The organism is Kluyvera sp. NPDC087067, assembly GCF_044745165.1.
GTDB lineage: Bacteria > Pseudomonadota > Gammaproteobacteria > Enterobacterales > Enterobacteriaceae > Kluyvera.
The window spans coordinates 230,687-346,029 of the sequence record NZ_JBIUZS010000002.1 but is presented as its reverse complement, the minus strand read 5'-3'; the positions used below and the strand labels follow the sequence as shown (position 1 = coordinate 346,029).

At 54.7% G+C, this 115,343-nt stretch carries 98 protein-coding genes, 4 tRNA genes, 1 pseudogene and 2 riboswitches (2 of these 105 running past the window's edge); of the genes and pseudogenes, 61 read left to right on the top strand and 42 right to left on the bottom strand.

Annotation, left to right across the window (positions count from 1 at the left end):
- Window positions 1–85, bottom strand: partial view of a LysE family translocator gene (locus ACIPDS_RS06985; protein ID WP_400734126.1) — the start only. The gene continues 527 nt to the left of window position 1, outside the view; 85 of the gene's 612 nt are visible here — the first part of the coding sequence; the start codon lies at window positions 83–85; its stop codon lies off the left edge, out of view.
- Between the two features lie 129 nt (window positions 86–214).
- Between ACIPDS_RS06985 and ACIPDS_RS06980 the strand changes: the two genes are divergently transcribed.
- From ACIPDS_RS06980 to ACIPDS_RS06940, 9 genes are all read left to right on the top strand, one after another.
- On the top strand, window positions 215–682 hold the full coding sequence (locus tag ACIPDS_RS06980) for an Lrp/AsnC family transcriptional regulator (protein WP_400734123.1): 468 nt from the start codon (window positions 215–217) through the stop codon (window positions 680–682).
- Window positions 683–715: 33 nt separating this feature from the next.
- A riboswitch (Fluoride riboswitch) is annotated at window positions 716–777 on the top strand.
- A 70-nt stretch (window positions 778–847) separates the two neighbouring features.
- Entirely contained in the window at window positions 848–2,167 is a 1,320-nt protein-coding gene (locus tag ACIPDS_RS06975) for a voltage-gated chloride channel family protein (protein WP_400734120.1), read from the top strand.
- Window positions 2,168–2,309: 142 nt separating this feature from the next.
- Window positions 2,310–3,656 (top strand): LLM class flavin-dependent oxidoreductase, encoded by a 1,347-nt coding sequence (locus tag ACIPDS_RS06970; protein ID WP_166515677.1) that lies wholly within the window; start codon window positions 2,310–2,312, stop codon window positions 3,654–3,656.
- Window positions 3,657–3,665: 9 nt separating this feature from the next.
- Window positions 3,666–4,496, top strand: coding sequence for an ABC transporter permease (locus ACIPDS_RS06965; protein ID WP_400734116.1), 831 nt, complete (start codon window positions 3,666–3,668; stop codon window positions 4,494–4,496).
- Window positions 4,497–4,535: 39 nt separating this feature from the next.
- Window positions 4,536–5,507 (top strand): ABC transporter substrate-binding protein, encoded by a 972-nt coding sequence (locus ACIPDS_RS06960; RefSeq protein WP_400734113.1) that lies wholly within the window; start codon window positions 4,536–4,538, stop codon window positions 5,505–5,507.
- On the top strand, window positions 5,507–6,277 hold the full coding sequence (locus ACIPDS_RS06955; RefSeq protein ID WP_400734110.1) for an ABC transporter ATP-binding protein: 771 nt from the start codon (window positions 5,507–5,509) through the stop codon (window positions 6,275–6,277). The genes ACIPDS_RS06960 and ACIPDS_RS06955 overlap by 1 nt, the downstream gene beginning before the upstream one ends.
- A 340-nt stretch (window positions 6,278–6,617) precedes the next feature.
- Window positions 6,618–8,270 (top strand): malate dehydrogenase (quinone), encoded by a 1,653-nt coding sequence (mqo, locus tag ACIPDS_RS06950; RefSeq protein ID WP_400734107.1) that lies wholly within the window; start codon window positions 6,618–6,620, stop codon window positions 8,268–8,270.
- Between the two features lie 345 nt (window positions 8,271–8,615).
- Entirely contained in the window at window positions 8,616–9,986 is a 1,371-nt protein-coding gene (locus tag ACIPDS_RS06945) for a glycoside-pentoside-hexuronide (GPH):cation symporter (RefSeq protein WP_400734104.1), read from the top strand.
- The gene (locus tag ACIPDS_RS06940) at window positions 9,986–11,509 is read left to right on the top strand and encodes an alpha-N-arabinofuranosidase (protein WP_400734101.1); all 1,524 of its coding nucleotides are present in this window, start codon (window positions 9,986–9,988) and stop codon (window positions 11,507–11,509) included. The genes ACIPDS_RS06945 and ACIPDS_RS06940 overlap by 1 nt, the downstream gene beginning before the upstream one ends.
- Before the next feature lie 41 nt (window positions 11,510–11,550).
- On the opposite strand, the gene ACIPDS_RS06935 is transcribed toward ACIPDS_RS06940, so the two are convergent.
- On the bottom strand, window positions 11,551–12,780 hold the full coding sequence (locus ACIPDS_RS06935; protein ID WP_400734098.1) for an amino acid permease: 1,230 nt from the start codon (window positions 12,778–12,780) through the stop codon (window positions 11,551–11,553).
- Between the two features lie 117 nt (window positions 12,781–12,897).
- Window positions 12,898–13,353, bottom strand: coding sequence for a multidrug/biocide efflux PACE transporter (locus ACIPDS_RS06930; protein ID WP_400734095.1), 456 nt, complete (start codon window positions 13,351–13,353; stop codon window positions 12,898–12,900).
- Window positions 13,354–13,447: 94 nt separating this feature from the next.
- Between ACIPDS_RS06930 and ACIPDS_RS06925 the strand changes: the two genes are divergently transcribed.
- The 3 genes from ACIPDS_RS06925 (at window position 13,448) to ACIPDS_RS06915 (ending at window position 16,801) form a co-directional block, all read left to right on the top strand.
- Window positions 13,448–14,329, top strand: a complete 882-nt coding sequence (locus ACIPDS_RS06925; RefSeq protein ID WP_400734093.1) for a LysR family transcriptional regulator — start codon at window positions 13,448–13,450, stop codon at window positions 14,327–14,329.
- Between the two features lie 99 nt (window positions 14,330–14,428).
- Window positions 14,429–15,613, top strand: coding sequence for an acetyl-CoA C-acetyltransferase (locus ACIPDS_RS06920; protein ID WP_400734091.1), 1,185 nt, complete (start codon window positions 14,429–14,431; stop codon window positions 15,611–15,613).
- Window positions 15,614–16,084: 471 nt separating this feature from the next.
- Entirely contained in the window at window positions 16,085–16,801 is a 717-nt protein-coding gene (locus ACIPDS_RS06915) for an oligogalacturonate-specific porin KdgM family protein (RefSeq protein ID WP_166515686.1), read from the top strand.
- 353 nt (window positions 16,802–17,154) lie between these two features.
- Here ACIPDS_RS06915 and ACIPDS_RS06910 read toward each other — a convergent pair whose 3' ends face one another.
- Window positions 17,155–18,330, bottom strand: a complete 1,176-nt coding sequence (locus ACIPDS_RS06910; RefSeq protein ID WP_166515687.1) for an oligogalacturonate lyase family protein — start codon at window positions 18,328–18,330, stop codon at window positions 17,155–17,157.
- Window positions 18,331–18,798: 468 nt separating this feature from the next.
- Here ACIPDS_RS06910 and kduI point away from each other — a divergent pair, with 468 nt between their 5' ends.
- From kduI to ACIPDS_RS06895, 3 genes are all read left to right on the top strand, one after another.
- Window positions 18,799–19,635, top strand: coding sequence for a 5-dehydro-4-deoxy-D-glucuronate isomerase (kduI, locus tag ACIPDS_RS06905; protein WP_061283103.1), 837 nt, complete (start codon window positions 18,799–18,801; stop codon window positions 19,633–19,635).
- Between the two features lie 62 nt (window positions 19,636–19,697).
- Complete coding sequence (gene kduD, locus ACIPDS_RS06900) at window positions 19,698–20,459, top strand: 2-dehydro-3-deoxy-D-gluconate 5-dehydrogenase KduD (protein WP_062773218.1); 762 nt, start codon at window positions 19,698–19,700, stop codon at window positions 20,457–20,459.
- Between the two features lie 376 nt (window positions 20,460–20,835).
- On the top strand, window positions 20,836–22,254 hold the full coding sequence (locus ACIPDS_RS06895) for a sugar porter family MFS transporter (RefSeq protein ID WP_400734086.1): 1,419 nt from the start codon (window positions 20,836–20,838) through the stop codon (window positions 22,252–22,254).
- Window positions 22,255–22,409: 155 nt separating this feature from the next.
- Here the strand turns inward: ACIPDS_RS06895 and ACIPDS_RS06890 are convergent, their stop codons facing one another.
- The 5 genes from ACIPDS_RS06890 to ACIPDS_RS06870 all read right to left on the bottom strand — a co-directional run bounded on the left by ACIPDS_RS06890 (window position 22,410) and on the right by ACIPDS_RS06870 (window position 27,833).
- Window positions 22,410–23,537: an oligogalacturonate lyase family protein gene (locus tag ACIPDS_RS06890; protein WP_400734083.1), complete on the bottom strand. Its 1,128-nt coding sequence runs from the start codon at window positions 23,535–23,537 to the stop codon at window positions 22,410–22,412.
- Window positions 23,538–23,606: 69 nt separating this feature from the next.
- Window positions 23,607–24,893 (bottom strand): ABC transporter substrate-binding protein, encoded by a 1,287-nt coding sequence (locus ACIPDS_RS06885; protein WP_400734081.1) that lies wholly within the window; start codon window positions 24,891–24,893, stop codon window positions 23,607–23,609.
- Between the two features lie 14 nt (window positions 24,894–24,907).
- On the bottom strand, window positions 24,908–26,035 hold the full coding sequence (locus tag ACIPDS_RS06880; protein WP_166515692.1) for an ABC transporter ATP-binding protein: 1,128 nt from the start codon (window positions 26,033–26,035) through the stop codon (window positions 24,908–24,910).
- A 12-nt stretch (window positions 26,036–26,047) separates the two neighbouring features.
- On the bottom strand, window positions 26,048–26,950 hold the full coding sequence (locus tag ACIPDS_RS06875) for a carbohydrate ABC transporter permease (protein WP_166515693.1): 903 nt from the start codon (window positions 26,948–26,950) through the stop codon (window positions 26,048–26,050).
- Complete coding sequence (locus tag ACIPDS_RS06870; protein ID WP_166515694.1) at window positions 26,943–27,833, bottom strand: carbohydrate ABC transporter permease; 891 nt, start codon at window positions 27,831–27,833, stop codon at window positions 26,943–26,945. Before ACIPDS_RS06870 ends, ACIPDS_RS06875 begins: the two co-directional genes overlap by 8 nt.
- Window positions 27,834–28,332: 499 nt before the next feature.
- Here ACIPDS_RS06870 and wzz(fepE) point away from each other — a divergent pair, with 499 nt between their 5' ends.
- Window positions 28,333–29,427, top strand: a complete 1,095-nt coding sequence (gene wzz(fepE), locus ACIPDS_RS06865) for an LPS O-antigen length regulator Wzz(fepE) (RefSeq protein WP_400734075.1) — start codon at window positions 28,333–28,335, stop codon at window positions 29,425–29,427.
- Window positions 29,428–29,726: 299 nt separating this feature from the next.
- Here the strand turns inward: wzz(fepE) and ACIPDS_RS06860 are convergent, their stop codons facing one another.
- Window positions 29,727–30,053 (bottom strand): cupin domain-containing protein, encoded by a 327-nt coding sequence (locus tag ACIPDS_RS06860; RefSeq protein ID WP_400734073.1) that lies wholly within the window; start codon window positions 30,051–30,053, stop codon window positions 29,727–29,729.
- A gap of 142 nt (window positions 30,054–30,195) precedes the next feature.
- On the opposite strand from ACIPDS_RS06860, the gene ACIPDS_RS06855 reads away from it, so the two are divergent.
- Complete coding sequence (locus tag ACIPDS_RS06855) at window positions 30,196–30,888, top strand: aspartate/glutamate racemase (protein ID WP_400734070.1); 693 nt, start codon at window positions 30,196–30,198, stop codon at window positions 30,886–30,888.
- 79 nt (window positions 30,889–30,967) lie between these two features.
- Here ACIPDS_RS06855 and ACIPDS_RS06850 read toward each other — a convergent pair whose 3' ends face one another.
- The 5 genes from ACIPDS_RS06850 to ACIPDS_RS06830 all read right to left on the bottom strand — a co-directional run bounded on the left by ACIPDS_RS06850 (window position 30,968) and on the right by ACIPDS_RS06830 (window position 37,319).
- Complete coding sequence (locus ACIPDS_RS06850) at window positions 30,968–32,083, bottom strand: CfaE/CblD family pilus tip adhesin (protein WP_400734068.1); 1,116 nt, start codon at window positions 32,081–32,083, stop codon at window positions 30,968–30,970.
- Window positions 32,080–34,776 carry a TcfC E-set like domain-containing protein gene (locus tag ACIPDS_RS06845; RefSeq protein WP_400734066.1) on the bottom strand — a complete coding sequence of 899 codons (2,697 nt, stop codon included), beginning with the start codon at window positions 34,774–34,776 and terminating at the stop codon, window positions 32,080–32,082. Before ACIPDS_RS06845 ends, ACIPDS_RS06850 begins: the two co-directional genes overlap by 4 nt.
- Window positions 34,777–34,854: 78 nt before the next feature.
- Window positions 34,855–35,367, bottom strand: a complete 513-nt coding sequence (locus tag ACIPDS_RS06840; protein ID WP_400734064.1) for a CS1 type fimbrial major subunit — start codon at window positions 35,365–35,367, stop codon at window positions 34,855–34,857.
- 30 nt (window positions 35,368–35,397) lie between these two features.
- A complete protein-coding gene (locus ACIPDS_RS06835; RefSeq protein WP_400734062.1) occupies window positions 35,398–36,039 on the bottom strand; it encodes a fimbria/pilus periplasmic chaperone in 642 nt (213 codons plus the stop codon).
- Between the two features lie 374 nt (window positions 36,040–36,413).
- Entirely contained in the window at window positions 36,414–37,319 is a 906-nt protein-coding gene (locus tag ACIPDS_RS06830) for a LysR family transcriptional regulator (protein ID WP_400734060.1), read from the bottom strand.
- Window positions 37,320–37,435: 116 nt separating this feature from the next.
- Between ACIPDS_RS06830 and lysA the strand changes: the two genes are divergently transcribed.
- Window positions 37,436–38,692, top strand: a complete 1,257-nt coding sequence (gene lysA / locus ACIPDS_RS06825; protein ID WP_400734058.1) for a diaminopimelate decarboxylase — start codon at window positions 37,436–37,438, stop codon at window positions 38,690–38,692.
- 192 nt (window positions 38,693–38,884) lie between these two features.
- Here lysA and ACIPDS_RS06820 read toward each other — a convergent pair whose 3' ends face one another.
- Window positions 38,885–39,895 carry a LacI family DNA-binding transcriptional regulator gene (locus ACIPDS_RS06820; protein WP_166515699.1) on the bottom strand — a complete coding sequence of 337 codons (1,011 nt, stop codon included), beginning with the start codon at window positions 39,893–39,895 and terminating at the stop codon, window positions 38,885–38,887.
- A gap of 166 nt (window positions 39,896–40,061) precedes the next feature.
- Window positions 40,062–41,078 carry an HTH-type transcriptional regulator GalR gene (gene galR / locus ACIPDS_RS06815; RefSeq protein WP_400734054.1) on the bottom strand — a complete coding sequence of 339 codons (1,017 nt, stop codon included), beginning with the start codon at window positions 41,076–41,078 and terminating at the stop codon, window positions 40,062–40,064.
- A 615-nt stretch (window positions 41,079–41,693) separates the two neighbouring features.
- Between galR and aas the strand changes: the two genes are divergently transcribed.
- Window positions 41,694–43,853 (top strand): bifunctional acyl-ACP--phospholipid O-acyltransferase/long-chain-fatty-acid--ACP ligase, encoded by a 2,160-nt coding sequence (gene aas / locus ACIPDS_RS06810; RefSeq protein ID WP_400734051.1) that lies wholly within the window; start codon window positions 41,694–41,696, stop codon window positions 43,851–43,853.
- Window positions 43,846–45,039, top strand: coding sequence for a lysophospholipid transporter LplT (lplT, locus tag ACIPDS_RS06805; RefSeq protein ID WP_400734048.1), 1,194 nt, complete (start codon window positions 43,846–43,848; stop codon window positions 45,037–45,039). Before aas ends, lplT begins: the two co-directional genes overlap by 8 nt.
- 202 nt (window positions 45,040–45,241) lie before the next feature.
- On the opposite strand, the gene ACIPDS_RS06800 is transcribed toward lplT, so the two are convergent.
- The 5 genes and pseudogenes from ACIPDS_RS06800 to ACIPDS_RS06780 all read right to left on the bottom strand — a co-directional run.
- Window positions 45,242–46,282, bottom strand: coding sequence for an NADP(H)-dependent aldo-keto reductase (locus ACIPDS_RS06800; RefSeq protein WP_400734046.1), 1,041 nt, complete (start codon window positions 46,280–46,282; stop codon window positions 45,242–45,244).
- A gap of 127 nt (window positions 46,283–46,409) precedes the next feature.
- A complete protein-coding gene (locus ACIPDS_RS06795; RefSeq protein ID WP_166515704.1) occupies window positions 46,410–46,628 on the bottom strand; it encodes a YgdI/YgdR family lipoprotein in 219 nt (72 codons plus the stop codon).
- A 125-nt stretch (window positions 46,629–46,753) separates the two neighbouring features.
- Window positions 46,754–47,467 (bottom strand): TerC family protein, encoded by a 714-nt coding sequence (locus ACIPDS_RS06790; protein ID WP_400734043.1) that lies wholly within the window; start codon window positions 47,465–47,467, stop codon window positions 46,754–46,756.
- A gap of 181 nt (window positions 47,468–47,648) precedes the next feature.
- Window positions 47,649–48,344: a DNA mismatch repair endonuclease MutH gene (mutH, locus tag ACIPDS_RS06785; protein WP_166515706.1), complete on the bottom strand. Its 696-nt coding sequence runs from the start codon at window positions 48,342–48,344 to the stop codon at window positions 47,649–47,651.
- 143 nt (window positions 48,345–48,487) lie between these two features.
- Window positions 48,488–48,574, bottom strand: a pseudogene (locus ACIPDS_RS06780) (hypothetical protein); the annotation flags it as partial.
- A gap of 454 nt (window positions 48,575–49,028) precedes the next feature.
- Between ACIPDS_RS06780 and rppH the strand changes: the two are divergent.
- From rppH to recD, 12 genes are all read left to right on the top strand, one after another.
- Window positions 49,029–49,559, top strand: coding sequence for an RNA pyrophosphohydrolase (rppH, locus tag ACIPDS_RS06775; protein ID WP_035893962.1), 531 nt, complete (start codon window positions 49,029–49,031; stop codon window positions 49,557–49,559).
- A gap of 12 nt (window positions 49,560–49,571) precedes the next feature.
- Window positions 49,572–51,818 (top strand): phosphoenolpyruvate--protein phosphotransferase, encoded by a 2,247-nt coding sequence (gene ptsP, locus ACIPDS_RS06770; protein WP_166515707.1) that lies wholly within the window; start codon window positions 49,572–49,574, stop codon window positions 51,816–51,818.
- 428 nt (window positions 51,819–52,246) lie between these two features.
- The gene (lgt, locus tag ACIPDS_RS06765; RefSeq protein ID WP_400734038.1) at window positions 52,247–53,119 is read left to right on the top strand and encodes a prolipoprotein diacylglyceryl transferase; all 873 of its coding nucleotides are present in this window, start codon (window positions 52,247–52,249) and stop codon (window positions 53,117–53,119) included.
- A gap of 6 nt (window positions 53,120–53,125) precedes the next feature.
- Window positions 53,126–53,920, top strand: coding sequence for a thymidylate synthase (gene thyA, locus ACIPDS_RS06760; protein WP_400734036.1), 795 nt, complete (start codon window positions 53,126–53,128; stop codon window positions 53,918–53,920).
- A gap of 225 nt (window positions 53,921–54,145) precedes the next feature.
- Window positions 54,146–54,604, top strand: a complete 459-nt coding sequence (locus ACIPDS_RS06755) for a prepilin peptidase-dependent protein (protein WP_400734705.1) — start codon at window positions 54,146–54,148, stop codon at window positions 54,602–54,604.
- The gene (locus ACIPDS_RS06750) at window positions 54,598–55,152 is read left to right on the top strand and encodes a prepilin peptidase-dependent protein (protein WP_400734034.1); all 555 of its coding nucleotides are present in this window, start codon (window positions 54,598–54,600) and stop codon (window positions 55,150–55,152) included. Before ACIPDS_RS06755 ends, ACIPDS_RS06750 begins: the two co-directional genes overlap by 7 nt.
- On the top strand, window positions 55,149–55,553 hold the full coding sequence (locus ACIPDS_RS06745) for a DUF2509 family protein (protein WP_400734032.1): 405 nt from the start codon (window positions 55,149–55,151) through the stop codon (window positions 55,551–55,553). The genes ACIPDS_RS06750 and ACIPDS_RS06745 overlap by 4 nt, the downstream gene beginning before the upstream one ends.
- Window positions 55,538–55,858 carry a prepilin-type N-terminal cleavage/methylation domain-containing protein gene (locus ACIPDS_RS06740; RefSeq protein WP_400734029.1) on the top strand — a complete coding sequence of 107 codons (321 nt, stop codon included), beginning with the start codon at window positions 55,538–55,540 and terminating at the stop codon, window positions 55,856–55,858. The genes ACIPDS_RS06745 and ACIPDS_RS06740 overlap by 16 nt, the downstream gene beginning before the upstream one ends.
- A gap of 12 nt (window positions 55,859–55,870) precedes the next feature.
- Entirely contained in the window at window positions 55,871–59,242 is a 3,372-nt protein-coding gene (gene recC, locus ACIPDS_RS06735; RefSeq protein ID WP_400734026.1) for an exodeoxyribonuclease V subunit gamma, read from the top strand.
- A 185-nt stretch (window positions 59,243–59,427) separates the two neighbouring features.
- Window positions 59,428–62,313, top strand: a complete 2,886-nt coding sequence (ptrA, locus tag ACIPDS_RS06730) for a pitrilysin (RefSeq protein ID WP_400734023.1) — start codon at window positions 59,428–59,430, stop codon at window positions 62,311–62,313.
- Window positions 62,310–65,855: an exodeoxyribonuclease V subunit beta gene (gene recB, locus ACIPDS_RS06725; RefSeq protein WP_400734020.1), complete on the top strand. Its 3,546-nt coding sequence runs from the start codon at window positions 62,310–62,312 to the stop codon at window positions 65,853–65,855. Before ptrA ends, recB begins: the two co-directional genes overlap by 4 nt.
- Entirely contained in the window at window positions 65,852–67,690 is a 1,839-nt protein-coding gene (recD, locus tag ACIPDS_RS06720) for an exodeoxyribonuclease V subunit alpha (RefSeq protein ID WP_400734017.1), read from the top strand. The genes recB and recD overlap by 4 nt, the downstream gene beginning before the upstream one ends.
- Window positions 67,691–67,751: 61 nt before the next feature.
- Here the strand turns inward: recD and ygjK are convergent, their stop codons facing one another.
- From ygjK to ebgR, 7 genes are all read right to left on the bottom strand, one after another.
- Window positions 67,752–70,103, bottom strand: a complete 2,352-nt coding sequence (gene ygjK, locus ACIPDS_RS06715) for an alpha-glucosidase (protein ID WP_400734014.1) — start codon at window positions 70,101–70,103, stop codon at window positions 67,752–67,754.
- 17 nt (window positions 70,104–70,120) lie between these two features.
- Window positions 70,121–71,179, bottom strand: a complete 1,059-nt coding sequence (gene ygjJ / locus ACIPDS_RS06710; RefSeq protein ID WP_400734011.1) for a protein YgjJ — start codon at window positions 71,177–71,179, stop codon at window positions 70,121–70,123.
- A gap of 49 nt (window positions 71,180–71,228) precedes the next feature.
- Window positions 71,229–72,662: an amino acid permease gene (locus ACIPDS_RS06705; RefSeq protein ID WP_400734008.1), complete on the bottom strand. Its 1,434-nt coding sequence runs from the start codon at window positions 72,660–72,662 to the stop codon at window positions 71,229–71,231.
- Between the two features lie 226 nt (window positions 72,663–72,888).
- Window positions 72,889–74,322, bottom strand: coding sequence for an amino acid permease (locus tag ACIPDS_RS06700; protein ID WP_400734005.1), 1,434 nt, complete (start codon window positions 74,320–74,322; stop codon window positions 72,889–72,891).
- 93 nt (window positions 74,323–74,415) lie between these two features.
- Window positions 74,416–74,865, bottom strand: a complete 450-nt coding sequence (locus tag ACIPDS_RS06695; protein WP_400734002.1) for a beta-galactosidase subunit beta — start codon at window positions 74,863–74,865, stop codon at window positions 74,416–74,418.
- Entirely contained in the window at window positions 74,862–77,954 is a 3,093-nt protein-coding gene (gene ebgA, locus ACIPDS_RS06690; protein WP_400733999.1) for a beta-galactosidase subunit alpha, read from the bottom strand. Before ebgA ends, ACIPDS_RS06695 begins: the two co-directional genes overlap by 4 nt.
- Window positions 77,955–78,266: 312 nt before the next feature.
- The gene (gene ebgR, locus ACIPDS_RS06685; RefSeq protein WP_166515723.1) at window positions 78,267–79,250 is read right to left on the bottom strand and encodes a transcriptional regulator EbgR; all 984 of its coding nucleotides are present in this window, start codon (window positions 79,248–79,250) and stop codon (window positions 78,267–78,269) included.
- A gap of 222 nt (window positions 79,251–79,472) precedes the next feature.
- Between ebgR and ACIPDS_RS06680 the strand changes: the two genes are divergently transcribed.
- On the top strand, window positions 79,473–79,805 hold the full coding sequence (locus ACIPDS_RS06680; protein ID WP_400733996.1) for a tRNA-binding protein: 333 nt from the start codon (window positions 79,473–79,475) through the stop codon (window positions 79,803–79,805).
- 206 nt (window positions 79,806–80,011) lie between these two features.
- Here ACIPDS_RS06680 and argA read toward each other — a convergent pair whose 3' ends face one another.
- Entirely contained in the window at window positions 80,012–81,343 is a 1,332-nt protein-coding gene (argA, locus tag ACIPDS_RS06675) for an amino-acid N-acetyltransferase (RefSeq protein ID WP_166515725.1), read from the bottom strand.
- A 229-nt stretch (window positions 81,344–81,572) separates the two neighbouring features.
- On the opposite strand from argA, the gene amiC reads away from it, so the two are divergent.
- Window positions 81,573–82,823 (top strand): N-acetylmuramoyl-L-alanine amidase AmiC, encoded by a 1,251-nt coding sequence (amiC, locus tag ACIPDS_RS06670; RefSeq protein WP_400733993.1) that lies wholly within the window; start codon window positions 81,573–81,575, stop codon window positions 82,821–82,823.
- Between the two features lie 6 nt (window positions 82,824–82,829).
- Window positions 82,830–83,906 (top strand): threonine-phosphate decarboxylase CobD, encoded by a 1,077-nt coding sequence (gene cobD / locus ACIPDS_RS06665; protein WP_400733990.1) that lies wholly within the window; start codon window positions 82,830–82,832, stop codon window positions 83,904–83,906.
- On the opposite strand, the gene ACIPDS_RS06660 is transcribed toward cobD, so the two are convergent.
- On the bottom strand, window positions 83,891–84,760 hold the full coding sequence (locus ACIPDS_RS06660) for an L-threonine kinase (protein WP_400733987.1): 870 nt from the start codon (window positions 84,758–84,760) through the stop codon (window positions 83,891–83,893). The two genes, cobD and ACIPDS_RS06660, sit on opposite strands and share 16 nt — an antisense overlap.
- Window positions 84,761–84,888: 128 nt before the next feature.
- Window positions 84,889–85,079: riboswitch (cobalamin riboswitch) on the top strand.
- A 92-nt stretch (window positions 85,080–85,171) separates the two neighbouring features.
- On the opposite strand from ACIPDS_RS06660, the gene ACIPDS_RS06655 reads away from it, so the two are divergent.
- Genes ACIPDS_RS06655 through ACIPDS_RS06575 form a run of 17 tightly spaced genes read left to right on the top strand, consistent with a single transcriptional unit; the run spans window position 85,172 to window position 99,260 of the window.
- Entirely contained in the window at window positions 85,172–86,545 is a 1,374-nt protein-coding gene (locus ACIPDS_RS06655) for a cobyrinate a,c-diamide synthase (RefSeq protein WP_400733984.1), read from the top strand.
- Window positions 86,542–87,501 carry an adenosylcobinamide-phosphate synthase CbiB gene (cbiB, locus tag ACIPDS_RS06650; protein WP_400733982.1) on the top strand — a complete coding sequence of 320 codons (960 nt, stop codon included), beginning with the start codon at window positions 86,542–86,544 and terminating at the stop codon, window positions 87,499–87,501. Before ACIPDS_RS06655 ends, cbiB begins: the two co-directional genes overlap by 4 nt.
- 10 nt (window positions 87,502–87,511) lie before the next feature.
- Complete coding sequence (locus tag ACIPDS_RS06645) at window positions 87,512–88,147, top strand: cobalt-precorrin-8 methylmutase (protein WP_400733979.1); 636 nt, start codon at window positions 87,512–87,514, stop codon at window positions 88,145–88,147.
- On the top strand, window positions 88,144–89,283 hold the full coding sequence (cbiD, locus tag ACIPDS_RS06640; protein WP_400733976.1) for a cobalt-precorrin-5B (C(1))-methyltransferase CbiD: 1,140 nt from the start codon (window positions 88,144–88,146) through the stop codon (window positions 89,281–89,283). Before ACIPDS_RS06645 ends, cbiD begins: the two co-directional genes overlap by 4 nt.
- Entirely contained in the window at window positions 89,277–89,882 is a 606-nt protein-coding gene (locus ACIPDS_RS06635; RefSeq protein WP_400733973.1) for a cobalt-precorrin-7 (C(5))-methyltransferase, read from the top strand. The genes cbiD and ACIPDS_RS06635 overlap by 7 nt, the downstream gene beginning before the upstream one ends.
- Complete coding sequence (locus ACIPDS_RS06630) at window positions 89,872–90,450, top strand: decarboxylating cobalt-precorrin-6B (C(15))-methyltransferase (protein ID WP_400733971.1); 579 nt, start codon at window positions 89,872–89,874, stop codon at window positions 90,448–90,450. Before ACIPDS_RS06635 ends, ACIPDS_RS06630 begins: the two co-directional genes overlap by 11 nt.
- On the top strand, window positions 90,434–91,207 hold the full coding sequence (locus ACIPDS_RS06625; protein WP_400733968.1) for a cobalt-precorrin-4 methyltransferase: 774 nt from the start codon (window positions 90,434–90,436) through the stop codon (window positions 91,205–91,207). The genes ACIPDS_RS06630 and ACIPDS_RS06625 overlap by 17 nt, the downstream gene beginning before the upstream one ends.
- Window positions 91,188–92,243 (top strand): cobalt-precorrin 5A hydrolase, encoded by a 1,056-nt coding sequence (gene cbiG / locus ACIPDS_RS06620; RefSeq protein ID WP_400733965.1) that lies wholly within the window; start codon window positions 91,188–91,190, stop codon window positions 92,241–92,243. Before ACIPDS_RS06625 ends, cbiG begins: the two co-directional genes overlap by 20 nt.
- Entirely contained in the window at window positions 92,243–92,968 is a 726-nt protein-coding gene (locus ACIPDS_RS06615; protein ID WP_400733962.1) for a precorrin-3B C(17)-methyltransferase, read from the top strand. The genes cbiG and ACIPDS_RS06615 overlap by 1 nt, the downstream gene beginning before the upstream one ends.
- The gene (locus tag ACIPDS_RS06610) at window positions 92,965–93,750 is read left to right on the top strand and encodes a cobalt-precorrin-6A reductase (protein ID WP_400733959.1); all 786 of its coding nucleotides are present in this window, start codon (window positions 92,965–92,967) and stop codon (window positions 93,748–93,750) included. Before ACIPDS_RS06615 ends, ACIPDS_RS06610 begins: the two co-directional genes overlap by 4 nt.
- Before the next feature lie 10 nt (window positions 93,751–93,760).
- A complete protein-coding gene (locus ACIPDS_RS06605) occupies window positions 93,761–94,540 on the top strand; it encodes a sirohydrochlorin cobaltochelatase (RefSeq protein ID WP_400733956.1) in 780 nt (259 codons plus the stop codon).
- Window positions 94,537–95,250, top strand: coding sequence for a cobalt-factor II C(20)-methyltransferase (locus tag ACIPDS_RS06600; protein ID WP_166515739.1), 714 nt, complete (start codon window positions 94,537–94,539; stop codon window positions 95,248–95,250). The genes ACIPDS_RS06605 and ACIPDS_RS06600 overlap by 4 nt, the downstream gene beginning before the upstream one ends.
- The gene (cbiM, locus tag ACIPDS_RS06595; protein ID WP_400733952.1) at window positions 95,247–95,984 is read left to right on the top strand and encodes a cobalt ECF transporter S component CbiM; all 738 of its coding nucleotides are present in this window, start codon (window positions 95,247–95,249) and stop codon (window positions 95,982–95,984) included. Before ACIPDS_RS06600 ends, cbiM begins: the two co-directional genes overlap by 4 nt.
- 1 nt (window position 95,985) lies before the next feature.
- A complete protein-coding gene (locus ACIPDS_RS06590) occupies window positions 95,986–96,267 on the top strand; it encodes an energy-coupling factor ABC transporter substrate-binding protein (RefSeq protein WP_061283152.1) in 282 nt (93 codons plus the stop codon).
- Entirely contained in the window at window positions 96,254–96,931 is a 678-nt protein-coding gene (locus tag ACIPDS_RS06585; protein ID WP_400734703.1) for an energy-coupling factor ABC transporter transmembrane protein, read from the top strand. The genes ACIPDS_RS06590 and ACIPDS_RS06585 overlap by 14 nt, the downstream gene beginning before the upstream one ends.
- Window positions 96,932–96,939: 8 nt before the next feature.
- Complete coding sequence (locus ACIPDS_RS06580) at window positions 96,940–97,746, top strand: energy-coupling factor ABC transporter ATP-binding protein (protein WP_400733948.1); 807 nt, start codon at window positions 96,940–96,942, stop codon at window positions 97,744–97,746.
- Window positions 97,743–99,260 (top strand): cobyric acid synthase, encoded by a 1,518-nt coding sequence (locus ACIPDS_RS06575; protein ID WP_400733945.1) that lies wholly within the window; start codon window positions 97,743–97,745, stop codon window positions 99,258–99,260. Before ACIPDS_RS06580 ends, ACIPDS_RS06575 begins: the two co-directional genes overlap by 4 nt.
- A 94-nt stretch (window positions 99,261–99,354) precedes the next feature.
- Here the strand turns inward: ACIPDS_RS06575 and ACIPDS_RS06570 are convergent.
- From ACIPDS_RS06570 to ACIPDS_RS06555, 4 genes are all read right to left on the bottom strand, one after another.
- Window positions 99,355–99,431: transfer RNA gene (locus ACIPDS_RS06570), tRNA-Met, on the bottom strand.
- Window positions 99,432–99,481: 50 nt separating this feature from the next.
- Window positions 99,482–99,558 (bottom strand) — tRNA-Met (locus ACIPDS_RS06565).
- A gap of 50 nt (window positions 99,559–99,608) precedes the next feature.
- Window positions 99,609–99,685 (bottom strand) — tRNA-Met (locus ACIPDS_RS06560).
- Window positions 99,686–99,736: 51 nt separating this feature from the next.
- Window positions 99,737–99,813: transfer RNA gene (locus ACIPDS_RS06555), tRNA-Met, on the bottom strand.
- Between the two features lie 210 nt (window positions 99,814–100,023).
- Between ACIPDS_RS06555 and mltA the strand changes: the two genes are divergently transcribed.
- Both mltA and tcdA read left to right on the top strand, forming a co-directional pair.
- Window positions 100,024–101,121 (top strand): murein transglycosylase A, encoded by a 1,098-nt coding sequence (mltA, locus tag ACIPDS_RS06550; RefSeq protein ID WP_166515744.1) that lies wholly within the window; start codon window positions 100,024–100,026, stop codon window positions 101,119–101,121.
- A 310-nt stretch (window positions 101,122–101,431) separates the two neighbouring features.
- Window positions 101,432–102,244 (top strand): tRNA cyclic N6-threonylcarbamoyladenosine(37) synthase TcdA, encoded by an 813-nt coding sequence (gene tcdA, locus ACIPDS_RS06545; RefSeq protein ID WP_400733941.1) that lies wholly within the window; start codon window positions 101,432–101,434, stop codon window positions 102,242–102,244.
- On the opposite strand, the gene csdE is transcribed toward tcdA, so the two are convergent.
- On the bottom strand, window positions 102,229–102,678 hold the full coding sequence (csdE, locus tag ACIPDS_RS06540; protein ID WP_400733938.1) for a cysteine desulfurase sulfur acceptor subunit CsdE: 450 nt from the start codon (window positions 102,676–102,678) through the stop codon (window positions 102,229–102,231). The genes tcdA and csdE overlap by 16 nt on opposite strands.
- Window positions 102,678–103,883 carry a cysteine desulfurase CsdA gene (gene csdA / locus ACIPDS_RS06535; RefSeq protein WP_400733935.1) on the bottom strand — a complete coding sequence of 402 codons (1,206 nt, stop codon included), beginning with the start codon at window positions 103,881–103,883 and terminating at the stop codon, window positions 102,678–102,680. The genes csdE and csdA overlap by 1 nt, the downstream gene beginning before the upstream one ends.
- A 193-nt stretch (window positions 103,884–104,076) precedes the next feature.
- Here csdA and ACIPDS_RS06530 point away from each other — a divergent pair, with 193 nt between their 5' ends.
- From ACIPDS_RS06530 to rlmM, 4 genes are all read left to right on the top strand, one after another.
- Window positions 104,077–104,304, top strand: coding sequence for a YgdI/YgdR family lipoprotein (locus ACIPDS_RS06530; RefSeq protein ID WP_166515748.1), 228 nt, complete (start codon window positions 104,077–104,079; stop codon window positions 104,302–104,304).
- Window positions 104,305–104,651: 347 nt separating this feature from the next.
- The gene (gcvA, locus tag ACIPDS_RS06525; RefSeq protein ID WP_166515749.1) at window positions 104,652–105,569 is read left to right on the top strand and encodes a glycine cleavage system transcriptional regulator GcvA; all 918 of its coding nucleotides are present in this window, start codon (window positions 104,652–104,654) and stop codon (window positions 105,567–105,569) included.
- 19 nt (window positions 105,570–105,588) lie between these two features.
- Window positions 105,589–105,984, top strand: a complete 396-nt coding sequence (locus ACIPDS_RS06520) for a DUF423 domain-containing protein (protein ID WP_052282103.1) — start codon at window positions 105,589–105,591, stop codon at window positions 105,982–105,984.
- On the top strand, window positions 105,977–107,077 hold the full coding sequence (rlmM, locus tag ACIPDS_RS06515) for a 23S rRNA (cytidine(2498)-2'-O)-methyltransferase RlmM (protein WP_400733929.1): 1,101 nt from the start codon (window positions 105,977–105,979) through the stop codon (window positions 107,075–107,077). Before ACIPDS_RS06520 ends, rlmM begins: the two co-directional genes overlap by 8 nt.
- A gap of 192 nt (window positions 107,078–107,269) precedes the next feature.
- On the opposite strand, the gene xni is transcribed toward rlmM, so the two are convergent.
- From xni to queF, 5 genes are all read right to left on the bottom strand, one after another.
- Window positions 107,270–108,028: a flap endonuclease Xni gene (xni, locus tag ACIPDS_RS06510; RefSeq protein WP_166515751.1), complete on the bottom strand. Its 759-nt coding sequence runs from the start codon at window positions 108,026–108,028 to the stop codon at window positions 107,270–107,272.
- A gap of 115 nt (window positions 108,029–108,143) precedes the next feature.
- A complete protein-coding gene (locus ACIPDS_RS06505) occupies window positions 108,144–109,508 on the bottom strand; it encodes an L-serine ammonia-lyase (protein ID WP_400733924.1) in 1,365 nt (454 codons plus the stop codon).
- A 51-nt stretch (window positions 109,509–109,559) separates the two neighbouring features.
- Window positions 109,560–110,849 (bottom strand): HAAAP family serine/threonine permease, encoded by a 1,290-nt coding sequence (locus ACIPDS_RS06500; RefSeq protein WP_166515753.1) that lies wholly within the window; start codon window positions 110,847–110,849, stop codon window positions 109,560–109,562.
- A 501-nt stretch (window positions 110,850–111,350) separates the two neighbouring features.
- Window positions 111,351–112,715 (bottom strand): nucleotide 5'-monophosphate nucleosidase PpnN, encoded by a 1,365-nt coding sequence (gene ppnN, locus ACIPDS_RS06495; RefSeq protein WP_166515754.1) that lies wholly within the window; start codon window positions 112,713–112,715, stop codon window positions 111,351–111,353.
- 116 nt (window positions 112,716–112,831) lie between these two features.
- The gene (gene queF, locus ACIPDS_RS06490) at window positions 112,832–113,677 is read right to left on the bottom strand and encodes an NADPH-dependent 7-cyano-7-deazaguanine reductase QueF (protein WP_400733918.1); all 846 of its coding nucleotides are present in this window, start codon (window positions 113,675–113,677) and stop codon (window positions 112,832–112,834) included.
- Between the two features lie 69 nt (window positions 113,678–113,746).
- Here queF and syd point away from each other — a divergent pair, with 69 nt between their 5' ends.
- The 3 genes from syd to truC all read left to right on the top strand — a co-directional run.
- Window positions 113,747–114,292 (top strand): SecY-interacting protein, encoded by a 546-nt coding sequence (syd, locus tag ACIPDS_RS06485; RefSeq protein WP_166515756.1) that lies wholly within the window; start codon window positions 113,747–113,749, stop codon window positions 114,290–114,292.
- A 634-nt stretch (window positions 114,293–114,926) separates the two neighbouring features.
- Window positions 114,927–115,256: a YqcC family protein gene (locus tag ACIPDS_RS06480; RefSeq protein ID WP_400733914.1), complete on the top strand. Its 330-nt coding sequence runs from the start codon at window positions 114,927–114,929 to the stop codon at window positions 115,254–115,256.
- A protein-coding gene (truC, locus tag ACIPDS_RS06475; RefSeq protein WP_400733911.1) for a tRNA pseudouridine(65) synthase TruC crosses the window boundary here: on the top strand, window positions 115,256–115,343 show its 5' end (the start). Its footprint extends 695 nt past the window's final position; 88 of the gene's 783 nt are visible here — the first part of the coding sequence; its start codon is at window positions 115,256–115,258; its stop codon lies beyond the right edge, outside the window. Before ACIPDS_RS06480 ends, truC begins: the two co-directional genes overlap by 1 nt.

The following is a 115,343-nucleotide window of genomic DNA, read 5'->3' as shown; positions in this document are numbered from 1 at the left end:
TAATCGTATAGGCCCAATCAGCACCTGGCGTCATAATCAGCAGAAATGACACCAGCCAGAACCCCGCCACCAGACTCATTTCCATGACGTGCGCACTCCGTTATTTTTCATGGTATTACCCTCATATTCTGTCCACGAAAGAATATCGGGATACCCGCGCAATGAGCTTTCAATGTTATGCTCAGAATAGGTCTTTAAAGAGAGAATCTTCTAAATGGATAGCATCGATCGCAAAATTCTTGCCGAACTCCAGGCCGATGGGCGTTTATCGATTACCGAGCTGGCCGAACGGGTAAATTTAAGCCTGTCGCCGTGCCACCGGCGTTTACGGGCGTTGGAGCAAGAAGGGGTGATTACCGGTTATCGTGCCAATCTTGACCCTGGTAAAATGGGCTTCAACTTTGTCGCGCTGGTGTTTGCCACGCTAAAAGAGGGCGATAAAAAAGCGGTCAGCGCCTTTGAAGAAGCGGTGGAGGAGATCCCCCAGGTCGTCCTCGCGCAGCGGTTATTCGGCGACCCGGACTATTTAATGCAGGTGGTGACCCGCGACCTTTCTTCTTTTCAGAAACTCTACGACCAAAAGCTTTCAGCGATGCCGGGTGTCCAGCATCTGCGCTCGACGCTGGTGATGAAAACGGTGGTTCAGGACAGGCCATTCCCGCTAGAAACATTCAAACCGTAAAGTATTTTGCTCAAACCATTCGCGTGCTAATATATTTGCGCAGGGGATGGCATTCCCCCTTGAACCGCCGTGTGGCTGATGATGCCTGTTTCTATTCCTGGACCGGGAATGAACAGGCACACCTCTACCGCGTCCAGGATAATTTATTTATCTGAGGATGCGTCAATGCGCTTTGAACACCTTGCTCGTCAAAACTCACTTTTCTTCCTGCTGCAATGGCTATTGCTCGCGCTGGTCATCGCCGTTCTGGTTGGCTCGGCCTCTGCACTATTTCTCTTCTCGCTTGATTGGGCGACCGCTTCCCGCATTCAGCATCATTGGCTTATCTGGCTGCTACCCTTTGCCGGTTTTGCCGTGGGATGGGTGTACTTGCGATTCGGGCGTTCGGTGGAGGCGGGCAACAATCTGATCCTTGAACAGGTTCATAACCCGGCCAGGGTTATCAGCCTGCGGATGGCGCCGCTGGTGTTTATCGGTACGGTGATTTCGCATCTTTTTGGCGCATCCGTTGGGCGTGAAGGCACGGCGGTACAAATGGGGGCTTCCATCGCTGATCAGTTTACCTCCGTGCTCAAACTCAATGATGATGCCCGACGGATGGTGCTGATGACGGGCGTTAGCGCCGGTTTCTCTTCGGTATTCGGTACGCCGCTTGCGGGGGCTATTTTCGGTCTTGAAGTGATGGCGATAGGCCGTATGCACTACACCGCCATTTTTCCCTGCCTGCTGGCGGCAATCGTCGCCGACAGCGTAGGGTTAATGTGGGGCGTGCACCATACACACTATGCGATGTCGCTTATCCCCGAAATGTCTATCTGGACGCTGGGCGCCGTCATTATCGCGGGCGGCTGTTTTGGCCTGGCGGCTCGCGTTTTTGCCGACACCACGCACCTCATTGGCGGCATCATGAAAACCCATATTGCCTATGCGCCGCTGCGTCCGTTTGTCGGCGGGGTGATTATCGCCGTCGCGGTCTATCTGCTGCACGCTGACCGCTACATTGGTCTGGGTATTCCGGTGATTGTTGATGCTTTCCAGCACCCGCTAGCGCCGTGGGATTTCCTCGGCAAGCTGGCCTTTACCGTGATGTCGCTGGGTAGCGGCTTTAAAGGCGGTGAAGTGACGCCGCTGTTTTATATTGGCGCGACGCTTGGCAATGCGCTGGCACCGCTGCTGCATCTGCCGTTTGCGTTTCTTGCGGGCATTGGCTTTGTGGCGGTCTTTGCCGGGGCCGCCAATACGCCGATTGCCTCCACGCTAATGGCTATCGAACTGTTTGGCGCGGACATCGGTGTTTATGCGGCGATGGGGTGCGTGGTTGCGTATCTGGTTTCCGGGTACACCAGCATTTACCGTTCTCAGCGTGTGGCCTGTCTGAAACACCGTGTTGTACCGATGGGGATAACCCTGGCAGAACTTCCGGCCTGGCAGCGTGAACAGGCGCAGATCGAAACGCATCACGATGAGGCAAAAACCGATAGCTAATAACTGATCGTTGTAAGCGTGTGGGTTTCTTATTGCTAAAATGTAAATATAGAACTCAATATTTGTTATTTCAGAATAAGCGCTCATTCTGGCTATCTTGATTCAAGCCCAAATCCGGCCATGAATCAGGAGGCAAACCAGAATGAGCAGACAAATCAAGTTAGGTGCTTTTCTTCCCGGCGGCGGCCAGCATATTGCGGCCTGGCGTCATCCCGATCAGCCCGCTGATGGTGCAACCAGTTTCGAATTCCACAAGCAGCTGGCGCAGACCGCCGAACGCGGCTTGTTTGATGCTTACTTCCTTGCCGATGGCCTGGCAATCCCGGCCTCCGGCGTGACCGATGGCGGCACGGCAAAAGTTGCGGGCTTTGAACCGGTAACCCTGTTCTCTGCGCTGGCGCCGCTGACGCAAAATATCGGCTTTATCGCCACCGCCTCTACCACCTATGAAGAACCCTACAACCTGGCGCGCAAATTCGCCTCGCTGGATCTGATCTCCGGCGGCCGTGCGGGCTGGAACGTGGTGACGACCGCCACTGAAGCGGCGGCCCACAACTTTAATCTCGACACTCAGCACCCGCATGAATACCGCTATCAGCGCGCGAAAGAGCACGTTGAAGTGGTGAAAAAGCTGTGGGATAGCTTTGAAGATGATGCGTTCCTGCGTGATAAAGCCTCCGGCCAGTTCTTTGACCGAAACAAGGTGCACGACACCAATCACGTCGGCAAATTCTTTAAAGTTCGCGGCCCGCTGAACGTGCCTCGTTCGCCACAAGGCCAGCCGGTTATCGTCCAGGCGGGGCAGTCTGAAAGCGGACGCGCTCTGGCGGCGGCGACCGCGGAGGTGATTTTCACCTCGCATCAGCATCTGGAAACCGCGCAGGATTTCTATCGTGATATTAAACAGCGCGCCCGCGCCGTGGGCCGCAATCCCGACCATGTGCTCATCATGCCGGGCGTCGCGCCATTTATCGGTCGTACCGAAGAAGAGGCCAAAGAGAAGTACCATAAATTGACCTCGCTGATTGTTGAAGCGGACGGCATTGCCCTGCTGAACGGTCTCGCCGGTGGTGGGATCGACCTTGGCAAATTCGATCCCGACGGCCCGCTGCCGCCGCTGCCGGTGACCGAGGGGATGAAATCGCGCCCGGAACTGATCCGCCAGATCGCCGATGAAAATAACTTCACTATCCGTGAGCTTTATCAATGGGTTGCGACCGCGCGCGGACACTTCACCGTGGTCGGCAGCGCCGAGCAGGTAGCCGATACCTTGCAGGAATGGTTTGAGAATGAAGCCGCCGATGGCTTTAACGTCCTGCCGCCGTGGCTGCCGGGCGGGCTCGATGATTTTATCGAGCTGGTGGTGCCGATTTTGCAAAAACGGGGCCTGTTCCGTACCCAGTATGAAGGCAAAACGCTGCGCGAAAATCTGGGGCTGCCGTATGCCAGCAACCGCTACAGCGCCGTGCGCAATGCCAAAGTGGCTTGAGGAGGCTCTATGTTTTATTCCACGACCCGAATACGTCTCAAGGCCCGTCGCCCGGCAATCCCCGCTTATAAGATTTGGTATCAGCGCAGCCTGTCTTTGCTCGCTCGCTACGGCCTGCTGGTGTTGTTTTTTGCCGGTTGGCAGATTGCCAGCACGGCAGGATGGCTGAACGCGGCGGTGATCCCGCCGCTGGATAAAATCTTCAGCGCACTGTGGAACGGGATTACGCAAGGCGCGCTGCTGGGAGATATCACCATCAGCTTGCAGCGAGCGGGGCTGGCCTTCTTCGCCGCCATCGTTGTGGGCATCCCGCTGGGGCTGTTTATGGGGCAGATTCGCCCGCTTGAGCAGGCGCTGGATCCGATTCTCCAGCTCTTTCGCCAGACCTCGGCGCTGGCGCTGTATCCGATCTTTATCCTGCTGCTGGGTCTCGGGGAAACATCGAAAGTGTTCGTGATTTTCTGGGCGGCGCTGTTCCCGATTCTGCTGGCGACCATTAGCGGCGTGAAAGAGGTGGATTCAAAACTCTTAGAGATGGCGAAAACCTTTGGCGCCGGACGCCTGACGCTGTTCTATCGCGTAATTGTACCCGCTTCCGTGCCGTCTATTTTTGTCGGTCTGCGTCTGTCGGCGACGACCGCGTTACTGCTGTTGATTGCGGCCGAAATGATTGGCGCAAATCAGGGGATCGGATTCAGAGTTATCAATGCGCAATATAACTTCCAGATCCCAATGATGTTCGCCGCCATCTTCCTGCTGGCTTTTGCCGGGTTATTTGCGAACGCCATTCTGGTGCTTTTACAGCGCCGTCTGTGTCGCTGGAACTCGCGTGATCATTAATTATTTTGCCTTCGAATATAGCCAAACAGGACTTTTATAATGAAAAAACAGATTAAATTTGCGTGGGCTGCGGCACTCATCCTCTTTGGTTCCAGCGCATCCGTGCAGGCTCAGGATGAGGCCACAATGCGCTATATGGCGAGCTACGGCGGTATTTCCGCACACGAATTAGCGGACGCTCTGGGCTATTTCAAAGGTACTGGAGTCTCTATTAAAAACGCCGGTTATGCCAGCGGTGGCCCGGAATCATTATTTGCGCTGGCTTCAAACAGTATTGATATCGGCTCGGCGGCAACGCCTGCGGTCATTAACTCAATTGCCAACGGTAATGATTTTGTCGCGGCATATCCGACAAATGGTATTAACGAAACCACCAAATCTATTTTCTACGTGAAAGAAGATAGCCCAATCAAATCGGTCAAAGATTTAGTCGGTAAAACGGTGGCGGTCAACACGCTGGGCGCGCATCTGGATTACACCCTGCGTGAGGCGTTGCATAAGGCAAATCTGCCAGAAAACGCCGCGAAACCGGTCGCCGTTCCAGGCCCGCAGCTTGAGCAGACGCTGCGTTCGGGTCAGGTCGACGTGGCGGCTTTCGGCTACTGGCAGACCACCTTTGAAGGTGCCGCCCGCAGCCACGGTGGCCTACGCCCAATCTTTAACGACGCCGATGTACTCGGCCCGATTGCCGGTGGCTTTACGGTACTGCGCGCCGACTTCGTGAAAAAGCACCCGGATGCCGCACGTATCTTCGTGGTGGAGTCAGCGCGTGCGCTGGATTATGCCCGCGATAACCCGCAACAAGTGCGGGAAATTATGGCCAGGATCCTCAAAGAGCGCGGTGAAAACCCGGAAGTGGCACAGTACTTTACCGGCTATGGCGTGCGTAAAGGTGGCCTTGCCGAACCGCATGACGTGCAGTTCTGGCTGGATATCCTCGAGCGTGATGGCGTGATCCAAAAAGGTCAGTTGAAAGCCTCAACCATTTTGCTGAAAACGGAAGGTGCATAATGACAACAACCGCTCAGGCTCAGCGCGGCGATATTTCCATTCGCCGTCTACGTAAGACTTTTTCTCTTGAAGGGAAACCGTTTGATGTCTTCCGTGACCTCAATTTGCAGATTGATAGCGGACAGAGTATCGCCATCGTCGGGCCAAGCGGCTGCGGGAAAACCACGCTGCTACGCATTCTCGCGGGGCTGGAGACGCCAGACGGCGGGGATGTGGTGATTGATGGACAGGAAGTTCATGGGATGAGCCGGGAAAGGGCGGTGATTTTCCAGGAGCCGCGCCTGCTCCCCTGGCTAACGGTGCTGGAAAACGTCAGTTTTAGCCTCGACGTGCAGGGCGTTCCCCGTAAGAAGGCGCGCGAGCGCGCCAAAGAAGCGATTGAGCTGGTCGGCTTAAGTCATTGTGAACAGGCGCTGCCAAAGCAGCTTTCTGGCGGGATGGCCCAGCGCGTCGGTATCGCGCGGGCGCTGACCATCCAGCCGGAAATTTTACTGCTTGATGAACCGTTGGGCGCGCTGGACGCCATGACCAAAATCACCATGCAGGAAGAGCTGGCGCGCATCCATGAAGTGGAAAAAATCACGATGGTGCTGGTCACCCACGATCTGGAGGAGGCGATTTACCTGGCTGACCGGGTATTGATCCTGCCAAAAATTAAAGGCGATCCAATCAGGACGATTGAGGTGACACTGCCGCGTCCGCGCGTGCGCAGCAGTCTGGATTTTGTGGCGCTGCGTCAGCAATTAATGGCGGAATTTGGTCTGCATTAGAGCCTATCCCATTAGGCTATTTTATTCGCCATTTTGGCACCGGGCAGTGCTCGAAATCCTCACGTACTAGGTGTACGCTCCGGTTTCTGCGCGCTGTCCGGCACCAAACTGGCTTCAACAATTACGCCTACTGGGATAGGCTCTTAATCCTTATTATTGCAATAAGTGGGTTAGCCTTTATTTCCATGTTAATTATATGGCTGCTTTTTTTAATTTAAAAAAGCAAAATGGGTGTAAATGTTAATATCCATAGATGTAAAGTGAGTGGTATTTTAAAATAATGTAAAAGTGCGCTACCATTAGCGCACTCATTACATCAAGCTACGTGAATATCATCATTATGCCTGCAATAAATAAAAAACTATTCTCTCTGGCGACAATAGCGCTGCTGGTTAACACCGCCGCTTACGCAAATACCGATACGACGCAAAAAACCGACGTTCTGCTCATTGGCGGCGGGATCATGAGCGCGTCGCTGGGCACCTGGCTACAGGAGCTGCAACCGGACTGGAAACAGGTGATGGTCGAGAAGCTCGATAAAGTCGCTCTCGAATCCTCTAACGGCTGGAATAACGCCGGGACCGGTCACTCCGCTAATATGGAATTGAACTACACGCCGGAGCGCCCTGACGGCACTATCGACGTGACCAAAGCGCTGGAAATTAACGAGCAGTTTATGATTTCCCGCCAGTTCTGGTCATCGCAGGTTAAGCGCGGCATTTTGAATAACCCGCACTCCTTTATTAACTCCACGCCGCACATGAGCTTTGTCTGGGGCGACAAAAACGTCGATTACCTCGGCAAGCGCTACGACGCGTTGCAAAAAACTACCCTGTTCCAGGGGATGAAATTCTCCACCGATCATCAGCAAATTGCCCAATGGGCACCGCTGGTTATGGACGGTCGCGATCCGCAGCAGAAAGTGGCGGCAACCTGGACGCCTGCGGGCACGGACGTCAACTACGGCGAAATCACCCGCCAGCTGATTGGCAGCCTGCAAAAGAACGACCACTTCTCGCTGCAAACGTCTTCTGAAGTTACCGAGTTCAAACGTAACGGGGATAACTCCTGGCACGTGACCATCGAAGATGTGAACAGCGGTAAACAGCACGCCATTGACGCGAAATACGTGTTTATCGGTGCGGGCGGCGGCGCGCTGAAACTGCTGCAAAAAACCGGTATTCCTGAAGCGGATAACTACGCAGGCTTCCCGGTCGGTGGTTCCTTCCTGATGACTGAGAACCCGGAAGTCACGCGTCTGCATCAGCAAAAAGTGTACGGTCAGGCTTCCGTGGGCGCACCGCCAATGTCGGTACCGCACATTGATGCGCGCTTTATCGATGGCAAACGTGTGGTGCTGTTCGGGCCATTCGCCACTTTCTCCACCAAATTCCTCAAACAAGGTTCTTTCTTTGACCTGTTGAGCACCACGACGACCAGCAACGTGCTGCCGATGACCCACGTTGGTCTGGATAATTTCGACCTGGTGAAATACCTGATTAGCCAGGTGATGCTGAGCGATGATGACCGTTTTGCCGCGCTGAAAGAGTACTATCCTGGCGCGCGTAAAGAAGACTGGAAACTGATCCAGGCCGGTCAGCGCGTGCAGATTATCAAGAAAGATGCCGATAAAGGCGGCGTGCTGAAGCTGGGTACCGAAGTGGTTGTTGACCAGCAGCGCACCATCTCCGCATTGCTTGGCGCATCGCCAGGCGCGTCAACCGCAGCGCCAATCACCCTGAACGTGATTAAGAAACTGTTCCCTGAGCAGTTCAACTCACCAGAATGGCAGAGCAAGATTCGCGGTATCGTACCGAGCTTTGGTCAGAAGCTTAACGGCAACACCGCGCTCACGCAGCAGGTGTGGGATGACACCGCCACGACGCTGCAACTGACCAAGCCGCCAGTCATTCAGATGCCACAAAATGAAGCGAAAGTGATGGAAGCGAAACCGGCGCAGGAGACCTCTCCACAGCACGATATGGCGCTGTAAAAAGGTAGGCCGGATAAGGCGAAGCCGCCATCCGGCAACCGGTGCCGAATTGCCTGATGGCGCTACGCTTATCAGGCCTACGGGGTTCTGGTGTTCGAATAGAAAAGGCCTGTCGGTTATCCTGACAGGCCTTTTTTTATATTAACGGAAATTCATATTTAAAATATGAATGTATTATTACGATCTCAATGAATAGATCTTGTGCAAAGATCACAGATTCACCCCGCTAGCAATATTATCCATGTGTGTAGCATGAAAAATAGACTCATCCTAATTACACTCCACTTTTAATCCGTATTGCCATGGTATTCGTTAATTTATAATTTCCCATAAGGATATATAAACATGATCCCCAACAAGGCGGTTGAGAAACTGAGTGTATTTGAAAAAATAGGATTTAGCTCTGGTGATGCAGCATGCAATTTACTATTCAATCCTATCACTATGTTCCTCGCGTTTTTTTATACTGATATTTATGGTATTGATGCTGGCATTGTTGCCACAATTTTTTTATTAGTCCGTTTTGTGGATGCCTTTTTTGATCCATTTTACGGCGCAATGATTGATAAAACCAAAAGTCGCTGGGGCCGCTATCGCCCATGGATGTTATGGTGTGCGGTGCCATTTACGATAAGCTGTATGATGATGTTCTATACGCCCGATCTTGGGCCAACGGCTAAAATCGTTTATGCTTTCGCAACTTACCTGCTATTGTCACTACTCTATTCCGCGGTCAATATTCCTTTTTGTTCATTGGGTTGTGTCATTACCGGGAATGCGCGAGAGCGCGTCTCCTGCCAACAGTATCGTTGCATTGCAGGGGCCGTTGCCGGGCTTTTCTGCACCTTTACGCTGCTGCCTCTGGTGCAATACTTTGGTGGCGGAAACCGTCAGACTGGCTTCTTTTGGGTCGTTACGCTGTATTCCATCATTGCCCTCGTGCTATTTGTTTTTTGCTTTAAAACCACCACGGAACGTGTGGAGCCACAAAATGATAATGATGATGGAATATTTAAAAATATTAAAAAGGCGTTAAAAAACGATCAGCTTATCATTTGCGCATTAGGAATGTTCCTTGATTGTTTCCCCTCATTTGTCCGTGGTGCCGTTGCTATCTACTTTGCCAAATACATCATGCATCTCAACGATTGGATGAGCACATTATTCATGAGCTTGGGTATTCTTGCCGGTATTATTGGTTGCATGATTACTCCACTGTTTACTCGCTATTTTTGTAAGGTTGCTGTTTATAAATATGTGAAGCTATGTCTGGTGATTTTGTCATTGGCATTCTATCTGATTGATCCTGAAAACCTGGTCTTAATATTCTCATTCTACTTTATCCTTTCAGTTGTTCACCTTACCAGCGCCCCTATTTTATGGAGTTTTGTGGGAGATGCTGATGATTATGGGGAATGGCGACTGAAGCAGCGTATGGCAGGGTTATGTGCTTCCACTAACCTGTTCACTCTCAAAGTTTCACTGGCGGTGAGCGGGGCGATTGTCGGTGCGATACTTTCTCTCTACGGATACGTTCCCGATGCTGTGCAGCAAAGTGACCGCGCCATTTCCGGTATCTATTTACTGATGGCTGGCATCCCAGCAGCCGGTTATGCCGCCAGTTGGCTGCTGTTCCAGTTCTTTTACAAACTCGACAGACAGATGATGGGGCGCATTGAGCACGAACTGTTTTCAGCAAAAGAAGGGGCGAAATAATGAAGAGTGCGAGCATTCTGTTTGATAAACACTTTGTTATTGGCGATGTCGATCCTCGTCTGATGGGATCGTTTGTGGAGCATCTGGGACGCTGTCTTTATAACGGAGTCTATGAGCCCACGCACCCACAGGCCGATGCCCAGGGATTTCGCAATGATGTTAAAGCGCTCATTCGTGAAGCCGGTATCAGTGGCATACGCTACCCCGGCGGTAACTTTGTCTCCGGTTACCAGTGGCTGGATGGGGTTGGGCCAAAAGCGCAGCGCCCGGTCAAAAAAGAGATGGCATGGAGCATGCTGGAAACCAACGAAGTGGGAACCAACGAGTTCGCGGCTTTTACCCAGGATATCGGCGTTGACCTGATTATGGCATGTAATCTTGGAACAGGTACCCCGATGTCGGCCGGGGAATTAGTCGATTACTGCAATACGCCATCGGGGACCTATTGGGCAGATCTGCGCCGCTCACATGGGGTTGAACAGCCTTATGGCATTCGTCTGTGGTGCCTGGGAAATGAAATGGATGGTAAATGGCAGATCAGCGCCATGACCGCCGAGGAGTACGCGCGTAAGGCGCGAGAAGCCGCCAAAATAATCAAATGGATGGATCCGTTGGCGCAAACTATTGTCTGCGGTTCCTGCACCAATGAAGAAGGACACTTGACCTTTGGGGAGTGGGATCGCATGGTGCTGGAGACATGCTATGACGATATCGACTATATCTCGCTGCATCGCTACCTCAACTACCGTCCCAATAAGCTGTTGGTCTACGCTGCGCATGAAGATGAACGTGACATCCCGTGGCTGTTCTCGGATCTGCGTTGTTATATTGATACGGTGATTGCTGCCTGTGATTTTGTAAAGGGGCGGCGCAAATCTCATAAAAATATCGCTATCAGCTTTGATGAATGGGGGGTGGTAACTGAGTCGGGGGCGGTGCCTGGCGGACAGTCGCAAGCCTATGGTTATGCCAGTTTTTCCCTGCTTGATGCGGTGGTCTACGGTGGGGTGCTATGTACGTTCCTGAATTATGCCGACCGGATAAAAGTGGCTTGTCAGTCGCTGATGGTGAATGAAGGCGGAATGATTTCTACCCAGCCCGGCGGAGCCGCTATCCGTCAGACAACCTTCTATCCATTCCGCGATGTTGCGCGGTATGCCAAAGGGGTATCACTTCGCCCCGTGCTGAGGAGTGAACCCAGCGAAACGGCGCACCATGGAGAGCATGTCGCACTGGAATCAGCTGCAACGTTTGATGCCCGGAGCGGACAACTTGCAGTGTTTATTATGAACAGTAATTTAACCGATGATGTGGCATTAACGCTGCAATTGAACAGCTTTACGGGATTAAAACCCATTTCGCATACGCTGCTATATGCCGATGATTACCGGCAGGTGAATAGTTTTGAACAGCCGGATAATGTGGTTCCACTCACTCTGCCACTTGCTGAACCTGTTGCGGGAACAGTGGAATTGGTGGTGAAAAGGCACTCGTGGAATGTCTTGATATTTGAAGCAATGTAGAAAAGTAGCCCGGCACCGTTTGCACGACCGGGCTACCTTATTTACCCGAAGAACATCACCGACACACACAGCAGACCGACAATCAGCGTAATCAGGCTGCCGATAGAGCGGTAAGGCTTGAGCGCAGGGATGAGATAGGTCGAAAGCGTCGGCATGATAAACAAAATCATGGCAATCAGCGGGCCGCTGATGGCATAAATCATCGAGATAGCGTTCGGGTTGATGCAGCAAACGATAAACGTCAGCGTTGACACCAGCATGATAGACAGGCCGCGGTTAAACGAGCGGCTCTTACGCACGCCTACCTGATTAAGCGACGACTTCACCATCTCGCTCGCGCCTTCAATCACGCCGAAATAGGTGCCGAGGAACGATTTTGACATCGCCACTACCGCCACAATAATGCCGGAGATCGACAGCCAGCTCGGAGAGTTTGGCACCATCGATAACGCGGAAAGAATCGTCACGCCCTCATTTTTCGCCGCGTTAATATAGGATGGTGGAATCGACATCAGGCAGCTGAACACAAAGAACAGTACGCTCAGACAGATAATGAGATACGCCACCTTCATGATTTTTTTGCATTTACCCATGGCCTGCTCGCCATACTTCTCCCGCCGGTCAATGGCGAAGGTGGAGATAATAGGCGTATGGCTAAAAGCGAAAACCATCACGGGAATTGATAACCATACCTGGTGCAACGTATGGCTATTCACTTCCATCTGGGTGGTCAGAAGCGAGGGTTGCCAGCTTCCAGTCAGGTAAATCGACAGGAACAGGAAGTAGGCGATAAGCGGAAAGACCAGCATTCCCATGACTTTTATCGTCGTCTGGCGACCGGTCAGGAAGATCAGATTCAGCAGCAGCACGACGCCTAAACTCAGCAGGGCGCGCAGCGGCAAATCGACCGGACGGAAGTGCGAAATCTGCTCCGCCAGCGAGTTGGTGATCGCCACGGCGTAGATCAGCACCACCACAAAGAATGCGATGAAGTAGAGTGCGGTAATCAGATTGCCAATCTTTTTGCCGTAATAGTGGCTGACAGCACCGGTGATACCGACGCTCGCAGGTGTGTTAGCAGATAAAATGAACTGGCATAACGCGCGGTGCGGCCAGTACGTCAGGGGCCAGGCGACGAGGGCAGTAATGAACAGCACCACGGCGCCCGCAGCACCCAACTGGATCGGCAGGAACAGGGTTCCTGCTCCGACGGCAGTGCCATATAAGGCAAAGCTCCAGAGCGTCTCTTCTTTAGACCAAATTTTAGACATTGTCTGAATTTATCAACCATAAAACCGAAAAAATGGCGGATAATTTACCATAATTAGCTTTTCGTGTGGCTGAGCATTTTCAGACCGATACCTATCGGTCTGAAATAACGCATGATTTTACGCGCAGCGACGTGCTAAACGACGCTTAATTACGCGCTCGCGCAGGGTGTCGTAGGCCCAGTTATAGAACATGGTGTAGGGCAGGAAGAACAAGAAGAAGCCAATTTCCAGAGTCAGCGCCTGCAACAGCGTCACACCCAGGACGAACGACACAATACTGACGCCGATAATGATAAAGCCACATTCAAATGCTAAAGCGTGTAAGGCACGAACTTTGGCGGTGCGCTTCACCCGGGTGACCGGCCACAAGCGGTCAAAGCCGGCGTTATAGATGATGTTCCATATCATGGCGGTGGTAGCCAGAATCACCGTCAGACCTCCCATTTCCATGACGGAGCGCTGCATCAACCAGGCGGCGGTTGGCGCGAGGATCGCCGTGGCGATGCCCTCAAAGCAAACGGCATGGAAGATACGCTCCGGGAGTTTTCGGCGATGTAATGAATCGTGCTGCATGTGATGACCTTTCCATTATTAAACGTTGTTGTGGGTATTTTATGGGTAAATGTGATAAGTAAAAGATAGAATCCATCGATAAAGTAGATACTTCATGCGTTATTCACCTGAAGCCCTGACGGCGTTTGTCGAAACCGTCGCCTGCGGATCGTTCTCGGCGGCGGCCCGCCGTTTGCGCAAAAGCCAGTCCACCATCAGCACCGCTATTGCCCATCTGGAAGCCGATATCGGCGTCACCCTTTTCGACCGTAGCGCTCGCCAACCGGTGCTGACCGCCGAAGGCCAGCGCGTATTGAGCTATGTGCAGGCGATTCTCGCCGCCAGCGAGCGGCTGGATGAACTGGCGGTGTCGTTAAGCGGTGAAACCGAAGCCCGGCTCGCCTTTGTTCTCTCCGATACGCTGCACCCGGACGTGCTGGAAGATCTGCTGGCGCAGTTTGACCGTCGGTTCCCGCATACCGAGTTTGAATGTCTGGTGGGGGAGGACGATGACGTTATTGATCTGTTGCAAAAAGGGCGTGCGCAGGTGGGGTTAATTGAAGCGCGAGAGGATTATCCTACCGATATCGGGCATATCCGCCTGCCGATGCAAACCCGAATGGCTATCTACGTTTCACCCAATCATCCGCTTGCCGAACAGCGCGATGTGGAGTGGGAGCTGTTACAGACCTGGCGTGAACTGCGCCTGAACACCTATCTGGAAAAACACAATACCCCCGCGCGAGGGCCGGTATGGTCGGCTCCTAACTATCTGATGCTACTTAGCATGGCGGCGCAGGGGTTGGGTTGGTGTGCGCTCCCTTGCGCGCTGGTGGAGGAGTTCTCCCGCTCAGCGCAGCTAACGATGCTGGATATTGCCGGCTGGCCTATGTCTGTTTCCATTGACCTGCTTTGGCACAAACAGGCTCCGCTCGGTGCCGCGGGAAGCTGGCTACGTCAGTACTTACAGCAGGTTCCAGCGAAACGGGCGGGATAGGAATTTCCTTTGTGATAGGACTCACTTTTTTTAAACAACTGCGAAAAAATTTGATAACAATAATCTACTATGTGCGGATTAATCTGCGCTGAGGTTGAGATGAAAGATGTCGTTATCGTAGGTGCTGTCCGTACGCCGATCGGTTGTTTTCAGGGGGCGCTGGCGCGTCATTCTGCCGTGGAGTTGGGCAGCCTTGTGATCAATGCCCTGGTCACTCGCAGCGGAATTCCCGCCGCCGTTATTGATGAAGTGATTATTGGCCAGGTTTTGACGGCGGGCACCGGACAAAACCCAGCACGACAGTCGGCGATTAAAGGCGGCCTGCCCAATACCGTCTCGGCTATCACCATTAACGACGTTTGCGGCTCTGGCCTAAAGGCGCTTCATCTGGCTACCCAGGCGATTCAGTGCGGCGAAGCTGACGTGGTGATTGCAGGCGGACAAGAGAATATGAGCCGCGCCCCGCATGTGTTGACCGACAGCCGTACCGGCGCGCAGCTTGGCAACAGCCAGTTGATTGATAGCCTGGTTCACGACGGTTTGTGGGATGCCTTCAACGATTACCATATGGGCGTGACGGCGGAAAACCTGGCGCGGGAGTATGGTATCAGCCGCGAGCAGCAAGATGCGTGGGCGCTGAGTTCACAGCAAAAAGCGCGAAAGGCCATCGACTCTGGCCGTTTTCGCGATGAAATTGTTCCGGTGACCAATACGCGGCCGGGGGCGGCACCGCAGATTGTGGATACCGACGAGCAACCGCAAACCGATCCCAGCGCTGAAGGGCTTGCGCAGCTGATTCCCTCTTTTGAAAGTGCAGGTTCGGTGACGGCAGGTAACGCTTCTTCTATTAACGATGGTGCCGCGGCGGTACTCATGATGAGTGAGAGCAAAGCGCTGGAGCTGGGGCTACCGATCCTTGCCCGGATCCGCGCGTTTGCCAGCGTCGGCGTCGATCCTGCGCTGATGGGGATTGCGCCGGTTTATGCCACGCGCCGTTGCCTGGAGCGAGCGGGCTGGCAGCTTAATGAGGTTGATCTGATTGAGGCCAACGAGGCATTTGCCGCGCAGGCTATTTCGGTTGGCAGAATGCTCGAATGGAATGAGCAGAAAGTGAATGTTAACGGCGGAGCGATTGCGCTCGGGCATCCCATTGGTGCATCCGGTTGCCGTATCCTGGTTTCACTGGTGCACGAGATGGTTAAACGCGATGTCCGCAAGGGGCTCGCGACGTTATGCATTGGTGGAGGACAGGGCGTGGCGCTCGCGGTGGAGCGAGATATTTAGTTATTTCCCTGTAAATACCATTTGATAAGAAAGACCTCATTCGAGGTCTTTTTTTATGTCCGCGCTATAAGGCTGAAGTTCAAAAAAACGATTTCGTCTAGCCCAATGCTTGTTGTACTTGTGTTTATTTGTATCCGTTAAAAATGACGCTCATCAGCTTATGCTAACCAACATTATTAATCGCCCACAAATTATTACTAATAATAAGAATCACGCTGGTTATTTGTTTTTGGTTAACTTGTTGTAAGTTAAGTAAATTATTGAAAATATAATTCAGTGAAAATAAATATATGTGATCCAAGCTATGGTTTTTTGAGTTTACGTCCATTTTTTGTTGAGCTTTATCACGTCCTTCGTGTGCCATTTTTTCTGAAACAAACAATTACGATCTTGATCACTAAAATGCATATTCTGAAAAAATAAAATCCAATTTCATAATAAAGAAACATGATTTCAATTGAGGGATAGCAAATGTTTAAGAAAGTACTGACCCTGGCAGTATTATCCGGCATGTCGTTTGCCGCATCAGCGGTAACCGTTGACCTCCGTCATGAATATATTGACAGTGGCTCTAACGCAGACCGTGTCGCCGTTTCACATCGTTTTGATAATGGCCTGGGCTTTGGCGTGGAAGCAAAATGGAAAACCGGCGGTGATACCGATAAGCAAGACCGTCCATTTAACGAAATTGTGGGGAATGGTCACGAAGAATCCATTAACTGGCGCTGGAAAGCGACGGATAACTTTGCTCTGAACCCGGGCTTCAATATTGAAAGTAAAGACAGCTTCTCTATCTACAAACCGTATCTGCATGCGCAATACAGCTTTGATAATGGTTTCTACGTTGCGGCTCGTTATCGTTACGAATATACCCGCGTGCCTGCCACTTCAAGCAACGGTGGCGGCGTTGACGATAAGGTCAATAAGGTCGATACCTGGGTGGGTTGGGTAATGGGTGACTGGCGTGCGGAGCTGAACTATGTTTATGCGCGCAGTACCGTAGCCGACGATCAGCATAAGAGCTTGTACCGTAATAATAATAAAGCTTATAGCAATGAATATAACGCCAAGCTGGCCTACAAATGGGATAAGAACTGGTCTCCTTATTTCGAAGTGGGTAACGTGGGCGTGAAATCTACTGACGAACGCCAGACTCGTCTGCGTGTGGGCGTGGCTTACTCCTTCTGATAAATACCGACTCTCATCCGTTTTCCCCCGGAGCATTTGGCCGGGGGTTTTTGTTTTTGGAAGGTGCGTGAGATCCCCTCACCCTAACCCTCTCCCCAAAGGGGCGAGGGGACTGTCCGTGCGGGAGTTGAGAACGGTGCTCAATATTTAAAAGGCACAGGTAACGGTGAGAAGACTATCCGTGCAGGAGTTGAGAACGCAGCTCAATATTTAAAAGCCGCACGTAACGGTTCCCTCTCCCTTTTTAAGGGAGAGGGCTAGGGTGAGGGTTCCTGCACCACTCCAAAACAGACAAAAAAAAGCCCTCCGAAAGGAGGGCAAGGCCAGTTACAGAAACACAAACTCAGAAGATATTACGCTTTCATTAATACGCGTTCAGCAGGCAGTTTGGCGATATACAACGCCGGTTTGCCCTCTTTGTCAGAGCTAAACAGCACCGCGCTGTCATCCGGTGTAAAGGACGGGTGCGGGTGGGTAACCTGACGGCTGTTTTGTACCGTTGCCCATGAAGTATCGTGGCGGGCAATGCGGAAGTAAGCCTGTTTTGCGACGTCGAACGCGTACAGGTAAGGATCATTATCAATGGTGTAGCCGCTGGTATCTTTCACATCAACCGGCGTACCTGAACCGTCACCGACCAGCAGCGTGCCGTCGAAGTTGCTCATCAGATGCGAGCAAGCAGGCATCTGCATCAGCGCTTCGTTGACGTTAGTGTCCGGGTTGAAGCGGTAAATTGTACGGCCCTGTTTGCCTTTCAGATACGAAACGTAGATCAGCGCCGAGCCGTTCGGTACCCAGAATTCGTGGGTGCAGCTTTCGCCTTCGGCATGTTCTTTGACTTTACGCACGTTGCTGCCGTCTTCATTCACCATCCACATACGCGCATCGACCAGGTCGTGCGGGCCTTCATGGCAGAAGGCAACGGTATTGTCGTCAAACGGACGATAAATCGGGTGGCCGAGCCAGTTTTTCTCTTCGTGAATCACCGCGCTTTCACCGGTTTTCAGGTCAACGCGCAGCAAACGGCAGTGTGGGCCTTTATGGAAGAAGTCGTGGAACAGCTGCCAGTCATTGAGCGGCGTCCAGTCGCTTTTCGCAATTTCAATGCCGACCAGCTTGGTGCAATCGCTGTTAGAGACCCAGGTGCCGTAGCCAACCCAGTCGTCCGGCACGCGGTAAACTTCACGCTCGGCCAGCGTTTGCAGGTTCACTTCCAGCAGCGTACGGTCGTTCTTAACATAATAAAGGGACTTGTCATCCGGGGACAGGAAGCCGCCAAAGGTGTTGTCGCCAGCGCCCTCTGTCAGTTGGATAGCTTCGGCATTCGCCACATCCAGCAAGTAGTAGTTCCAATGGCCATCAAACTCGCCGGCGAATAAAAGATGGCTGCCATCGTTAAAGAAACACTTCTGATAGAAGTAGTTACGATGACACGTAACCTCTGGTGGGGTTAAGCGGGTGACTTCCGCGCCGGTGTCCGGGTCGCGGCTGACCTCGTAGTTCAATTTTACCCGCATGCCTTTAGCCATGTTGCTCTCCTTTATTCCAGCGGTCGCGTGGCCTGTCATCCTCGCTGGCCGATGTGGATGTTATTTTAAAAGTCTGGTGTTAATTTATCAAAACAACGTTTCATTGTTTGTGATGGCCGACTCACTTTATACGAAAAGTGAACGTTTCCGCGACTTTTTTGATGTGCTTTGTGAAGCACTGTCAAGCCCATCTTCGTTTTTGCGACATCAATTACCCATTTAAGGTTATTTTTCAAAGAAACATGTAACTAAATGAATAATAGTACTTTTTAGCTTTAACTTATCGTGCGTAATAACGTATTCGTGATCCCTTTTGCATTTTTGATATTAATTCACAGAAAAAATGAAACGATGTTTTATTTGGAATTGAAAACGCGTTTCATCGGCGATAAGATACGAGCATTAAGAGAGCGGAATGGAATTTCGTTCTGCTAGAGAGCATATAGACACATTTTCCCGGAGGTTAGGGTGGAAGTAAGACAGAGCATTCACAGCGCACATGCCAAAACGCTGGATACACAGGGCCTTCGTGACGAGTTTTTAGTTGAACAGGTTTTCGTCGCTGATGAATACACCATGGTGTACAGCCATATCGACCGCATTATTGTCGGCGGCATTATGCCGGTGGCGAAAACCGTCTCGGTAGGCGGCGAAGTCGGTAAACAGCTTGGCGTGAGCTTCTTCCTGGAGCGCCGCGAGCTGGGCGTTATCAATATTGGTGGCGCGGGTACGATCACCGTTGACGGCAAGTGTTATGAAATTGGCCATCGTGATGCGCTTTACGTCGGTAAAGGGGCGAAAGAGGTGGTGTTTGCCAGCGTAGATGCGGCGAAACCGGCGAAGTTTTACTATAACTGCGCGCCAGCTCATACCACCTATCCAACCAAAAAAGTGACGCCAGCCGACGTCGCGCCGGTTACGTTGGGCGATAACCTCACCAGTAACCGCCGTACCATCAACAAATACTTTGTTCCCGATGTGCTGGAAACCTGCCAGCTCAGCATGGGCCTGACCGAACTGGCGCCAGGCAACCTCTGGAACACCATGCCGTGTCATACCCATGAGCGCCGCATGGAAGTCTACTTCTATTTCAATATGGATGAGGACAGCTGCGTGTTCCATATGATGGGGCAGCCGCAGGAAACCCGTCACGTGGTGATGCACAACGAACAGGCGGTGATTTCACCGAGCTGGTCAATCCATTCAGGTGTCGGTACCAAAGCGTATACCTTCATCTGGGGAATGGTGGGCGAGAACCAGGTCTTTGACGACATGGATCACGTAGCAGTGAAGGATCTGCGCTAGGCGCGGACAGCATTAGATAACAATGCCTGTCCGGTACAGGCGCTAACTACAAGGAATATATAATGATTTTGGATTCATTCTCTCTGCAAGGTAAAGTCGCTGTCGTTACGGGTTGTGACACCGGTCTGGGCCAGGGTATGGCGCTGGGTCTGGCTGAAGCGGGCTGTGATATCGTTGGTATCAACATCGTTGAGCCTACAGAAACCATCGAACGCGTGACTGCACTTGGCCGTCGTTTCCTGAGCCTGACCGCTGACCTGCGTCAGATTGATGGTATTCCTGCCCTGCTGGAGCGCGCGGTAGCAGAATACGGTCATATCGATATTCTGGTAAACAACGCCGGTCTGATTCGTCGTGAAGATGCGATTAACTTCAGCGAAAAAGACTGGGACGACGTCATGAACCTGAACATCAAGAGCGTGTTCTTCATGGCGCAGGCTGCGGCTAAGCACTTTATTGCACAGGGTAAAGGCGGCAAAATTATTAATATCGCCTCCATGCTCTCCTTCCAGGGCGGCATCCGCGTACCATCATACACGGCATCAAAAAGCGGCGTGATGGGCGTGACCCGCCTGATGGCAAACGAATGGGCGCAGCACGGCATCAATGTTAACGCCATTGCACCTGGCTACATGGCTACTAACAATACCCAGCAGCTTCGTGCTGACGAAGAGCGTAGTGCCGCAATCCTTGAGCGTATCCCGGCGGGTCGTTGGGGTCTGCCAAGCGATCTGATGGGGCCGATTGTGTTCCTGGCTTCACCGGCATCTGACTACATCAACGGTTATACCGTTGCGGTTGATGGCGGCTGGTTGGCGCGCTAAGTTTGCGTCGCCGATAAGAAAAAGACCTGCTTCGGCAGGTTTTTTTGTGCCTGTATTTCCCCGGCGGCGCCGCGCTTGGCCGGGCACATTTGTAGCCCGGCCAAGCGCAGCGACGCCGGGATCGTATGCAAATTATCCATATCAATATATTCAAATAGTCCATGTGATCCCGCCCATCGAAAAATAGTAACGTATGTGTAATAACGTATCTTGACGGTATGTAACGGTTATAGCTTCCATCTGAAAGTCAAACGTCCATCACAAAACCATACTGTGCAGCAGTAAAATCCATATCTTTAACGCGTCCAGCCTGACACCTTTTCCCTGCAATCACTTACTTTCATGCCATGTGTTACTTTGCCAGGCAGGAATAAAAATGACTTCAATCAGTAACGATCCTTCGTTGATGCCTCGTACCCAGCGTGATACGCGGCGCATGAACCAGTTTGTGTCGATTGCCGCTGCGGTGGCGGGTTTGCTTTTTGGCCTTGATATTGGCGTGATTGCCGGGGCGTTGCCCTTTATCACCGATCACTTCGTGTTATCCAGCCGCATGCAGGAGTGGGTGGTCAGCAGCATGATGTTGGGGGCGGCCATTGGCGCGTTGTTCAACGGTTGGCTCTCATTCCGCCTGGGCCGTAAATACAGCCTGATGGTGGGGGCGATACTGTTTGTGGCAGGTTCCGTTGGCTCGGCGTTTGCCGTCAATGTTGAAATGCTGCTTGTTGCCAGGGTTATTCTTGGCGTGGCGGTGGGTATTGCCTCTTACACCGCGCCGCTGTATCTCTCCGAAATGGCGAGCGAAAACGTGCGCGGCAAGATGATCAGCATGTATCAGCTGATGGTGACGCTGGGGATCGTGATGGCGTTCCTGTCTGACACCGCCTTTAGCTACAGCGGCAACTGGCGGGCAATGCTCGGTGTGCTGGCGCTTCCGGCTGTGTTGTTGATTATTCTGGTTATCTTCCTGCCCAACAGCCCGCGCTGGCTGGCGGAAAAAGGTCGCCATATCGAGGCTGAGGAAGTATTGCGGATGCTGCGCGACACCTCCGAAAAGGCGCGCGATGAACTTAATGAAATCCGCGAAAGCCTGAAGCTCAAACAAGGCGGTTGGGCGCTGTTTAAGGTGAACCGTAATGTGCGTCGGGCGGTATTCCTCGGCATGTTGCTACAGGCGATGCAGCAGTTTACCGGCATGAATATCATCATGTATTACGCGCCGCGCATCTTTAAAATGGCGGGTTTCACCACCACAGAACAGCAGATGATTGCCACGCTGGTGGTGGGGCTGACCTTTATGTTTGCCACCTTTATTGCGGTATTTACGGTTGATAAGGCCGGACGTAAACCGGCGCTGAAAATTGGTTTTAGCGTGATGGCGGTAGGCACGTTGGTGTTGGGTTACTGCCTGATGCAGTTTGATAACGGCACCGCGACAAGCGGCCTGTCATGGCTGTCCGTGGGAATGACGATGATGTGCATCGCAGGCTATGCGATGAGTGCAGCACCCGTGGTGTGGATCCTGTGTTCTGAAATCCAGCCGCTGAAATGCCGCGACTTTGGCATCACCTGTTCAACCACCACCAACTGGGTGTCGAACATGATTATTGGCGCGACCTTCCTGACGCTGCTGGATTCCATTGGCGCAGCGGGAACCTTCTGGCTGTATACCGCGCTGAACGTGGCCTTTATTGGCGTGACCTTCTGGCTGATTCCAGAAACCAAAGGGGTGACGCTTGAGCATATTGAACGCAAGTTGATGAAAGGCGAGAAGTTACGGGACATTGGCGTCTGATGCTGTGCCCGGTGGCGCTCCGCTTACCGGGCCTACAAGGTCGCGCTGAATGTAGGCCGGGTAAGGCGTAGCCGCCAGCCGGCATTTTTACCAGGCCTGGCTAGGCAGTGAAAACGTAGCCCGGCCAAGCGCAGCGCCGCCGGGAATGCTCAATTCTAAACCTTCGCCAGATACAGCGCCGGCATCCCTTCCGCATCCGAGGTATACAGCACCCACTCACCATCCGGCGAGAACGATGGGTGAGGGTGAGTCACCTGACGATCGCCATCCAGCACCTTCCAGCTGCTGTTGTGCTGGCAAATCGCTTTCTTCTCGCCGGTTTTCAAATCAAATACCCAGATAAACGGATCGTTAAGGCTGATGTCGCCGGTGTTATGCGGCGAACCGTCCCCGACCACCAAAGATCCATCGTGATTGCTCATCAGGTGAGAGCAGGGGGGAATTTCCATCAACTGACGGTTTTCCAGCGTCACCGGGTCGGCGGCGAAAAGATAGCGATGCGGACTGTTTTCCTGATGCGCGACATAATAAAGCGCAGAACCGTCCGGTACCCAGAATTCATGGGTAAAGCTTTCTCCCGGCTGGTGGTGACGCACGCAACGTTGATGGCTGCCATCGACGTTAATCAGCCACATGCGATCGTCAATCGCGTCACGCGGGCCTTCATGGCAAAACGCCACGGTGTGGTTATCAAAGGGGCGGTAGATAGGATGCCCAAGCCAGCGTTTTTCCTGCAAAATGGTCTGCTGCTCGCCGGTTTTCAAATCGATATTGATAAGGCGGCATTCCGGCTCGGTAAAATAGAACGCGCGGAATTTTGACCAGTCGGTTAACGGCTGCCAGTCGCTTTTTTTAATCTCAATGCCCACCAGCTTTGTACAATCTGAATTAGCGACCCACGTCCCGTAGGCGACCCACTCGTCGTCGACTTCATACACCACGTACTCCTCGAGCGTGGCCAGATCCACGCGTCTTAGTTGGCGCGTATCTTTCACGTACCACAGCGCCCGATCATCATCGGATAAAAAGCCGCCGAAGGTATTATCCCCCGGGCCGTCGGTCAACTGGGTGGCTTGTTGCGCGGCGATATCCAGCAAATAGTAGTTCCAGTGCCCCTCAAATGCGCCACCAAAAATCAGCTTACCGCCATCGCGGGTAAAGCATTTTTGATAGAAGTAGTTGCGGTGGCAAATTATGTGCGGTGGCGTCATCCGTATCACCTCGTGACCGGTTTCGCTGTCTTTCTGCGTGCGGAAATTCAGCGGGATGATTTTGCCTTTCATGTGCTTTCTCCTTGAATAAAAAAATACCCCGCAACCGAAAGTTGCAGGGTATTAATGTTTCAAACTCAATTAGCGCATGGCGCGTTTCAGGATACGTTCAGCCTGACGCTGGAAGTCGACGGCGGCTTCTTCAACGGTTTTCTGACCATAATCGATGTACTGCAAAGAGGTACCGAACTGGGCAACAATCTGCGGATCGTCAAAGTACGGAGACACGCTCAGTTTGGCTGGCAGAGACTGCGCCAGACGCAGACCGGCCACAGACGGATCGTTCTCTTTGAGGGTGCCGTCTTCGGTCAGGTATTTCACCGCCACTTTGCTCAGTGGAACGCCACGCTCCAGACCCAGCGTATCCACGCCTTCTTTGGTGTTCAGCAAGAAGTTGATCACTTTCGCTGCGGCTTCCGGGTTCTTGGTTGATTTGCCGATGGACAGCATCTGCGCCGGTTTGAAGAACAGGCCCGCATCGGTTGCGCCCGGCAGCATTGGGTAGTTACCCAGCTCAAGCTTAGCCGGTGGCTTCAGGTTATCGGAGTACTTGTTGATGGTGGAGTTCCACATATAAGTACCGCCCCATTCGCCCTGGATCCACGGCTTCATTTCATACATGTTGCTCTTACCAAATGACGCATAGTATTTGGTGTCCGGCATCACGTGGCTATCGACCAGTTTTTTGTACATCTGGAAGAACTCAACCCACTGCTCTTTGCTGTAGGAGAACTTCTTGGTGTCCTGATTGATAGCAGGAATGTTGTACTTCTGCGTCATATAGGAGTTCAGCAGCGCCAGCGTATCCTGGTGCTCCAGAACTACCGGATAATACTGTTTACCCAGCTTGCTTTCGAAGGTCTTACCCGCCGCCATCAACTCATCCCAGGTTTTCGGGTATTCGACGCCCGCTTGCTTCCAGGTTTCGTTGTTGAGGTAGAACACGCGCGCGGTCACGGAGATTGGGATCCCGTTCAGCTTGCCGTTCACCGTGGTGGTTTGCAGCTCTTTGGCATCGAACTGGCTTAAGTCGATAACGTCCTTCATCTTGTTCAGATCGTAAAAACCGTCGCCATTTTTAGAAAAAATAGGCAGCCAGTTCCAGTTGGTCTGCATCACGTCCGGCTCGGTGCCGCCAGCAATCTGGGTGGTCAGACGGGATAAGTGACCGTCCCAACCGGTGTACTCTGCTTTGACATTAATATCCGGGTTTTGCTTATGGAACTCTTCCAGCGCCTTCAGAGTCACCTGGTGACGACCGTTACCGCCCCACCAGGACATACGAAGATCGACATCCTTTGCCATTGAAGGGAGGGCCGTCAGGCCCACGGTGGCGGAGATTGCTGCGCTTAAAAGCACTTTTTTCATTTTAAGACTCCAGATTATAGGGAGAGGTTCTGTTCAGTTTTAGCGTCAAAAATATGGCATTTAGCCATGTCAAACTTGAAGTACACCTTACGATGAAGACCCTTATCAATCATTGGTTTAGCTTCATCTGAAGGAATGCGAGCCGTCAGTTCATAGTTGGCAACTTTCAGGTAAACGAAGAACTCATGACCCATGTTTTCAACGCGCACCATCTCGCCGCTGCAGCCGCCTTGCGCAAACGGCTCATCGGACAGTGAGACGAATTCCGGGCGGATGCCATAGAACACTTCTTCGTTTTCATGACCGCTCAGTTTCTGGTTCAGGCTGTCGCAAAGCGGCATAAACTCATCGCCAATGCTCAGATTCAGACGCCCCTCTTTCTCCACCAGTTTGCTGGCGCGGATGTTCATTTCTGGCGCGCCGATAAAGCCCGCAACGAACATATTTTTTGGCTTGTGATACAGATTGTCTGGCGTATCGACCTGCATGATGTGGCCAAGCTTCATGACGCAGATCCGGTCGCCCATGGTCATCGCTTCGGTCTGATCGTGGGTGACGTAAACGGTGGTCGCCGGCTTGCCGGATTTCTTCAGCTGCTTGTGCAGGTCGGAAATACGAATACGCATTGACGCACGCAGCTTGGCATCGAGGTTAGACAGCGGCTCATCGAACAAGAACACGTCCGGTTTTTTCACGATTGCACGACCCACCGCCACACGCTGTGCCTGACCACCGGAAAGCTGGCGCGGCAGACGGTCCAGCAGTTCTTCCAGTTCAAGGATCTTCGCCGCTTCATTCACCTGCGCGTCAATCTGCGCTTTTGGCATTTTGCTCAGCTTCAGACCGAACGCCAGATTCTCACGCACGGTCATGTGCGGATACAGCGCATAGTTCTGGAATACCATCGCAATACCACGCTCTTTCGGCGCGAGGTTGTTGACGATTTTCTCACCGATGCGAACTTCACCGCCGCTGATGGTTTCAAGGCCTGCCAGCATACGCAGCGTGGTGGACTTGGCGCAGCCGGACGGGCCGACAATGACCATAAACTCACCTTCCGCGATTTTAAGGTCGATACCATGTACCGCTTTGAAGCCGTTGGAGTACACTTTTTCCAGTTTGTTGAAAATAACTTCAGCCATGATAAATCCCTCTTAACCTTTAATTCCGCTGCTGGTAACGCCCTGCACGAAGTAGCGCTGCGCCAGGAAGAACACAATGATGGATGGCAGAATGGAGATACTCGCCATTGCCAGAATTTCGTTCCACGGCGCACCTTCGGTGACGTCGATGGACATTTTAAGAGCCAGTGCAATCGGGTACTTGTCGACGCTATAGACGTAGATCAGTGGGCCGATAAAGTCGTTCATTGACCACATGAACTGGAACAGGGCGACGGAGATAATCGCCGGTTTCAGAATCGGCACGACCACATACCACAGCACCTGGAAGGAGTTGCAGCCGTCAATCTGCGCCGCTTCTTCCATGTCACGCGGTACGCCGCGCAGGAACTGAATCAGCATAAAGACGAAGAACCCTTGTGTCGCAAATGCCAGCGGCAGATACAGCGGCATATAGCTGTTCAGCATGCCCATTTCACGGAACATGAGGTACTGAGGGATCAGCAACACGGTACTTGGCAGCAGCATCGTGGTGATGAGCGTGGCGAACCAGAATTTCTTCCATGGGATCTCGAAGCGAGCAAAGCCGTACGCCACGATGGTGGAAGAGATAATGGTCAGAATCACTTTCGGAATCACATACTTGAAGGTGTTCAGCATGTAATGACCGAAGTTGTATTCGGTACCGGTTTTCCAGCCGTTAATAAAGCCGTCCCAGGTGGCATGCGTTGGCCACAGCCCCAGAGTCGTGAAGATCTCGTGGTTCGGTTTGAACGACGCCGAGAACATCCACGCTAGCGGGTAGAGCATCAACAGGCCGACGAACAGCAAGATAACGTAGCGGATCCAGGCGTTGATCTTTTCGCGTCTAAGGGTTCGCGCAACCTCACGTTCAGCAATGCTTCTTGCTTGCGAGATTTCTTGGATATCAGCCATTTTTGCCTCCCTTATCGGCGGAGTAGAACACCCAGTATTTTGAAGACTTAAAGGCGATGCCAGCGAAGACTGCAACCACCAGGAACAGAACCCATGCCAGCGCTGCGCCATAACCCATGTCGAAGTACTTGAACGCGGTGTCGTAGATATACAGCGAGAACAGGTAGGTCGAGTAGGTTGGGCCACCGCCGGTGATGACGTACGGCCCGGTAAACTCCTGGAATGCCTGAGTGGTCTGCATGATGAAGTTGAAGAAAATAACCGGCGTAATCAGCGGCACGGTGACTTTCATAAACATCTGCCATTTAGACGCGCCATCAATCATCGCCGCTTCATACTGTGATTGCGGGACGTTTTGCAACGCGGCCAGGAAGATAACCATGGCCGAACCGAACTGCCATACGCGAAGCAGGGTCACGGACATCAGCGCCAGAGACGGTTCGCCCAGCCAGTTAACCGGATCGAAACCGAGTACGCCGATAAAGCTATTAAGCAGCCCATCGATCGCAAACAGCGCGCGCCACAGCACGGCGATAGCGACAGAGCTACCGAGAATAGACGGGATATAGTAAGCAGTACGGAAGAAGCCGATACCGCGTAATTTAAAGTTAAGGACAAACGCAATCCCTAATGCAAAAGCCAGTTTTAATGGGATGGTCAAAAATACGTAGGCAAACGTCACGCCCATGGATTTCCAGAAGAGAGCATCTTCCGTCAGCATGTAGCGATAGTTTTCGATGCCGTTAAACACCGGCGGACTCATCAAGTCATACTCAGTAAAACTGAGGAAGAAAGATGAAACGAACGGGAAGGCCGTGAAGATTATCAACCCTATGATATAGGGCGAAATCCAGGCCAATCCCAGCATTCTGTTTTCATTCATACATACCTACCTGGCGAACAAGTGTGTCAAACGGATTGGGTGTTGGTTACATCTCTCGCGCCGCCTGGCGCCTGAGATGTTAAAGTGTCAGCTTGGCATTAGTCATTAAGCATTCCCTGTAAGTAAATGTAAGATAAGCGATTTATTCGGCATCCATTCGTCCGGCGTTTCTGGTTTTAAAATCTCACTCTCGTCGTGGTTATTTTATAAAACGCCGTTTTAATTTTATTTTATTGCTATTTGTTTCTGCGTCATTCGATTAATGATGAAAGTGTGATCAAAGTCGAAACGACGTTTTAAAAAGGTGAGGGGTGTGGCATTTTGGGATGAGAGAGGGTGAGATCGCCCAAAGAGAACATTTTTTAATGTTTAAATGCTATCCAGGAGAAGAACGGGCTGAATATCGCAAAACCCCAAATAATTAGAGTGATAAAATAGAGATTATTCTTATAGAATCGAATTTTGAACATTCGAAAAAAAGCGTCTGGATATCTCTGAAATGGCTGAATCACCGATTATGTCAATAGACCCAGTTCTACCGCACGCGGCTCCAGTAAGAAATTTACCACTTATTGCCAGCAATGATGACATCGATCTTCGTCTGCTTTTGCTGCAACTTTGGCGAGACAAAAAGACAGTTTTCGGCTTTGTTGCCGTGGCTGCGATTCTGAGTCTGGTGATGGCCTTTATGCTGCCGCAAAAGTGGACCAGCAAGGCCGTTCTGGCAGTGCCTGAGACTATCCAGGTGAACAATCTTGAGCATGTCATCATTCAGGCGCGTGCTCTGGGTGTTGATATCCAGGGAAATCGTAGCGATATCTTCAACCTTTTCATTAAGAAGCTGAGCTCCCAGTCGCAGTTCCAGAATTGGCTGCGTCAATCCGGCATGGTTGATGATTCGGCGGATCCCGTCACGCTGCAGCGTGAAATCGTCCGTATGGCGGAAAGCCTGACCATTGTGAATAACGCCGATCCTAAGAAGGTGAATGAACAGCTGCCTTATGTCAGCTGGACGCTTTCCTTTACCGGGAGTGAACAGGAGCAGGCGCAAAAGATCCTTAACGGTTATCTCGACTTTATTAGCCTGCAAGTGCGTAAAGAAGTGCTGGATACCTTGCGTAGCAGCATTGATAAGACGATTCGCAATGGTAAAGAGAGTCTGGAATTAGACCGTACTCATCTGGAAAATGCGCGGAACATCCTTATTCAGCGGTTAAAATATTCTTTGAGCATTGCTAATGCCGCGGGAATACAAAAACCGTTGTACAGCCAGGGTATGGCGGTAAAAGACGATCCTGATTTCTCTATTTCCTTAGGGGCAGCCGGGATTGCAGAGAAATTAAAAATTGAGTCGTCATTAAAAGATGTCAGCGATCTGAACAGCGACCTGCAAAACCGCGAGTACACGCTGAAAAAGCTCCAGGCTTTGTCGATTCCTGACGTGGACTTTATGCCGGTGACCTACCAGCTTTCGCCTACGCTGCCGCTGAAAAAAGACGGCCCAGGCAAAGCGCTTATCCTGGTGCTGGGCTGCATGCTCGGTGGTTTCTTAGGCTGTGGGTACGTGCTGGCTAAACAGATGTTTAAAGCTTAAAACAAGCGAAGAAATAACACAGTATCACAGTAGATACTGTGGGCATTGACACCATGTAGGCCTGATAAGCTACGCGCCATCAGGCATCACCGTGCACATTGCCGGATGGCGGCTACGCCTTATCCGGCCTACGTCCACTTAGCTCGGTGTGCCCCCTCTCCCATTTTAAGGGAGAGGCTTGGGGTGAGGGTTACAGCGCGATAATCGATGACAATCCCCTCACCCTAGCCCTCTCCCCATAGGGGCGAGGGAACCGAATGGCTTTGCTGGGGAGACTTCAATCACCCCCGGCGTCGCCGTTACTGATTCAAAAAATCCTGACGCATTGGCGTAAAGGTATCCAGCAGCGTTCCCGCTTTCAGGCACACGCAGCCGTGCATGATATTTGGCTGCTTATACAGCGTATCTCCCGCGCCCACCACGTGCTTCTCATCACCAATCGTGAATTTAAACTCCCCGGACAGCACGTAGGTTAGCTGCTCGTGCGGGTGATTGTGCATCGGGCCAATTGCGCCTTTTTCGAAATTCACTTCTACCGCCATCATCTTGCCGTCGTGCGCGAGAATGCGGCGGGTCACGCCATTGCCCAGATTTTCAAGGGTGGTTTCTTTATGAAAAATAAACATCCGGCCGTCCTGTTTAATGTTGAAACGTTGTTTCATTAAATTTATATCAGAACAGCTTAAAAAGAAAACCATAGCGACAGATGTGGAAAGTTGATCACATCTTTGGTTCACTGGGGTGATAACAACGCGAATGGGGACGAGGATGAAAACGATTGGTCTGTTGGGCGGCATGAGCTGGGAATCAACTATTCCGTACTATCGCCTTATCAATGAGGGCGTAAAGCAGCAGCTTGGTGGACTGCATTCCGCGCAAATTTTACTGCACAGCGTGGATTTTCACGAGATTGAGCTTTGTCAGTCCCAAGGTGACTGGCAGAAAGCGGGCGAGATTCTGGCGCAAGCGGCGGTAGGTCTTCAACAAGCGGGAGCTGAAGGGATCGTATTGTGCACCAACACCATGCATAAGGTGGCCGACGCAATTGAAACGGCCTGCGACGTGCCGTTCCTGCATATTGCTGACGCCACCGGTCGGGCTATCAGCGAGCAGAATATGAGCAACGTCGCGCTGCTGGGTACGCGCTACACCATGGAGCAGGATTTCTATCGCGGTCGCTTACAGCAAGAGTTTGGCATCAGCACGCTGATTCCTGAGCAGAATGAACGCCAGAAGATTAACCAGATTATTTTTGATGAGCTGTGTCTTGGCGAGTTTAGCGAGGCGTCGCGTGATTATTATCTGGGGGTGATAGACGAGCTGGCGCGTCAGGGTGCGGAAGGGGTGATTTTCGGCTGTACCGAGATTGGCCTGCTGGTGCCAGCACAATTAAGCCCGCTGCCGGTGTTTGATACGGCGGCGATTCATGCGGCGGATGCGGTGGCGTTTATGTTGTCGTGAGGACAGGGTGCCGGATGGCGCTCGCGCTTATCCGGCCTACATGTGAATCAGGCCGGATAAGCGCGGGGTGAGCGTAGTGTCAGATGCTGTTCAGGCTGGGGCTAAATTCCACGCTCAGAATGCCTTTGTAGTATCCGGCTGCTTTGTCGGTGACGCGGAATTTATCGACTATCAGCCTCAGCGGTGCCGGGGCGCAGAGTACAGGATAGGTAATCGACGGTAGCCGCACCGGACGTATCTGGTCCTGGCCGTTTACCCCGGCCGACAAGGTGTTGGTCTCATTGTTTTTCACCGTCATCCAGCCTTTACTGTGGGGATCAAACATCTCTACGCGATAATCGATACGCTCAGCTTCACCCGTCCCGCCCGTGGCAGTGTTATAAATGGAGAAATAGCCATTTTTGCGGGAAGCTGCCGTTTTACCTTCATCTTTAAAGGACAATGTCATGCTGTCGCTGTTGGAGTTGTATCCGTCGTACAGGCACATATCCAGCGTAGTGGTATCTTCAACAAAGCCATTGCCGGTAATGGAGCCCGTTGGATGCAGGTCTAACTGAACCAGCGGATTGGCGCCGTTAAATTCCGGGAAGTAGATATCTTGTTTACCGGTGGCCTTGCCTTTGAGGGTGATGCTCGCCTGATAATTTATAACATTCCCGCCGACAGGGTCGTGAAATTTAAGTTTTAGCGTTCCAGACCATACCCCGCCGACGGGAAGCGCGTTCATTTCACTTTGCGGGAGCCATAAGGTGAGAGCCCTGCTATTAGTCGTTATACTATTCCCACATCCCCAAGCCTGCTGATTATTTAGCGGACGTTGATTGGCACAAGTAACGCTGTTTTCAGGATGGGCTGAATCGTAATAAAGAGGGTCGAGGTAGGCCTGGAATGTTATCGGGTATGTCATTCCACCGCGCTTTTCGGTCAACAATAGTTTGATAGTTGACCCACGACTCTGATGGGTACAGCTCTGGTTATTATCTGGATAAGAGCAGTCATAGCTCCCATATGAAATATTATATCCCGCCTTACCTGCGTAATCCTCATACCACAGATAAACGTCCTTTGGTGCGCCAGAAGGGATCTCATAGTCCTGAATCGTGCTGACATTCGGTACGGGTCCGGTAGGTGTAAATGCTGCCGCCATGCCGCTTATCAACAGCCCAGGTATTATCAACAACGTTGTTAATTTCATTGCACACTCTCCCTCTGTGCGGTTTCCAGCGCCTGCTTGCGCTGAGCCTGTTTCAACTGCGCCTGAACCTGTATTGGCGGTGGCAACTGGCTGTAGGCCACCACCGAACACTCAATATCCCCAGCGAAGCGAATGCTGGCGCGTTTCTTCAGCACTTTTAGCGGACATTTCAGGAAAGACTGCCCGGCCAGAACGTAGAGATCGCGTGATGAGCTCTGCATTTCCAGCGTAAACCCGCCGTCGTCTGCCATCAGCAGCATTGCGCTGTTTAAGCCAATTACCGGATATTTTTTCAGCGCCTGCGGCAGCAGCAGTCGACCAATATAGTTGTAGTTAAAGGTGGCGGACACTTCGCGGTAGCGCAGTTTACCCGGCAGCAGCATCAGGCTTTGTTTGCCTGAACCGGTAATCAGGTTGGTGGTCCCCGTCTGGTTTTTACGCGCGCTGTCGTTGACGTCGATGTAGCCCATTTCATAGCCGGTGTAAGGGAACAGCACCGATTCATCGCCGGTCAGGCTGGCTTTGCTGCCGTTGGTGGTGGCATCAATTGAGAGTTCGTCGGCGTCGGCGTCATCCAGTTTTTTCACCGCGACGAGAACCGCTGCCGATGGGTCACCGTTACCCGCGCGGCCAATCTGTAAGCCGTGACGGCTGACGGCGAGCGTCGAGCTATAGCTGCCGGTAAAGGCGGTATTGTGTTCGCGATCGTTGGTATCGTAGCTGTCGGTGAGGTAGGCGCTGAGGTTGCCGTACAGGCCATCAATACGGCCGTTCACGCCGCTGTCGAGGGTATCGGTGTTGATTCCGCCGAGGCTCACGCCCACTTCTTTATGGTTGACGTTATCGTCATACCAGGTGCGCGACAGGTTCCAGGCCGTCTGGTCGCTACTGTTTTTGCTGGTGCGATAATCAGCGCCGATGGTGGTGCTACGGCTACGCGCATTATTATCCTGACGCGGTATCTCGCTGAAGGTAAACATCAAATAGGCACCGTTATCATTGCCGGTGCTGTCATTGTTGTCGCGAGTGAATACTCCGAGGTTGGTGTTCAGCGTCCAGTTGGTAAGGCTAAAAGAGCGAGAGGCGCTAAGCTGGACGGTATCTGACGTCGAGTTCGCGCTCGCCTGGCTGAAATAGTTATCGCTAAAGTCCTGGTTGTTGTCCCAGCGCGTGTGGTAGTCCGCGTGGTTACGGGTGCGGTTCCAGTTTAACGCCAGGTTCCAGCTTAAAACGGTTTGCGAAAGGCCGGCGCTGATACTCTCAAAGCAGTTGAGATCGTAATCTTCAGAATCGCTATCGCCGGAGCACTGACCGCCGCTGGTATCTTTGCGGTAAAAGTTCAGTGAGGGCAGATTCTCTACCCGCCAGTTGAGCTGCTGCATGTTGCCGCGGCCACCCTGGTCGTTATAGAAAAAGCCGGTTTGCAGATCCATATCGCCTAAAGCGCCGAGCGCCGGGGTGATTTGACCGTTAACCTCGGTGGAGAAATTATTGTCCACCGACGCCACGCCGAGCATCAGCTCGCTTTGTGCCGTCACCGGCACTCGAATCCCCGCCTGAGCGGAGGTAGAACCGCTGTCGCTGTAGCGGGTCGATGAGCTGGAGTCATCCGCCAGTTTCCCCGCCTGGATAAACCACTGAACGTGGCCATCGGTCATGCTACCGGTTTTGGTAAACGGCACCACTTCAGTACGGGCAAGCTGGTTGCTTTCATAAATTTTCAGCTGCAGCGTGTAGCTGCCTGAAGGGAACGAACTGGTGTCGAGCGACTGATTGCCGCCGTTTAAGTAAAACGAACCCAGCAGCTGATTATCGCGATAAGCATCGACGCGCGAGCTGCGAGAAAGCAGTACGTTTACCGGCGTTCCCTGGCCCGCCTGATCCCGGTTGAGATAGCTTAACGTCGATCCTGCGCGTACACCGTCAAAAGTATCGAGTGGCAGGAAAGAGAAATTAAAGTTGCCGCCATCAAGGTTAAACAGGCTGCGGCTGTCCATGCGCCCGCCCTGTAGGTAATAGCGGCTCATAATATCGTAGCGATAATAGAGTTCGCTGACGTCAACGTCAGTCTCGGTTTCCCCGTCGCTTTCGTTGCCATTCAGGCTCCAGTAACCGCCAATGTAGCTGTTATCGGTGATGCCTAATGCGCCCGTCCCTTGCAGATAAGCCGATTTAAAGTCGTCCTGGATGGCGACGTTAATATCCTGCTGGTGGATGAATGCGTTAACGATATCATCGTCCTGGCTCGCTTTCAGATAGAGCGCGGTTTGGGCGCTATCGGGATACCACTCTTTATTTAAGAACAGGGTAACGGCGTTCTGTTCGTCGTTATAAATCAGTGCGACGTCTTTGGTGACAAGATAACCACAGCCAGCGCTGTTGTTTACGGCCGTACAGGCAAGCTCACCGTGACGTTCAAGAGGCTGGTTGAGTTTTGCGGCGATAGGTACGATCCGGCCCCGATCGTTACCCAGCGCCATGGCGGCGATGATCTTTTCGGGTTGTTCAAACTTTACGGTATCAAGGCTAACTGTGGCATAAAACTTACCCAGATTGCGCCCCGCCAGATAGACGTCAACGTATTCCTGCTGGCCTTGTACAATAGCTTCAAACCCTGGTGGAATTGCGTCGGTGCGCGCATGGGCAATATTGAGTATGGAAAAGATTAATAGCCCAAGAATTGATTTTTTCATTACTCAATCATCTTCCTTGATATGGCAAAAAAATGAACCGAAGAGTTCTCTTCGGTTCATTGGATTTATATTGGAAAATTACGGCTGAGCAGCAGCATTCTGGTACAGGTAGATGCTAACTACGCCCTGATAGGTACCGGTAGCCAGGGTTTCCTGCTGGGTCTGTGCGATCTGCAGAGTTTTTGCTACAGAACCGGTCTTCAGTGCAGTCGTTGAGTCAGGGAACAGCTCTTTAGCTGACAGGGTAATAGCAGTGGTAGACAGCGCTTCGCCGCCCCATGAAACGGTCATCGGCACGGTAACACCGCCCAGGCTGTTAACCAGTACGGCGTCGCTGGTCAGCTGCATCATGACGTCTTTAGTCACGTCGTTTGCCCAGATTTTGGTCTGCAGCTGGTAAGGAACCAGACCGGTGCCTGGGATATATTGCATATCAACGTTTTTTGGCAGCGCAGAGTTATCAACCTGAGTCATATCCAGTGCTGAATCAACGGTTGCAGTAACGGTAATATCTTTCTGGACTGCCATAGCAGAACCCATTACAGAAACCATTGCCAAAGCAAGTAAGGATTTAGAAATAACTGATTTCATTTACTTATATTCCATGTAATTAATTACTAATTAATGAATTGAGAAGTCCAGCGAGTGCTTTGACTTATCAATCCAGTTCCAATATTGAACAACGACGCGGTCGTAATTCAATATGTTTTTAGGTGCATAGCTGGCATGTGGGTAAATATTATTGCCGACATCCTGCCACGCACAATCTTTGTCTGATTGTGCTTTCTTACACAGTCCAGTTTTTAATATTTTAAAACGCTGATTACCGGTGTTCGTAATTTTGCCATCGGCAAGCAGCTCCATTTTTAGCTGCGGATTTTCCGGTGGAACGCTGACCAGTACACCCCAGATAAGATTAATGGTGAGCTGGGTGCTGGTTTTTTGCGTGCCTTCAAGCGGGTCATCGAGCTGCGGCACGGCCTCGAACTTCACGCGGTATGTGGTCTCTTCTTTTACCGGTTCCATTGCCACCAGTCGTACCATTTTCGTGGTGCCAGCGGGGAGGGCGAATTTAGGGGGCATCACGACAATCGCGGTGGGATCGCCGTTTTTAATTTCAGTTTCTTTTTCCTGAGTGGTGCCAATACCGGTGATATTCAGAATGGATGTTTTAATATATTGCACATCGCTGGTGCGGGAAATCACGCGAACGCTGCTTTCACCTTGATCGTTCATATCAACGGACATGGGGTAGACGGACATATTTGCGCCGCACTGCGGGGCTATGCATATTAATGAAATAGCACACAGACTTAATTTTAGCGTCATATTATGATTCCCTGTTGATCACTCTGTTATTCAACGTCCTGTTGAATGAATAATACTTCATCACTATTGAATATTATTTGTGGGAAATTGAATTGAATGATCCAACTATAAATATATTTGCGTCGCAAAATAAGTTTGTTTTTCTAAATGGAGTGTTAAGTTGTGGTTAAATAATTATGTATATGAATGGAATGATGGTCTGATGTGATATTATTCTGATGGAGTAAATCATGTTATAAACCAAAAAAAATTTCTTTGATTGTTTGTGCTAAATTTATTTTTTAGGATTATATACATGTATCCATTATTTATAGGGGCGCAATGATATGAGGTGTCTGGTGAATTAAATGGTGGCTAAAAGCCTCAACCAGCGCAGAGGAAGGGCGATGTAAAGGATGCACCAGGCTTACCGTAAACGGTACTGAAACGCTAAATCGGCGGATGACGATCCCGCTACTGGCGTAGTCCATCGCCGTCAGTGGGTTCACCACCGAGATCCCCACGCCTGCGCGCACCATCGCGCAAATTGAAGCCGCGCTGTGCGTTTCCACCACCATGCGTCGCTTGACCTGATGTTCAGTAAACAGCGCATCCAACAGCTGGCGATAGCTGTCGGTACGCGACAGGCTAATATAGTTTTCACCCTGAAAATCCTGCGGCGTTAAGACCGATTTTTCCGCCAGCGGATGCCCCTGCGGCAAGACGCAGACCTCGTCGAGCGAGAGTAGCTCCGTGCGTTTGGTTCCGGCGGGCGTGTGCAGCGTTTCTGTAATCCCGAGGTCATGGCGCTGGGCCGATAGCCATTCTTCTAACAGCGGAGATTCCTGCGGCACGATCTGAATATTGACCTGCGGATAGCGTTCTAAAAAGGGTTGCAGCAGCGCCGGTAAGAAAGATTGCGAAAACACCGGCAAACAGACAATCGACAATTCCCCCTGACGGAACTCGCGCAGGCTTTCGGCCGCACTGACAATCCTGTCCAGCCCATACCAGGAGCGCTGAACTTCTTCAAACAGGCGTAACCCCTGAACGGTAGGATGCAGACGACCCCGGCTGCGTTCGAACAGCTTTAATCCCAGCACCTGCTCAAAACGCGCCAGCTCGCGGCTGACCGTCGGCTGCGAGGTGTTCAGCATCCGTGCGGCTTCCGTGAGGTTTCCCGCCGTCATAATGGCGTGGAAGATTTCGATATGGCGCAGGTTAACGGCTGGCATGGGCAATCCTCGAATAAACAGTCCATATCATTTTTGCATAGACTCAAGATAAAACGATATTTTTTATTCTCTTTGGCCTGTGGCGTAATCATAAAAAAACCACACCGGAGTTCGCCATGCCACGCCCACTCAACAATACCGACACTGATCTGACCGCCGATAACCTGCTGCGCCTGCCGGCTGAATTTGGCTGCCCGGTGTGGGTTTACGATGCGCAGGTTATCCGCGCGCAGATTGCCAAACTGAGCCAGTTTGACGTGATTCGATTTGCTCAGAAGGCGTGTTCTAATATTCATATTCTGCGGCTGATGCGTGAACAGGGCGTGAAGGTGGATTCCGTCTCATTAGGTGAGATTGAACGTGCGCTGGCGGCGGGCTTCGTACCGGGGCACGACGAGATCGTCTTTACCGCGGATATGATTGATGAAGCGACGCTTGCGCGCGTGCATGAGCTGCAAATTCCGGTGAACGCCGGGTCGGTGGATATGCTTGAACAGCTGGGTAAGCTCTCTCCTGGTCACCGGGTATGGCTGCGCGTTAACCCGGGTTTTGGTCATGGACACAGCCAGAAAACCAACACCGGCGGCGAAAACAGCAAGCACGGTATCTGGTATAGCGACCTTCCGGCGGCGCTGGAAGTGCTCCAGCGTTATCAGCTAAAACTGGTTGGTATTCACATGCATATCGGCTCCGGCGTTGACTATGGTCATCTGGAGCAGGTGTGCGGCGCGATGGTGCGTCAGGTGGTGGAGTTTGGTCAGGATCTGGAAGCGATCTCGGCGGGCGGCGGTTTGTCGATTCCGTATCGTGAAGGGGAGGAGGCGATCAATACCGATCACTACTTCGGCCTGTGGAACGCCGCGCGCGAGCAAATTGCGAAACATCTTGGGCATCCGGTGAAGCTTGAGATCGAGCCTGGACGTTTCCTGGTGGCTGAGGCGGGCGTGCTGGTAGCGCAGGTGCGCAGCGTAAAAGAGATGGGCAGCCGCCACTTTGTGCTCATCGACGCGGGCTTCAACGATCTTATGCGTCCAGCGATGTACGGCAGCTATCACCATATTTCAGCGCTGGCGGGCGATGGTCGTTCATTAGCGCAGGCCGCGCAGATTGAAACGGTAGTGGCCGGGCCGCTGTGTGAGTCCGGCGACGTGTTCACCCAGCAAGAGGGCGGAAAAGTCGAGACGCGCCTGCTGCCAGCGGTGGTGCCGGGCGATTATCTGGTGCTGCACGATACCGGGGCGTACGGTGCGTCGATGTCGTCGAACTACAATAGCCGACCGCTGCTGCCGGAAGTGCTGTTTGATAATGGAGTGGCGCGGTTGATTCGCCGTCGGCAGACGATTGATGAGCTGTTGGCGCTGGAGCTTATTTGATAGAGGGATTCCCGGCGGCGCGGGCTACCATTGGACGTAGGCCGGATAAGGCCATGGCCGCCATCCGGCAATGTGCGCGGTGATGCCTGATGGCGCTACGCTTATCAGGCCTACAAATATGCACGAATGTATTCCGGCGGCGTTTGCGCTACAAATGTAGCCCGGCCAAGCGCAGCGCCGCCGGGATCGGCACTATTTATAAAACGGCCCGGTCGTCACCGACTCGCGCAACACCAGCGTGCCGGTAAACGGTGGGATCGTCTCGATCTCTTCCCCGCTGGCAAGCTTAATCGCCTGGTCGATGGCGGTGACAATCATATTATCGATCGGCAGATAGACGGTCGACAGCCCCGGCTCCAGCCATTTCGCGCTCGGGGCGTCATCGAAACCAAACAGCGAAATATCCTGCGGAATAGCAAGCCCTGCCTGATGCAGCGCCTTTGACGCACCCAGCGCCATATCATCGTTACAGGCGAACAGCGCGCTGAATTTCACCTTCTCATTGAGCAGCGCGTTACACATCTCGTAACCGCAGTTCATGGTTGAATCCCCGTGCTTCACGCGGGCGGGATCCCACGCAATGCCGTTTTGCTCCAGCGCCCGGCGATAACCCTGCAAACGCGCTTTACCGGTTGGCGTGTGAATAGGGACGGTGATGCAGGCAATATCGCGATGCCCCTGAGAAATCAGATACTCCACCGCCTGAAATGCGGCGTCCTGCTGTTCGAAGAATACGCAGCGATCGCGCGCCTGGCTGACGTCGCGGTTAATCACCACCAGCGGCATCGGCGTCGTATTCACCAAAGCCATAATAGCTTTTTCGCTCATATGACGGGTATAGAGCACAATGGCGTCACACTGACGGTCGGCGAGCATCTGCACGGCTTGTTCTTCACGTTCAGGCGTATCATGACCGTCGGTGACGATAAGCTGCTTGCCCCAGGCTTCCGTCTGGCGCGAAGCCTGCTGGAGCAGACGACCAAAATAGAATCCATCGAAGGTGGAAACCACCAGGCCAATGCTGTTACTGGTGCGGTTAGCCAGCGAGCGCGCCAGGAAGTTAGGACGGTAGCCTAACTCTTCCATCGCCTTAAACACCTGTTGGCGAGTGCTCTCTTTAACCTGACCGGTACCATTGAGCACGCGAGATACCGTCGCTTTCGAGACACCTGCGTGTTTTGAGACATCCAGCATCGTTGCCATGATTATTTCCTGAAACTCCGTAATGGTCAGTAGTTTATCACACTCGTTCCGAGGCATAAGCGCTCAGAACGAAGCAAATAACCACCGGGATCACGCTTTTTAGCGTCACGGAGGCGAATATCCCTTTATCGCTGGCTGAGCCAGCGACCACCGTGCATTCGTATCGTTACGCTTTTGGGGCGTCGGCGGGGGCGATGACCGAGTGACGGCGCACGAGCGTCGGGCTAAATAAATGCGTGATATCCGGCAGCGGACGCTTCTCAGCCAGCGCCAATGCAAGCTCGGCCGCCTGCGTCGCCATGGTGACAATCGGGTAGCGAATCGTCGTCAGACACGGTCGAACGTAACGTGACACCAGAACGTCATCAAAGCCAATCAGCGAAATAGCCTGCGGAACATCAATTCCGTTATCGTTAAGTACGCCCATCGCACCTGCGGCCATGGAGTCGTTGTAACAGGCCACCGCCGTAAACGGTTTGCCGCGGCCCAGCAGTTCAGTCATGGCCTGCTCGCCGCCGCTTTCGTCCGGTTCGGCAAAGGTCACCAGCCGGTCATTGCAGGGTAAACCGTGCTCTTTAAGCGCATCGTAATAGCCCTGTAAGCGGTCTTCAGCATCTGAAATGGCGTGATTAGAACAGATATAGCCGATGCGGGTATGTCCCTGCTGAATGAGATGGCGGGTTGCCAGCCAGGCGCCATAGCGGTCATCCAGCGCAACGCAGCGTTTTTCAAAGCCGGGCAGAATACGGTTAATCAATACCATGCCGGGCATTTGCTTCATTAAATCGGCAAGCTCCGCATCGGGGATCAGTTTGGCGTGAACGACCAGTGCCGCGCAGCGGTGACGGATGAGCTGTTCAATCGCCTGTCGCTCTTTCACCTCATTATGATAACCGTTACCAATCAGCAAAAAATTGCCGGTGTGGTAGGCCACCTGTTCCACGGCTTTTACCATGGCACCAAAAAAGGGATCGGAGACATCGCCAACCACAAGGCCGACGGTTTCCGTTGATTGCTGCGCCAGCGCACGCGCATTGGCATTTGGATGATAGTTGAGGGTTTCCATGGCGGTGGAAACGGCCTGACGTGAGGCATCGCTGGCTTTTGGGGAGTTGTTGATGACGCGGGATACAGTCGCGACGGAAACGCCTGCAAGCCGGGCCACATCTTTAATTGTCGCCATAATGTGCCTTAATAATCATTCGTTGGGTAAACGTTTACACCATAACAGTTTTACGGAAATCCCCGGTGTATTCAAGGATGAGTCTGTGGGGAAATGCACAATATTAATGCGCCAACGGTTATTGGTGGAAAAATGACCGCACATTTGCAACTAAACGGGAACATTCAAATGTTTGCTTACACTTTGCGAGAGGCTGTTGCGAATGTCTGCTGGAGAACGCGTTACGCGAATTGCTAATCTGATTGTCCCAGAGGTATTGATAGGTGAAGTCACCCGCGAGGGTTGACCACTTGATTACACCAGCCTGCGCAGATGCGCAGGTTTTTTTTTGTTTTTTTCCCGCCTGTAACAGATACCGATAATCGCAATACCTCGTTGCACTTCCGCTTACTCTCTTGCGCTTTTTCGCTGGCTGACGAAAGGCCCGGCAGAGAGAATGGCTGTCCCAGAGGTATTGATTGGTGAATGTTTTAATATGTGCTTTGCACATACCATCACTTACACCGACCTGCGCAGATGCGCAGGTTTTTTTTTGCCTGAAACAGAGCGCCTGCTGCTTTTCCCCCGTTTTCTCGTGTACCCTGCAATCATTAAACGATGGCAAAAGGAGTTGGTATGCTTCTGGGGTTCTTCCGACAGATTTTTAAGCTGTTATTCCGGGTCAGGATGACGGGTAACACCGAGGCGTTGCGCTTGTCTAAAGTGCTCATCACGCCCAATCATGTCTCATTTATTGACGGCATTCTACTGGCGCTCTTTCTGCCGGTGCGCCCGGTGTTTGCGGTCTACAGCTCGATTACCGACAAATGGTTTATGCGCTGGCTAAAACCGTTTATTGACTTCGTGCCGCTCGACCCGACAAAACCGATGTCTATCAAGCATCTGGTGCGTCTGATTGAAAAAGGTCGCCCGGTGGTCATTTTCCCGGAAGGGCGTATTTCCGTCACCGGCTCGCTGATGAAGATATACGACGGCGCGGCATTTGTGGCGGCAAAGTCTGGCGCCACTATTATCCCACTGCGTATAGAAGGTGCTGAGCTCACCTTCTTCAGCCGTTTGAAAGGGCGAGTAAAACGCCGCCTGTTCCCGCGCATTCAACTCCACCTGCTGCCGCCAACGACGCTACCCATGCCGGAAGCGCCGCGCGCCCGCGACCGCCGGAAAATTGCCGGTGAAATGCTGCATCAAATTATGATGGAAGCGCGCATGGCGGTGCGTCCGCGTGAAACGCTGTATGAGTCGCTGCTTAGCGCCATGCATCGCTATGGTGAGAAAAAACCGTGCATTGAGGATATAAACTTCCAGCCCGACAGCTACCGTAAACTGCTGACCAAAACGCTGTTTGTGGCGCGAATTCTCGATAAATACAGTAAGAAGGGCGAAAAGATAGGTTTAATGCTGCCCAATGCCGGTATCAGCGCCGCGGTGATTTTCGGGGCTATCGCCCGAGGGCGTATCCCGGCGATGATGAACTATACGGCTGGGGTCAAAGGACTCACCAGCGCCATTACCGCCGCGCAAATTGGCACCGTCTTTACCTCTCGTACCTTCCTGGATAAAGGTAAGCTTTGGCACCTGACGGAACAGCTGACCCAGGTGCGATGGGTGTTCCTTGAAGATTTAAAAGGGGATGTCACCACCGCCGATAAACTGTGGATTTTCTCGCGCGTGCTGATGCCGCATCTGGCGCAGGTTCCTCAGAAACCGGAAGACCCGGCGATTATCTTGTTTACCTCCGGCTCTGAAGGGCATCCGAAAGGCGTGGTGCACAGCCATAAAAGCATTCTGGCCAACGTCGAGCAGATTAAAACCATCGCCGACTTTACCGCCAGCGACCGCTTTATGTCGGCGCTGCCGCTGTTCCATTCATTCGGTCTGACGGTCGGCCTGTTCACGCCGCTGCTGACCGGCGCGGAAGTTTTCCTTTACCCGAGCCCGCTGCACTATCGCGTGGTGCCGGAACTGGTTTATGACCGTAACTGCACCGTGCTGTTTGGTACCTCAACGTTTTTAGGCCACTACGCGCGCTTTGCCAATCCTTACGATTTCTATCGTCTGCGCTATGTGGTCGCCGGTGCGGAGAAGTTACAGGAGAGCACCAAAACGCTGTGGCAGGATAAGTTTGGCCTGCGAATTCTCGAGGGCTACGGCGTGACCGAATGCGCGCCGGTTGTCTCCATCAACGTTCCAATGGCGGCGAAGCCTGGCACCGTTGGGCGTATTTTACCGGGTATGGATGCGCGACTGCTGGCGATTCCGGGAATCGAGCAGGGCGGGCGTCTGCAGGTGAAGGGGCCAAACGTTATGTCGGGTTACCTGCGCGTGGAAAATCCTGGCGTGCTTGAAGCGCCGACGGCTGAAAACCAACACGGTGAGCTTGAATCCGGCTGGTATGACACCGGCGATATTGTCGCCTTTGACGAGCAGGGATTCGTGCAAATTCAGGGCCGTGCTAAACGCTTTGCCAAAATTGCCGGGGAGATGATCTCACTTGAGATGGTCGAGATGATGGCGCTTGGCGTCTCGCCGGAAAAAATGCACGGCACGGCGGTGAAAACGGATGCCAGCAAAGGCGAGGCGCTGGTGCTGTTTACCACCGATAATGAACTGACCCGCGATAAGCTGTTGCAGTATGCGCGGGCCAACGGCGTACCGGAGCTGGCGGTTCCTCGTGATATCCGCCACTTGAAGCAAATGCCGCTTTTGGGCAGCGGCAAACCGGATTTCGTCACCCTTAAAGCCATGGTTGCAGAAGCGGAAAATCCAAATGAGTGAGTCAGTACACACTAACCCATCCATCTGGTCGAAAGGCATGATGGCGGTGATTGCGGCCCAGTTTCTCTCGGCCTTTGGCGACAACGCGCTTCTGTTTGCCATCCTCGCCCTGATGAAACAACAGTTCTACCCGGACTGGAGCCAGCCGGTGCTGCAAATGGTGTTTGTGGGCGCTTACATTATCTTTGCGCCGTTTGTCGGGCAGGTAGCGGACAGCTTTGGTAAAGGCCGGGTGATGATGTTCGCGAATGGCCTGAAACTGGTCGGCGCGGTAACCATTTGTGCGGGCCTCAACCCGTTTATCGGGTATACGCTGGTGGGCATTGGTGCTGCGGCCTATTCTCCCGCTAAGTACGGCATTCTCGGTGAAATCACCACCGGCGATAGGTTAGTGAAAGCCAACGGATTAATGGAAGCCTCAACCATTGCGGCGATTCTGATAGGTTCGGTGGCGGGCGGCGTGGTGGCCGATCTTAACGTCCTGGCGGCGCTGGGACTTTGCGCCATCATGTACTGCGGCGCGGTCGTCGCCAATACCTTTATCCCGAAATTACCGGCGGCGCGTCCGGGGCAATCCTGGCGCTTTGGGCCTATGACGCAAAGTTTCTTTAAGGCTTGCCTGGTGCTGTGGCGCAACGGCGAAACCCGCTTTTCACTTCTTGGCACCAGCCTCTTTTGGGGCGCGGGCGTGACGTTGCGTTTTCTGCTGGTGCTGTGGGTGCCGGTTGCGCTTGGCGTGACCGATAACGCGACGCCAACCTACCTCAATGCGATGGTCGCGGTAGGGATTGTTGTCGGGGCCGGTGCGGCGGCGAAGCTGGTGACGCTGGAAACGGTCGCGCGCTGTATGCCTGCGGGGGCGTTGATTGGTGTCGTGGTGGCAATTTTTGCGCTACAGCATCTGGCGCTGCCAGCCTACGTGCTGCTGTTTATCATCGGTATCTGCGGCGGTTTCTTTATCGTTCCACTGAATGCGTTATTACAGGATCGCGGTAAACATACCGTCGGTTCGGGGAATGCCATTGCCGTCCAGAACCTCGGTGAAAACAGCATGATGCTGATTATGCTGGGGCTCTATTCCGCCGCGCTGGCGGTGAACGTCCCGGTTGTCGGTGTCGGCGTGGGCTTTGGTGTGCTGTTTACCCTGGCGATTGTGGTGCTGTGGCTGTGGGGAAAACGCCGCTAGTTCAGGAGCAGCTCCCGGCGGCGCTACGCTTGGCCGGGCTACCATTGTGCTCAATCATGTAGCCCGGGCGAGCGCAAGCGACCCCGGGATAATACGCTGCTAATTTGGGAGCAATTCCCGGCGGGGTTACGTTTGGCCGGGCTACCATCGTGCTCAGTCATGTAGCCCGGGCGAGCGCAAGCGACCCCGGGAAGACGCGTATTTATGGCGCCGGGTAGGTATAAACCCGATGCACCGCCTCAATCTCGGCTAACACCTTTTCACTCAACTCCAGATGCAGGCTTTCAACGTTAGTTTTCAGCTGCTCCATCGTGGTTGCGCCTAACAGAGTGCTGGCAACGAACGGCTGGCGACGAACAAACGCCAGCGCCATCTGTGCCGGGTCGAGATTGTGCCGCTTCGCGATATCCACATAGGCCGCGACGGCTTTCTCCGTCTGCTCGCCGCTGTAGCGCGTGAAGCGGCTAAACAGCGTATTGCGTGCGCCCGCGGGCTTCGCACCGTTCAGGTATTTCCCGGTCAGCGTACCGAACCCGAGGCAAGAGTAAGCCAGCAGCTCGATGCCCTCGAACTGGCTCACTTCCGCCAGCGCCACTTCGTAGCTGCGGTTGAGCAGGCTGTAGGGGTTCTGAATGGTCACGATGCGCGGCAGGTCATGTTTATCAGCCAGATGCAAATAACGCATCACGCCAAATGCGGTTTCATTAGATACGCCAATATAACGAATCTTCCCGGCTCGCTGATATTCGGTGAGCGCTTCCAGCGTTTCCAGCAGTGAAACAACCGGCGCAGAGTCCGCCCAGGTATACCCAAGCTTGCCAAAACAGTTGGTTGGACGCTGTGGCCAGTGAACCTGATAGAGATCGAGATAATCCGTTTGCAGACGTTGCAGGCTGTTATGAAGCGCATCACGGATATTTTTACGGTCGAGCGCCTGGTTTGGACGAATGCCGCTGTCATTGTTGCGCGACGGGCCGCTCACCTTAGACGCTATCACCAGCTTTTCGCGATTACCGCGTTTAGCCAGCCAGTTGCCGACGTAGGTCTCCGTCAGCCCCTGGGTTTCCGGTCGCGGGGGAACCGGGTACATTTCCGCGACATCAATCAGATTGATGCCCTGACTGACGGCATAATCAAGCTGCTCGTGGGCGTCGGCTTCGCTATTTTGTTCACCAAACGTCATTGTGCCCAGCCCAAGAGTGCTTATCTCAAGCGAGCTGTGGGGGATACGGTGGTACTGCATAAGCCGGCTTCCTTTTATTAACAGCGTCAGGAAAGAGTCCTGACAAAGGAATATAAAAATGGCAGAGGGGAAGAAAAAGGGGAAGTAAAAAAATGAAAAAAGGCCAGCAAATGGCTGACCTCTATAATTAGCGTCTGATAATCTGCGACACGTCGTCGCGATTAATCTGCATCTGATTACCCTGCTGGTCTTCGTAGCTGATAAGACCGGTATCGTCATCAACTTCCGGTTTACCATCGGTCAGAATCATCCGGCCATCTTTCGTCGCCATGACGTAATCGCTGCTACAGCCGGAAACAGCAAAAGCTAAACCTACTGCGGAAATCAATACTGCCCATTTTGTCATCGTTATCCCCTTTAACACCGCACTCTCTCTATAGTCTAGTAATAACTGACCCTGAGAAAAGCATAAAGCAGGAAAATCTTAAAAAAATCTGACATAGCCCTCAAAAAAGGGCTACGGGCAACAGATCACTGCGATGTTTTCTTATTTCTCAGCAGATTGAGGCTCTCAACCGCAATCGAGAAGAACATCGCGAAGTAGATATAACCTTTCGGCACATGGATATCGAAACTCTCCAGAATCAAGGTAAAGCCGATAAGGATCAGGAACGACAGCGCCAGCATTTTTACCGACGGATGCTTATCGACAAACTCGCCGATAGCGCGCGCGGCAAACATCATCACGCCCACCGCAATAACCACCGCCGCCATCATAATAAACAGATGGTCGGAAAGGCCCACGGCGGTAATCACCGAATCGAGGCTGAAGATAATATCAAGCAGCATAATCTGCACGATGGCACCAATAAACGAATGAACGTTGGTCTTGATGCTCTCTTCATCGCCCTCAAACGACTCGTGAATTTCCTTGCTGGATTTCCAGATAAGGAACAAGCCGCCCACCAGTAAAATCAAATCGCGAATCGAAATGGCCTGGTCAAAGACGGTAAACAGTGGATGCGTTAACCGCACAACCCAGGCGATAGAGGCCAGAAGCGCCAGCCGCATAACCATTGCGCCCATTAATCCAATGCGACGAGCGTGAGCGCGCTGGGCGGTAGGGAGCTTTGCAACAACCAGAGAGAGGAAAATAATATTATCGATCCCAAGGACTATCTCTAACAGCGTCAGAGTGCCAAGCGCGAGCCAGGCATTGGGGTCGGTGATCCATGCAAATAACATCAGATAAGTCCTGCCAAAAAAATGCGAAGTGTTAATTGATATGCGTTATGCGCTTTCGCCGTATGCGGACAAGCCATCCCCAGAAACGACTCCCTGTAGAGACGGGAAAGGCAAAGGAATGTCTGCTTCTTACCGCGGATAGCGAAGTGATTATAATCCCGCAGCGCAGCATGACCAAAAATTAATGTGCTGACGGTAAAAAGTGGCGGGCCAGCAGGGCAGAGGTAAAGTTCTTTTTCAGATAGAAACCACGCGGCAACGTCATAATGCGCTCGCCGCTCGCGCCGATGGCTTCGGTCAACGCTTTACTGTTAGCGGCTTTCGGACGCAGCTGAAGCACCTCGCCGTGGCGGGCCGTTATTCGCTCAACCTGTCCCAGCACAATCAAATCCATCAACTCTTCCCAATCCATCTGTAGCTGATGTTCCTCTTCAGCGCTTGGCGTCCACAAAAGCGGTGAGCCGACGCGCCTTTCGGCAAGGGGGATTGCCCGTTCACCTTCCACCGGGATCCAAAGTACTCGCTTGAGCTTATGACGCACATGGCTGTTCTCCCACGTCACGCCAGAATTGCCGGTCAGCGGCGCTACGCAGACGAAGGTGGTTTCAAGCGGCCTACCTTGTGAATCGATTGGGATGGTTTTTAGCTCCACCCCAAGCGTGGCGAAATCCTGTTCTGGTTTGCTACCGGCGCTTGCGCCAAGCCAGATCTCCAGCAGGATGCCAATCCAGCCTTTATCACGCTTTAAATCTTTCGGCGTCACGATACCTGCCATGGCCGCAAGCTCCCCCAGAGAATAACCCGCTAACCGCTGCGCCTGAGCGAGAAGTTCGGCTTGCGTTTTCGGCGAGGAAAGGAGTGGAGCCAGGGTGGACATAGTAATACGCCTTTTGGTTAAAAAGTGAACGACAAACTGACCGGGTGTGGATAGAGTTTAACTTTTTCTGAGTAAACATATCAACGTTATGAAAAATATAACTTTTTCTAAATTAAAACCGCGCTGAAAAACGTCCAAAAAAAGGTTAAACAAAACTGGTCACTGACAATGAACAGGATCTTACACCATGTTATCCACAGAAAAATGGGATAACTGGGGAAAAGCCCCACTACTGGTTCAATTTACAGCCTTGACGTGCGACGAAAATCGAATTTTTGCACAAAACATGCCTAAGATGTTGGCACAATCTGTGGATAAAACCGACGCTGCTCGATCTTTCATCAATTAAAGGATCGCCTATGTGATGATCATCACGTTCCAGGCTCATGCATCATTATTAACAGTAATAACATAATGAAAAATAGCGATTTACTGAAATGGGTTCCCATGCGATTATTCAGAGTACTCTGGGTTTTCCCTGGGTAAACCCCTACTTCTTCACAACTCTATCCACAGAAAAAGTGAATAAAATCGCTCGCAGCACCCCATCTCTGTTTATAACTATGATGATTACTGTGAGTTATTCAAATGTTATTCGGGATAGGAGCGTGCAATAGAGTGGTTTACCGTTTACAGCGAGTGTGAAACAATCATTCACATTGAAGCTTATTTTGAGGTAGTCCGGTGATTGATGACGATGGCTACCGCCCAAATGTTGGTATTGTAATTTGCAATCGTCAGGGCCAGGTCATGTGGGCTCGACGCTATGGTCAGCACTCCTGGCAATTCCCGCAAGGGGGTATTAATCCCGGTGAGACAGCAGAACAGGCGATGTATCGGGAACTGTTCGAAGAAGTAGGATTAAGCCGTAAGGATGTACGGATCCTCGCTTCGACCCGAAACTGGTTGCGTTACAAGTTGCCAAAACGTTTGGTGCGTTGGGACACAAAGCCGGTTTGTATCGGCCAGAAACAGAAGTGGTTTCTTTTGCAATTGATCGGCAATGACGCGGATATCAATATGCAAACCAGCAGCACGCCGGAATTTGATGGCTGGCGCTGGGTGAGTTACTGGTATCCGGTGCGCCAGGTCGTTTCGTTTAAACGCGACGTCTACCGCCGGGTGATGAAAGAGTTCGCCAGTGTCGTCATGGCGCTGGCGGAAAGCGCGCCAAAACCGCAAAGCGCACCTGCGTATCGACGTAAAAGAGGTTAAGCCACGCACATTATGCTCACGCGCTTACGCGAAATTGTTGAGAAGGTCGCGAGTGCGCCTCGTCTGAACGAGGCGCTGGATATTCTGGTTACCGATGTCTGCCAGGCCATGGAGACAGAAGTGTGTTCCGTCTATCTTGCCGACAACGATCGACGTTGCTTCTACCTGATGGCGACCCGTGGCCTCAAAAAGCCTCGCGGTCGTACCATTACGCTCGCCTTTGATGAAGGTATCGTTGGCCTGGTTGGCCGACTGGCTGAACCTATCAACCTGGCCGATGCGCAAAAACACCCCAGCTACAAATATATCCCTTCCGTAAAAGAAGAGCGTTTCCGCGCTTTCCTCGGCGTACCGATTATTCAGCGCCGTCAGCTGCTCGGCGTGCTGGTGGTGCAGCAGCGTGAACTCCGCCAGTTTGACGAAAGTGAAGAGTCGTTTTTAGTCACGCTGGCGACGCAGATGGCGGCTATTCTCTCTTTGTCACAGTTGACCGCCTTATTCGGCCAGTATCGTCAGACGCGCATTCGTGCGCTGCCGGCCTCACCGGGCGTGGCGATAGCGGAAGGGTGGATGGATGCCACGCTGCCGCTGATGGAGCAGGTTTACGAAGCCTCCTCGCTCGATACCGCGCTGGAACGTGAACGTCTGACCGGCGCGCTGGAAGAAGCCGCCAACGAATTTCGTCGCTACAGCAAACGCTTTGCCGCTGGGGCGCAAAAAGAGACCGCTGCCATTTTCGATCTCTACTCGCACTTGTTGTCCGACGCCAGCCTGCGCCGGGAACTGTTTGCCGAAGTGGATAAAGGCGCCGTCGCGGAATGGGCGGTGAAGAAGATCGTTGAGAAGTTTGCCGAACAGTTTGCCGCGCTGAGTGACGGCTATCTCAAGGAGCGCGCGGGCGATCTGCGCACCCTGGGCCAGCGCCTGTTATTCCACCTTGATGATACCACCACCGGGGCGAACGCCTGGCCTGAACGCTTTATCCTGGTCGCCGATGAACTCTCGGCGGCTACGCTCGCCGAACTGCCGCAAGACCGCTTAGCTGGCGTGGTGGTGCGTGACGGTGCGTCAAACTCCCACGCGGCAATTATGGTACGTGCGCTGGGGATCCCAACGGTGATGGGGGCCGACATCCAGCCCGCCATCCTCCACGGGCGTCAGCTGGTGGTGGACGGTTATCGCGGTGAACTGCTGGTCGACCCTGAACAGATTCTGGTGCAGGAATATCAGCGCCTTATCAGTGAAGAAATTGAACTTAGCCGCCTGGCAGAAGGTGACGTTGAACGCCCGGCGGAGCTGAAAAGCGGCGAGCGCGTCAAAGTGATGCTCAACGCGGGCCTAAGCCCCGAACACGAGCAGAAACTGGGACGCCGCATTGACGGCATCGGTCTGTACCGTACTGAAATTCCCTTTATGTTACAGAGCGGTTTCCCTTCCGAAGAGGAACAGGTCGCGCAGTATCAGGGGATGTTGCAGATGTTCAACGATAAACCCGTGACCCTGCGTACCCTTGATGTTGGGGCAGATAAACAGCTGCCGTATATGCCGATAAGCGAAGAAAACCCGTGCCTGGGCTGGCGCGGTATTCGCATTACGCTCGATCAGCCGGAGATCTTCCTGATCCAGGTGCGCGCCATGCTGCGTGCTAACGCGGCAACCGGCAATCTGAGCATTTTGCTGCCGATGATCACAAACCTTGAAGAGGTGGATGAAGCGCGTCGACTCATCGATCGCGCGGGGCGTGAAGTGGAGGAAATGATCGGCTATGCGATCCCGAAACCGCGTCTGGGCATCATGCTTGAAGTGCCGTCGATGATCTTTATGCTGCCGAATCTGGCAAATCGCGTCGATTTTATTTCGGTCGGTACCAATGACTTAACGCAGTACGTGCTGGCGGTAGACCGTAACAACACGCGCGTTGCCAGTATGTATGACAGTCTGCATCCCGGCATGATCCGCGTGCTATCGATGATTGTGCAAGAGGCGGAGCGCTATGGTCTTGACCTCCGCCTGTGCGGCGAAATGGCTGGTGATCCTATGTGCGTTACCATCCTGGTTGGGCTGGGTTTCCGTCATCTGTCGATGAATGGACGTTCGGTGCCGCGCGTCAAATACCTGCTGCGCCATATCGACCTTCAGGACGCGCAGACTCTGGCGCAGCGCACTCTTGAGGCGCAAATGGCGACCGAAGTGCGCCATCAGGTTGCAGCGTTTATGGAGCGACGTGGTCTCGGCGGCCTCATCCGCGGCGGCCTGTAGTGCCTGATGGCGCTTCGCTTATCAGGCCTACCGATTTATGTAGGCCGGATAAGGCGCAGCCGCCATCCTGCAATCTACACGATGTTCTACCAATCCCCACCATCCGGCAATCTCTGTGGTAGCGATGTGGCCTCGGCGGCCTCATCCGCGGCGGCCTGTAGGCCGGATAAGGCGTAGCCGCCATCCGGCAATCTACACGATGCTCTACCAATCCCCACCATCCGGCAATCTCTGCGGTAGCCCGGACGAGGCGTTTACGCCGACTCCGGGGAAGCTCCGGCGCTTATACATATCTTTTACATCTTCCCCACATCCCCTCTCGTCGTCCTTGTGCTATCATTCGCCACTTTGGAGCGTCTGAAGCCTACGACGCGCATCTCTACCGCTGTCCACTTTTTCGGCGGAATAACAAGCACTTGTGGTGACAGATGAATAGTGGTTATCTGCGTTTCCCGGACTTTGATCCGGTAATTTTTTCCATCGGACCGGTTTCCCTGCATTGGTACGGCATGATGTACCTTGTCGGCTTTATCTTCGCAATGTGGCTGGCCACGCGCCGCGCCAATCGCCCAAACAGTGGCTGGACGAAAAACGAAGTTGAAAATCTGCTGTACGCGGGCTTCCTCGGGGTGTTCCTCGGTGGGCGTATCGGCTACGTCATGTTCTACAACTTTGACCTGTTCCTGCAAGACCCGCTCTATCTGTTCCGCGTCTGGGACGGTGGCATGTCGTTCCACGGCGGCCTGATTGGTGTCATCGTGGTGATGATTATCTTCGCCAGACGTACCAAGCGTACCTTCTTCCAGGTCTCCGACTTCATCGCACCGCTGATTCCGTTCGGCCTGGGCTGCGGTCGTCTGGGTAACTTTATTAACGGCGAACTGTGGGGCCGCGTTGACCCAGGCTTCAAGTACACCATGCTGTTCCCGGGCTCTCGCGCGGAAGATATCGCACTGCTGCCATCGCACCCGGAATGGCAGACCCTGTTTGATACCTACGGCTCGCTGCCGCGCCATGCCTCTCAGCTGTATGAAATGGCGCTGGAAGGGATTGTGCTGTTCATCATCCTGAACTTCTTTATCCGCAAACCGCGTCCGACGGGTTCTGTGTCTGGCCTGTTCCTGATTGGCTACGGTATGTTCCGTATCATCTGTGAATTCTTCCGCCAGCCGGATCAGCAGTTCACCGGTGAATGGGTGCAGTACATTAGCATGGGACAGATCCTTTCCATTCCAATGGTGCTTGCGGGTATCATTATGATGGTCTGGGCGTTTCGCCGTCCGCAGAAACAGATTTCCTGAGGAAGCATGAAACAGTATCTCGAACTGATGCAAAAGGTGCTCGATGAGGGCACCCCGAAAAACGATCGCACCGGGACCGGCACGGTCTCGCTGTTTGGCCACCAGATGCGCTTTAACCTGAAAGACGGTTTCCCGCTGGTGACCACCAAGCGCTGCCACCTGCGCTCCATCATTCACGAACTGCTGTGGTTCCTGCAGGGCGATACCAACGTCGCTTACCTGCATGAAAACAACGTCAGCATCTGGGATGAATGGGCCGATGAAAATGGCGACTTAGGCCCGGTCTATGGCAAACAGTGGCGCGCGTGGCCGACGCCTGACGGTCGTCATATCGACCAGATCACCACCGTCGTCAACCAGTTGAAAAATGACCCGGACTCACGCCGCATCATCGTTTCGGCGTGGAACGTTGGCGAGCTGGACAAAATGGCGCTGGCGCCATGCCATGCGTTCTTCCAGTTCTACGTGGCGGACGGCAAGCTCTCCTGCCAGCTCTACCAGCGCTCCTGCGACGTGTTCCTCGGCCTGCCGTTTAACATCGCCAGCTACGCGCTGCTGGTGCATATGATGGCGCAGCAGTGTGACCTTGAAGTGGGTGATTTTGTCTGGACCGGCGGGGATACTCACCTGTACAGCAACCATATGGAACAGACCGCGCTGCAATTAACCCGCGAACCGCGTGCGTTGCCGAAACTGATTATCAAGCGTAAACCCGACTCCATTTTCGACTATCGTTTTGACGACTTCGAAATTGAAGGTTACGACCCGCATCCCGGGATTAAAGCGCCAGTGGCAATTTAATCCAGCGGTGATGAAAAAACCGGTGCCCTCAAAAGCACCGGTTTTTTTATGTGTCTGGTAGCCCGGCCGAGCAACGCGACGCCGGGAACCCACCGCCCCATTTTGCGTAACGCGTTCCAGTTCTCCCGCATCATTGCTGCAACCCGTCACTCTTTCCCCGAGGCTTCACGTAAAACCAAAATCACGTCCTCGCCATGCGATTTTGCGCCCACCATACTCGCCGCCATGAACAGACAACGTGGCTACACCCTTATCGAAACCTTAATCGTGATCTCGATGGTGCTTATCCTTAGCGCCTCCGGCCTGTACGGCTGGCAACGCTGGCAGCAATCACAGCGCCTTTGGCAAACTGCCAGCGCAATACGTGATTACCTGCTCTATCTAAGAAACGATGCAAACTGGCATAACGCCGACCGCCGTGTGCGGGTTAACCGCACGGCGCAGCGCTGGTGTCTGGTCGCTGATGATTCGATTCTGGCCGACTGCCCGTCGGGCAACCCTGCGGTTTTTCAGCCGCTATGGACAGAGGTGAGTCTTAGCAAAATAACACCAAATCTGACCTTCTTTGGCGTGCGCAACACCGCCTGGGCGGGAAGTGTCGCGCTTTCAAGCGCGGCGGGGAGCTGGAACATCGTGATATCAAGCTGGGGGCGTATTCGCCTGTGTGAGGAGTCAACATGCTGATGCGGGGTTTTTCACTGCTGGAGACGCTGATTGCGATGGCTATCAGCAGCATTCTTCTCCTGGGCGCCTCCCGCTTTCTCCCCTCGTTACAGTTCGGCATTATGCAGCAGATGCGTCAACAAACGCTGGAAGATGATCTTTGGCAGCAGCTATTCACGATAGCGAAACATCTCCAGCGCGCGGGCTATTGTGCGGGTGATCATTGCCGTGGAGAAGCGGTGTATCTTGCCCCCAAAGGGGATTGTCTTATTGTCCGCTGGGATGGCAATAGTAACGGTCAATGGGAGACATCTCCCGCCGATAAAGCCGACAGTATCGGTTTTCGACTGAACGCCGGTGCGCTGGAAACGCTTCGGGGCACGACAACCTGTGAAGGAAAAGGCTGGGATAAAATGAGCGAACCTGCGGCGATGACGCTCACCGGGTTTCAGGTGACACGCACGGTGCACAGCGGCTTCCCGCCGGAGTTTGCCATTAAGCTTTCGGCGTCTACCGGACGCGGTGAAACGGCAAATGCTCAGTACAGCGTGACCGGGTATAACCTATGAATCGTCAACGTGGTATCTCTTCTCTGGCGATGGTTCTGATGCTTCTAGTGTTAGGCAGCCTGATGCTGCAAGGGCTTAATCAAGCACAGTATCAGCAACGGGCAATGGTCAATGATGAGACGCCTGTCCTGCGCAATCTGGCAAGCGTGCACTCGGCCCTGCAATGGGGGAAATTTCAGCCGTGGACGCTGGCGGCAGGGCAGCAATGCCTGGCCTACGATGAGGCCAGCCGCGCCTGTCTGCGGCTATTTGCTGACGGCACGCTGCTGCTGGTAGCGCAAAACCAGACGCTTCGGCTGTGGCAGTCCGGGAAGTGGACGGCGGCAGGTTTGCATTTTTCACCGCACGGCTGGAGCGATTTTTGTCCCTTAACGGAGGCGGCGCTATGTCAGGCAAATTAACACCGCGCGGCTTTAGCCTGCCGGAGGTCATATTGGCGATGTTTCTGATGGTCAGCGTCGTGACCGCGCTCGGCGGGTATTACCGTGTGCTGGCAACCAGCAGCCTACAGCTTAACCAGTACCGTCAAATGTGGCGCTATAGCGTTGGACAAACGCAGTTACAAGAGATGGCCTTGCCCGAAGGCTGGCATAGCCAGCGTCTAAAGACATCATCACCACCTTGTGTCAGCATCAATGTTATTATTACCACCCCTCTGGGCAAGCAGGGGCGCATAACGCGTCTGCATTGCCCGGTCAGTCAGTAGTCAGGAGCGAAAATGTTACGGGTCTACCACTCTAACCGTCTGGATGTGCTGGAAGCATTGATGGAATTTATCGTTGAGCAGGACCGGTTGGCTGATCCGTTCGAGCCTGAAATGATCCTTGTGCAAAGTACCGGCATGGCGCAGTGGCTACAGATGACGCTATCAACGCGTTTTGGTATTGCCGCTAACATTGACTTCCCGCTGCCCGCGAGCTTTATCTGGGATATGTTTACCCGCGTACTCCCGGAAATCCCCGGCGAGAGCGCCTTTAATAAACAGAGTATGAGCTGGAAGCTGATGACCCTGCTACCGGGCATGCTGGATAACGAGGCTTTCACTCCGCTACGCCACTATCTGACTGACGATGCCGACAAGCGCAAGCTCTTCCAGCTAGCCTCGCGCGTGGCCGACCTCTATGACCAGTATCTGGTCTACCGCCCGCAGTGGCTTACCCAGTGGGAAGCCGGTGCTTTCGTTGACGGCGTGGGGGATGCGCAGCAGTGGCAAGCGCCGCTGTGGAAAGCGTTGGTGCAGCATACTGCTGAACTGGGGCAACCCCTGTGGCACCGTGCCAATCTGTATCAGCGTTTCATCAACACGCTCGAAAACAGCAGTGAACCGCCTGCGGGATTACCGTCACGCGTGTTTATTTGCGGTATCTCCGCCTTGCCGCCGGTCTATCTGCAAGCGCTACAGGCGCTGGGCAAGCATGTCGATATCTACGTGCTGTTCACCAACCCATGTCGTTATTACTGGGGTGATATTAAAGATCCTGCCTTTCTGGCGCGTTTGCTGGCCCGTCAGCGCCGCCACTACCGCGAGCAGCGTGAACTGCCGCTGTTCCAGGACACCACCAGCGCGCCCGGTCTTTTCAACGACGACGGCGAGCAGGACGTGGGCAACCCGCTGCTGGCTTCGTGGGGCAAGCTGGGACGGGACTACATTTATCTGTTAGCTGGGTTAGAGCGCTATCAGGAACTGGATGCGTTTGTTGATATCGAACCCGACAACCTACTGCACAATGTGCAATACGATGTGCTGGAGCTGAAAAACGGTGCCGTCGCGGGGCGCACCGCGGAAGAGTTTATCAGTAGCGCCGCTAAGCGCCCGCTGTCGCCAGACGACCGCAGCCTCACCGTTCACGTCTGCCACAGCCCACAGCGTGAGGTGGAGATATTGCACGACCGGCTGCTGGCGATGTTAGAAGCCGACCCGACGCTCACGCCACGCGATATTATCGTGATGGTGGCGGATATCGACAGCTACAGCCCGTTTATCCAGGCCGTATTCGGCAGCGCTACCGGCGAACGTTATCTGCCGTACGCTATTTCTGACCGTCGGGCACGCCAGGCGCATCCGGCAATGCAGGCGTTCATCACGCTGCTATCGCTACCGGACAGCCGTTTTACCAGCGAAGATGTGCTGGCGCTGCTCGACGTTCCCGTGCTGGCGGCGCGTTTCAACATCGATGAAGCCGGGCTACTGCACCTGCGTCAGTGGGTTAATGAGTCCGGCGTGCGCTGGGGCATGGACGACGATAACGTCCGCGAGCTGGATCTCCCGGCGACCGGGCAGCACACCTGGCGCTTTGGCCTTACGCGTATGCTGCTGGGGTATGCCATGGAGAGCCGCGAAGGTGAATGGCAGGATGTCCTGCCGTATGACGAATCCAGCGGTCTGATTGCCGAGCTGGTCGGCCATCTGGCCTCGCTGCTGATGCAGCTTAACCGCTGGCGGCAGGTGCTGACGAAGTCGCGCACGCTGGAAGAATGGTTGCCGGTATGCCGCGACATGCTCAACGACTTCTTCCTGCCCGATCAAGATACCGAAGCCGCACTGACGCTCATTGAGCAGCAGTGGCAGGCGATTATCGCCCAGGGCGTACAGTCGCAGTACGCCGGAGAAGTGCCGTTGTCGCTGTTGCGCGACGAGCTGGCGCAACGTCTGGATCAGGAACGTATCAGCCAGCGATTCCTGGCGGGGCCAATCAATATCTGTACCCTGATGCCGATGCGTTCTATCCCGTTCAAAGTGGTCTGCCTGCTGGGGATGAACGACGGTATCTATCCCCGCGCGCTGCCGCCGTTAGGTTTTGACCTGATGAGCCAGAAGCCGCTGCGCGGCGACCGCAGCCGTCGTGATGATGACCGCTACCTGTTCCTTGAGGCGATGATGTCGGCGGAAAAAGCGCTCTACATCAGCTATATCGGGCGTTCAATTCAGGATAACAGCGAACGCTACCCATCAGTCCTGGTGCAGGAGCTACTCGACTATATTGGCCAAAGCCACTGCCTTAAAGGCGACGAAGCGCTCAACTGCGACGAGAGCGAGCAGCGGGTTAAAAACCACATTATGCACCTGCATACCCGTATGCCGTTTGATGCTGAAAACTACCGGGCGGATGAACTGCAAAGCTATGCCCGCGAATGGCTGGCGGCGGCAAGCCAGCAGGGGGAAGCACACGCTGATTTTATCAAGCCGCTGGCACCGCTTGAATTCACCACCCTGACGCTTGAACAGCTCCAGCGCTTCTGGCGTCACCCGGTGCGCGCTTTCTTCCAGATGCGGCTGCAGGTTAATTTCCGCAGTGAAGAGAGCGATATCCCCGATACCGAGCCGTTTACTCTCGAAGGTCTCACCCGCTATCAGCTTAACCAGCAGTTACTCAACACGCTGATTGAGCAACAAGAGCCGGAACAGATGTACCGCCGCTATCGCGCGGCAGGGGAACTCCCGTATGGCCCATTTGGTGAAATTGCCTGGGAAGCGCAGCGTCAGGAGATGTCTGCGCTGGCTGACCGAGTGATTGGCTACCGTCGGCCCGGACAAAGCATGGAAATCGATCTTGAATGCGACGGCGTTAACATAACCGGCTGGTTACCGCAGGTTCAGGACAATGGGCTGTTGCGCTGGCGTCCCTCTTTGCTTAGCGTTTCGCAAGGAATGCAACTTTGGCTGGAACACCTTGTCTACTGTGCAAGCGGCGGCACCGGTGAAAGCCGGCTGCTGCTGAGAAAAGAGGGCGAGTGGTCGTTCCCGGCACTTTCTGTCGATGAAGCAAAAGCTTACCTTGCACAGTTGGTTCAAGGTTACCGTCAGGGCATGTGTCAGCCGCTGTTGTTCTTGCCTGAGAGCGGCGGCGCATGGATAAAAGCCTGTTACGATGTCCAAAATGATGCCATCTTAAGGGACGACGATTCGCAGCAAAAAGCCCGCAGTAAATTTTTGCAGGCGTACGAAGGTAATATGGTGGTCAGCGGGGAAGGGGCCGATGTCTGGTACCAGCGCCTGTGGCGCACTCTGGAGCCCGCACAGTATGAGGCGATTATCGAACAGACGACGCCCTATCTGCTCCCCGTATTCCGCTTTAACCAGTCGGCATGATTGTATAAAAATTGCGCAATGTGAGCCGTTCAATTACTATGCGCAACGCGTCACGGACTGATGAGAGGTAGCCCGAGCAAGGCCGTTTGCCAGCGCTCGGGGGATCCCGGAGAGGTGCGCTCGCCGGGTTATCCGCATGAGCATAAAGAGTTGTCAGTCGTATTTGTTAATGATGAGGTCCGTGAATGCCCCGCAGTGTCTTGTTGAGTATGATTGTTTTCGTCACCGCCTTTTGGGCCACCGTCGGTCAGGCTGACACCGGATGGCAACCGATTCAGGAAACCATCCGTAAAAGCGAAAAAGATCCCCGTCAATATCAAGCTATTACGCTTGCTAACAACATGGTTGTTCTGCTGGTTTCCGATCCGCAGGCAGTGAAGTCGTTGTCTGCGCTGGTGGTGCCGGTGGGCTCGCTGCAAGACCCGGACGATCATCCCGGCCTTGCGCACTACCTCGAACACATGACGCTGATGGGCTCAAAGCAGTATCCGCAGCCTGACAATCTTGCTGAATTCCTGAAAATGCACGGTGGCAGCCACAACGCCAGCACCGCGCCGTATCGCACCGCTTTCTATCTGGAAGTGGAAAACGACGCGCTGCAAGGCGCCGTTGACCGCCTGGCTGACGCCATAGCCGCACCGCTGCTGGATAAAAAATATGTCGACCGCGAACGTAACGCGGTGAACGCCGAACTGACCATGGCGCGCACCCGTGACGGCATGCGCATGGCGCAGGTTAGCGCCGAAACCATTAACCCGGCGCACCCGGGCTCGCGTTTCTCCGGGGGCAACCTCGAAACGCTCAGCGATAAACCGAACAGCCCGGTATACGACGCGCTGCGGGCGTTTCGTGATAAGTACTACTCCGCCAATCTGATGAAGGCGGTCATTTATAGCAACAAACCTTTGCCAGAGCTGGCGAAAATTGCCGCCGAGACCTACGGTCGCGTGCCGAATAAATCAATTGAACGCCCGGAAATCAACGTACCTGTTGTGACCGATGCTCAAAAGGGTATTGTGATTCACTACGTGCCCGCGCTGCCGCGTAAAGTGCTGCGCGTAGAGTTCCGTATCGACAACAACTCTGCCCAGTTCCGTAGCAAAACTGACGAACTGATCACTTACCTCATCGGTAACCGAACCCCGGGAACGTTATCCGACTGGCTGCAAAAGCAGGGGCTGGTTGAGGGGATTCGTGCCGACTCTGACCCGGTTGTGAACGGCAATAGCGGCGTGCTGGCTATCTCCGCGACGTTGACCGACAAAGGCCTTGCCCACCGCGATGAAGTGGTGGCGGCAATCTTTAGCTACCTCGATTTAATGCGTCAAAAGGGCATCGACAAAAAAGACTTCGACGAGCTGGCGCATGTGCTGGATCTCGACTTCCGCTACCCTTCGATTAACCGCAATATGGACTACGTTGAGTGGCTGGCGGACACCATGATCCGCGTGCCGGTTCAGCACACGCTGGACGCGGTCAACATTGCCGATCAATATGATGCCCAGGCGGTAAGAGACCGGCTGGCAATGATGACGCCGCAGAATGCGCGCATCTGGTACATCAGCCCAAAAGAGCCGCACAATAAAGTGGCTTACTTTGTCGATGCGCCGTATCAGGTTGATAAAATCAGCGCCGACACCTTTGCCAAATGGCAGAAGGCGGCAAGCGGTATCAGCCTGAGTCTGCCGCAGCTGAACCCGTATATTCCAGATGACTTCACGCTGATTAAAAGCGACAAAAGCTATGCGCAGCCGAAGCTTATGATTGATGAGCCGAACCTGCGTCTGGTGTATATGCCGAGCCGCTATTTCGCTCGCGAACCGAAAGCTGATATCACCATGATCCTGCGTAATCCACAGGCGATGGACAGCGCCAAAAGCCAGGTGCTGTTTGCCTTAAACGACTATCTGGCGGGTATCGCGCTTGACCAATTAAGCAACCAGGCCGCCGTCGGCGGGATCGGCTTCTCGACCGGTGCCAACAACGGTCTGATGCTCAATGCCAACGGCTACACCCAGCGTTTGCCGCAGCTTTTCGACGCGCTGTTACAAGGCTACTTCAGCTATACGCCAACCGAAGAACAGCTGGAACAGGCCAAATCCTGGTATATGCAAATGCTGGACTCTGCCGAGAAAGGCAAAGCCTACGAACAGGCGATTATGCCGGTGCAGATGCTGTCTCAGGTACCGTATTTCCAGCGTGAAGATCGTAAAGCGCTGCTGCCAGCGATTACTTTAAAAGAGGTGATGGACTACCGCGACCAGTTGAAGGCCGGCGGCCGTCCTGAGTTTATGGTGGTCGGCAACCTCTCCGTTGAACAATCGACAACGCTTGCGCGTCACGTTGAATCACAGCTTGGCGCTCACGGCAACGAGTGGTGCCGCAATAAAGATGTGGTGGTCGACAAACAGCAAAACGTTATCTTTGAAAAAGCCGGTGGCAGTACCGACTCGGCGCTTGCCGCGGTGTTTGTGCCGCCAAACGTCGATGAATTCTCAAGCTCGGCGGCCAGCGCCATGCTGGCGCAGATCGTCCAGCCGTGGTTCTACGGTCAACTGCGTACCGAAGAGCAATTGGGCTACGCCGTATTTGCCTTTTCGATGAACGTGGGTCGCCAGTGGGGCATGGGATTCTTGCTGCAAAGTAACGAAAAACAGCCGGCCTTCCTGTGGGAACGCTTTAAGGCCTTCTTCCCGACCGCTGAGCAAAAACTGCGCACAATGAAACCGGAAGAGTTCGCGCAAATTCAGCAGGCGGTAATTGCCGACATGCTGCAAGCACCGCAAACGCTCGGTGATGAAGCCTCGCAGCTGAGCAAAGATTTCGATCGCGGTAATATGGCCTTTGATTCACGTGCTAAAGTAGTGGCCCAGATTAAGCTGTTAACGCCGCAGAAACTGGCCGACTTCTTCCATCAATCGGTGGTGGCACCGCAGGGCATGACGATACTGTCGCAGGTTTCGGGTAGCCAGAATGGCAAAGTTGATTACGCGCACCCTGAAGGCTGGAAGGTGTGGCAGAGTATTACCGCGTTGCAGCAAACCTTACCTTTGAGACGAGAGAACGAATGACCGACACCGCCGAGTCCCTTGATCCCCTGCGCTTACCCCTCTTTGGTGAGCGCCTGATTGAAGCCTCAGCGGGCACCGGAAAAACCTTCACCATTGCCGCACTCTACCTGCGGCTTTTGCTGGGGCTGGGCGGCGAGGCCGCTTATCCCCGCCCGGTGAACGTCGAAGAGCTGCTGGTGGTGACCTTCACCGAAGCGGCGACCGAAGAACTACGCGGGCGTATTCGCAGCAACATTCACGAGCTGCGCGTCGCCTGTCTGCGTGACGCGACTGACAACCCTCTCTACGCCAGCCTGCTGGCTGAAATCGACGACCTTCAGCAGGCGGCAAGCGTTCTGCTGCTGGCTGAGCGGCAGATGGATGATGCCGCCGTCTTTACCATTCACGGCTTCTGCCAGCGTATGCTCAGCCTCAATGCGTTTGAGTCGGGTATGCTGTTTGAACAGCAGCTTATCGAAGACGAATCCCAGCTTCGCTACCAGGCCTGCGCCGACTTCTGGCGACGCCACTGCTATCCGCTGGAACGCGAGATTGCGCAGGTGATCGTCGAGTCCTGGAAAGGGCCGCAGGATCTACTGAAATCGATCGACCGCTACCTGCAAGGCGAAGCGCCGCAGCTAAAAATGCCGATAAGCGCCACGGAAACGCTGGCGTCGCGCCATCAGCAGATCCTCGCGCAAATTAACGAGATCAAACAACGCTGGCTTGCGCACGTGGGGGAACTGGAGGCGCTGCTGGAAAATTCCGGCATCGATCGCCGCAAGTTTAACCGCGGCAACCAGGGCAAATGGATCGACAAGATAAGCCTCTGGGCACAAGAAGAAAGCAAAAACTACCAGCTCCCCGATGCGCTGGAAAAATTCAGCCAGTCGTTCCTCGCCTCGCGTACCAAAGCGGACGGCGAAGTGCCCACGCACCCCCTATTTAGTGCCATTGAACAGCTGCTGGCCTCGCCGCTCACCTTAAACGACCTGGTGATAGCGCAGGCGATGACGGAAATCCGTCAGGCGGTGGCGCAGGAGAAGCGTCGTCGCGGCGAGCTGGGCTTTGACGATATGCTCAGCCGTCTTGACGAAGCGCTGCATGGCGACAGCGGCGATGCGCTGGCCGCCGCCATTCGCCAGCGTTTCCCGGTGGCGATGATCGATGAATTCCAGGACACCGACCCGCAGCAGTACCGTATTTTTCGTCGTATCTGGCGGCAGCAGCCGGACACCGCGCTACTGTTGATTGGCGACCCAAAACAGGCGATCTACGCCTTCCGTGGTGCCGATATCTTTACCTACATGCGCGCGCGCGGCGACGTGGCGGCGCACTACACTCTCGACACCAACTGGCGTTCTGCGCCGGGCATGGTCGAGAGCGTGAACCGCCTGTTTGGGCTGGTTGATAACCCCTTCATGTTCCGTGATATCCCGTTCCTGCCGGTGAAATCAGCAAGCAAAAATGCCTCGCTGCGTTTTGAAGTCGACGGCGAAAATCAACCGGCGATGAACCTGTGGCTGATGCCCGGCGAAGGCGTTAGCGCAGGGGATTATCAGAACTTTATGGCCGCGCAGTGTGCGGCGCAAATTCGCGACTGGCTGACCGGCGGCCAGCGCGGGACGGCGCTGCTGTGGCGCGGCGACAAGGCCAAACCGGTACAGGCTTCTGATATTACCGTGCTGGTGCGTAACCGCCAGGAAGCGTCGCTTATCCGCGACGCGCTGAATGCGTTGGCGATCCCCTCGGTCTATCTCTCTAACCGCGACAGCGTATTTGAAACACCGGAAGCACAGGAACTGCTGTGGGTTCTGCAAGCGGTGTTAACGCCTGAACGTGAAAACGCGCTGCGCAGCGCGCTGGCAACGGCGATGTTTGGCCTCAGCGCGCAGGACATCGACGGGCTAAACCAGGACGAAAACGCCTGGGATGCGCTGGTGGAAGAGTTTACGGAATACCGCAATATCTGGCTGCGTCGTGGGGTAATGCCGATGCTCCGCGCCCTGATGAGCGCCCGTTCGATTGCGGAAAATCTGCTGGCGACTCACGGCGGCGAGCGGCGTCTCACCGATATTCTGCATCTGAGCGAACTGCTGCAAGAGGCGGCCACCCAGCTTGAAAGCGAACATGCGCTGGTGCGCTGGCTCAATCAACAAATTGCCCAACCGGATACCAACGCCTCCAGCCAGCAGATGCGTCTGGAGAGCGACAAACACCTGGTGCAGATTGTCACCATCCACAAATCAAAAGGGCTGGAGTATCCGCTGGTCTGGCTGCCGTTTATCGCCCGCTTCCGTAAGCAGAATCAGGCGTTCTACCACGACCGCAACTCTTTTGCCGCCGTGCTCGATCTTAACGAAAGTGATGAAAGCCTTGAGCTGGCTGAAGCCGAGCGCCTGGCGGAAGACCTCCGACTGCTGTACGTCGCACTCACCCGCGCCATCTGGCACTGTAGTTTAGGTATCGCGCCGCTTACCGCACGGCGCAGCGATAAGCCCACGGATACCGAACTCCACCACAGTGCGCCGGGGCGATTACTGCAAAAAGGCGAAGTTCTTAATGCCGCAGGCCTTGAAGATTGCCTGCGTGCGCTGTGCGATGAACATATTGCGCTGACGCCAACCGCGCCGCCGGATAATACCCGCTGGCAGCCAACGCAGGCCGCCATGCCGGATCTGACCGCGCGGCAGGTATTGCGGCGCATCATCGATGACTGGCGCGTGACCAGCTATTCCGGCCTACAGCAGCGTGGACATAGCGTGGCGCAAGATCTGCTGCCGCGTCTGGATATTGACGCCGCCGGTGTCGGCGATGAACCGCTGGAGCCGGAACTGACGCCGCACAACTTCCCCCGCGGCGCCTCGCCCGGCACGTTCCTGCACAGTCTGTTTGAAGACCTCGACTTCACGCAGCCGATTTCAGCACAGTGGATGCGCGAGCAGTTACAGAACAACGGCTTTGGCGAGCACTGGGAGCCGGTGCTCACCGCCTGGATTTCGCAGGTGCTGGCAGCACCACTGGCTGATACCGGCATTGCGCTAAACCAACTGAGCGCGCGGGATAAACAGGTGGAGATGGAGTTTTATCTGCCGATTGAAAAGACGCTTGATGCCCAGGCGCTGGACGCGCTGACCCGCCGCTACGACCCGCTCTCGGCGGGCTGCCCGGAACTAGATTTCCGTCAGGTACGCGGCATGCTGAAAGGTTTTATCGATCTGGTGTTCCGTCATGACGGGCGATACTACCTGCTGGACTACAAATCCAACCATTTAGGTGAAAATGGCGAAGCTTATACTCAGCAAGCGATGGCAAAGGCGATGCAGTCGCACCGCTATGACCTGCAATACCAGCTTTATAGCCTGGCGCTGCACCGCTATCTGCGTCATCGCCTGGCCGATTATGACTATGAGCGTCACTTTGGCGGCGTGATTTATCTGTTCCTGCGCGGCGTCGACGGCGGCGCGGGGCAGCAGGGGATATTTGCGACCCGGCCCGATCCCGAGCTGATTATGGCAATGGATGCGCTGTTTGCTGGCGTTGAACAGGAGATGGATGCATGACGCTGGAACAAGGCTTACTGGAAGCCGTAGAACTCAAGCTATTACGCCCGCTGGACGTGCAGTTTGCGCGGATGGTGGCGCAGAATGAACACCCGGCGGTCATGCTCGCTGCCGCCATGCTCAGCCGCGATACCGGCGAAGGCCACGTCTGTTTACCTCTCTCTCATCTGACGCCAACCCTGCAACCAAAAGGGCGCGCGCGGGAATTATGGCAGCAGCTTTTTGCCGCTGTGGGCGAGCCTGAGGACTGGTCAGCATTGCTGCTTGCCTCACAGGCGGTGAGTGCGGGGGAGCGTCCGTCGCCTCTTCTTTTAAGCCGCCAACGCCTCTATCTGAACCGCATGTGGCGCAACGAAATGACCGTGGCGCGTTTCTTTAGCGACACTCAGTCGCCGTTTGAGATTGACGTGCCGCTGCTTGCCGCCACGCTGAACGCGCTGTTTCCGCCCGCTGACACGGTCGATTGGCAAAAGGTCGCCGCCGGTGTGGCGCTGACGCGACGTATTTCGGTGATCTCCGGTGGCCCCGGTACCGGAAAAACGACCACCGTCGCCAAACTGCTGGCAGCGCAGGTGCAAATGTCCGGCACGCAAAAGTGTCGTATTCGTCTCGCCGCGCCAACCGGTAAGGCCGCCGCGCGATTAACCGAGTCCCTCGGTGCGGCGCTGCGCAAGCTCAACTTAACTGATGAACAAAAAGCGATGCTGCCGACCGATGCCAGCACGCTGCACCGCCTGTTGGGTGCGCAGCCCGGCAGCCAGAAAATGCGCTATCACGCCGATAACCCGCTGCACCTTGACGTTCTGGTGGTGGATGAAGCCTCAATGATTGACCTGCCAATGATGGCGCGACTGATTGATGCGCTGCCGCCGCATGGGAGAGTGATTTTCCTCGGCGACCGCGATCAGCTCGCTTCCGTTGAAGCTGGCGCCGTACTGGGCGATATCTGTAGCTGGGTGAACAACGGCTATACCGCCGAACGCGCGCGTGAGCTCAGTCGCCTGGTGGGAACGGAGATTCCAGCCGGTGAAGGCGACGCCGCAAGCGCGCTGCGTGACAGCCTGTGTCTGCTGCGCACCAGCTACCGTTTCGGCAGCGATTCCGGCATCGGGCAGCTTGCCAGCGCGGTCAATCGAGGGGATAAAAAAGCCGTCAGCGAGGTCTTCCAGCGCGGGTATAGCGATATTGAACTCAAGTCGCTCAGCACAACGGACGATTACGCTGCGATGCTCGAGGATGCGCGCACAGGCTACGGTCATTATCTTCAATTACTACGCGACCGCGCCAGCCCCGCCGATGTGCTGGCGGCATTTGGCGAATATCAGCTTCTTTGCGCGCTGCGGGAAGGGCCGTGGGGAGTCAGCGGGTTAAACACCCAGTTTGAACTGCTGCTGGCGCGCCATCGACAGATTGTGCCGCAGCGCCATTCACGCTGGTATGAAGGTCGCCCGGTGATGATTACCCGCAATGACAGCGCGCTGGGATTATTTAACGGCGATATTGGTATTGCGCTGGATCGCGGGCAGGGGACGCGCGTCTGGTTCCCGATGCCGGACGGCACGATTAAATCGGTACAGCCGAGCCGCTTGCCCGAGCACGATACCGCATGGGCCATGACGGTGCATAAATCGCAGGGTTCGGAGTTTACCCACGCAGCTCTGGTGCTGCCGACGCAGATTGTTCCGGTGGTGAGTCGTGAACTGGTTTACACGGCGATCACCCGTGCAAAAGCACGGCTATCGATGTACGCCGATGAGAACCTGCTGGCGCAGGCGATTGCCACCCGTACCGAGCGGCGTAGCGGGCTGTCGGCGATATTTGCCGAGATGTCGTAGCCCGGGAAGACGATACCGGGCGGTTCCCTCTCCCAATGGGGAGAGGGTGAGGGGAAAAACGCTACGGCTTACGGAAAAACTCGTTATACAACATATACAAATGCGCCGCGCTCCATGAGAAATTAGGCGCTCCCTGCTGCGCGCCGGTCAACGGATTATAGTTCTCCTGAATTGGGCCGTCGGAGGTTAACCCTTTGGCATGTTTGAAGAAGGCATCGGCCATCTTCAGCGCTTCTTCGCGGTGACCGTAGCGTTCCATTCCTTTCAGGCCAAACCACAGTTGATCCACCCATACGCGACCGCGCCAATAAATATCTGCGCCAAACGCGGGATTGGTCAGCGCAGCGGTGCCCAGCGGCACGAAGGTGTTGAACTCTTTGTTATCCAGCATCACCGAAATTACCTCATCGGCGTGGGCCTGCGTTGCCGCGCCGTTAAACAGCGGCGACCAGCCCTCCGGGCCTTTGCCGCGCTCGACGATAGGCTTACCGGCACAACCGTTAGCCAGCGGTTGATCTTCAATACGAATGTCGTAATAGAATTTTGTCTGCGGGTCGAACATGCAGGTATTGATGTAGTCGGCGAGCTTTTTCGCCAGCGCCTGGTAGCGTTTCGCCTCTTCCGGCTTGCCGAGGAGGGTCGCCATTTCCGCCAGATAGTGATTGTCGCTGTACATATAGCTGGCTTGATCGACCGACTCCTGCAATAACGAATAGCCGAGCAGGTTGCCGCTCTGATCGCGGTTTTCGGCGAATTTTACCGTCCAGTCGCTGCGTTTCCCGCCGTTGGCGATGTATTTATCCAACTGCGCTTTATCGATAAAGCCAAACACCGCCGCGTCATCGCGCCCGGACTCCCAGGAGGCAGCCACCTGAGCTGGGATCTCCAGGCTGTCGTACTCGCCCTTCGCCGTCACTTGCTCATAAGTTTTGAGGCCAGAGAGCGTCTCTTCTTTATCGCCCTTTTTCACGGTAAACAGCATCGCGCCGTCGGCGGTATTGTGCGCTTTATCGCGGGTCGCGCCGTACTCCGGCACGCCGTTGCCGTTGTGGTCGCGGTTGCGTAGCCACCAGTCATGGTAGGCCACCAGTTTTGGGTACATCTCCTCAAGCCAGGCTTTATCTTTGGTGACGTTATAGACCTCCATCACCGACCAGGCGGCCAGGCTTGGCTTGGTATTGCGCTCGTTCCAGTTGCTGCCGTCACCGCCGCGCTCCGGGCTCAGGTTCCATGCGATCAGATCCGGCACGAAGCCGGCATCCTGCGGACGCACTTTATCGTTGGCGGCAATCTGCCAGGAGAAGACGGCGCGAATGTTCTCTTTGGCGATCTCCGGGTTGAAGTGGGCCATAGCGTAGGCCTGTTTCCAGGTATCCCACGGCCAGGTCTGATTGCCGGAGAACCAGCGTCCAGTCACCGACGGCGTGACGGTATTGTGCTGCACCGCACCGCCGGGGGCGCGCCAGTTGCCGTTCAGGGTTTCGATGGCTTTCACTGCCACCCGGGTTTGTTCTGCGGTGGCGTCAGGATTGGTCAGCCCCTTTTGCAAATAGCCGTTCCAGCGCTGCTCGGAAGCGCTCAGGTAGTGGGCCGGGCGCGCCAGAATATCGCGGATTTGCGCCTTCTCAAGACGCACCTGTTCGGCAGTCAGCAGGTGTGAGTAGGTGGTATAGATTGTTGTAGAACCGTTTATCTGCGCGCTACTGGTAAAACGATGGCCGTCGATTTTGGTGGCCGTCGGCAGGGAGCGATGCACCTGATACTGCGATTCGCCGGAGGTCATCAAATCAGAGTCGGAGCGGACTTTGCCAAAGCTCACCGTCAGACCATCGCGGGTTGCACTCAGATGACGCTGATAGCTCGGGAAGGCTTCATCAATGGTTTTAGTCGTCAGCAGTTTGCCCTCTTTCGAGGTCATTTTCTCCAGCAGTTCACCGTCCCAGACCAGTTTGAGCGGCGTATCGCTGGTGATTTTTGTCTCCAGCAAAGAAGTGTGCGCGCTGGCGAAGCGCAGAGTCATTTCAACCTGCACGCCGGGGGCGGAGAGTGTCTGAACCAGCGCGCCGGGCAGGCTCCACGCCTGCATGGTGAAGGCGACTTTTTTACCGTTCTGGTACACCGTCAGGCGATCAAAATTGGTCGCCATAAAGTTGATGTACTCTTCAGTCAGTAGCGCAGGACCAGGAAAACCGCCCATAGTGGCAGGGCCGTCCGGCAGCAGGTGTCCATGCCATGCGCCAAGATCGAAAAACGGGTTGAAGCGCTGGTGGTCATCGTAATCAAAATCCTGCATAGACTGCGGCGCGCCGCTACGGTTGATGACGTTTTTAAACTCATCAGCGGTCACTGCATGGGCGGAAAAGCTTAGCAGCAGGGCGCAGGCCAGCGGCGTAAAAGTGGTGGTTATTTTCATGGTATTTCTGTCCCTTGTTACCAATAGAAATATTGCATCAGGAAAACCTGGTCGCTCGGATCGCCAGAGGCGTTTTTCATGTAGAACCGGCTGTCTGCGGCGGTTGCAAAACGCCCATCGCCGTATTCGTACCAGATACCAAACTGCATAAATGAAGTGGTTTCCTCCGCGGCGTTATCCGGGCGATGTTTGGCGTAGCTATAGGCGGTGGAGAGATAAACGCCTTTGAGCGCTTCGTACATGGCGCTGGCCATAAAGCCGGTTTCGGTACCCGGAACGTTTTTCCCGCTCGCGCGTCCGGTGTGGTGCCAGGCGCGGGCGGCGAGGTTGGGGGAGAGGATACCGGTTAGAAACAGCTGCCCAGTGCCGTCGGTGACTTCCAGACCGTTCATCCAGGTGACATCTTTAGCGATATCGTATTGGATGTAGCCATTGACCATCGCCGGATAGGTATATTTATCGTCGTAGCGGTCGTACTTACCGAAATGCAGCCAGGCTTTGCCTTCGTCATGATGTCCGGCAGGCGTGGCGGTCACGCTATAGCGGAAGTCGCCCGCCAGGTTTTGCACCTTGAGCGCGTACATAATGTCGCGCGTATTGGGGATGACGTAGCCGAGGTCAGGGGTGAAATCGCCCCACCATTGCAGGTCATCGAGCGATGAGTCCTGGCGCAGACTGAGCATGATCTCGGTACTGTTGTCGGTTTTATATCCACCATAGAAGCGGTTAATTCCGCCTTCAAATCCGCCCCAGCTGTGATCCGGGACCCAGGCATTACCCTGATTATCGGCCTGAACCGTCCAGCCTTCGCCATAAATTAAGCCAAACCAGTTGCCGTGCTTTATTTCCAGACCGCCTTCAATATAGGTTCCATCGCTATATTTGTGCTTATCCTCGCCTTCTAAATCCATATATCCACCAATGCCCAGCTCGCCGTAAAACCGGTATGAAGTCGTGCCGATTTCTGGCGTCTTCATATCATCATGTTCCGCTGGTAGAGCGGTTTCGGCGGCGAGCGTGGGTGCGCAAAAAGCCAGGGCGGCCAGCGCCCAGTAAAAAATGTTATTATTTTTCATAGGTTCATTTAGAGGTAATGTAGTTTGTTTTTTTTAAGAAAAAATCATCTCATGGAGCATCAGAGGCTGGCGCTGCTTCAATTATTTTTTCTTCCTGAGTTAATCCCCTCACATATTTGCTGTATTTCCACCAGGCAAATCCGAGGAAGATAACGATCCCACCAACGTTATAGAAAATAATCGTCAGAATATTGCCGCCGGTTGGGAACGTTGAGGCAACGAAGCCGATGGCAAAAATGGTAATAAGCATAGAAACCACCGCAATGCCGGTCGTGCGCGAGCCCATCTTAAAATCTCGCGGCAGATGATCGAGCTTACGGCGCAGGTTGAGATATGCCAGCATAATAAACAGCGGCGGTAGCATAGAAGCGGCGGCGGTCATATTAATGATGGTATTCATTAAATCCTGCACCGTATTAGAACCCATCATCGGGATAATCATCAGTGGAATGACAATCAGGAATTGAATCCATGCGGCACGTGCCGGTACGCCGTTCTGATTAAGCTCGACGGTTTTTTTGCCAAATATCCCCGCCGGAATTTCGGAGAAAAAGATTTTTACCGGCGTGGCGGTCCACATTAATAACGAACCGAACATGGCGGTAAAGGAGACCAGGCCAACAAATCGGTTAATTAAAATTTCCGGCAAACCAAAGTATACCGCCATCCCATGGAAGACTTGTACCGATCCGCCGGTAAATTTCAGCTCTTTACTGCTGATGAATACGTTAATCAGCACTGAAGATATCGAGTACAGCACGCCGATAACAATACCGGCCATGATGATGACTTTCACGAATGACTTTGATCCGCCTTTGACGTCATTCACATACACCGCGACGGATTCCGCGCCGCCAGCCGCCATAAAGATCCAGGTAGTGATGCCCAGAAACGCCCAGTTGAAGTTCGGGATCATCGCATCCACGGTAATGGGATCCGCGGGTTGAATACCGCCCACCAGCGCGCTGCCTGAGAGCAGGATGTAGGAGAGGGTCAGGAGCAACATCAACGATGATGTGACCGAGGTAATCGGGCCGAGCATTTTTGCGCCGTTTGTTGATACCCAGGTGGATAAAGCAAACAGCGCCATGCTTAGCACCGTTGTGGCAATCGGAGTCAGGATGTACTCATAGCCGAGAAAAGCGTAAGAGGCATAGGCAATGACGCGCGGCAGCAGCGAGGTGAAAAAGAACAGATTCACAAACCAGTAGGTGTAGGCGGTAATAAACGCCCAGCGTCCACCCAGTGAGCTTTTAACCCAGGCGTAAACGCCCGCTTCTGAGTTTTTATTGAGTGAAACAAATTCCGCAATAATCAGGCAGAAAGGGATGAAGTAGAACAAGGTGGCGAGGAAGAACATCGGCGCTGACGCCAATCCTAGCTCAATATTGTTATTGATAACGTTGTTAAAACTGAAGACGGCAGCGAAGGTCAGGGACAGCAGGCCAAACTTGCCGATGGTATTACGTTTGGTATCAGACATAACACATCTCCACACATTATCCTTCGCAGAGTAGTTGAAGGGATTGTGTTGTTTGTAGGGTAGAGGCAGTTAAGTATCACAGTTAATTTTAGTAAAATATTTAGTAAATAAAATAAGTAAAACTGAATTGCTTTAACTCGATCACGAAAAAGGTTGAGGGCTACGACATTGCTTTCAGGTCAAAAAAATCCCGCCTGCCGAAAAGGGAGGCGGGATAGTGGGTTGCTTATTTAGCCGGATTCTCCGCGCCATTCAGCGCCGCCTGCTGGCTATTGCGCTGTTTTTTCTCAAAGCGGGTTATCCACCACCAAGCCAGACCAGAAAAAACGGCGGTCATAAAGACGTTGATAAAGAAGGCATTTACCAGGTCGACGCCCGGAGGGAACGCTGAGGCGGTCATGCTGACCAGGAAAATGACGATCAGCATCGATACCACGGCCATGCCGACCTTTCTTGAGCCCATGCGGAAGTCGCGCGGGGTATCATCGTGCTTCCAGCGGAAAACAAAGTAGGCGACCATAATAAACAGCGGCGGCAGCATGGCGGTGCCTGCGGTCAGGTTGATGGCGGTATTCATCATCTGCTGAACGCTGGCGGAGCCGAAGCCGTTGACAATAAGCATTAAAAAGACAAAAACAAACTGCCACCAGGCGGCGCGTACTGGTACGCCGTGAGCGTTGAGTTCGGTCGTTTTTTTGCCGTAGATGCCCGCAGGAATTTCAGAGAAGTGAATTTTTACCGGTGCGGCAGTCCACATCATCATGCTGCCGAAGATGGCGATAAACAGAATAATGCCGACGAAGCGGCCCATCAGCGCTTCCGAAATATGGAAGTAAGCGCCAAGGCCGGTGAAGATCTCCACCATGCCCGCCGCGTAGGTCAGATCTTCACGCGCCACAAAGACGTTGACCAGCAGTGAACCCAGCGCATACATCCCGCCTATCAGCACTCCGGCGGTGATGATCACTTTAATAAACGATTTCTGACCGCCTTTGGTGTCGTTCAGGTAGGCGGCAACGGTTTCAGCCCCGCCCGCAGCCTGGAAAATCCAGCACATGATGCCAAGCGTAGCCCAGTTAATGGTTGGGGCCATGGCGTGCAGCGTAATCGGCTGCGCGGGTACGTGACCCGAGCCCAGTGCAGTAAAGGCGCCGACAACGTAAATCGCAAACAGCGCGAAGACGCCATAGGCTACGCATTCGGAGATTTTCCCAAGCCAGGTCGCGCCTTTGGTGGAGATATGGGTGGCCATGGCGAACAGGACGATGGAGATAAGCGAAGTGACCATCGGCGAGAAGGGAATGGCGTAACCCATAATCGCGTACGACGCGTAGGCCACCACGTTCGGCAGCAGCGACAGGAAAAAGAACAGGTTTACAAACCAGTACAGGAACGACCCCAGATAGGCTGCGCGGGTGCCTAAAGGCTGTTTCAGCCAGGCGTACATGCCTGACTCAGAATTTTTATTCGCTGAGACGAATTCGGCGATGATAAACACAAACGGGATAAAATAAACCACCGTCGCGAACAAGAAGATAGGCGCGGAGCTCAGACCTAACTCAATGTTATTGTTGACGATATTTCGCACGTTAAACACGGCGGTAAACGCCATCGACAGCAGGGCGAATTTACCTATTTTGGCACGAATTGATTCGGACATATGTCCTCCGAAAAATCATATAGCCCGGATTTGGGGCTGGAACCGGGACGGCCAGCGGGTGTACCCGCTGGCCTCTTGTTGCTTAACGCAGGCTTACTTATTCAGGAAGTAGCCATCTTCAATCGTGACTTTAAGCACCACTTTTTTGACCGGTGAATCGCAGATAAAACGGTAAGCTTCGTTGGTATCGCAAATCACCATTTGTCCTTCATGTACCTGAACGGTTTCACCTATGCCTTTCAAATATTCGCGGTCGGTTTCATCGCGGTAGCAGGCGACGGTCTGGAGCTTATCTTTGGCGGCAAACTCAATTTTTTGCTGACCTTGCAGATAATAATGCACTTCGAAATAGCGGCGATTACCGACAAACAGCGCATCCGTCGTGCTATCGCTTTCCACGCGATAGGTGAGCGAATCGCCGATGGAGTGGGCGACGCCGGGCCGGATATTGTCGATGTTATTGATGGCTTCCATGCAGCGCTGCCATTTACGTCCGCTGTGATAGACCTGCTTAAATTGTTCTAAATTATCGAGAATTCTCATTTTTCAGCCTCGCTGTGTGAATCGGAGGAAAAGAAACCGGCGTCAAAGCTATGATTCGCCAGCCTCTGCGAGGAAGCGCACCCGCCTTCCAGCGGCAGCAGCGTAAAGCCATAGTTGAACGGTTTGAGCCAGACGCGCCAGCTATCCAGCACCTCGCTGCCCCAGGAGTTCGATCCCAGGCCGAGCAGTTGGGCGTCGATATTCAGAGTGATGTCATCGCTGCGTCGCAGTTCGTTACAGTGCTGCGCGGCGTGCAGATTTTCCGCCGTATAGTGCCAGGCGCTGACGTTGAGCGGGCTGCGCGGTACCACCATCAGGCCGCTGCCGTGACGGTCAGTAAAAGAGGCCCAGCGTACGTGCTGGCGGTTGCCGTTGTTCTGCGGGAACGGATAGTTCACAAACATGTCGTCGACGGTGGTGCGCCAGACGTCGATGATGTTGCTTTGCTGGCTGTCGGCGTAGTTTTCGCCCGGCCCGCGACCGTAGTAATTGACCTGCTCAAACTGACCGTTAATACCGAGCATAAAGCCGATGCACGGTACGATATGCGGGTAATCACCGTAGCGTTCGCCTTCAAGCTCAACGTTAATATGGCCCTGCGGAGTTATCTGCCAGCGATAGGTGCAGCGCATACCGAAATCGAAAACCGGCGGGGCGATAATGCTGCGGGTGGTGATAATCACCGTGTCACCGCACTGCTCGGCGCTGAATTCACGCAAATGCTCCTGCATAATTTGCAGATGATTTGGCTGCCACAGCCCTTCGTATTCCTGTTTATGGTTATCAATCATCGGCTTGAAGAAGTTAATCTTCGGCTCGCGGGTTACCTGGTCGATGCCGTTCACCTGCCATTCGCTGAGCTTGCCGCTGACTTTCGAGAACACCACGCGGAAGTTGTGCCCGGTGATGCTGTAGCTCAGACGTTCATCGGCGATGTGCAGCGGGGTGGCGCTGGCGTTCACCAGCGGCGTTTTTGCTGCAGTCTGCTCTTTAAGCTGGAACTGGTAGACGGCGATTGGGTGGTTGGCTTCGCTGTAGAGCGTGCGGGAATCTTTGGTCACCATGATGTTGACGAAGGTCTCGCGATCGTCGAGCGCTGGCAGGTCGATTTTGATATCGCGGCTGCTGTTTGCCGAAAGCCCCGCAACCTTAAGCTGTTGGGTCGCCAGCGTGGCCCCTTCGGCACGTACTTCAACGCGCAGGGTGTAGTCGTCCAGCGTGGAGAACCAGAGCTTATTATCGACGCGCAGCTCGCCCCGGGTGATATCGGTCGCCTGCACTTTTACCGGCGCGATAACCTGCTTGTACTCTCTGAGCCCCGGCCCTGGGGTCTGGTCGGAGAAAACCAGCCCATCGAGGCAAAAATTGTAGTTATTAGGATAGTCACCGTAGTCGCCGCCAAATTTGTACCATACCGCGCCGCTGTCGTCGGTGGCCTGGATACCGTGATCGCACCACTCCCACACGTAATGACCCTGAATGCTGTCGTGCTGATAGAACACGTTCTGGTATTCGCTGAGCCCGCCGGGGCCGTTGCCCATCGCATGAGCGTATTCGCAGATAATGCGTGGTTTTTCATGCGGATGCTCACCGAATTCGTTCATCAGCGGCACGCGGGTATACATGGTGGAGATGATATCCACCACTTCGGCGTCGCGATCCTCTTCGTAGTGCACCAGACGGGTATCATCCAGCGCTTTGGTGGCCTGATACATCGCGCGGATGTTGCAGCCGTAGCCGGACTCGTTGCCCAGCGACCAGATGATGATCGACGGATGGTTTTTCTGCGCGTGAACATGGCGCACGATACGCTCGACGTAAATGTGCTCCCATGCCGGGTCGTCGGTGATGGCGCTCAGGTTGCCGACGTTGGCGAAACCGTGGGATTCGACATCGGTTTCCGCCATCACGAACAGGCCGTAAATGTCGCACATCTCATAGAAACGCGGGTCGTTCGGGTAGTGGGCGGTGCGCACCGAGTTAATATTGTGCTGCTTCATCAGCAGCAGATCTTTCTCCACGCGGTCCATTCCCACCGCACGACCTTTCAGATGGTCGTTATCGTGGCGGTTAACCCCGTGCAGCATCACGTAGCGGTTGTTGATGTAGAACAGACCATCGCGCACTTTGATATCGCGGAAGCCAACGCGCTGCGGGATAACTTCGATAATTTCCCCGGCGGCGTTTTTCAGCGTCATCACCAGGTGGTAGAGGTACGGATTTTCTGCTGACCACTGCTGCGGCGCTTTCACATCAATAGCAAAATCGACGTTCAGCTGCTGGTTGACGGTCAGGCGCTGGGTTGTGCCTTCATATAGCGCTTTTTCACCGTCGAACAGCGCATATTCCAGCGTGACTTCACCCGCCTGGGCGGCGAGGTTTTCCAGCACCAGCTGGCAGGAGAGAGTGGCGTCAATATAGTCGTCATTAAAATCGGTGCGCAGGGTGAAATCCTGCACATGCAGCGGATTTTTCCCGACCAGGTACACATCGCGGAAAATACCCGCTGACCACCACATATCCTGGTCTTCAATGTAGGTGGAGTCGGCCCACTGCATCACGCGTACGCACAGCAGGTTGTCGCCGGTGTTTACCGCGTGACTGATATCAAACTCTGCCGTCAGGCGGCTGCCTTTACTAAAACCAATGTACTGACCGTTAACGTAGACTTCGAAATAGGTTTCGACGCCATCAAATTTAATAATGGTCTGCTGATCCTGCCAGCCGTCGCTGAGGGTAAAGATGCGCTGATAGGCGCCGGTTGGGTTATCGGTCGGAACGTAGGGTACGTCAATCGGGAAGGGAAAACCTTCATCGGTATATTGCAGCTGACCGTGGCCTTCCATCTGCCACATTCCCGGCACGGTGATCGGCCCCCAGTCGCTAAGGTATTGCGAAGTGAACGCTTCTGGTACCAGCAGCGGGTTGGTGAAGAAGCGGAAGTTCCATTGTCCGCTGAGGGACAAAAAGCGGCTGCTGGTTTCACGGGCGAAGGTACGCGCCTGGGCCTGCGAATCGTAAGAGAAGAAATAGGCCCGTGGCGGCAGCCTGTTTTCATGAGTGAGTTGAAGATTTTCCCAGCGATTCATATCGCCTCCCTGAACGGACTAAACGGATATGATGCATTTTAGTAAAAGTTTTACTAAATAAAACCGTCGGAGATGATTTACTTTAACTCGATCACAAAATGAGCGTTACCGGGCGCCTGTGGTTGGCGTCGGGAAAGGGACATTCCCGGAGGCGATGCTGCGCATCTGTCCGGGCTACTGTTGTGCAGACGGCGGTGAACCCGTAGCCCGGGCTGCCGTTTTGCAGACGGTGCTGAACCTGTAGCCCGGGCAAGGCGCGTCAAGCGCCGCCCCCGGGAGCCGAGCGCAGAGGATTTCGCGTCAGAAACGCAACTAGCGGGTAGTACCGCGCAGTTTTAGCACGCTCGGAACATAGACGTTTAGCGGCAGCGCGCGCCCATCGCGGGCTTTTTCAAACAGCAGGTTCACGCCCTGGCTGCCCATCATTTCTGAGTGAATGCGCACGGTGGAGAGTGGAGGGAAGGTAAAGCGTGCGGTGGGGATATCATTAACGCTGATAAGCGAGATATCTTCCGGGATAGCGAGTCCGCGTTCGTGGATAGCGCGCAGTACGCCGATGGCAATTGAATCCGATGCGACAAACAACGCTGTGGGGAAATCCGCTTTCGCCAGCATGATTTTTGCAAGCTCATAGCCAGAAGAACTGGAAAAACCACCGCGCCAGATGTCATCTTCCGACACCACCCCTTTAAGACGGCCGTACTCAGCGAAGGCCACTTCACGGATATCAGCTTTGCCGGGTTCATCCTGGCCGCCGATAAACCCGATGCGCGACGCGCCCTCGGCGATAAAAAAGTCGATAACTTCTTTTGCGATACGCACCAAATCGATATCCACGGCATCATAGTTGCTGCCAGGTTCATGGAAATCGATAAAGCAAATATTATCCGTTAACGCAGTGGCCGCGTCACGAATGGCGAGCGACGGCTGCCCGACAATCAATACGCCGGTGATTTTTTTCAGTTCCGGTAGCGCGTTGTTGAAATAGCAGTTTGTTAGCTCAATGCCGAGCTTTTCGCATTGCGTTTCAATGCCGTGGCGAATCGCCAGATAGTAAGGATCGTTGATTTCAAGATCCTGCTGATAGCTGTAAATCGCCAGAATATGATGGTGCCCAACCGCGTGTGCCTGGGTCTTACGCGAGCTGGTGCTCTTATATTCCAGCTTCTCGGCAATCTCCAGGATACGGTGCTTTGTCTCTTCTTTCACGTTCAGGGTGGGGTCGTCGTTTAATACCCGTGAAACCGTTGCCAGCGAAACGCCCGCTTCGGTCGCGATATCTTTCAGTGTAGCCATTTTTTCTCTTCTCTGACGTTGCCCCATTGATGCAAACCATTGTAAAGCAAGCGAGGGCTCCTGCATCTTTTTTCAGTAAATTGACGCGGTATTATTCAATACCCACCCGACATTTTCTCTGATGTAAACAGTGATTGACCTAACATTGTTGTCAATATTATGCGGAAAAACTGATGATTTTTGTTATTTTTTACTAAAACTTTACTAAGGTGGAGGGAGAAGATGGAAACGGTAGTTTATGGTGATTTTGCCAAACTGGAGATGCGTACCGGCAAGATTGTCGCCGTAGAGCGCCATGCAAACGCTGACAAGTTATACATTGCTCAGATTGATGTTGGCGAACGTACCTTGCAGACGGTGACCAGCCTGGTGCCGTACTACAGTGAGGAAGAGCTTCTGGGAAAAACCGTGGTGGTGCTGTGCAATCTGGCGAAAGCGAAAATGCGCGGGGAAATCTCCGAGTGCATGCTTTTGTGTGCAGAAACTGATGATGGCAGCGAAAGCGTCCTGCTCACACCGGAGAAGCTGATGCCAGCGGGTGTACGAGTGGTATAGCGGTAGATGGAGGGTAGGCCTGATAAGCGTAGCGCCATCAGGCGCAACGGTGCCGATTGCCGGGTGGCGGCTTCGCCTTACCCGGCCTACACGGGCTGGAATGCACCTAACCCTCTCAAAAGGGTAGCCCGGCCGAACGCAGTGACGTCGGGATTGGTTGCGAGCCACCCCGGGGGCGGCGTAAACGCCTTGCCCGGGCTACCGGTTTACACCAGATCCGTCATCAACACCTTCGACCGACGCTGGTAGTTATACAGCAGCTTTTTACTCTCCGGCAGCAGCTCCACATCAACCGGCTTAAACCCGCGCTCCTGGAACCAGTGAATGCTGCGCGTGGTCAGCACAAACAGATGATTAAGCCCCATCTGTTTTGCCTGCGTAGCAATACGCTCCAGCAGCACCTCGCCGCGCGATGAACTCCGGTAATCCGGGTGCACCGCCACGCAGGCCATTTCGCCGATCTTTTCCTCCGGGAACGGATAAAGCGCGGCGCAGGCAATGGTGGTGTTATCGCGCTGAATAATGGTGAACTTGTCGATCTCCATCTCCAGCTGTTCGCGAGAACGACGCACCAGAATCCCCTGTTGCTCCAGCGGGGCAATGAGATCCAGAATCCCGCCGATATCGTTAATGGTGGCGCGGCGAATTTGCTCGGCGCTCTCCATCACAATCTGCGTACCAATACCGTCGCGGGAGAACAGTTCCTGCAACAGCGCGCCGTCTTCCTGATAGCTAATCAGGTGGCTGCGACGCACGCCGCTGCGGCAGGCTTTTACCGCGCCGCGCAGGAAACGCGCGGTGCCGGAAAGGTAGTCGCCTTCCTGCTCGAGTTCTTCAATACGCGCCTGTGCTTCGTTCGGGAACAGCTCCGGGACAATCTCGCCCGCCTCGTTGTAAACCCCTTGCGACGAGCAAAAGCCGATCATCTTTTCCGCTTTGAGCTTAATCGCCAGTTGGGTCGCCACTTCTTCGGAGGTGAGGTTGAAGCTCTCACCGGTCACTGAAACGGCAACCGGCCCCATCAGCACAATCGCCCCGTTGTCGAGCTGGCGGTGGATCGCTTCTTCATCAATACGACGAATACGTCCGCTGTGGCAGTAGTCGATGCCGTCATCCACCCCTAGCGGCTGGGCGATAATAAAGTTGCCGCTCACCACGTTGATGTGCGCGCCCTGTAGCGGGGTATTGTTAAGGCTCATCGACAGCCGTGCGGTAATATCCAGCTGCAGAAGACCCGCAGCCTGTTTCACCAGCTCCAGCGTTTTAGTATCCGTAACACGAATATGTTTATGGTAGGTCGGCTCATGGTGGTGCTCAGCCAGATTGGCATCGATTTGCGGGCGCGCGCCGTAGACCAGCACCAGGCGAATGCCCAGGCTGTGGAGCAGACCAATATCGCTGACGATGCTGGAAAAGTTTTCATGCTCAATGGCTTCACCGCCGAGCATAATGACAAACGTCTTCCCCCGGTGGGCGTTAATATAGGGGACAGAATGACGAAACCCCTCTACCAGTTCGGTTCTACGTTCCTTCACCACGGCACAACCCTCAATGCATGACTATTCGTAATTAATGTATTTTTATTCTGTTTTCGGGCGAAACGCAAGCCGGATTTTGCCTAAATAACGCAATAGCCTGCTGCCAATTGTGTTGATCCTACGAATGTTTACCCTTTTATAGATGACAGCTTATCCACCTTTGGTTAAAGTTTTCGGTCAATCGTAAAATGCGTAAATTCAAATTGTCTTTTTTTGCCTGGGATGGAGCATGTCGGGAAGTCAGTCGTTAAGTCGTCGTCGCCTGTTAAAAGGGGCGGGCGCCATGTGGTTGTTGAGCGTGAGTCAGGTGGGTTTAGCTGCCGTTAGTCAGGTGGTGGCTGTGCGTATCTGGCCGGCGTCCAGCTACACGCGCGTCACGGTGGAGTCTAACCGTGTGCTTAAGTACCGACAGTTTGCGCTAAGCAATCCTGACCGTATGGTGGTGGATCTCGAAGGGGTTAATCTGAACTCGGTGCTAAAAGGCATGGGGGCGCAGATTCGCGCCGACGATCCCTATATTAAATCGGCGCGTGTCGGGCAGTTTGATCCGCAAACCGTGCGCATGGTATTTGAGCTAAAACAAGATGTTAAACCGCAGCTCTTTGCCCTGGCGCCGGTCGCCGGTTTTAAAGAGCGCCTGGTCATGGATCTCTATCCTTCCAACAGCAATGACGTGCAGGATCCGCTGCTGGCCTTGCTGGAGGAATACAATAAAGACGGCCTCGAAAATCAGGTTCCGCCAGCGCAAAGCGGCCCGCAGCCGGGCAAAGCCGGGCGTGACCGTCCGATTGTCATCATGCTTGACCCCGGTCACGGCGGCGAAGACTCCGGCGCGGTGGGGCTGCATAAAACGCGGGAAAAAGATGTGGTACTGCAAATTGCCCGTCGCCTGCGCGCGCTGATTGAGAAAGAAGGCAATATGAAAGCCTACATGACGCGCAACGAAGATATTTTTATTCCGCTCAAAGTCCGGGTGGCAAAAGCGCAAAAGCAGCGCGCCGACCTGTTTGTCTCCATTCATGCGGATGCGTTCACCAGCCGCCAGCCGAGCGGTTCCTCGGTGTTTGCGCTGTCGACCAAAGGGGCCACCAGTACCGCGGCCAAATACCTCGCGCAAACCCAGAACGCCGCTGACTTAGTGGGCGGCGTGAGCAAGAGCGGCGACCGCTACGTTGACCACACGATGTTTGATATGGTGCAGTCGCTGACCATTACCGACAGCCTGAAGTTCGGTAAAGCCGTGCTGCAAAGGCTTGGTAAGATCAACAACCTGCATAAAAATCAGGTCGAACAGGCCGGTTTTGCGGTATTAAAAGCGCCGGATATTCCATCAATCCTCGTCGAAACCGCGTTTATTAGTAACGTTGAAGAAGAACGTAAGCTGAAAACCGCGGCCTTCCAGCAGCAAGTCGCCGAGTCAATTCTCGCAGGCATCAAAGCCTACTTTGCCGACGGCGCGACGCTGGCAAGGCGCGGGTAATTTACCGTGTCGCGACTCAAAAGCGTCCACGGCGGCAACACCCGTGAAGCAGCGGCGCTGCTCGGCATCTCTGCCGACCAGTTGCTGGATTTTAGCGCCAACATTAACCCGCTAGGTATGCCGGAGAGCGTAAAGCAGGCCATCATTGCCCAGCTTTCATGTGCCGAGCATTATCCCGACGTAGACTATGCGCAGCTGCACGCGGCGCTGGCTGCGCATCACGGGGTGCCTGTTTCGTGGGTATTGGCGGGCAACGGTGAAACCGAATCTATTTTCACCCTTGCACGCGGTTTAAAGCCGCGTCGGGCGATGGTGATTGCTCCGGGCTTTGCCGAGTACCGCCGGGCGCTGGACACGCTTGATTGCCAGGTAGAGACTTTTGCCCTGCGCGAAGAAGACGGCTGGCAGCTGACCGAGCGCATCTTACCGGCGCTAAGCGCAGAGCTTGACTGCCTGTTTTTGTGCACGCCGAATAACCCGACCGGGCTGCTGCCCGAGCGCACGCTGCTGGAGGCGATAGCCGAACGCTGCCGGACGCTCGATATTACGCTGGTCTTAGATGAAGCATTTATCGACTTTATCGCCGACGAACCCGGTTTTATCCCGCATCTTGGCGAACATCCGCACATTTGGGTGCTGCGCTCGCTCACCAAGTTTTACGCCATTCCTGGCCTGCGGTTAGGCTATTTACTCAACGGTGACGCCGAGGCGGTGGCGCGACTGCGTAAGCATCAGATGCCGTGGTCAATCAATAGCTTTGCCGCGCTGGCAGGTGAAATTGCCCTGTGCGATGACGCTTATCAACAGGCAACCCGGCGATGGCTGGCGCAGGAAGGCCCGCGATTTTATCAGGCGCTGTGCGACATTGATGGGCTGACAGTGTATCCGGGGCAAGCCAACTATCTGTTTTTACGCTGTGAAAGGCCGGATGTTGAATTGCAGTACGCGCTGCTGCAACACCATATTCTTATCCGCAGTTGTGCCAACTATCCGGGGCTGGATGCGCGCTACTTCCGCGTGGCAATTCGCAGCGAGGCGGAAAACCAGCGGCTGCTGGCGGCGCTTCGTCAGGTGCTTAGCTGAACTCCGCCCGACACCTTACTTACCAGGTGCTGTTTCGGCCACCAATCGCTGAGTTTTTGCTGTGCCAGCGCCCATCTCAAATATTCCACATCGTGGCGATGGCGGTCGAGCATTAACCCGACCACGCTGCCGCTGTGCGCCACGTTTATTCCGTATAATCCGCAAGATTCAACCAGCGACAGCAACGTCGTAAACTCCGGTTTGGGCAGCAGCGCCTGGCTGGCGATCGCGCTGAGCGTTGCCGCCTCGCCTAACCGTTCCGGGCTATTGCTGGCGCAGCCTGCCTGCACCTTTTCCCACGCCTGATGCAGTCTTGCGGCGCTGGCCTGTAATGCCGCTTCACGCGGTAAACGGTGATAATCTGCGGTGCGTAGAATGACGGGGCTTTCGAGCACCAGCAGGTCGAATTCAGGCGAGGGGCCACAGCCAATTTGAGTATGCGCGTCATGATGATCAAACAGGGTTAACTGATCGAAAAGCGTGCTGTCCGTTGGCTCAAGCGACACGCACAGCGCAGCCAGAATTGATTCATTCAATGAATACCCCAAGTGATGCGCTGTGGCAACGGCGGTGGCGGCAATGTCGGCGGTGCTGCTGGCCATGCCTTTGGCAATCGGGATTGTCGAGTGAACCTCAACCTGTAGCGTCTGGCTTAGCGCCGGTGGATAGCCAAAGTGTGCCAGCACGGCCTCAAGCGTTGCGCGGGTGAGCGGGCGCTCGTTGGCTAAGGGCGAGCCGTCACGCACCTCCACCGTGCTGTACCAGTCTATCGGGCACGAGATGAGCTTTTCACTGCCCAGAATCCAGCCCTGAATAATTTCCCCGCAGGAACCGGGGCAGCGTGCCACGCTCATGATATTCCTTGCTTTAGCCTTCAAAATATAACTACCGTAAATATACCGGTATTGTCATAGCGCAACGAAATCCTTTATTTGACGCGCTAGAGTAAGCTGCTTTTATTTTATGCGGGCGCGGTGCCGGCATAAATCTGCAACCAACAGGTCAGGCACATTATGTGCCAGGGAAGGGGGTGAATACACGCGTGTATAAATCCCCCGCAGCCCCCGCTGCTGTGATGCTGACGACCCCGTAAACACCACTGATCGCCGGATCGGGAAGGACGGGTGAGGATGACGCTAAGCCAGAAGACCTGCCTGTTGGTCATTAACAACAACTTCGGTGGGAAGTGGGTTGCTTTGCGTTGCACGGTCGGCTGATCGGGCAAGCGCACGGCTATACTCGTCCCTCGGCAATAGGGTCAGGGTATGGCAGCCAGACAGCACGCATTTGTTCTTGCAGGTACCGGCAGCGGCTGTGGTAAAACCACGGTGACGCTGGGCTTGCTGAAATTGCTCCAGCAGCGCGGGCTGCGGGTTCAGCCGTACAAGGTTGGCCCTGACTATCTCGACACCGGCTGGCATACCGCGCTGTGCGGCGTCCCTTCGCGTAATCTCGACAGCTTTATGCTGCCCACCTCGATTCTCAACGCCCTGTTTTGTGACCATTTGCAGCACGCGGATATCGCCGTGATTGAAGGCGTCATGGGCCTGTACGACGGTTACGGCACTGACCCCAATTATTGCAGCAGCGCGGCGATGGCCAAACAGCTGGGCTGCCCGGTGATTTTACTGGTCGATGGCAAAGCGGTCTCCACCTCGATTGCCGCAACCGTCATGGGCTTTCAGCACTTCGACCCCAGCCTCAACATCGCCGGGGTGATTGTTAATCGGGTCAACAGCGACAGCCACTTCCAGTTGCTGAAAAGCGCCATCGAACGTTACTGCGCTATTCCGGTGCTGGGCTACGTTCCGCGCGTGGAAGGCGTGGCGCTGCCCGAGCGCCATCTTGGGCTAGTCACCGCCCGCGAATCAACGCTTAACGCCAAACCGTGGCAGGATTTTGCCGCCACGCTTGAACGCACGCTGGATATTGACGCGCTGCTCTCGCTCAGTGAACTGAACGCCTTACCGGTTGGAGAATGGCCGACGACGCCGCTTGCCGGTGAAGGCTTAACGCTGGCGCTTGCCGATGATGAAGCCTTTAATTTTTACTACCCGGATAATCTGGCGCTACTGGAACGCGCGGGGGTGAACATTGTGCGCTTTAGCCCGCTGCACGACCGGGAGCTTCCAGCGTGCCAGATGATCTGGCTGGGCGGCGGCTACCCGGAATTACATGCCCGAACCCTTGCCGCCAACACCTCCATGCTGGCGCAACTGCGTGAAGCGCACCGGCGCGGCGTGGCTATCTACGCGGAATGCGGTGGCCTGATGTATCTTGGCAGCACGCTTGAGGATGCGCAGGGGGAAATCCATGCGATGGCGGATATCCTCCCCGGTGACAGCAAAATGGGCACCCGGCTGACGCGCTTTGGCTACTGCGAAGCCGAAGCCCAACGGCAAACGCTGCTCGCCGCTCCCGGCGAGGTGCTGCGCGGGCATGAATTCCACTACTCCGATTTTACCCCCCGGCTTCCGGCGGTGATGGCCTGCCGTAAAACCCGCGATGGCGCAACCCTCCAGCAATGGTCTGGAGGCTGGCAGTGTGGCAACACCTTTGCCAGCTATCTGCACGTCCACTTCGCGCAACGTCCCGCCATGCTAAACCATTGGTTTGCCGCCGCAAGGAGCGCCCAATGACGCTGCTCGCGTGGTGCCTGGCATGGGCGCTCGATTTTGTGATTGGCGACCCGCAGCACTGGCCGCATCCGGTACGCTGGATGGGCAACCTGATAAGCACCGTACAACGCGTGGTGCGCCGCCTCTGCCGCAGCGATCGGGCTTTACGTCTCGGCGGCGGGGTGATGTGGCTGGTGGTGGTAGGGCTAACCTATGGCGTGGCGTGGGGCGTGCTGGCGCTGGCGGCGAAAATTCATCCGTGGCTGGGCTGGGGCGTGGAGGTGTGGATGATTTTCACCGTGCTCGCCGGACGCTGCCTGGCGCGCTCCGCGCAGGATGTTGAACGACCGCTGCGCGAGGGCGACATTGCCGAAAGCCGCCGCAAGCTGTCGTGGATTGTCGGTCGCGACACCTCCCAACTTCAGCCTGAGCAAATCAACCGCGCGGTAGTGGAAACGGTGGCGGAAAACACCGTCGACGGCATTATCGCGCCGCTGTTCTTCTTGCTGCTTGGCGGCGCGCCGCTGGCAATGGCCTATAAAGCGGTCAACACCCTCGATTCGATGGTCGGCTATAAGCATGAAAAATACCGCGCTATCGGTATGGTCAGCGCCAGATTAGACGACGTCGCCAACTTTATTCCCGCCCGCCTGAGCTGGCTTTTTATCAGCGCCGCCGCGTGGGTTTGTCGCTTTGATGCTGGACGGGCGCTACGCATCGGCTGGCGCGATCGCCGCAACCACAGCAGCCCAAACTGCGCGTGGCCGGAAGCTGCGGTTGCCGGGGCGCTGGGCATTCGTCTGGGCGGCCCGAACGACTATTTTGGCGAGCGCGTTGAGAAGCCGTGGATAGGCGACGCCCGTCGCGCTATCGAAATTGATGATATTTCCCGAACGATTCGACTGATGTGGGTGTCGTCCACGCTGGCCCTGCTGCTGTTTATGGCGGCAAGAGTCTGGCTGGTGGGCATCGCTTAAGGAGCAGTGCATGAACTATATCCAGCAACCGCAGGCTATCGAGCGTAAAAGCTTTGAGATCATAAGCGACATTATTGCCGATACCCGCCCGGAATATTGCTTCGAAAGCCCGCTGCACGAGGCGATTATTAAGCGAGTGATTCATACCACCGCCGACTTTGAATGGCTGGATATTTTGTGGTTCGCGCCGGATGCATTGACGTGTCTGACCGAGGCGTTAAGCCGCCCGTGTACGCTCTATACCGACACCACCATGGCGCTCTCCGGCATTAATAAAAATCTGCTGGCGACCTTCGGCGGCGAGTGCCGCTGCTATATCAGCGACCCGCGCGTGGTGCGCGAGGCGAAAGCGCAGGGCATGACCCGCTCGATGGCGGCGGTAGACATTGCCGTGCAGGAAGCGGGTGACAAGGTGTTTGTTTTCGGTAATGCGCCGACCGCGTTATTCCGCCTGCTGGAGCATAAAGAACTTGATATCGGTGGCGTAATTGGCGTACCGGTGGGCTTTGTCGGCGCGGCGGAATCCAAAGACGCGCTCAGCAAAAGCGGCCTGCCGGGAATTGCCGCACTGGGACGCAAAGGCGGCAGCAACGTCGCCGCCGCCATCGTCAACGCCATTCTCTATCATTTGCAGGCCGCAAAATGAGTGAACCCGCTTTTGATGCCCCGGTATGGCATAACGGCAAAGCGCTGCGCAAAGGCTACACCACCGGCTCCTGTGCTACGGCGGCGGCCAAAGTTGCCGCGCTGATGGTCATGCGCCAGCACCTGATTCATCAGGTGTCGATTGTCACCCCTTCTGGCGTAACGCTGAATCTGAACGTTGAATCGCCGCATGTTGAAGGCCAGCAGGGAATTGCCGCCATTCGCAAAGACGGCGGCGACGATATCGATGCTACCCACGGGATGCTGATTTTTGCCCGCGTCACGCTTAACGACAGCGGCGACATTACCCTGCGCGGCGGTGAGGGCGTTGGCACCGTCACCCGCAAAGGCATCGGGCTCCCCATCGGCAGTTCGGCAATAAACCGCACCCCGCGCCACACCATAGAAACCGCCGTGCGTGAAGCGATTGGTCCCGCGCGCGGCGCGGAGGTCGAAATCTTTGCCCCGGAAGGCGAGGCGCGGGCGCAAAAAACCTATAACGCGCGGCTGGGCATCGTGGGCGGCATCTCGATTATCGGCACTACCGGCATCGTCACGCCGATGTCTGAGGAGAGCTGGAAACGCTCGCTGGCGCTGGAGCTTGAGATGAAGCGCGCGGCGGGGCTTGAGCGGGTGATATTGGTGCCGGGCAACCACGGCGAACGCTTCGTGCGCGAGCAGATGGGCATCGACTCGCCGGTGGTGGTCACCATGAGCAACTTTGTCGGCTACATGATTGAGGAGGCCGTACGGCTGGGCTTTCACCAGATAGTGCTGATAGGCCACCCCGGCAAGCTGATTAAAATCGCCGCTGGCATTTTTCACACCCATAGCCATATTGCCGATGCGCGGATGGAAACGCTGGTCGCCCATCTGGCCTTGCTCGGCGCGCCGCTGGAGCTGCTGACGCGGGTCAGCGACTGCGATACCACCGAAGCGGCGATGGAGCATATTGACGCGTTCGGTTTCCAGCGCATCTACAACCATCTTGCCGAACGCATCTGTATGCGCGTCATGCAGCGTCTGCGCTTCACCAAAACGCCGCCGCAATGCGACGCCATCATGTTCTCGTTTGATAACCAGATCCTCGGCAGTAATCGCCCGGTCAGTGAAATTGTCGAGGCGATGCAATGCTGACGGTGGTGGGCATGGGCCCGGCGGGCGTGCAATTGATGACGCCGCAGGCGGTACAAGCCGTGGCGAAGGCCGATGCGCAGGTTGGCGCGGCACGTCATCTGGCGCAGTTCCCGCATTTCAGCGGCGAACGTTGCCCGCTGGGCGCCAACATTGGTGAGGTGCTGGCATGGATTGCGGCACGCCCCACGCAAAACGTGGTGGTGCTGGCCTCCGGCGACCCGCTGTTTTACGGCATCGGCACGCGGCTGATTGCTCATTTTGGCCGCGATAACGTGCAGGTGATCCCCGGCGTCAGCGCCGTGCAGTATCTGTGCGCGCGGGCGGGTGTCGACATGAACGAGATGTGGCTCACCAGCAGTCACGGGCGCGAGGTGAACTTTGACGCCATCGCCCGCCATCTCAAGGTGGCAATGGTCACCGATAAGCGCTGCGGGCCGAAGCAAATTGCCGCTGAACTGGTGGCGCGCGGTAAAGGGCATCGCTGGATGGTGATTGGCGAAAATCTGGCGCAGGACAACGAACGCATCCACTGGCTGCCGGTCAGCGCGGTGGAGAACGACTATGAGATGAACACGGTGGTGATCCTCAATGAAAGATGAACTGTTTTTGCGCGGCGAAAAAGTGCCGATGACCAAAGAAGCGGTGCGCGCGCTGGCGCTGTCAAAGCTGGAATTGCATTGGGCCAGCCACCTGATTGATATCGGTGCGGGAACCGGCAGCGTGTCGATTGAAGCAGCATTGCAAAACCCCACGCTTGCGGTGACGGCGATTGAGCGTAACCCGGCAGCGCTGCGCTTACTGGAGGAGAACTGCCAGCGCTTTGCCTGCGGCAATATCACAGTGATAGCCGCAGAAGCGCCGGACGTCGCGGTTGAGCAGGCTGACGCCGTCTTTATCGGCGGCAGCGGGGGGCATCTTTGCGCGCTGATTGACTGGTCATTGCAGCATTTGCGCCCCGGTGGACGCCTGGTGATGACGTTTATCCTCCAGGAAAATTTGCACGCGGCCCTCGACCATCTCCGTCTGTCGGGCGTCACGGCGATGGACTGCCAGCAGTTAACCATCTCCGCGCTCACGTCGCTTGGCAGCGGGCACTATTTCAAGCCGCATAACCCCATTTTTGTCATTGCCTGTCAAAAGGAAGATGCCCATGTCTGCACGCTTTGATAACCGCTGTGTCTGGTTCGTTGGCGCAGGCCCCGGCGACCGCGACCTGATTACCTTAAAAGGCTACCGCCTGCTGCAACAAGCGCAGGTGGTTATCTACGCCGGTTCGCTTATTAACACCGAACTGCTGGAGTACTGCCCGCCAGATGCCCAATGCCACGACAGCGCTGAACTGCATCTGGAACAAATTCTTGCGTTGATGGAAGACGGAGTGAAAGCCGGGAAAACGGTGGTGCGCCTGCAAACCGGCGATGTTTCGCTGTACGGCTCGGTGCGCGAGCAGGGCGAAGAGCTGACGCGTCGCGGCATCCCCTGGCAGGTGGTGCCGGGCGTCAGCGCGTTTCTCGGCGCGGCGGCGGAACTGGGCGTTGAATACACCGTCCCGGAAGTGTCGCAAAGCCTGATTATCACCCGTCTGGAGGGGCGCACGCCGGTGCCAGAGCGTGAACAGCTGGAGTCGTTTGCCCAGCATCAAACCTCCATGGCGATTTATCTCTCCGTTCAGCGTATTCACAAGGTGGCGGAACGGCTGATTGAGGGCGGCTATCCGGCAAATACGCCGGTGGCGGTGGTTTACAAAGCGACCTGGCCGGAAAGCCAGACGGTGCGCGGCACGCTTGTGGATATCGGCGATAAAGTGCGTGATGCGGGGATCCGTAAAACGGCGCTGATTCTGGTCGGCAACTTCCTCGGTGAGGAGTATCACTACTCGCGTCTGTACGCGGCGGACTTCAGCCATGAATACCGTAAAGCCTGACGGCATTGCGCTGTTTTGCCTCACCCCCGGCGGCGTGGCGTTAGCGAAACGGCTCAGTGCGGCGCAGCCGATGACCTGTCTCACCCGCGAGGCGCTGGTGGAAGAGGGCTTTTCGGCGTTTGACGGCAGCTTTGCGCAAAGCGTGCAGCAGGCGTTTAGCCGCTATTCGGCGCTGATTTTTATCGGTGCCACCGGTATTGCCGTGCGCGTGCTGGCACCGTTGCTGGTGGACAAATTTCACGACCCGGCGGTGGTGGTGATTGATGAGCGCGGCCAGCACGTTATCAGCCTGCTCTCAGGCCATATCGGCGGCGCGAATACGCTGGCGCGCCATCTGGCGAGCATTCTTGGCGTTGACCCGGTGATCACCACCTCGACCGACGTCAACGAGGTGGCTGCGCTGGATTCGTTAGCCTGCCAGCTGAATGCCCGAATGCATGATTTTCGCACGGCGGTGAAAACCGTGAATCAAATGCTGGTCAGCCAGCAGCGCGTCGGGCTGTGGTGGGATGAATCGCTCGCCGATGAGGTAAGCCGCTGCGACCGCCGTGGTTTTATCACCGTGACCTGTCTTGACGCCTTGCCTGAACTGGACGCGCTGGTGTGCATCACCCTGCGCGACACGCTGCCGGAACTGCCGCTGCCGCACTGGAAGCTGGTTCCGCAACGGATTGTGGCGGGCATTGGCTGCCGTCGAGATACCCCTTGTGCCTTGATCTCACAACTTCTGTCACGGCAGTTCGCGGCGCAACGGCTCGACCCGCTGGCCCTGAAAGCCATTGGCAGCATCGTCGTCAAACAAGATGAACCGGGGCTGATTGAGCTTGCCCGCGCAGCCGATGTGCCGTTTGAAATTTTTAGCGTCGCCGCCCTGTGCGAGCACCAACACCGCTTTCCCGCTTCGCAATTTGTCAAACAAACGGTGGGCGTCGGCAGCGTTTCCGGCCCGGCGGCGTGGCTGATGAGCGACGGGCATCTTATCGGCGAGACCCTGCGTGAACAGGGCGTCACTATTACTTTGGGAGTTACACACTGATGTTAAGCGTAATCGGAATTGGCCCCGGCTCGCAGGCCATGATGACCATGGAAGCCGTTGAAGCCTTGCAGGCGGCGGAAATCGTCGTCGGCTATAAAACCTACACGCACCTGGTAAAAGCCTTTACCGGCGACAAACAGGTGATCAAAACCGGAATGTGCAAAGAGATCGAGCGCTGCCAGGCGGCGATTGATCTGGCGCAGGCCGGACACAACGTGGCACTGATTAGCAGTGGTGATGCCGGTATTTACGGCATGGCCGGGCTGGTGCTGGAACTGGTCAGCAAACAGAAGCTGGACGTGGAAGTGCGCCTGATCCCCGGCATGACCGCCAGTATCGCCGCCGCCGCGTTACTGGGTGCGCCGCTGATGCATGACTTCTGCCATATCAGCTTAAGCGACCTGCTCACCCCGTGGCCGGTGATTGAAAAACGCATTATCGCCGCCGGAGAAGCCGACTTTGTTATCTGCTTTTACAACCCGCGCAGCCGCGGTCGTGAAGGGCATCTGGCGCGCGCATTTGAACTGCTGGCCGCCAGCAAAAACGCCAATACGCCGGTGGGCGTGGTGAAAGCCGCCGGGCGTAAAAAAGAAGAAAAATGGCTGACCACGCTTGGCGAAATGGACTTTGCGCCGGTCGACATGACCAGCCTCGTTATCGTCGGCAATAAAACCACCTACGTGCAGGACGGCCTGATGATTACGCCAAGAGGCTACGTGCTGTGAGCCACGGCGATGTGCTGGTATTGGGCGGAACCAGCGATGCGCGGGCGATTTGCCAGCAGCTGGACGCCGCCGGGGTGCGCTACACCGTGTCGGTGGCGACGCCCACGGGGGAAGCGCTGGCGGGCGATATTCAGGGCAACGTGCGCTGCGGACGACTGGATCTGGCGCAGATGGTGGCCTGGCTTGTCGAGCACCAGACCCGCTGGGTAATTGACGCCTCGCATCCGTATGCCGAAGTGGTCAGCCGCAATGCGGTTGCCGCCTGCGCGCAGACCGGCGTGCTGTTAAGTCGCTACGAGCGCCCGGAACAGCTGAGCTCATTAACGCATCCGCAGCTGTATTACGTCAGCAGTATTGCCGAGGCCTGCGCGCTGTTGAAAAACATGGGCCAGCGGGTGCTCTTGACCACCGGCAGTAAAGACCTGCCGCAGTGGCGCGAAGTGTTGCCGGAGAAAACGCTGCTTGCCCGCGTGTTGCCGGTGCCAGAGGTGGTGCAGCAGTGTGTCGACTTAGGCTTTGGCGTCGGTGAGATTTTTGCCCTGTGCGCGCCGTTTAGCGCCGAATTTAACGCCGCCTTCTACCGCCACTGCCGCGCCGATGTGATGGTCACCAAGGCTTCCGGCGCGGAAGGGGGCTATCAGGAAAAGGTTCAGCCCTGCCTGGAGGCGGGAGTTCCCTGCATCGTCATTACCCGCCCGGCACCGCTTGTGACCGGCGATGAACGCATTGAAAGTCAGGCCGCCTTTGCCGAGCGCTTAGCGCGCTGGCAGGCCACGGTCTAAGGAAAAGAAGATGAAAAAAGCCCTGTTAGTGGTGAGTTTCGGCACCAGTTACCCCGAGACCTGTGAGAAAAATATTGTCGCCTGTGAGCGTGCGCTGGCGGCAAGCTGCCCTGACCGTGACCTGTTTCGCGCCTTTACCTCCGGGATGATTATCCGCAAGCTCAAACAGCGAGACGGCATTGATATTGATACCCCGCTGGAAGCGCTGAAAAAGCTGGCCGAGCAGGGGTATCAGGACGTGGCGATTCAGTCGCTGCATATTATCAACGGCGATGAATACGAGAAGATTGCGCATGAAGTGCAGAGTCTGCGCCCGCTCTTTAACCGTCTGACTCTCGGTAAGCCGCTGCTGAGCGGTCATCAAGACTATGTGCGCTTGATGCAGGCGCTGGAGCAGCAGATGCCCGCGCTTAACGCCAATGAGAAAGTGGTGTTTATGGGCCACGGCGCCAGCCACCACGCCTTTGCTGCCTACGCCTGCCTCGATCATATGATGAGCGTCCAGCGCTTCCCGGCGCGCGTTGGCGCGGTGGAAAGCTATCCCGAAGTGGACGTGCTGATTGACAGCCTCAGCCAGGAAGGCGTGCGCGGCGTACACCTGATGCCGCTCATGCTGGTGGCGGGTGACCACGCGATTAACGATATGGCCTCTGACGAAGACGATTCGTGGAAAACGCAGTTCAACGCCGCGGGGATTCCGGCCACGCCGTGGCTTAATGGGCTGGGCGAGAACCCGGCGGTGCGGGCGATGTTTGTTGAGCATCTGCAACAATCGCTGGAGGTGGCATGAGCGGGAAACTGTATGCCTTAAGCACCGGCCCTGGTGCGGCGGATCTTATCACCGTGCGTGCGGCGCGCATTCTCGGCGCGCTCGATATTCTCTATGCCCCGGCGGGTCGCAAAGGCGGCGACAGCCTTGCGCTCTCTATCGTCCGGGAATATCTGGGTGAGCACACCGAGGTGCGCTGCTGTCACTTTCCGATGAGTGCCGACAGTGCTGAAAAAGAGGCGGTGTGGGACGACGTCTCCAGCGCGCTGGTGCGCGAAGTGGAGGCCGGTAAGCAGGTTGGCTTTATCACGCTCGGCGACGCGATGCTGTTCAGCACCTGGGTCTTTTTACTCAAACGCATTGGCAGCCCGCAATGGCTGGAAATTGTTCCCGGCGTGACCTCGTTCGCCGCCATTGCCGCGCGCGCGCAAACGCCGCTGGCGATGGAGCAACAATCGCTGGCAGTTGTCGCCTGCACCGCGCCGGAAGCGGAAATTGAACGCGCGCTGGCACAGCATGACAGCCTGGTGCTGATGAAGGTTTATGGTCGCTTCGCCCGTATCAAAGCGCTGCTGGCTAAAGCTGGCCTGCTGGAGTGCGCGTTGATGATGGCCGAGGCTACGCTGCCCGGCGAACAGTGCTGGCACAACCTTTCGCAGGTGGCTGATGACCAGCCGCTGCCGTATTTCTCGACCATTCTGGTCAACAAACAGTGGGGAGAGACAAAATGAAATTAGAGCAACAGCTGAAAAAGCTGTCGTTAAGCGGCCTTGCGGCGGCGCTATTGCTGCTGGTGGTGCCAGAGCAGGCGTTTGCGATGCACATTATGGAAGGGTTCCTGCCGCCGCTGTGGGCGCTGGCGTGGTGGCTGCTGTTCCTGCCGTGCCTGTGGTATGGGCTGGTGCGCTTGCGCCGCATCGTGCAGGAAGATAACAACCAGAAGGTGCTGCTGGCGCTGTGCGGGGCGTTTATTTTTGTGCTCTCCGCGCTGAAGATCCCCTCTGTCACCGGAAGCTGTTCGCACCCCACCGGCGTGGGGCTGGCGGTGATCCTCTTTGGCCCCGGCGTGGTGGCTATTCTCGGTGCCATTGTGCTGTTGTTCCAGGCGCTGCTGCTGGCGCACGGCGGGCTGACCACGCTTGGCGCAAACGGCATGTCGATGGCGGTGATTGGGCCGATCGTCGGCTATCTGGCGTGGAAAATGGCCTGTAAAGCCGGTTTTCGCCGCGATATATCGGTGTTTCTGTGCGCGATGCTGGCGGATCTGGCGACCTATTTTGTCACCTCACTCCAGCTGGGCGTCGCGTTCCCGGATCCGCAGGCGGGGATCGCCGGTTCAAGCCTGAAGTTTATGGGGATCTTCTGTCTGACCCAGATCCCGATCGCCATTGCCGAAGGGTTACTGACGGTGATGATCTACGACCAGCTGACCAAGCGTCAGTTGATCCCTGCACGAGGACGCTAAAATGAAAAAGACATTGATCCTGCTGGCGATGGTTATCGCGCTGGTGATCCTGCCGTTCTTTATCAATCACGGCGGTGAATACGGCGGCTCTGACGGCGAAGCGGAAAGCCAGATCCAGGCCGTTGCCCCGCACTATGAACCGTGGTTCCAGCCGCTATATGAACCGGCCAGCGGTGAAATTGAAAGCCTGCTGTTTACCCTGCAAGGTTCGCTGGGCGCGGCGGTTATTTTCTATATTCTGGGCTACTACAAAGGCCGCCAGCGCAATGATGACCGGGCTTGATAGGCTCAGCTACCAAAGCCGTTGGTTCCATTTGCCGCCGGAACGGAAATTTCTGTTCTGGCTGCTGTTGATGGTTCTGGCCTTCAGCCTGCCGCCGCTGGGGCAGGCGCTGCTGATGTGTTTTACGGCGGCGCTGACCTGCTGGCTGCTGCGCATTTCGCTGTGGCGGTGGTGTCGCTGGATGGCGCTGCCGCTGGGCTTTTTGCTGGTGGGCGTGGTGACGATTGTGTTTAGCGTCAGCCGCGACCCGCAGGCGCTGCTGGTCAGCATGCCTTTCGGATCGTTTCGGCTGGGTATCACCTCGGTTGGATTAGCCACCGCCAACGACACCTTCTGGCGCAGCCTGGCGGCGCTGGCGGCAACATTCTGGCTGGTGTTGAACCTACCGTTCCCGCAGCTGATTGTCCTGCTCAAACGCGCGCACGTGCCGCGCCTGCTTGTCGAACAGATCCTGCTGACCTGGCGCTTTATCTTTATCCTGCTCGACGAAGCGATGGCCATTCATCGGGCGCAAACGCTGCGCTTTGGCTACCGTAACGTGCGGCTGGGCTACCGCTCGCTGTCGATGCTGGTCGGGCTGCTGTTTACCCGCGTGCTTATTCGCTATCAACAAATGAGTACCGCGCTGGATATCAAACTGTATCAGGGTGATTTTCACCTTTAAGGACCCTCATGCTTGCCACCCATGACCTTTGGTTTCGCTACCAGGATGAACCGACGTTAAAAGGGCTGACGCTGGATTTTTCACGCCAGGCGGTGACCGGCCTGGTGGGGGCGAACGGCTGCGGAAAATCGACGCTGTTTATGAACTTAAGCGGACTGTTGCGGCCGCAGCAGGGCGCGGTATTATGGCAAGGCAAAGCGCTGGATTACAGTAAGCGCGGGTTGCTGGCCCTGCGTCAGCAGGTTGCCACGGTCTTTCAGGATCCCGATCAGCAAATCTTCTATACCGATATCGACAGCGATATCGCCTTCAGCCTGCGTAATCTGGGCGTGGCGGAAGAGGAGATTGCCCACCGCGTTGATGAGGCGCTGACGCTGGTCGACGCTCAGTATTTTCGTAAGCAGCCTATCCAGTGCCTGAGTCACGGGCAGAAAAAACGCGTGGCGATTGCCGGAGCGCTGGTGCTGCAAGCGCGCTATTTACTGCTAGACGAACCCACCGCGGGGCTCGACCCCTCAGGACGAGCGCAGATGATTGATATCATCAAGCGCATCGTTGCGCAGGGCAATCATGTGGTGATTTCCAGCCATGATATTGATTTAATTTATGAAGTCAGCGACGCGGTGTATGTATTACGCCGGGGTGAAGTGCTGGCAGCGGGAGCACCGGGTGAGGTGTTTGCCCAGCGCGAGTTGATTGAGCAAGCGGGTTTAAGCGCGCCGTGGCTGGTTAAGCTGCATGCGGAGCTTGGGCTGCCACTGTGTAAAACCGAGGCGGAGTTTTTCCGCCGTATGCGTGAAAAAGGAATCCAATGACTCAGGCCATTATGTTGCAGGGCACCGCATCCGACGTCGGCAAAAGTATGCTGGTGGCGGGGCTGTGCCGAATCTTCTATCAGGATGGCCTGCGCACCGCGCCGTTTAAATCGCAGAATATGGCGCTCAATTCCGGCATCACGCCGGACGGCAAAGAGATGGGACGCGCACAAATTTTCCAGGCTGAAGCCGCCGGTATTGCGCCGGACGTGCGCATGAATCCAGTCCTTCTCAAACCGACCAGCGACCGCAAAGCGCAGATTGTGCTGATGGGAGAAGTGGCCAGCAATATGGATGCCGTCAGCTATCACGACTACAAGCCGAAGCTGCGCGAACAGATCCTTTCCGTTTATCAAAGCCTGGCGCAGGAGTACGACGTGCTGGTGCTGGAAGGGGCAGGCAGCCCGGCGGAAATTAACCTCCGTGACCGCGATATCGTCAATATGGGGATGGCCGAGATGGCGCAGTGCCCGGTAATTCTGGTGGCGGATATCGACCGTGGCGGCGTTTTTGCCGCCATTTATGGCACGCTGGCCTTACTGCAAGACCATGAGCGTGGGCGGGTGAAAGGCGTCATTATTAATAAATTCCGCGGTGACGTGGCGCTTTTATATTCCGGCATCGAACAAATTGAAGCTCTAACCGGCGTGCCCGTACTGGGCGTAATGCCGTGGCTGGACGTTGACCTCGAAGATGAGGACGGCGTGGCGCTACAAAAGGGAAAATACCGCCATATTGCTCAACGTGAGATTGACGTGGCGGTGGTGCAATTACCGCACATTTCGAACTTTACCGACTTCAACGCGCTGGCGGCGCAGCCGGACGTGCGCGTGCGCTACGTGCGTCACGCCGAGGATTTAGCCGGAGCCGATCTGATTATTCTGCCGGGCAGTAAAAATACGCTTGGCGATCTACTGTGGCTTCAGGACAGCGCGCTGGCGCACGGTATTTTGCAGGCGCAACGCCAGGGCGTACCGGTACTTGGCATTTGCGGAGGTTATCAGATGCTGGGCGATACGCTGATTGATGAGGTGGAGTCCGGGCTGGGAACGCTGCCCGGTTTAGGGCTACTCAATACCGTCACCCGCTTTGCGCCGCAAAAAACCACCACGCAGGCGACGGCGGAGCTTAATGGCGCGCTGCCGGGCTTGCTGGCGTCAGCCTCCGGGATGGCGCTACGCGGCTATGAAATTCATATGGGCGAGACCACGTTGCAAGAAGGCGCTCAGGCTTTGATGCTGCTTTGCAAAAACGGTAAGTACAGCGCGGACGGTGCGGTGAGTGAAGATGGTCTGGTGTTTGGCACCTATCTTCACGGCCTGTTTGATAGCGATGCGTTTACCCGCGCGCTGGTGAATGCTCTGCGTGAGCGCAAAGGGCTGGCGGCGCTGGACGCTGATTTCCATTACGCCCGTTACAAGATGCAGCAGTTTGATATTCTGGCAGAGTCAATGCGTCAGCATATTGATATAAAAAGGATTTATGAGATTATGCGGGAACATCAGGAGGCGTAGTGACCGGCGGAGCGCCACGCTTTGGGTGTGGCGTAAGGTCTTGAGACGCTGAATGACGGGCAAAAAAAAACACCCTCGTGGGTGTCATTTTAATTGGTTGCGGGGGCCAGATTTGAACTGACGACCTTCGGGTTATGAGCCCGACGAGCTACCGGGCTGCTCCACCCCGCGTCCGTCACTACTCTTACATCGAGCAATGCTTACTGCTTTTACTGCTTAGTTGGTTGCGGGGGCCAGATTTGAACTGACGACCTTCGGGTTATGAGCCCGACGAGCTACCAGGCTGCTCCACCCCGCGTCCGTCATTACTCTTCCATCGAGTAATGTTTGCTTCTGTTACTGCTTAGTTGGTTGCGGGGGCCAGATTTGAACTGACGACCTTCGGGTTATGAGCCCGACGAGCTACCAGGCTGCTCCACCCCGCGTCCGAGCACTACTCTTCCATCGAGTAATGTTGACTTCTTTTACTGCTTAATTGGTTGCGGGGGCCAGATTTGAACTGACGACCTTCGGGTTATGAGCCCGACGAGCTACCAGGCTGCTCCACCCCGCGTCCGTGGAAGCGCACTATACTCCGCTGAACATTTGTTGCAACCCATTTTTGATATAAATCACTCATTTTTTTACAGGTTGTCTGGATTTGGCGTGAATTGCGTTTTTTTTGTGCAGATTTATTGCAAGCGGGCGTTCACGCATTTCAATACCCCTGGCGGTTTGTTATCTTCATCGGGCACTTTCGATTATGCGGAAAATAGAAGACACCATGAAAGGACGTTGGGCAAAATATGCAGTAACAGGGGCAATGCTGGCGATGCTGGCGGCCTGTTCGTCAAAACCGACCGATCGCGGTCAGCAGTATAAAGACGGGAAATTCACCCAGCCTTTCTCACTGGTCAATCAACCTGATGCCGTGGGCGCGCCAATCAATGCCGGCGATTTCGCCGAGCAGGTTAATCAGATTCGTAACGCTTCTCCGCGCCTGTATGGCAATCAGAGCAATATTTATAACGCGGTGCAGAAGTGGCTGCTTGCCGGGGGCGATACCCGCACCATGCGCCAGTACGGCCTGGACGCCTGGCAGATGGAAGGCACCGATAATTACGGTAACGTGCAGTTCACCGGCTACTACACGCCGGTCGTGCAGGCGCGCCATACGCGCCAGGGCGAGTTCCAGTATCCCCTTTATCGTATGCCGCCGAAGCGCGGGAAGCTGCCGTCACGTGCCGGGATTTATGCCGGACAGTTAAGCGACAATTATGTTCTGGCCTACAGTAACTCCCTGATGGATAACTTCATCATGGACGTGCAGGGCAGCGGATATATTGATTTTGGTGATGGCTCGCCGCTGAATTTCTTCAGCTACGCGGGTAAAAATGGCTGGCCGTATAAAAGCATCGGTAAAGTGCTTATCGATCGCGGCGAAGTGAAACGCGAAGATATGTCGATGCAGGCTATCCGCCACTGGGGTGAAACACACAGCGAAGCGGAAGTGCGGGAATTACTTGAGCAGAATCCGTCGTTTGTGTTCTTTAAACCACAGTCTTTCGCGCCGGTGAAAGGGGCGAGCGCCGTGCCGTTGATTGGCCGTGCGTCGGTGGCCTCTGACCGCAGCGTGATCCCGCCGGGAACCACCTTGCTGGCCGAAGTGCCGCAGCTGGACAATAACGGTAAATTTAACGGGCAGTACGAGCTGCGCCTGATGGTCGCGCTGGATGTGGGCGGGGCGATTAAAGGCCAGCACTTTGACATCTACCAGGGTATTGGTGCGGATGCCGGGCATCGCGCTGGCTGGTATAATCACTACGGACGCGTGTGGGTGCTGAAATCAGCGGGCAACGCGGGTAACGTATTTAGCGGTTAAGTACGGGGTTTCCCCGGCGTCGCGTTGCTCGGCCGGGCTACTGTTCCGGTGATGCGTTGCCTGGCCGGGGGACTGTGCCGGTGTTTCCCCGGCGTCGCGTTGCTCGGCCGGGCTACTGTTTCGGTGATGCATTGCCTGGCTGGGGTACTGTGGTGGTGTAGGCCTGATAAGCGTAGCGCCATCAGGCAATGCCGCACATGCTGCCGGACGGCGACGTAACGCCTTATCCGGCCCACGATGTTTTTTTTGATGTAGCCCGGCCGAGCGTAGCGACGCCGGGAGCGCTCGATATCAATCTATTTGAGGTTTTATGTCTGTGGTTATCAGTGACGCCTGGCGTCAGCGTTTTGGCGGCACGGCGCGTTTATACGGCGAAAAAGCCCTACAGGTTTTCGCCGATGCGCACGTTTGCGTGGTAGGTATTGGCGGTGTAGGGAGCTGGGCGGCGGAAGCGCTGGCACGTACCGGCATTGGCGCGATCACGCTGATTGATATGGACGATGTCTGCGTCACCAACACCAACCGGCAGATCCATGCGCTGGGCGGCAACGTCGGGCTGGCAAAAGCGGAAGTGATGGCGGAGCGTATCCGACTGATAAACCCCGAATGCCGCGTTACCGTGGTGGATGATTTCGTCACCCCGGAAAACGTCGCGGAGTATATGGGGGCGGGCTACAGCTATGTCATCGACGCTATCGACAGCGTGCGCCCTAAAGCGGCGCTCATCGCCTACTGCCGCCGCTATAAGGTGCCGCTTGTGACCACCGGCGGTGCGGGCGGACAGATTGATCCGACGCAGATCCAGGTCAGCGATTTAGCGAAAACCATTCAGGATCCGCTGGCGGCTAAGCTGCGCGAGCGGCTGAAAAGCGAATTTGGCGTGGTGAAGAACAGCAAAGGAAAACTCGGCGTGGACTGCGTATTTTCAACCGAAGCGCTGGTCTATCCGCAGTCAGACGGTTCCGTTTGCGCTATGAAAAGCACCGCGGAAGGGCCAAAACGCATGGACTGTGCGTCAGGTTTCGGTGCGGCAACCATGGTCACCGCCACCTTTGGCTTTGTGGCGGTCTCGCATGCGTTCAAAAAAATGCTCGCGAAAGCGACACGTCAGGCCAGCGTCTGACGCGCTGCATCCACCATCGCTTCGCAAAGGGCCGTCAGGCCCTGAGTGCGTGAGGCGCTAAGCTGCCCGCGTAGCCCCAGCTCATCAAACAGGTCCAGCGGATCGTTTTCAAGGATCTCCGCTGGCCGTTTGCCTTCCACGGCGGTCAACAATACCGCCAGCAGCCCGCGGACAATTCTCCCTTCGCTATCGCCAAAGAAGTGCAGCGTGCCATTGTCTTGCAGCGCGTACCCCAGCCAGACGCGGTTTTCGCAGCCGGGGATCTCTTGCGCCTGCGCTTTCAGCTCGTCCGACAGTACAGGAAGCTGCTTACCCAGAAGAATCAGCTGGCGGTACTTATCTTCCCATTGAGAAAGCGCGCCAAACTGCTGACGTAACGTTTCTGGCGTTACGGTAGTGCCGAACGGGTGTCCGGCAAGCAAAGAAGTTGTCATCAATCCACCAGAAGTTCGAGTGCACGGTCGACGGCGCTGACAAGCGCCTGAACATCGTCCTGCGTATTATAAGGGGCGAACGAGGCGCGTAGCGTACCGCTGACGCCCATCGCTGCCAACAGCGGCTGGGCGCAATGTTGACCGGCGCGTAATGCAATGCCGTACTCTGCCAGCAGCGTGACCATATCGCTGTGATGGACGCCCGCGAAATCAAAGGCTAGCAGGCTTGAGTCCTGACAGCGAAACGATCGAAAGCCCGGGCGTTTTGCTAATTCGTCCTCTGCAAGCGTGGCTAAGCCACGGCTCCAGGATTCGGCCTGCTGAATATCGATATCACTCAGCCATTCGAGCGCCGCGCTCAGCCCAATAACTCCCGCCACGTTAGGCGTCCCGGCTTCCAGTCGGTACGGGACTGGCTGGGTAGTAAAGCCGTCAAAGGTCACTTCACTAATCATCTTACCGCCGCCAAGCCAGGGCGTCATGGCATCCAGCAGCTCGCTTTTACCATACAGCGCGCCAATGCCGGTTGGCCCGTAAAGTTTGTGGCCGGAAAACGCGTAAAAGTCGATATCCAGCGCCTGAACGTCCGCCGGGAAATGCACCGCGCCCTGCGCGCCGTCGACCATCACCACCATCCCTGCCTGATGCGCAAGCGTGATGGCAAGCGCCAAATCCGGGCAACCGCCGGTCACGTTGGACATTTGCCCCAACGCCAGAATGCGGCTGCGGGGAGTAATAAGCGTGGTGAGTTGCGCAACGTCCGGCACATGATCAGCGGCTAAGGGCAGCTGTACCACCTTCGCCCCCGTTTGCTGAGCCACCATCAGCCACGGCACCAGATTTGCATGGTGCTCGGCGACGCTCACGATAATCTCATCGCCGGGTTGCAGGCGAGGGCGCGCGTAGCATTGCGCCACCATATTGATGGCCTCGGTGGTGCCGCGAGTCCACACAATATCTTTGCCGCTTGGGGCATTGAGTAAACTCGCTACCTGCGCACGGGCGGCCTCGTAGCGCGCGGTTAAGCGCTGTGCCTCGGCAAACTGGCTGCGATGAACGTTACCTGCGCTTAGCGAGTAGAAATGATTTGTCGCCTCAATAACCGCCTGCGGTTTTAGCGCCGTGGCGGCGCTATCAAGGTATACCCCGGCATCGTGCAGGGCGGGAAACTGTGCGCGAAACTGCGCGGGAGAGAACGCGTTCATGAAATTCCTCATATCGATGGGCCGATCGTCGCGCAAATCAGGGCTGGATACAAGGTCTGTACTAACCGTAAGAAAATTCTGTTTTTTCTGGCGAAATCCGACCAGTGTCTTATGCTATTTAATGTTAGGCAAATGTTTATGCCTGTTACCGAATATGAGTTTAATAGTATAAATCGCTTAAAGGAGTATGAAGATGAAAAAGACTGCCGCAATTATTTCTGCCTGTATGCTGACTTTCGCCCTGAGTGCATGTTCTAGCCCGAACTACGTAATGCATACCAATGATGGTCGTAGCATTGTCTCTGAGGGTAAACCGCAGACGGATAATGATACCGGTATGATTTCGTACAAGGACGCTAACGGCGTTAAACAGCAGATTAATCGTAGCGATGTGAAAGAGATGGTCGCGCTGGGTAAATAGCGATATCGCAGGCAAAAAAAAGCACCGCAATTTGGCGGTGCTACATTAATCACTATGGACAGACAGGGTAAATGTACAGGAAGTGAAAAAGGGTAGCCTTGCTACCGTGATCTGAATTGCAGACCAATTGCAAACACAACAACACAACATCACAACCGTAAGCCAAAAGCCCACCAGAACACGCATTCCGATAAAACTTTTCGTTCCGGCTCAGGAAGTGCCGCCATCATAGGTATTTGCTGGTAGAAGCTCAACGGACAAATTATAATGTCTCAGATAAAAAAAACTAATAGGTTAAAGAGTGTTTCCTATTTGTTAAAATCAATTAACAATTGAGTTCTGGGACTATGTCAAAGCGTTTGCCACCCCTTAATGCATTACGTGTATTTGATGCTGCAGCACGGCATTTGAGCTTCACGCGCGCGGCCGATGAGCTTTTTGTGACGCAGGCCGCAGTAAGCCACCAAATCAAGTCTCTCGAGGATTTCCTGGGGTTAAAGCTGTTTCGTCGGCGTAACCGTTCGCTGCTTCTCACCGAAGAAGGGCAGAGCTATTTTCAGGACATCAAAGAGATCTTTTCGCAATTAACTGAGGCAACGCGTAAACTACAGGCACGCAGTGCGAAAGGTGCGTTGACGGTCAGTTTATTGCCCAGTTTTGCTATTCAGTGGCTGGTGCCGCGCCTCTCAAGCTTTAACTCAGCTTATCCGGGAATCGATGTCAGAATCCAGGCTGTCGACCGTCAGGAAGACAAGCTTGCGGACGATGTCGACGTGGCCATTTTTTATGGTCGCGGGAACTGGCCGGGGCTACGCGTGGAAAAACTGTACGCTGAGTATTTACTCCCCGTTTGTTCTCCGCTGCTGCTCACCGGTGAAAAAGCATTGAAAACGCCCGCCGATTTGGCAAAACATACGCTGCTTCATGACGCTTCCCGTCGTGACTGGCAAACGTATACGCGCCAGCTCGGGCTAAACCACATTAACGTGCAGCAGGGGCCAATTTTCAGCCATAGCGCCATGGTGCTACAGGCTGCCATTCATGGACAGGGCGTTGCATTGGCGAATAACGTCATGGCGCAGTCTGAAATTGAGGCGGGTCGCCTGGTGTGCCCGTTTAACGACGTCCTCGTCAGTAAAAATGCTTTTTATCTGGTTTGCCATGACAGTCAGGCAGAACTGGGTAAAATAGCGGCCTTTCGTCAGTGGATTCTGGCGAAAGCGGCGCATGAGCAAGAAACTTTTCGTTTTCGATACGACCAATAATTGAATTTAGGGTAATACCATGACCAGCCGTTTTATGCTGATATTTGCCGCCATCAGTGGCTTTATTTTTGTTGCACTGGGCGCGTTTGGCGCGCACGTGCTGAGTAAATCGTTGGGCGTTGTAGAGATGGGCTGGATCCAGACCGGTCTGGAGTATCAGGCATTTCATACATTAGCGATTTTTGGCCTTGCGGTGGCGATGCAGCGCCGCATCAGTATTTGGTTCTACTGGAGTAGCGTATTTATGGCGCTGGGAACCGTGCTGTTCAGCGGTAGCCTCTACTGCCTGGCGCTCTCCCATTTACGCCTGTGGGCGTTTGTGACCCCGGTGGGTGGCGTGAGCTTCCTCGCCGGTTGGGTTTTGATGTTAATTGGTGCTATTCGACTTAAGCGTAAGGGTGTTGTTCATGAATAAGGTTGTGCTGTATTGCCGCCCTGGGTTTGAGAAAGAGTGTGCTGCGGAAATTACCGACAAAGCCGGGCGTCGTGAAGTTTTTGGCTTTGCGCGCGTGAAAGACAATTCAGGCTATGTGATTTTCGAATGCTATCAGGACGGTGATGCGGATAAGCTCGCGCGCGACCTGCCGTTTAGTTCGCTGGTCTTTGCCCGCCAGATGATTGTGGTGGGGGAGCTGTTAAAAGATCTGCCGCCGGAAGACCGCGTTTCGCCTATCGTCGGCATGCTGCAAGGCGTGGTGGAGAAGGGTGGCGATTTACGCGTGGAAGTGGCGGATACCAACGAAAGCAAAGAGTTGATGAAGTTCTGCCGCAAGCTCACCGTACCGCTGCGTTCCGCGCTGCGTGAAGCTAAGGTGTTAGCGCCGTATGAAACCACCAAGCGCCCGGTGGTACACGTGTTCTTTATTGCGCCGGGATGCTGCTATACCGGTTATTCCTATAGCACCAACAACTCGCCATTCTATATGGGCATCCCGCGTCTGAAATTCCCATCCGACGCGCCAAGCCGCTCGACCCTGAAGCTGGAAGAGGCATTCCACGTCTTTATTCCTGCCGATGAGTGGGACGAGCGTCTGGCAAACGGCATGTATGCCGTTGACCTGGGGGCTTGCCCGGGGGGCTGGACCTATCAGTTGGTGAAACGCAACATGTGGGTATCGTCTGTGGATAACGGCCCAATGGCGCAAAGCCTGATGGATACCGGCCAGGTGACCTGGCTGCGTGAAGATGGTTTCCGCTACCGCCCGACGCGTAACAACATTTCGTGGATGGTGTGCGATATGGTCGAGCGCCCGGCGAAGGTTGCCGCGCTGATGGCGGAATGGCTGGTTAACGGCTGGTGCCGTGAAACGATTTTCAACCTGAAGCTGCCGATGAAAAAGCGTTACGAGGAATTGTCGAGTAACCTGGCGTATATCCAGGAGAAACTGGACGAGAATGGTATCAACGCGCAGATTCAGGCGCGTCAGCTGTACCACGATCGTGAAGAAGTGACCGTTCATATTCGCCGGTTGTGGGCAGCCGTTGGTGGTCGTCGCGACGAACGCTAATCCCTGCCATCCCGGCGGCGCTGCGCTTGGCCGGGCTACAATCGTGCTCGAATGTGGGTATTGACAACCTGTAGGCCTGATAAGCTACGCGCCATCAGGCATCACCGAGCACATTGCCGGATGGCGGCTACGCCTTATCCGGCCTACGCCAATTGGTAGCCCGGGCGAGGCGTGTATGCCGACCCCGGGGAATTAACGTCCCGCCAGCCGTAGCTGCTGCAAATTGCCGTCGATATGCAAATCCGTCTGTAGCCGGGCAATGTCCCGGCATAAAAACGCCATCTCCCGATGCGCTTCCAGTTTTTTGCGCCACTTGTCCGGCACTTCATCTAACCGCGCATACAGTTCTTCCAGCGTGCCAAATTGTACGAGCAACTGCGTAGCACTCTTCGCGCCAATACCCGCGACCCCCGGTACTTTTGAACTGCTGATTCCCGCCAGTCCCCAGTAGTCGGGCAACTGCTGCGGGAGCACGCCAAACTCTTTGTCGATAAACGGCGCATCGAGCCAGCGTTTCTGGAAATAATCGCGAATCTGCAACGTGGGGGAGAGTAGCTGGCAGTAGCCTTTATCCGTTGAGACAATCGTTGCCTGGTGCCCCGCTTGTGTGACCTTGACCGCGAGTGTCGCGGCTAAATCATCGGCCTCATTACCGGCAGAAACCCAGCAGCCTACGCCGCGCTGTTCAAATGCGGCGCGTAGGGCGGGCATTTCAGCATGTAGCTCGTCAGGCATGGGCGCGCGCCCCGCTTTATAGTCCGGGAGTCGCTGGTGTCGCCAGCCGCTATTGCGCGCCTCATCATCGAATACCGCGACCGCATGCGTCGGCTGGCTGTGAACAATCAGCAGATCCAGCGCGTGTTGGCAGGTTTCTACGCAGGGGGAGCCCTGCACGGCATGAATGCGGCGGATTAAGTTGAGTGCGTCAACGATGAGCAAATGAACGGCCACGCGGTGTTCTCCCTAACAAATTAGACGCTAAGGGTAACATTGCTGGCAAAGTGAGGCTATTGGCGGGGAGTAAAACGGGAAGAGGCCTCGCAAAACGAGGCCTCTGGGGAAGTGCTTAGTCGCAGGAGACTTTCATTGCCAGACCGCCGCGAGAAGTTTCGCGATATTTGGCATTCATGTCTTTACCCGTTTCGTACATGGTTTCAATGACTTTATCGAGGCACACGCGCGGCTCGCTGGTGCGGCGCAGCGCCATACGTGCGGCGTTTACCGCCTTCACGGAGGCGATTGCGTTACGCTCGATACACGGAACCTGAACCTGACCGGCAACCGGGTCACAGGTCAGACCGAGGTTATGTTCCATGCCGATTTCCGCGGCGATGCATACCTGCGCTGGGCTACCGCCCAGAAGCTCCGCCAGACCGGCTGCCGCCATCGAACAGGCTACGCCCACCTCGCCCTGGCAGCCAACTTCAGCGCCAGAGATTGACGCATTCATTTTGTACAATGAGCCAATGGCGCTGGTGACCAACAGGTAACGAGCCAGTGAGTTGGCGTTAACTTCACGGATAAACTTGTCGTAGTACGCCAGCACCGCCGGAACGATACCGCAGGCACCGTTCGTCGGCGCCGTCACGACGCGGCCACCGGCCGCATTTTCTTCGTTAACCGCCAGCGCGAACATGTTGATCCAGTCAACGACCGCCATCGGATCGCTGTTTACTTTGTCCTGGCTGACCAGCATACGGCGCAGCGCGGCAGCACGGCGAGGAACGCGCAGCTTACCAGGCAGAACACCCTCGGTGGTGGTGCCGTGCTCGATACCGCCTTTCATCACCGCCCAGACGTCGGCAAAGTGTTTTTCCAGCGCTTCTTTGCTGTGCAGGGCCAGTTCGTTTTGCATCATCAGGCCTGACAGTGACAGACCCGTTTCGCTGCAATGACGCTGTAAGTCCGCCGCGTTTTTATACGGATACGGCACGGCGACCGGCGCATCGTCCTGCTGGCCGAAATGCTCTTCATCGACGATAAAACCGCCGCCGATGGAATAATAGGTTTTGCTGTAAACCGCTTTATCACCCGCCAGCGCGGTGATACGCATGCCGTTTTCGTGCAGCGAGAGGTTGTCCGTGTGGAAGTTCATACACTGGTCAACCGGGAACTCGACTTCGTGTTGCCCGTCCGCCAGCAGCAGGCGACCGTGAGTGTTCACGTCCTGGATAAATGACGGAATAGCATCGATATCGACCGTATCCGGCAGATTTCCTGCCAGACCCATAATAATGGCGATATCCGTATGGTGACCTTTACCGGTCAAAGAAAGTGAGCCGTATACATCGACGACCACGCGAGTGATATCAGCGAGGATCCCACGCGCAATCAAGTCGTCCGTGAATTGTTTGCCTGCTTTCATTGGCCCGACGGTGTGCGAGCTGGAAGGACCAATGCCGATTTTGAAAATATCGAATACGCTAATCATGAGGCGTCCATTGTATTACGAGGTGCGCCGCCCGAAGGCGGCGCCGGGGAATTAACTGACCAGAGAGTAGGAGATTGCGGAGATAGCGATAAGACCCATCAGAACAACAAACACGTTGCTGATGTGACCGCTGTACTTACGCATTGCCGGTACTTTCTGAATGGCATACATCGGCATCAGGAACAGAATCATCGCGATGATTGGGCCACCCAGGGTCTCAATCATACCGAGGATGCTTGGGTTCAGCGTCGCCACGATCCAGGTGGTGATCAGCATGAATGCCGCAGTGATTTTGTTCAGCTTACCGATTTCAATGGTTTTGCCTTTACCGCGCAGAGACTTGATAACCATCCCGTTAAAGCCTTCACGTGCGCCCAGATAGTGGCCCAGGAAGGATTTGGTGATAGCGATAATCGCGATGATTGGCGCCATCCAGGCAATCACTGGCGCGTTAAAGTGGTTAGCCAGGTAAGACAGGATAGAGATGTTCTGCTCTTTTGCCGCAGCCAGGTCCGCTGGGGACAGGCTCAGTACGCAGCTGAAGACGAAGAACATTACGGTCAACACCATCATGATGTGAGCGCGAGCCAGGATTGAAGAACATTTCTTCTCTGCGCCTTCGCCGTACTCTTCACGCTTGGCAACTGCAAACGAGGAGATGATTGGTGAGTGGTTAAAGGAGAACACCATGACCGGGATTGCCAGCCACAGGGTCATCCACAGGCCGTTGCCGGTAGACGCTGCGCTGCTAAAGGACAGGGTTTCCAGAGCGGCACCGCTCCACTGAGGGATCAGGTACAGCGCCAGCACCATCAGGGCGATAACAAACGGGAACACCAGGATGCTCATCGCTTTCACGATCATCTGCTCACCAAAACGCACGATGGTCATCATACCCACGATAAGAATCAGGGACAGGATGGCGCGCGGTGGCGGCGTGATGTGAAGCTGGTGGCTCAGGAAGCTATCAACGGTGTTGGTGATAGCCACGCTGTAAACCAGCAGGATTGGGTAGATAGCGAAGAAGTAGAGCAGGGTAATCAGTTTACCTGCGCCAACGCCGAAGTGTTCTTCTACTACTTCCGTGATGTCTTCGCCCGGATTTTTACCCGACAGCACAAAGCGGGTCAGACCGCGGTGTGCAAAGTAGGTCATTGGGAAAGCCAGGAGCGCCATGATGATAAGCGGGATCATACCGCCGACACCGGCATTAATTGGCAGGAACAAGACGCCTGCGCCGATTGCAGTGCCGTAAAGACCCAGCATCCACATTGTATCTGTTTTACGCCATCCGCTAGCAGAATCTGCTGTGACGATGGTGCTGGTTTGTGTGTTTTCCATCTGTATCTCCTGGAGGAAGGAAAATGCTAATTTTTTAGACAAATAAAGTAAAAATAACGATAAACATAATATTAAATTTTATACGATTCGGTTTTTTTGTGATTTTTACCCGAAGCCGTTTTTGACGAGCGCAAATGTACATTTAACTGCTAAATGTATCAGTGATCAGGATCCCAATTGTAATAATCCACTTTTGAGGAGGGTTATTGCAGGTCTTTACCCTGTGATCAGCTTTTATGCGAAAATTAATGGTCGCGAAGGCTAACATTCGTAGTATGAGTGGTAAATGGGGATGGGGGTAAATACGATGTTTTTGCTGATAAAAATGAAGAAACTGGCGTTTTTTAGCGCTCAATCATAACTATTGGTGATAATGTCTGGTTACCCATGTCACGCAAACGATTGGCTATGGCCGTGAAAAGTGAGATTTTAGTGCTGGAATTTTGAATTCCCGGCGGAGAATACCGCCGGGAGCGTAGAGGAATACGCTAAGTGTGTTTCTTAAGCGCAGATTTCGTAGCAAGGAATATAGGCCGAGCCCGGCAGCTTCATACGGTGCTGGGCGACAAATCCCTGAAGCAGCTCGTCCATCCGGCGCATCATCTCTTTATCGCCGTGGATTTTAAATGGCCCGAACTCTTCAATGGCGCGGATACCCACTTCTTTCACGTTACCCGCGACAATACCGGAGAAGGCACGGCGCAGGTCTGCCGCTAACACTTCAATAGGCTGGTCAGGGTAGAGCTTCAGATTCGCCATATTTTCGTGCGACGGTTCGAACGGCATTTGTAAATCCGGGGCAATGCGAATCGACCAGTTAAAGCTGTAGGCGTCTCCGGTATCACGACGGTTTTCTTTGACCAGCGGCATCGCCTTTTTCATCTCACGTGCCACTTCCACTTCATCGTCAATGATGATTTTGTAATGGCGGCGCGCCCCTTCACCCAGCGTATGCACCACGAACTCATCCAGCACGCGGAAGTAATCGGCGCTCTCTTTCGGGCCGGTGAGGATAAGCGGTAGCACCTGATTTTTGTTCGCTGGATTCATCAAAATACCCAGCAGATACAGCAGTTCTTCCGCCGTACCTACGCCGCCTGGGAAAATGATAATCCCATGGGCAATACGCACGAACGCTTCCAGACGTTTTTCAATATCTGGCATGATGATCAGTTCGTTGACCAGCGGGTTAGGCGGCTCGGCGGCAATGATTGATGGTTCGGTCATCCCGATAAAGCGGCCTTCTTTGTAGCGCTGCTGAGCATGGCCGACGGCCGCGCCCTTCATTGGCGCTTCCATCGCGCCCGGGCCACAGCCGGTACAGATGTTAAGCTCGCGCAGGCCCAGTTGGTTACCGACCCGGCGGGCATAAAGATATTCGTTTTCGTTAATGGAGTGACCGCCCCAGCATACGACCATGCTTGGCGCTTCACCCACGTGCAGCGCACGGGCGTTACGCAGGATGGAGAACACGAGGTTGGTGATATGCGTGGAGCTTTCTAAATCGATATTCGGGAAGCGCACGGCATTATGCAACTGCCCGTAAACAAACAGAATATCGCGCAGGACAGCAAACAGGTTGGCCTGTAGCGAACGAATGATCCGCCCGTCAACGAAAGCCTCTTCCGGTGGATTGATCAGTTCAAGCTTCACGCCGCGTTCGCGGCTTAGCACGTTGATATCGAAGTTTTCAAAGCGCGATAGCAGCTCTTTGCTGTTATCGGTCAGGCTACCTGAGTTGAGTACAGCCAGTGAACAGTTGCGGAACAATTGGTACAGGTCGCTGCTGGCCGTGCGTTTAAGCATGTCCACTTCCAGCTGCGACAACATATCCATTGAGCCTAGCGGGCTAATATGTGTAATCAAGGGAACTCCTTACAGGACGAAAATCGCCTTCCTTAATGATTACAATAGCCTCGCTGGCAACCTTTCTACAACCTCATGCGCGGAACAATGTGCACAACATTGATAAATTGTTCAGGTTATTGGCGTACCAGACGACCAATGGCAGGAACAAATTCGGTATTTGAGCGCCACGGGTTGATGTCCAGACCGCCTCGACGCGTATAACGCGCATACACGCTCAGGCTTTCCGGCGCGCAAAAACGCAGAATGTCGTTGAAGATACGTTCGACGCACTGCTCGTGGAACTCGTTGTGATGGCGGAAAGAGACCAAATAGCGCAGCAGTTTTTCCCTGTCAATTTGTGGGCCACGATACTGAATCTGCACTGAGCCCCAGTCAGGCTGATGGGTGATAAGACAGTTCGATTTCAGCAAATGGCTGACCAGCGTCTCCTGCACCACTTTTTGACCGGCGGCACCGTCAAGGTAGTCGGCATTAAACTGATAGTTATCGATTTCAATATCCTGGTCGTCAATGCAGCTACCGTGGAAGTGGGCGATAGGCTGGCCTTCCACTTCATCAAGGCGATAAAGCGCCACGGTGACATTACCCTGCGCACAGGCGCTAAGATCGCGCTCGAGCGTCTCCTGTACCGCTTGCCAGCTGGCAAATCGTGTCTGGTTAAAGCTATTGAGGTAGAGCTTGAAGCTTTTAGACTCGACCAGGTTTACCGTAGCGTGGCTGAGTTCGACATGACCCACGGCCACCTGCGGAAGCCCTTTAGCATTAAGCCAGGACAACTCGTAAAGCGTCCAGATATCCGCCCCGTGAAACGGCAGAGAATCGGCATGCAGACCTAAAGGATCGCGGTTTAAACTGCGCGGTACGCCCTGAAGCAGCGTGGCATCGTAAGTATCGCGGTAGTCGGTGGTTTTACCCAGCGTGAGGCCAGAGAGCGCCTGATGGTTCTCGTAAGAAGACATGTTTCACCATTATAAAGCAGGTACACTATTGCCTTTATTGTATCCTGGCTAACCTGAAGAGAGAAATTCGTGGATAAGCAGACCGCAGAAGCACTACACGCCTTTACCCAACGTTATTGCGATGCCTGGCAGCGTGAGCACAATAGCCTGCCGCGTAGCGAAGAGCTCTACGGGATCCCGTCGCCGTGTCAGGTATCGACCACCGACGATGCGGTGTTCTGGCAGCCACAGCCCTTTGACGGCGAGCAGAATGTAAATGGCGTTGAACGCGCAATGGATATTGTGGTACAACAGCCCATTCACACTTATTATACCACTCAGTATGCCGGTGATATGCAGGCGCTGTTCATGGGGGAGACCCTGACGCTGCTACAGGTGTGGAGTGACGACGATTTCCGTCGCGTGCAGGAAAACCTGATTGGTCACCTGGTCATGCAGAAACGTCTGAAGCTTTCGCCAACGCTATTTATCGCCACGCTGGACAGCGAACTAGACGTCATCTCCGTGTGTAACGTGACCGGAGAGGTAGTTAAAGAAACGCTCGGAACGCGTAACCGTCTGCCGCTAGCCTCATCTCTTGCGAGTTTCCTTACTCAACTTCATCCGATTCTGTAAGACAGTTTGCCCGTCACTTTGTGAGAGATCTCTTACACGCACTGTGAGAGATCGCCAGAAGATAAGTAAGACACCCCTCCTACCCGTTCTATAATCCCCTTAAGATTCAATGAAGTGATGTATATCATTGGCAAATAATCAGACTGTAAGCCTTAAGGGTTTGCCTGACAGGCTCTTGTAAGACGAGGCGGAATAGTGGATTCTATCTACGTCGACAGGGAGTCGCACAATGAAGTGAACATCAGGATGATGACTCTTCATAGGACACACCGGGAAGGTGATACAAGGATAGGCTTCAGGATGAAGCGCAGGATCACGCAGGAACGCGTTAAAGGACACCTCCAGGACGGAGAACGAGAGCCAGACAGGATATCTGGTGGATCAGGAAGATCGGGACACACTCAAGGATTGGGTGAAATCACATCGGGGTGGTGTGATGCAGGAAGCAACCGTTTATGGATGAACAGGTCAGGAGACCACAGGAAAAGTTGTCACGGACGAGCAGGGAGCACCAAAAGTAGCTGGATTGCTGCGAAACGAACCGGGAGCACTGTTTTTACAGTGCTCCCTTTTTTTGTTTCCTGCTAAGTAGTAGTGGTATCCTGCGCCCGATTTTGTTTCCTCTGAGGTTTCCATGACACACAACGAACGCCTACGCGATCAACTCCTGCATATTGAAGCTCTGCTCCGTCAACACCAGCACTGGCAGGAAACGGCGCCGCACGACAGCGCCTTTGCCAGCGATCAACCGTTCTTCATGGACACCATGGAACCGCTTGAATGGTTACAGTGGGTGCTGATCCCCCGTATGCACCAATTGCTGGATAGCGAAATGCCGCTGCCAAAAGATTTTGCCATCGCGCCGTATTATGAAATGGCGCTGGATGCCGCTCATCCGCTGCGGGAAATCATTTTGCCGCCGCTCGCCGCGCTCGATACCCTCTTTGTCGGCGAAGCCACCTGATGCTGGAAATTATCTACCAGGATGAATGGCTGGTGGCGGTCAATAAGCCATCGGGTTGGCTGGTTCACCGCAGTTGGCTCGATCGCG

What these genes read in the sequence shown, in the direction of transcription:
- ACIPDS_RS06530 (WP_166515748.1), top strand. Translation starts at nt 104,077, where the DNA reads ATGAAAAAGACTGCCGCAATTATTTCTGCCTGTATGCTGACTTTCGCC.
- ACIPDS_RS06835 (WP_400734062.1), bottom strand. Translation starts at nt 36,039, where the DNA reads ATGTCCGTCTACCCCATGTCCGTTGATATGAACGATCAAGGTGAAAGC.
- ptrA (WP_400734023.1), top strand. Translation starts at nt 59,428, where the DNA reads ATGCCCCGCAGTGTCTTGTTGAGTATGATTGTTTTCGTCACCGCCTTT.
- thyA (WP_400734036.1), top strand. Translation starts at nt 53,126, where the DNA reads ATGAAACAGTATCTCGAACTGATGCAAAAGGTGCTCGATGAGGGCACC.
- ACIPDS_RS06480 (WP_400733914.1), top strand. Translation starts at nt 114,927, where the DNA reads ATGACACACAACGAACGCCTACGCGATCAACTCCTGCATATTGAAGCT.
- ACIPDS_RS06740 (WP_400734029.1), top strand. Translation starts at nt 55,538, where the DNA reads ATGTCAGGCAAATTAACACCGCGCGGCTTTAGCCTGCCGGAGGTCATA.
- cbiM (WP_400733952.1), top strand. Translation starts at nt 95,247, where the DNA reads ATGAAATTAGAGCAACAGCTGAAAAAGCTGTCGTTAAGCGGCCTTGCG.
- ACIPDS_RS06660 (WP_400733987.1), bottom strand. Translation starts at nt 84,760, where the DNA reads ATGAGCGTGGCACGCTGCCCCGGTTCCTGCGGGGAAATTATTCAGGGC.
- ACIPDS_RS06575 (WP_400733945.1), top strand. Translation starts at nt 97,743, where the DNA reads ATGACTCAGGCCATTATGTTGCAGGGCACCGCATCCGACGTCGGCAAA.
- cbiG (WP_400733965.1), top strand. Translation starts at nt 91,188, where the DNA reads ATGAATACCGTAAAGCCTGACGGCATTGCGCTGTTTTGCCTCACCCCC.
- cbiB (WP_400733982.1), top strand. Translation starts at nt 86,542, where the DNA reads ATGACGCTGCTCGCGTGGTGCCTGGCATGGGCGCTCGATTTTGTGATT.
- aas (WP_400734051.1), top strand. Translation starts at nt 41,694, where the DNA reads ATGCTTCTGGGGTTCTTCCGACAGATTTTTAAGCTGTTATTCCGGGTC.
- ACIPDS_RS06585 (WP_400734703.1), top strand. Translation starts at nt 96,254, where the DNA reads ATGACCGGGCTTGATAGGCTCAGCTACCAAAGCCGTTGGTTCCATTTG.
- lgt (WP_400734038.1), top strand. Translation starts at nt 52,247, where the DNA reads ATGAATAGTGGTTATCTGCGTTTCCCGGACTTTGATCCGGTAATTTTT.
- csdA (WP_400733935.1), bottom strand. Translation starts at nt 103,883, where the DNA reads ATGAACGCGTTCTCTCCCGCGCAGTTTCGCGCACAGTTTCCCGCCCTG.
- ACIPDS_RS06695 (WP_400734002.1), bottom strand. Translation starts at nt 74,865, where the DNA reads ATGAGAATTCTCGATAATTTAGAACAATTTAAGCAGGTCTATCACAGC.
- ACIPDS_RS06955 (WP_400734110.1), top strand. Translation starts at nt 5,507, where the DNA reads ATGACAACAACCGCTCAGGCTCAGCGCGGCGATATTTCCATTCGCCGT.
- ACIPDS_RS06820 (WP_166515699.1), bottom strand. Translation starts at nt 39,895, where the DNA reads ATGGCAACGATGCTGGATGTCTCAAAACACGCAGGTGTCTCGAAAGCG.
- ACIPDS_RS06605 (WP_400733956.1), top strand. Translation starts at nt 93,761, where the DNA reads ATGAAAAAAGCCCTGTTAGTGGTGAGTTTCGGCACCAGTTACCCCGAG.
- ACIPDS_RS06580 (WP_400733948.1), top strand. Translation starts at nt 96,940, where the DNA reads ATGCTTGCCACCCATGACCTTTGGTTTCGCTACCAGGATGAACCGACG.
- ACIPDS_RS06755 (WP_400734705.1), top strand. Translation starts at nt 54,146, where the DNA reads ATGAACAGACAACGTGGCTACACCCTTATCGAAACCTTAATCGTGATC.
- ACIPDS_RS06830 (WP_400734060.1), bottom strand. Translation starts at nt 37,319, where the DNA reads ATGCCAGCCGTTAACCTGCGCCATATCGAAATCTTCCACGCCATTATG.
- ACIPDS_RS06750 (WP_400734034.1), top strand. Translation starts at nt 54,598, where the DNA reads ATGCTGATGCGGGGTTTTTCACTGCTGGAGACGCTGATTGCGATGGCT.
- ACIPDS_RS06745 (WP_400734032.1), top strand. Translation starts at nt 55,149, where the DNA reads ATGAATCGTCAACGTGGTATCTCTTCTCTGGCGATGGTTCTGATGCTT.
- ACIPDS_RS06845 (WP_400734066.1), bottom strand. Translation starts at nt 34,776, where the DNA reads ATGAAAAAATCAATTCTTGGGCTATTAATCTTTTCCATACTCAATATT.
- ACIPDS_RS06860 (WP_400734073.1), bottom strand. Translation starts at nt 30,053, where the DNA reads ATGTTTATTTTTCATAAAGAAACCACCCTTGAAAATCTGGGCAATGGC.
- ACIPDS_RS06910 (WP_166515687.1), bottom strand. Translation starts at nt 18,330, where the DNA reads ATGGCTAAAGGCATGCGGGTAAAATTGAACTACGAGGTCAGCCGCGAC.
- ACIPDS_RS06915 (WP_166515686.1), top strand. Translation starts at nt 16,085, where the DNA reads ATGTTTAAGAAAGTACTGACCCTGGCAGTATTATCCGGCATGTCGTTT.
- ACIPDS_RS06520 (WP_052282103.1), top strand. Translation starts at nt 105,589, where the DNA reads ATGACCAGCCGTTTTATGCTGATATTTGCCGCCATCAGTGGCTTTATT.
- ACIPDS_RS06890 (WP_400734083.1), bottom strand. Translation starts at nt 23,537, where the DNA reads ATGAAAGGCAAAATCATCCCGCTGAATTTCCGCACGCAGAAAGACAGC.
- ACIPDS_RS06615 (WP_400733962.1), top strand. Translation starts at nt 92,243, where the DNA reads ATGTTAAGCGTAATCGGAATTGGCCCCGGCTCGCAGGCCATGATGACC.
- ygjJ (WP_400734011.1), bottom strand. Translation starts at nt 71,179, where the DNA reads ATGAAAAATAATAACATTTTTTACTGGGCGCTGGCCGCCCTGGCTTTT.
- ptsP (WP_166515707.1), top strand. Translation starts at nt 49,572, where the DNA reads ATGCTCACGCGCTTACGCGAAATTGTTGAGAAGGTCGCGAGTGCGCCT.
- ACIPDS_RS06925 (WP_400734093.1), top strand. Translation starts at nt 13,448, where the DNA reads ATGCGTTATTCACCTGAAGCCCTGACGGCGTTTGTCGAAACCGTCGCC.
- ebgA (WP_400733999.1), bottom strand. Translation starts at nt 77,954, where the DNA reads ATGAATCGCTGGGAAAATCTTCAACTCACTCATGAAAACAGGCTGCCG.
- mutH (WP_166515706.1), bottom strand. Translation starts at nt 48,344, where the DNA reads ATGTCCACCCTGGCTCCACTCCTTTCCTCGCCGAAAACGCAAGCCGAA.
- ACIPDS_RS06980 (WP_400734123.1), top strand. Translation starts at nt 215, where the DNA reads ATGGATAGCATCGATCGCAAAATTCTTGCCGAACTCCAGGCCGATGGG.
- ygjK (WP_400734014.1), bottom strand. Translation starts at nt 70,103, where the DNA reads ATGAAAATAACCACCACTTTTACGCCGCTGGCCTGCGCCCTGCTGCTA.
- mltA (WP_166515744.1), top strand. Translation starts at nt 100,024, where the DNA reads ATGAAAGGACGTTGGGCAAAATATGCAGTAACAGGGGCAATGCTGGCG.
- ACIPDS_RS06940 (WP_400734101.1), top strand. Translation starts at nt 9,986, where the DNA reads ATGAAGAGTGCGAGCATTCTGTTTGATAAACACTTTGTTATTGGCGAT.
- galR (WP_400734054.1), bottom strand. Translation starts at nt 41,078, where the DNA reads ATGGCGACAATTAAAGATGTGGCCCGGCTTGCAGGCGTTTCCGTCGCG.
- ACIPDS_RS06930 (WP_400734095.1), bottom strand. Translation starts at nt 13,353, where the DNA reads ATGCAGCACGATTCATTACATCGCCGAAAACTCCCGGAGCGTATCTTC.
- ACIPDS_RS06965 (WP_400734116.1), top strand. Translation starts at nt 3,666, where the DNA reads ATGTTTTATTCCACGACCCGAATACGTCTCAAGGCCCGTCGCCCGGCA.
- kduD (WP_062773218.1), top strand. Translation starts at nt 19,698, where the DNA reads ATGATTTTGGATTCATTCTCTCTGCAAGGTAAAGTCGCTGTCGTTACG.
- recC (WP_400734026.1), top strand. Translation starts at nt 55,871, where the DNA reads ATGTTACGGGTCTACCACTCTAACCGTCTGGATGTGCTGGAAGCATTG.
- cbiD (WP_400733976.1), top strand. Translation starts at nt 88,144, where the DNA reads ATGAGTGAACCCGCTTTTGATGCCCCGGTATGGCATAACGGCAAAGCG.
- ACIPDS_RS06600 (WP_166515739.1), top strand. Translation starts at nt 94,537, where the DNA reads ATGAGCGGGAAACTGTATGCCTTAAGCACCGGCCCTGGTGCGGCGGAT.
- lplT (WP_400734048.1), top strand. Translation starts at nt 43,846, where the DNA reads ATGAGTGAGTCAGTACACACTAACCCATCCATCTGGTCGAAAGGCATG.
- ACIPDS_RS06800 (WP_400734046.1), bottom strand. Translation starts at nt 46,282, where the DNA reads ATGCAGTACCACCGTATCCCCCACAGCTCGCTTGAGATAAGCACTCTT.
- csdE (WP_400733938.1), bottom strand. Translation starts at nt 102,678, where the DNA reads ATGACAACTTCTTTGCTTGCCGGACACCCGTTCGGCACTACCGTAACG.
- ACIPDS_RS06855 (WP_400734070.1), top strand. Translation starts at nt 30,196, where the DNA reads ATGAAAACGATTGGTCTGTTGGGCGGCATGAGCTGGGAATCAACTATT.
- queF (WP_400733918.1), bottom strand. Translation starts at nt 113,677, where the DNA reads ATGTCTTCTTACGAGAACCATCAGGCGCTCTCTGGCCTCACGCTGGGT.
- mqo (WP_400734107.1), top strand. Translation starts at nt 6,618, where the DNA reads ATGCCTGCAATAAATAAAAAACTATTCTCTCTGGCGACAATAGCGCTG.
- ACIPDS_RS06790 (WP_400734043.1), bottom strand. Translation starts at nt 47,467, where the DNA reads ATGTTATTTGCATGGATCACCGACCCCAATGCCTGGCTCGCGCTTGGC.
- ACIPDS_RS06505 (WP_400733924.1), bottom strand. Translation starts at nt 109,508, where the DNA reads ATGATTAGCGTATTCGATATTTTCAAAATCGGCATTGGTCCTTCCAGC.
- ACIPDS_RS06935 (WP_400734098.1), bottom strand. Translation starts at nt 12,780, where the DNA reads ATGTCTAAAATTTGGTCTAAAGAAGAGACGCTCTGGAGCTTTGCCTTA.
- ACIPDS_RS06705 (WP_400734008.1), bottom strand. Translation starts at nt 72,662, where the DNA reads ATGTCTGATACCAAACGTAATACCATCGGCAAGTTTGGCCTGCTGTCC.
- ACIPDS_RS06680 (WP_400733996.1), top strand. Translation starts at nt 79,473, where the DNA reads ATGGAAACGGTAGTTTATGGTGATTTTGCCAAACTGGAGATGCGTACC.
- ACIPDS_RS06970 (WP_166515677.1), top strand. Translation starts at nt 2,310, where the DNA reads ATGAGCAGACAAATCAAGTTAGGTGCTTTTCTTCCCGGCGGCGGCCAG.
- ACIPDS_RS06655 (WP_400733984.1), top strand. Translation starts at nt 85,172, where the DNA reads ATGGCAGCCAGACAGCACGCATTTGTTCTTGCAGGTACCGGCAGCGGC.
- gcvA (WP_166515749.1), top strand. Translation starts at nt 104,652, where the DNA reads ATGTCAAAGCGTTTGCCACCCCTTAATGCATTACGTGTATTTGATGCT.
- rlmM (WP_400733929.1), top strand. Translation starts at nt 105,977, where the DNA reads ATGAATAAGGTTGTGCTGTATTGCCGCCCTGGGTTTGAGAAAGAGTGT.
- amiC (WP_400733993.1), top strand. Translation starts at nt 81,573, where the DNA reads ATGTCGGGAAGTCAGTCGTTAAGTCGTCGTCGCCTGTTAAAAGGGGCG.
- ACIPDS_RS06635 (WP_400733973.1), top strand. Translation starts at nt 89,277, where the DNA reads ATGCTGACGGTGGTGGGCATGGGCCCGGCGGGCGTGCAATTGATGACG.
- ACIPDS_RS06945 (WP_400734104.1), top strand. Translation starts at nt 8,616, where the DNA reads ATGATCCCCAACAAGGCGGTTGAGAAACTGAGTGTATTTGAAAAAATA.
- ACIPDS_RS06630 (WP_400733971.1), top strand. Translation starts at nt 89,872, where the DNA reads ATGAAAGATGAACTGTTTTTGCGCGGCGAAAAAGTGCCGATGACCAAA.
- recB (WP_400734020.1), top strand. Translation starts at nt 62,310, where the DNA reads ATGACCGACACCGCCGAGTCCCTTGATCCCCTGCGCTTACCCCTCTTT.
- ACIPDS_RS06895 (WP_400734086.1), top strand. Translation starts at nt 20,836, where the DNA reads ATGACTTCAATCAGTAACGATCCTTCGTTGATGCCTCGTACCCAGCGT.
- ACIPDS_RS06645 (WP_400733979.1), top strand. Translation starts at nt 87,512, where the DNA reads ATGAACTATATCCAGCAACCGCAGGCTATCGAGCGTAAAAGCTTTGAG.
- ACIPDS_RS06920 (WP_400734091.1), top strand. Translation starts at nt 14,429, where the DNA reads ATGAAAGATGTCGTTATCGTAGGTGCTGTCCGTACGCCGATCGGTTGT.
- lysA (WP_400734058.1), top strand. Translation starts at nt 37,436, where the DNA reads ATGCCACGCCCACTCAACAATACCGACACTGATCTGACCGCCGATAAC.
- ACIPDS_RS06960 (WP_400734113.1), top strand. Translation starts at nt 4,536, where the DNA reads ATGAAAAAACAGATTAAATTTGCGTGGGCTGCGGCACTCATCCTCTTT.
- ACIPDS_RS06975 (WP_400734120.1), top strand. Translation starts at nt 848, where the DNA reads ATGCGCTTTGAACACCTTGCTCGTCAAAACTCACTTTTCTTCCTGCTG.
- ACIPDS_RS06880 (WP_166515692.1), bottom strand. Translation starts at nt 26,035, where the DNA reads ATGGCTGAAGTTATTTTCAACAAACTGGAAAAAGTGTACTCCAACGGC.
- tcdA (WP_400733941.1), top strand. Translation starts at nt 101,432, where the DNA reads ATGTCTGTGGTTATCAGTGACGCCTGGCGTCAGCGTTTTGGCGGCACG.
- ebgR (WP_166515723.1), bottom strand. Translation starts at nt 79,250, where the DNA reads ATGGCTACACTGAAAGATATCGCGACCGAAGCGGGCGTTTCGCTGGCA.
- ACIPDS_RS06875 (WP_166515693.1), bottom strand. Translation starts at nt 26,950, where the DNA reads ATGGCTGATATCCAAGAAATCTCGCAAGCAAGAAGCATTGCTGAACGT.
- ACIPDS_RS06795 (WP_166515704.1), bottom strand. Translation starts at nt 46,628, where the DNA reads ATGACAAAATGGGCAGTATTGATTTCCGCAGTAGGTTTAGCTTTTGCT.
- ACIPDS_RS06700 (WP_400734005.1), bottom strand. Translation starts at nt 74,322, where the DNA reads ATGTCCGAATCAATTCGTGCCAAAATAGGTAAATTCGCCCTGCTGTCG.
- recD (WP_400734017.1), top strand. Translation starts at nt 65,852, where the DNA reads ATGACGCTGGAACAAGGCTTACTGGAAGCCGTAGAACTCAAGCTATTA.
- ACIPDS_RS06840 (WP_400734064.1), bottom strand. Translation starts at nt 35,367, where the DNA reads ATGAAATCAGTTATTTCTAAATCCTTACTTGCTTTGGCAATGGTTTCT.
- ACIPDS_RS06590 (WP_061283152.1), top strand. Translation starts at nt 95,986, where the DNA reads ATGAAAAAGACATTGATCCTGCTGGCGATGGTTATCGCGCTGGTGATC.
- ACIPDS_RS06625 (WP_400733968.1), top strand. Translation starts at nt 90,434, where the DNA reads ATGTCTGCACGCTTTGATAACCGCTGTGTCTGGTTCGTTGGCGCAGGC.
- ACIPDS_RS06850 (WP_400734068.1), bottom strand. Translation starts at nt 32,083, where the DNA reads ATGAAATTAACAACGTTGTTGATAATACCTGGGCTGTTGATAAGCGGC.
- ACIPDS_RS06885 (WP_400734081.1), bottom strand. Translation starts at nt 24,893, where the DNA reads ATGAAAAAAGTGCTTTTAAGCGCAGCAATCTCCGCCACCGTGGGCCTG.
- ACIPDS_RS06500 (WP_166515753.1), bottom strand. Translation starts at nt 110,849, where the DNA reads ATGGAAAACACACAAACCAGCACCATCGTCACAGCAGATTCTGCTAGC.
- ACIPDS_RS06870 (WP_166515694.1), bottom strand. Translation starts at nt 27,833, where the DNA reads ATGAATGAAAACAGAATGCTGGGATTGGCCTGGATTTCGCCCTATATC.